Raw genomic sequence first — 113,818 nt, forward strand, 5'->3', positions numbered from 1 at the left:
CGTGGGCGTCCCTCACCGGAGGGTTCCGGTTCGCGTTGAGCCGGAACATCGTTCGGTCGGTTCTCATCGTCGGAACCATCGCTTTGCTCGGCGGCGGCGTCGGGGTACTGATCCCGGCCTTCGTGGAGCAACGCTTCGACGGAGATCCGCGCACCGCCGGCCTGCTGTATTCGGCCACCGCAGTCGGGGCGGCCCTGGGATCGGTGGCCAGCGGATGGATCAGCAGGGTGCGGCGCAAAGGCTACGTCCTCGTACTCGCGCTCGCGGCCAGTTTCCTGGCGCTCGCCGGAGTCGGACTGGCACCGATGGTCTGGGTAGCGCTCGTCCTGTTGGCCGTCGCCGGGGCATTCGGTGCCGTTCAGGAGATCGTGGCGTACACCGTGATCCAGACCAACACGCCGGACCGGCTGCTCGGACGCGCGAACAGTTTGTGGAGCGCACAGAACGTATTCGGACTGTCCGTGGGGTCGGCGGTCGCAGGTCTGATCGGCACCGTGTTCGTCGCCTCCACCGCCTTGATCGTGTACGGCGTCATCATGGTGTCTCTGTCTGTACTCGCACTGATCTCGTTGGCGTCACTACGTGACTACGTGGACCACGCTGTCGACAACATGGTCGGCAACATTGTCGACAGCAGCTCGCCGGGCGTCACACCCGAGCATTCCGGCGCAGAATCACTCGAACGCGAGGAACTACGATGACCGCAGAGCTCTCCACGAACATCGACGTCGTACCGTTTTCCGTCGAGCGGGCCCAACGGTACGCCGACGCCGGCCTATGGCGTGGACGTGCCATACCCACGGAATTCGACACTTGGGTTGCCGACCATTCACGTCGCCGAGCCGTCGTCGGTAGCGGTGGGGCATTGTCCTACTCCGAGTTGGGAATCCGGGTACGTGCCACCGCTGCCGGCTTCGCCGAACGCGGCGTCAGTGCTGGAGATCGGGTGATTGTTCAACTGCCCAACACACCCTCGTTCGTCGTGGTGCTCTTCGCCTTGCTCGAATGTGGCGCCGTTCCGGTGTTGACCCTGCCCGCCCATCGTGCCCGAGAGATCGTGCACCTCGCCGGCCTGTCCGAGGCGACGGCATACGTGATCGCCGACAGCGACGGGGGTTTCGACTACCGCGACCTCGCCCGTGAGGTCGTCGGGTCAGTTCCCAGTGTGACAACGGTATTCGTCGACGGTGACGCAGCGGAATTCACCTCACTCGCAGATGTTCACGCCGAGCGCCGCGTCTTCGATCGGGCAGATTCACGGGACGTCGCGGTGCTGCTGGTGTCCGGCGGAACCACCGGATTGCCGAAGCTGATTCCCCGCACCCACGACGACTACGCGTACAACGCCCGAGCCAGCGCGCAGATATGTGAACTCACCGCAGACGACGTGTATCTCGCGGTCCTTCCTGCGGCTCACAATTTCCCCCTTGCCTGCCCCGGCATTCTCGGTGCGTTCGGTGTCGGCGCCGCCGTGGTCCTGACGCGCGATCCCAGCCCGGACCACACGTTCGGACTGATCGAACAGCACGGCGTCACCGTGACCGCTCTCGTACCGAGTCTGACCCATTTATGGTGTGAAGCAACCGAATGGGAGAGTGCAGATCTCTCCAGCCTTCGGTTGCTGCAGGTCGGGGGAGCCAAGCTCACCCCGGAGGTCGCCAAACTCGTCCGGCCCGCCCTCGGATGCACCCTGCAGCAGGTGTTCGGCATGGCCGAAGGATTGCTGAACTACACGCGCCTCGACGACACCGACGATCTGGTGCTGACCACGCAGGGCCGTCCTCTCTCCGAACTCGACGAGATCCGGATCGTCGACGAGGCCGGTGACGATGTCCTACCGGGCGAGGTGGGGGAACTCCTCACCCGTGGGCCTTACACCATCAACGGCTATTACCGTGCCGCCGAACATAATCGGACCGCGATCACCGCCGACGGGTTCTACCGAAGTGGCGACCAGGTCCGCATGCTCGCGACCGGCCACCTGATCGTCACCGGCCGGATCAAAGACGTCATCACCCGGGGCGGCGAAAATGTCGCCGCAGACGCTCTCGAAGACCTGTTGCTCACCCACCCGGCGGTGTCCAGGGTCGCGGTGGTCGGCATCCCGGACCGTGATCTCGGAGAGAGCGTGTGCGCGGTGATCGTCACCCGCACAACCGAACCCACACTGGGGGAGTTGCGATCCTTCCTCGTCGGTCTCGGATGCGCCGCAAACACCCTTCCCGATCGTGTGGTCACTCGCCCGTCGCTGCCGATGACCGCAGTCGGGAAGATCGACAAGAACGCGTTGGTCGCTGCCGTCGGGAGCCGTTCGTGACATCATCGACCGTCGACGATCTCGACACCGATCTCGATCCTTCCCGTCTCCAGGCAGGGAACCTACTCGACCGAGACCTCGCCAAGGTCGTCGCCTTTGCCGAATCCGGCCTGTTCGAGGAATACGTGGTCTACGAGAACCACGGGGACTGGGTGATCGCGGCAGGCATTCTCGGCTCTGTGGTGATGACAGGCCGGACCGTGACCACCACCTGGGACGGCGTCGACAGCGTGTCCGAGTGGTCGGACGACCCGGCGCTCGCGCTGCAGGACTCCCTCGCGGCGCTCCCGGTTCAGCACTGGAATGCCTACGGCTGGGTGAGTTTCGAGTTCTCGGCGTACACCCATTGTGTGCCGGCCGGCCGGCCGCTGGGCGAGTCCACCCTGGCGCACCTGATCATCCCGCGCGTCGAAATCACCTTCGGCCGATCCCTGGGCGACGACATCGTCGTGACCGGCGGTACGCCCGCCGACGCGGCCGCGCTCACCGACGTCCTCCGGCGTGTCACCGCCGTGGTACCACCTTCGTCAGGTGCCGTCGACGTCTTCACCGACACCGATAGCTACCGAGAACGCGCCGCCGCGGCGATCGACGAAGTGCGTCGTGGCGACTACACGAAAGTCATTCTCTCCCGGACTGTTCCGGTCACTTTCGACGTCGACCTGCCCAATACCTACCGTGTCGGGCGACTCGCCAACACCCCGGCCCGCTCCTTTCTGTTGAACCTCGGAGACATCGCAGCGGCAGGATTCAGCCCCGAACTCGTCGTCGCCGTCGACGGCCGGAGACGCGTCTCGGCCGAACCGCTCGCCGGGACCCGTGCCCTCGGTGTGGGACCGGAGGCGGACGCGGCAGCACGCAATGATCTGGAGGAGGACCCGAAAGAGATTGCCGAACATGCAGTATCGGTCCGCACCGCGTTCCGGGAGGTCGCCTCCGTCTCTACCGGCGACTCGACCACGGTCACCGACTTCATGAGTGTTCGTGAACGTGGCAGTGTGCAGCACCTCGCCTCGACCGTGCGTGGCCTGTTGCGCGACGACCTCTCACCCTGGGATGCGTTCGCGGCCGTCTTTCCCGCCGTCACCGCGTCGGGAATCCCTAAACGCGAGTCGATCGACGCGATCGCACGTCTCGACAACGGCGAACGCGGCCTGTACTCGGGGGCGGTGGTTCGCGCCTCGTCGACCGGGACGCTTGAAGCCGCCCTCGTTCTCCGGGCCGTCTATCAGCAGCAAGGACGCACGTGGTTGCGTGCCGGGGCAGGGATCGTCGCGCAGTCCACTCCGGACCGAGAGTTCGACGAGACCTGTGAGAAGCTCACGAGCGTTGCACCGTATCTGATTCGGCGGCAGCATCCCAGTGCTGTCGAAGTGAGCGGCACCGAAGTGAGCGGCGCCGACGCATTCGATGTAAGCGCATTCGACGTAGAAGGGTAATAGCGACACATGGCCAGATCCCACCGGCAACAGTTGGTGCATCCCGAGGTGATCCGGCGTGCCACGGTCGTCGAGACATCCGACATCGACGCCGGGATGCGACGCATCGTCCTGCGCGGCCCGGAACTTGTCGCGTTCGAGAAGGACGGGTTCGAGTTCCCGGCGCTGTGCAGTTCCGGATTCGACGACTTCGTGAGACTGTTCTTTCCCACCGAGTCCGGCGAAGTGGTGCTTCCGCAGCAGCGCGCACGCACGGTCGAGTGGCCACGCGACCCCAAGCCCGTCACCCGCAACTACACCGTGCGCAAGTTCGATCCCGCTGCCGCCGAGTTGACTCTCGATTTTGTCACCCACGAGACCGGAATCGCGTCCACCTGGGGACGACGGTGCCTGCCGGGCGACTCCATCGACCTCCTTGGTCCGGTTCGTTCGGGGCGTGCGCCGGAGGATGTGGACTGGGTACTCGTCGTCGGAGACGAAACTGCGATACCGGCAATCGCGCGTTGGCTCGAAGAGATGCCCGCCGGTCTGGACGCTCGCGTCGTTGTCGAGGTCACTTCAGCCGAGCACACACTCGATCTGCCCAGCGCGGCTTCGGTCTCGCTCACTCGGGTAGGCCGAGACGACAGTCCGGCCGGTGAACTGTCAGCGCTCGAGCAGGCCGTGCGCTCCGTACCGTGGCGTGACGGCGCCGTGTTCGCCTGGGTAGCCGGAGAATCCACCTCGCTCAAGGGGATTCGTCGGTATCTGCGTGAAGAGCGTCAGTTGCCGGCGGAGATGGTGGACATCACCGGCTATTGGCGGCGTGCCGAGGTCGTCACTCTCGCCGACGATCCCGCCGTGCCCGATCTCGCGGCCGCGACGACCGAACCGTTCGACAAGCTCGCCGAGCGGGCAGAGATCGTCTCCCCGTTCGCGATCAGGGCGGCAAACACTCTGCGTATTCCTCACCACGTTGCCGAAGGTGCCGACAATCTGGGCGAGTTGGCCTCTCGCACCGGAACCGACTCTCGAGCCTTGGCGAAGTTCGTCCGCTACCTGATCGCCACCGAGGTTCTCGCCCGGGGAGCAGGGGAGACGCTGACCCTCGGCGAAGTAGGTGAGGCGATGCTGGGCGACGAGTGGGTCTCGAACTGGCTCGACCTCGAGGGAATCGAGGCACGGGTCGAGTTGTCCATCACCGGGTTGGTCGGCGCCGTTCGATCCGGAACGGCCGCGATCAGTGCCGTTACCGGCCGCACTCTCGACGAAGACTTGGACGCCCATCCACTGCTGGCCGACAAGCATCACCATCACATCGCCGACGAGGCAGCATTTCTGGGATCGGCCCTCGCAGCCGAATATCCCCTCAGCGACGTCACGCGCATCCTGGTCGCGGGCAGCGGTTCCGGGGTCGTGATGAACGCCGTGCTCGGTGCCGAACAGCACCTCGCGGCAACGGTCCTCGGTTTGCCCAGTGAACTCGAACGGATCGACAAGGACGTCGACCCCGCGGTGTCGGACCGGATCAGCCATCTGACGCAGAGTGTTCTCGCGCCGGTGACTGCCCACCCGTTCGACGCGTACCTCCTCCTCGAAGCGACTGGGCGTCTTCCGGACAACGACCTGAGCCTGCTGCTCCGTACAGCCAGTGATGCTGTTGTGCCCGGTGGCAAGATCATCGTTGTCGAGCGGTTGCTCGACGAAGGTGCCGCCGGAACCTCGATCAGTGAGGACGCTGCCGAATTCGATCTGCTGATGCTCTGTATGCACGGCACCGGAATACGTACCGAATCCGAGTTCGCAGCTGTCGCGGAAGATGCAGGTCTGGTCGTGTCTGCATCACGACTCGTCGGCTGGGGAATCGCAGTTCTGGACCTGCGCCGCCAGCTCTGAACTTGGCTGCGACCTTCGCCGGCTTGACCTTGACACAGTGACAAGGACTCCAATAGTCGACGAAGGAGGTGGTTGTCGTGAACACAACCAACCACGGTGGGCAGAATGCTCACCTCGTCGACGCATTGGCCGCAGCTGATTCCTCGGTTCGGCTGCGCGCCGCGCTAGCCGCCGGCACACGCCCGGACCCTGAGCTGACGGTTGCCCTGGTCGATCGGTGTGCCGTCGAGCCGGATTTCTTCGTCCGCGACATGCTGACCTGGGCGTTGTGCCGCCTGCCGGGCGAAATCACGGTGCCGAGGTTGATCCGTGAGCTCGGGTCCGATGGTTCGCAAGCCCGCAGTCAGGCGCTCCACACCTTGTCCAAGATCGGCGATCCGATCGCTTGGCCCGAGGTCTCTGCACTGGTCCACGACCAGGACGACGAGGTCGTGCGCAGCGCGTGGCGTGCGGCTGTGGCCCTCGTGCCGTCAGGAGACGAGGGTGCGCTCGCGGCCGAGTTGGCCACCGAACTCGGGCGGGGCGAACTCCAGATGCAGCTCAGTCTCAGTCGAGCTCTGACAGGACTCGGCGAGGCTGTACTCCCGGTGCTCGACGCGGCCGGTGCAAGCCTGAATCCGCGTGTTCGGGCGCATGCTGATGCTACAAAGCAACTCTGGCACGACCCCGACGGTGGGTTCGCTCTCTCACACGAGTTGGCGAGGCGCGTCGCGGCAATCGGCCCGGACGCGTAGGAAGGGGAGACGGATGTTGATCGGCGAGGTGTCGCGGCGTTGTGGTGTCAGCACACGGATGCTGCGTCACTACGACACGTTGGGACTGGTGAAGCCGACGGGCCGCACGTCCGGCGGTTACCGCGAGTACTCCGCCGACGACATCCGTCGACTCTTCCACGTCGAGAGCCTGAGGACGTTGGGGCTTTCGCTGAACGAGGCCAAGCGTGCACTGGACGAGCCCGACTTCGCCCCGGCCGATTTGGTGGGTGAACTCATGCAACACACTCGGCAACGGATCGCGGCGGAGGAAGAATTGCTGACCAAACTCGAAAGGGTCGACGCCTCCGCCCCTTCGGAGTGGGACGACGTCCTGCGCATGGTTTCACTGTTGCGTGCACTCGAATCCGAGTTCGCTGCCCACCGTCAGCAAGCGATCCTGTCGCAGGATGCGAATGCGGCATTGCCCGTCGACGCACTCGTCGAGGCCATACTGTCGGAGAAGGATGCCAACGTGGCCGGAGCGTTGCAATGGGCGTTGGCGAGAACCGAAGGTGCGGGGCTTGCAGCTCTCGCGAAGGGGCTCGAATCGGAGGACGTCCAGGTTCGGCGTCGCGCGATGTCCGCCATCTCCGGGATCCACACCGAGGAGGCAACTCGGTGTTTGAAGCGAGCTCTCGATGATTCGGACGGGATAGTCCGCGCCGACTCCGCTCTCACCCTCGGAACTCGCGGAGAGGCCGTCTCGATGCCCGCTCTTCTCGAGATGGTCGCCGACGGGCGACGCGACGTCGAGGCCGGCGAGGTGCTGGGCCTTCTGGCGGAGCGCTCACCTGCAAGCGGCGAAGTCGTCGCAGCAGTGCAGGACAGGCTCGACAACACCGCCGACGCGCCGACTCGGCTGCGAATCACTCAGGCGCTCGCCGAGATTCCCGGCGCGGCAGCACACGAAGCGCTCGCCCGCCTCACCCACGACGACGACAAGACGGTTGCGTCAACGGCAGCCGCGATCCTCGAGATGCGGGACCGTGGACCACGCCGACGCGAACGACCGCGTATCGGGAACTGAAATCGGAGAACCAGGGCACCTCTGACAACTGCGGCCCGAGCTGTCAATGCCGCAACGATTTTGCTGCGGCGTTGCCCTTCAACGCTGCATAGAGCAGGACGACGAGCACTGCTGTAAACACGACCGTTGAAGCGACAGCCGAGCCCACAGATCCGAAACCCGTCACGACACCGATCGCGACCTGCAGGCACAGTCCCACTACGGCTGTCCACACCGTCCGGCGCAGAAGCGGCCGCGCAATCCGATGGGCCAATTGCCACGCCTCGGGGCTCGAGATCGTTGCCCTCGTGCGTATGCCGACAACGGGATTCGGTTCATCACCGACGACTCGCGGAAGAAGCCCGGCAACGAAGGCGAGAATAAGCGTCGACGACGACAGTGAGGCCGTCAGACCCAGCAAATCAGGCGATCCCACCCGTCCAGCCCCCTGTCGGCAGATTTTGACACAGCGGACATTCCAGTCTGGGGTGCCGCTGGGACACATCCGACTGTATGCGAACGAATGCATGTACGGCTGTGCGGGTGAAGTACTTTCAAGCTTTGCCGAATGAGCAGTGGACTCGATCTCGGACTGGTTGTCAGACAGACCCTAATGCGGATCACCTACGCAGAAAAGGTTTCCCGCCGGATCAGCCAACACGTCCCAAATTGATCCGCCCGACTCATGGCGCTCGACGTGGGCTGCTCCTGCCGCGACGAAGGTCGCGACGACCTGGTCCCGCGGAGGATCCTGCGGTTCGAGGTCGAAGTCGAGGTGAACCGTATTCCTTTGGCTGCGAGCCTGATCGATCCGTTGGAAACCGAGAGTGAGTGGGAGGTCCGGGGCCGTCACCGTCAGGAAATCTTCGTCACCGTCGATACTCGCCTCGCTGAATCGCTCCGACCACCAGGTGGCAAGTGATCGGGCATCCGTTGCATCGAACGTAACCATGGCCAATCGCACCATCGCACACCAACCTCTTTACACGTGACTGCCTTTCGATCGATCTTAGGCAATGCCCTGCAGCTAGTGCGCACCCGCTGCGCAGTGATCAACGGATATGGTTTCTCACGTGGTGGATCAACGGCGAATGAGTTTGCGACGCAGGTACCTGAGCCTCGGTCTTGGCGAACTGGCCGCCGCGGGAGTGTTTGCTGCTGTGGCTGTCGGCGTCGTGGTGCCTCGGCTCGAAGGTCCGCACGACTCCGCGGCGCTGTGGTCGGCGCTGGCCCCACTGCTCGTGGTTCTCGTACAAGCAGGTGTCTATTGGTTGCTTGCCCGAGGCTGGGTCGAGCAGGCGCCGATGCCGGCCCGCCTCGCGGCGCTCTACCGTGCGTTTCGAGTCCTCGACATTGTCGTCTTGGCAGTCGGTCTCCTCGGCGTGCTCATTTGGCTACCAGATCATTTCGTCACTGCGGCGGCCATCATGGTGGTGTGGGCTTTCGGCGTCGTCGAATACGTCAATTACTTCTTGGCCCGTCTCGCGTATCCGCTGCGGCGGTGGCCGTTCGAGGTCGGTAAGTGGCGGACACCTCAACTTGTGCGCGACCTGCATTCCGCGCGGTGATACCGGCAATAGAGCCGGCCTTTGCCGCAACGGCAAAAATTGATGCGGGATCGACGTGAGTTCGGAAAGATCGGTACTACCCATCCAGGAATGAAGCCTCTTCGTCGTTCCTCACCGAGGAAGGAGACCCACCATGGCAACGTCGCGTCGGAGCCGCCGTGATGTCCCACCACCCCGGACAGGGAATAGCGAGACCGATACGCTGCGCGCGTTTCTCGACTACCTGCGTGATTCGATCGCTGTCAAGGTTGAAGGTGCTCCGGAACCTCAGGTGCGCACCACAATTGTTCGGTCGGGAACAACCTTGCTCGGGCTGGTCAATCATTTGACCTTTGTCGAACGATCGATGTTTCTCGCCGAAAACGTGACGGATTGGAAAGCGACGTTTCAGCGAAGAGACCGGACGCCATGCCGGGCACGCTGACATCCTCCGCGAACTGATCGACGGTTCGACCGGTCGGTGACATCGCAGCATCGGATCACAACAGTGGTTCGAGGTCGTCCATCTCGCCGACAGCTTCCGCGCTTCATCGAGGCGAATGTCCACGACTGAAATCGGGGCCCACAGGTATCGGGTCGGTCGCTCCGTCGGGAGTTGTTACTTCCCAGTGCAGTTCGGATGCAGTCGGGGGAACGAGCGCGCCGATCCACTCGGCGACGACACCGATGATAACTTCCTCGAGTTCCGTGCGTGACCACTCTCGCGGACGAGTGGGAACCGGTGGCTCCCAGCCTTCCTCACCCCAGATCACGCCGAAAAGCTCCCGCTCGTCGCCGATCTGCTGATTCAAACTGAACGCATCAGGGTCGTCGAATCGCGCCCAGACGCCGAAAGTGCCCTCGCCGTCCTGGTCCACGGAGACGTCGATGACAATACCTTCGGTATGTGCTGTCGCCGCGGCGCGCATCGCCGCCAGCCGGCTTTCGACTACCGACGATGCGGTGTCGAGGACAGACCTCAGCGCGTCACGGTACTCGGCAGGTTCCATCGGCACAGGATATAGAATTTCAGGCAATCGACTTCGAAGTCAGTACCTCCGACATGGCAGCCCATTGAAGAAGAATGACCGTCTTACCGTCGACGATCTCTCCGCCGGCGACCATGTCGAGTGCCGTGTCGAACGGCAACTCCAGGACTTCGATGTCCTCGCCTTCGTCTGGCACCCCGCCACCGCTTCCGGTTCTGTCCGCCGGACTGTATCGAGCGGCGTAGAAATGCACTCTCTCGGTGACGGATCCGGGGCTCATGTACAGATCGAACAGATGCTGCACCTCACCGATCGCGACGCCAAGCTCTTCGCTCGTCTCTCGCCGAATGGCTACTTCCGGCGTGTCGTCGTCGAGCAAACCGGCTGCGGTCTCGATCAACATTCCGTCGGGGTGTGCGTTGACGTAAGCGGGAAAGCGGAATTGCTTCGTCAACAGGACGGTGCGCCGTTCGGGGTCGTACAGCAAGATCGTCGCGCCGTTCCCGCGGTCGTAGGTTTCACGTTGCTGCGTTTCGAGAGTTCCGTCGCTTCGCCGGTACGTGAAGGTGCTGCGACGCAACACATGCCAACCGTCTGAGGTGACCTCGACTCGTTCGACTTCGACATCAGGATTACCGTGCAGCCCGAAGCCTGTTCGGTCGAGGCCGGTGCGACCCCGGCTGTCCGGTATGTCGACGCCGACACGGCCCTTCGTTGCAGTTGGGTGTATCAGCGGGTCGCAGTCGGGTTCGGTCATGTCATCCACCGTAGCGAAGATCGGCCCCTCGCCGTTATTGGGCAACAACAGTTTCAGAGGTTGAGCGCTGTAATGACAGAACCTCTCAGCCCAACTGAGAAGTCCCGCCCCAGTCCGGAGACGGGAGCGGGACTCGGGTATCAGCGAATTCGGCAGCGCGTCAGACAGCTTCCTTGCTCGCCTGCGCCGCAAGGGTGAGCGCGATGTCGACGATCATGTCCTCCTGGCCACCCACCAGACGGCGGCGTCCGGCTTCGAGCAGCAGTGTGCGAACGTCGATTCCGTAGCGCTCCGACGCAGCCTCCGCGTGGCGCAGGAAGCTCGAGTACACGCCTGCGTAGCCCAGTGTGAGGGTCTCTCGATCGACGCGGACCGGCCGGTCCTGCAGCGGACGGACGATGTCGTCGGCAGCATCCTGCAGTGCGAACAGGTCGCAGCCGTGCTCCCACTCCTCGATGTTCGCAACGGCGATGAACGCTTCGAGGGGGCAGTTACCGGCACCGGCACCGTGCCCGGCCAGGGACGCGTCGACGCGAGTGACGCCGTTCTGCACGGCCACAACAGAATTGGCGACCGAGAGTGAAAGGTTCTCGTGGGCGTGGATACCGATTTCGGTGCCCTCGTCGAGAATATCGCGGTATGCGCGAACACGATCCGCGACGTCGTTCATCACCAGGCGTCCACCCGAGTCGGTGACGTAGACGCAGTGCGCGCCATACGATTCCATCAACTTGGCCTGCTTCGCCAACTCCTCGGCCGGTGCCATGTGGCTCATCATCAGGAAGCCCGAGACGTCCATGCCGATCTCGCGGGCGGTCTCGATGTGCTGCGCGGAGACGTCGGCCTCGGTGCAGTGGGTGGCAACGCGAACGGAGCGGACGCCCAGGTCGTAGGCGTGCTTGAGTTCACTGATCGTGCCGACGCCGGGTAGTAGCAGCGTGGTGAGGCGAGCGTGCTGGAGTACCTCGGCTGCAGCTTCGATCCATTCCCAGTCGGTGTTCGAGCCGGGGCCGTAGTTGAGCGAGCCGCCAGCGAGGCCGTCACCGTGCGCAACTTCGATCGCGTCGACGCCGGCAGCGTCGAGAGCTGTGACGATCCGCTTGACGTCGGTCGGCGAAATGCGGTGGCGAACAGCGTGCATGCCGTCGCGAAGGGTGACGTCCTGGACGAAGATCTTGCGGTTGCTCACTTGGTTGCTTCCTTCTGCTGGGCGATGCGCTCCGCGATCTGCATTCCGGCGGACGTCATGATGTCGAGATTGCCGGCGTACGCGGGCAGGTAGTGCGCAGCACCCTCGACCTCGAGGAATACCGACACCTGGTGGGTAGGGCGATTGCCGTCGACGAGCAACGTCTCGACCGGCTGGTCGGCCGGGATCTCGGTGATCTGGACTTCCTGCTTGAGGCGGTAGCCCGGGACGTATGCCGAGACGTCGCCGACCATTTTCTCGATCGACTGACGGATCTCGTCGTGGACAGCCGGATCCGGCGCGTCGACGAGGCAGAAGACCGTGTCGCGCATGATGAGCGGCGGCTCAGCGGGGTTGAGGATGATGATGGCCTTGCCGCGACGAGCGCCGCCGACTGCCACGATCGCCTCGGACGTGGTTTCGGTGAACTCGTCGATGTTGGCGCGCGTTCCGGGACCGGCCGACTTGGAGGCGATGGACGCGACGATCTCCGCGTACGCCACCGGAACCACCCGAGAAACAGCGGCAACCATCGGGATGGTGGCCTGGCCGCCACACGTCACCATGTTGACGTTGGGCGCGTCCAGGTGCTCGTCCGCGTTGACAGCCGGTACGACGTACGGTCCGATCGCGGCAGGCGTCAGGTCGATCATGCGCTTGCCGAGGGGAGCCAGCCGCGCGTTGTTGGCCACGTGAGCCTTTGCCGAGGTGGCGTCGAAGACGATCTCGATCTCGTCGAAGTTCGGCAGACCGACCAGGCCTTCGACGCCTTCTGCCGTGATCGGCACGTTCAGACGCGCCGCGCGAGCGAGGCCGTCCGACGCGGGGTCGATACCGACCATCGCGCCCATCTCCAGGTAATCGGAGTTACGCAGCACCTTGATCATCAGATCCGTGCCGATGTTGCCCGATCCGATGATCGCGACCTTGACCTTGCTCATGCGTTGTCCTCTTCGCTGGAAAAACTGGTGGTGACGGAACCGAGCCCGGAGACGGTCACGGTGACTTCGTTGCCTGCGGTGACCGGCGCCATGGGGCCGAGTGCGCCGGACAGGATCACCTGGCCTGCGGTCAGCGGCTGCCCCAACTCGCGCGCCGTGCGGGCGAGCCAGACGACGGCTTCGATCGGATCGCCCAGGCAGGCGGTTCCGACGCCGGTGGACACCTCGGTGCCGTCGACGGACATCGACATGACGACGCCGGCGGGTTCCACCTCGTCGATGGTGCGGCGTTCGGTTCCGAGGACGTAGACGCCCGAGGACGCATTGTCGGCGACGGTGTCACCGAACTTGATGTCCCACGACTCGATGCGGCTGTCGCAGATCTCGATCGCCGCGACGGCGTAGTCGATCGCACCGCGGACCTGGGCGCTGTCCAGTGGCCCGTCCACGAGGTCGGCGCCCAGCACGAAGGCCACTTCCGCTTCGACCTTGGGCTGGATCAAACGGCTCATGGGGATGACGCCGCCGGCCGGGAACTCCATGTCGGCGTACAGCACGCCGAGGTCGGGCTGGTCGACGCCGAGCTGCTGCTGGACTGCCACCGAGGTCAGGCCGATCTTGCGGCCTACGACCACGGCCCCGCCCTGCCGACGGATTTCGTCGACGCGACGCTGGACGGCGTAGGCGGCGACGAGGTCGTCGGCGCCGATCAGATCGCGCACTGGCGCGCAGGGAGTACCGCTCGCGATGGCGGCTGCGAGGCGGTCCGCAGCGCCTGCGATGTCGGTCTCGCTAGCTGTACTGGTATTCGTGGGCTGGCTCATGGCCACTACTTTCGCTGCGGCACCGAGATTGCGCCAGGGAACTGTCTCACTCAGCGATACGCTGGGGAGGTGACTGGCAGCGTAAACCTCGACACCGTGCTCGGCAAGGCGGTGACGATCCTGCGCGCCTTCCGGGCCGACGACCACGTGTTGCCTCTGGCCGCCCTGGTCCAGCGGACGGGCCTGCACAAGGCAACCGTGCACCGCCTGGCCAACGAACTGGTTGCGAACCGGTTACTCGACCGACTCGACGGTGGTTACCGACTCAGCGGTGGCCTCTTCGAACTCGGCATGCTCGCCTCTCTCGAACGTAGCCTCCTGGAGATGGCGATGCCGTTCCTCCAGGACTTGTACGAGCGGACCCACGAGACAGTCCACCTGGGGGTCCGTGACGGCCACGACGTCGTCTACGTCGCGAAGATCGGCGGCCATCGACAAGCCAACTCCCCTTCTCGGACCGGCGGCCGGATACCGCTGTATTGCACCGCAATCGGAAAGGCGCTCCTTGCTTTCTCCGACAACGAATTTCGCCGCGAAGTGTTGTCGGAACCGATGACGCGCCGAACCCCGCACACGATTGTCGCGCCCGGCATTCTCAACACCCAACTGAACAGAGTGGTCGAGACCGGCATTGCGTTCGAGCGCGAGGAATCGGCGCCGGGTCTTGCGTGTGTCGCGGCACCGGTCTTCGGAACCAATGACAAACCCGTCGCGGCCATCAGTGTCACCGGTCCCACCAGTCGCTTCGTCCCCGAGAGTCAGGTGTCCTACGTGCGCGCTGCTGCCGAAGGCCTACACAGCACGATCGCTCGTCGCGAACGATTGCGGTGACCTGACCGTCCCGACCTGGGCGAGTCCGGTCAGGGCCTGGGGCAACGGACCCTCGTGCAAGACGCCCAGACGTTGGGTGGCGCGGGTGAGGGCGACATAGAGCTCCGACGCACCGCGCGGGCCGTCGGCAATGATCCGCTCCGGTTCCACGACAAGCACGGCATCGAACTCCAAGCCCTTCGTTTCCGAAACCGGCACAGCGCCTGGCATATCCGCAGGTCCGATGACGATGCTCGTACCTTCGCGTTCGTCCTCGTCCTGATTGAATTCGTCGACGGCGGACGCCAGTTCGTCAGCGGAGATTCGCTTGGACCACGGTTGGACCCCGCAAGCGCGGACGGACTCGGGTGGTTGGACTCCCGGCGCGAACTCGGCGAGCAAGGCGGCGGCGACGCTCATGATCTCGGCCGGAGTGCGGTAGTTCACCGACAGTGATCGGTAGATCCAGCGACCGGGGACATACGGCTCCATCATCGTCGCCCACGAGCGGGCACCTGCGGGTGAACGACGTTGCGCGAGATCGCCTACCACCGTGAATGACCGGTCCGGGCAACGACGCATCAGGACCCGCCAGTCCATCTCGGACAGTTCTTGTGCCTCGTCGACGACGATATGCCGGTACGTCCAGTCTCTGTCTGCAGCAGCGCGTTCGGCGAGTTCTCGGGTGTCACGTTCGACGAAACGGTCTGCCAGGTCCTCGGCGTACAGCATGTCCTGGGCGAGAAGATGGTCCTCGTCGTCCATCAGGTCTTCGCGACTGATCATCATGTCCAGCACACCCGCCGCATACGCGGCCTCGTCCTGGCGTTCGCGTTCGGCGCTCTGATCCACAGGCTTGTCCCGGCCGAGCATGTCCACCAATTCGTCGAGAAGCGGAACGTCGGACACCGTCCAGGCATCGCCATCTCGGCGCAACAGTGTCTCGTCCGCACCTGCTGCCCGAAGGCGTTCCGGAGAAGTAAACAGCTGTGTCAGTAGCTCTTTCGGTGTCAGGATCGGCCAGAGTGCGTCGAGCGCTGCGGCAAACGCGTCATTCTCCGCCAACTCTGCGGTCAGATCTGCGCGCACTTGCTCCCACGCTTCACGGTCACTGCGGGTCAACCATCCCTTTCCGATGCGCGCTATCGCCCGTTCGGTCAGTGCCCACGTGAGGATTTCGGTGAACACCGTGCGAGCGTCGTTGTGGGGGAGCTTGCTGGTGCGGGCTTCTTCTCGGGCCCACTCCGCGGTTTGGGCGTCGATCCGCACTGTGACGTCCGCCAGTTCGATCGACAGCGGGCTCTCGGGCAGTCGCTGCTGATCGGCGATCGCCGCGCTGAGCACATCCAGGATCTTCAGTGAACCCTTGAGCTCAGAGGCGCCCGGGATGTCCTCGGCGGTGACGCGTAGGCCGGGGACAAGATCACCGGTGGTCATGAAGACCACGTCGGACTCTCCCAATGAGGGCAGTACGCGGCCGATGTGGTTCAAGAACGCCGGGTTGGGCCCGACCACGAGAACTCCGTGACGTTCCATACGTGCTCGCTGCGTGTAGAGAAGGTAGGCGACGCGGTGCAAGGCGACGACGGTCTTCCCGGTGCCCGGGCCACCTTCGATCACCAACACTCCAGGGTGCTCGAGACGGACGATGTCGTCCTGCTCGGCCTGGATCGTGGCCACGATGTCCCGCATGCCCTCACCTCGCGGTGCGTTGACCGCCGCGAGCAGAGCGGAGTCCCCGCGTGCGTCGCGTTCACCACCCTCGGGGCGCCCGAGTACCTCGTCGGTGAAATCGACCACGCGTCGACTCCGTGTGTGGAACTGACGGCGTCGACGCATGTTCTCCGGGTTCGCAGCGGTGGCGACGTAGAACGGGCGAGATGCCGGCGCCCGCCAATCGAGCAGAACCGGTTCGTAGTCGTTGTCCGCGTCCAGAAGGCCGATTCGCCCGATGTACGAAGTCTCACCCGACAGTGAATCCAACCGGCCGAAACACAGTCCGTTGTCGGCTACATCCAGCCTTTTCACCTCTTTGGCAAGCGCGCGTACCTCTGCATCGCGTTCCATGAGTGCTTGGCCGTCTCCGCGCAGAGCGGTGCTGTACCGACCCTTGACTCGGGCCCGTTCGGCGTCGAGTCGCGCGTAGAGCGCCTCCACATAGTTCCGCTCGGATTGCAGTTCGTCTTCGTATCCCTGGATTGGCACATGCCCTCACTTCCGCTGGCTGTTCCGATCCGGTAGTCGGTCGTACGGGATCGGAAGAGCCATTCTGCGGCACTACCCGGGCCTTGCCGCAAGCCCCCCGGTGGGCTATATATTGGTAGTGGAAGGGAGTGTCGATCCTCCCCCGCTTTCCCACAAATCCTCTCGCGACCCCCCCAGGCTGATGCACGGCTCCCAGCCTGGTCGATGTTTGGACCCCGAGTGTCACGGGTACAAATCCAGTGACCGGTGTTCCAAAATCGGTTCCCCTCATGAACTTACGTGGATCGAGGGATTGTGAAGGCGATACTGGCAACGGCCGCGAGCATCCTTCTGGTGGTTGCCTTGGCCGTCGCCGTCTTGCTTCTCCTTTCCGGATCACCGCGCGAAGGTACTTCGCACGAACTCGCCGACACGGTTCACACGATCGGCGGGCAACCGACAACCTGTACCGAATTGTTCGGTGAAACATGCAGCTTTACTTTGCAGTCCGACTACAACCAGTGGGGACAAAACCTCGAGAGTTTTGTCAATGCCGGGACTCTCGGACCTTTCGCCCGCAGCATCGGCTTCGTGGCGGAGGCGAAGCTGAGCTTGCAGGCATGCGAGGTCAGCGCTACCGCGGGTAGGACGATCCTCGATTTCTACAATCTTGCGGGGATCGACCACCCCACGGCCACCACCACCGACCTCTTTCCCTTCTGGAACGAGTCACGCCAATTCTTGTGCCCGGTAAACAGTTTCTGAGACTGTTGTTTGCTACTTGAGACCGGACTGGACGAACGCGTCGCGCACGTAGCGCTGAAGGAACAGATAGATCAGGAAGATCGGCAGACACGCCAGTCCGGACGCCGCCATGATGGCACCCCAATTGTTCCCTTCGGCACCGAGGAAGCTGCGGATACCGATCTGTAGCACCGAATTCGACTGGCGCATGATGAGCGCGGGCCAGAGATATTCGTTCCAAGCAGAGATGAACAGCATGATTCCCAGCGCCGCGAGAGCAGGCTTCATGTTGGGCAGCACAACCTTCCACAGCGTTGCCCACGAGTTCTGTCCGTCGATCTGACTGGCGTCCAGTAGCTCCCGCGGAAACGCCTCCATATGCTGTCGCATCAGCAGGACTCCGAAGGCCGAGCACAAGTTCGGGATCACGATGCCTGCAACGGTGTTGAGCAAGCCCATCTGGGAGATCAGCAGGTAGTTGGGGATCATCGTGACCTGAAACGGAACCAACCACGACCCGACGAAGAGTAGGAACAGCGCTTGCTTGCCGAAGAAGTTCCACCGGGCAAACCCATAGGCGGCGAGGATTGCGACGAACAGTTGGCTGACCGACATGGCCAACGCCATGGTGAAGGTGTTCACCATCATCGACGCCATCGGGATCGTGTTCCACACGTATCGGAAGTTCTCGAGGCTGAAGGGCGAGGGGAGCGGGCTCGCCGACAGCGAATCGTCAGGGCGACGAAAGGCCGTGGCAAACAGCCAGTAGATCGGAAAAATGCTGAACACGGTCACGGCCGCGAGGACAACGTGCCCGACCACCCGTCGCGTTCGAGACCGGGACCGTACCGGTCCGTCGTTGCTCTCACTCCGGGCGTCGAGGTGCTTCACCACCGGAATCGCATCGGAACCATGTGGATGGCCGGGTGCGTCGACCAGAACAAATGCCATGTCAGTTCCTAATTGTCGTAGAAGCTCAGCCGGTCCGACAGGCGGACGAAGATGACTGCGATGATTCCGAAGCCGAGGAAGAAGAGAGTGCCTGCGGCAGCTGACAGTCCGGCGTCGAAGTTCTGGAAACCGAACTGGTACAACAGGTAATAGATGTTCGTGGACGCGCCGCTCGGTCCACCCTGGGTGAGAATGTCGATCACGGGATACGCCCACTGCGCACCCAACAGGATCGTCATGAGGGCCAGGAACACCAGCGTCGGGGAGAGTAGCGGCAGTGTGATCTTTCGGGTGATCGTCGCCTCGGACGCCCCGTCGAGTGATGCCGCAGAAGCGTAGTCCGGATTGATGCCCGCCAGCCCAGCTGAAATGACCAGCACTCCGAAGCCGAGCATTTGCCATCCGACGATCACGACCACACCGAGTAGTGCGAACTTCGGATCACGAAAGATGTTGCCCATCTCGATTCCCCACGTTGCGGCCACCCTCGGGACAGCGCCGCCGTCGGGATTGAAGAGCCAACGCCACACGGCACTGCCCGCGATCGGTGTCACCAGGAACGGGACGAAGATCAGAGCCTGATAAATCGTCTTGGACCGTCCGGATATCCGTTTGGACACCAACGCGATGAGGATCGGCAGCAACAGCGAGAACAGCATGAAGGCGAGTGTGTAGACCACGGTGTTCCGCAGCGCCTGATGCAACTCGGGCAACGAGAGAACTCGCGTGTAATTATCCAGTCCTACCGACACTTTGGGAGTGGTAGGTACCATGTTCCACTTGTAGAACGACAGGTTGACAGTCTCGCCGAGCGGTTTGTAGATCCACACGATCAACAGCACCACTGCCGGCAACAGGTACAGGTATGGCACCCAGACACGGGGTGCCCACCCGGAACGGGCCGGGCGCGCCGCTATGGCACGCTCCGACCCGCCGGTACTTGGAACTTCGACAAACATGTTCGTGGCTCAATTCGCCAGTGCAGTAGCAGAACTGGACGGATCACTCGCGGAGACCAGCTTGGATATGGCCTCTTGCAGGTACTCGGCGCTCATTTCGTACACAGTTGCCGACTCCTCCACAGGAACTACCGTGTGCAGAACTCGATCTCGGAAGACGTGGACCATGTTGAATGCCTGTGCGCCGTTTTGGCCGCGCATGCTGCCCTTACTCGCGAGAAGATCCTGCGTGTAGCAGGTCGCCGAGGCAACCGAGACAGGAATTCCGGCGAACGTGCAGGTGGTCGAGTAGTGCAGGTGGCCACCGAGGATGCCGCGGACATCGGTTCCTTCGAGCACAGTGGCAAGTTTGTTCTGTTCCTTGAGTTCTACCAACGAGAGCACATCCAGAACTGACGGGACTGGCGGATGATGCAGTGCAAGAAGGGTGCCGTGTGGTGCCGGTACGGCAAGAATCTTTTCGAGCCAAGCGAGTTGTTCGTCGGTGATCAACCCGTGATGGCTGCCGGGAACAGTGCTGTCCAACACGATGATACGGAGGCCGTTCACGTCGACCACCGAGTCGACGGATTCCTGGGTCGGAGCGGCGTCCAGCAGGCCGCTGCGGAATGCCGGGCGCGCGTCGTGATTGCCCATGACCCAGATCACCTTTGCACCAAGCCGTTCGGCTGCCGGCTCGACGATCCGGCGCAGTCGGACGTATGCATCGGGTTCTCCCACGTCGGCCAGATCGCCGGTGAAGACAATAGCCTCAGGACGCTGGCCAGTCCTTTCCAGTCGCTCGAAGATGCGTGCCAGATTGGCGTCGCTGTCCACGGAACCGTGGAGAAGATCACCGTCGGTGACAAAGTGAGTGTCGCTGAGGTGCAGGATGTAGTGATCGGGTTCGCCGTACTGGGACATGAATAATTCTCCTGTGAAGTATGGGTTAGTTGACCAGTGCAAGGTGTAGGCGATCGAGTTCTGCAGAGCTCAATCCATGGGCAAGAAGGTATTCGGAGGCGCCGCCGTACGAGTCGTCGATGGACTGCAGACTTGCCCGCATGAGCGCAGCCGGGCTTGCCCCGACCAGTTGGGCGACGTCCGCCCCGCCTATGCCGTATTGGCGCATCTTGACGGCCATCGCCGACACCCATTCGCCGGCCAACATGACCTCGGAGAGCGAATAGTCTGCGACGATGTCGCGGTTGTCCACGCCGACCGCCGCCAGTGCAAGCGCGATGACAAGACCGGTGCGGTCTTTGCCTGCCGTGCAGTGCACCAGTACTGCCCGATCGTCGGATTCAGCGATGGTTCGCACTGCGCGAGTCAACCGGGTGCCGCACTGGTCGATGACCTTTGTATAGATTGCCGCGAGGTCCAAACTGGTTTCGCGGGTGTTTATTTCACCCTCGAAGATGGGTAGATGATGCTGCTCGAGCGTCAGACCTTCGAGTGCGTTCGGCGCCGTGTCCAACTCCTCCTGCTCGCGTAGGTCGACGACGACTGCCAGCCCTCGGCCGCGGAGATCCTCACGGTCCGCCTGGTTGAGGCGGTGAAGAGCGTCTGAGCGAAAGAGTTTGTTCCACTTGGTGGTCAACCCTCCGCGAGCAGCGTAGCCGCCGACATCGCGAAAGTTGTAGGTACCGTTCAGGTCGAGCCGACGATTGGCTCGCTGATCCGGAAGAGCAGTACTCATAGTTGTTCCCGATCCGGAAGTTGTGTTCGCTGGAATTGGATTGGACCGTGTCAGCCGATCAAGTCCTGAGCCCGTTGCTGTGCGGCCCGCATCGTCGACTTCGGGTCCTTGCCGTAGAACACGGATTCTTCGATGGCTTGCGCCAGAATGTCGTCGACCTGGACATAGCTGTTACCGGGGTACGACTGCCAGGGCTGGAGCGAGTCGAGTTGCTTGAGATTGGGTGCCAGCAGTGGGTTGCCGTCCGCCCAAGGCTTGAGTGCAGCGGGATCCTGCGTCAGCGACGAACGAAGGGGTAGGTATCCGATCTTTGTGGAGATCTGCGTGTACGCATGATCACTTGTCATGAATTTGATCAATTCCCAAGCAGCGCGCGCCTTCGCCGGGTCCTGCGAGAAGACGGACAGGACGGAACCTGAGTTCGTGGGAACCGCTGCACGTCCGTCGAAGGCAGGCATCGCGGTTGCTCTCAAGTCCCAACCGGCCTTTGTCGCGGAACTGACAAACATTCCCTGCAGTGCAGACGTGTTGAGATCGATGGCGATGTCACCCTTCGCGAAGCTCTCGTACTGCGTCGCCGCATCTGCGTTGACCAGGACCCCGTCTTCGTAGAGTCCGCGGAGCATGGTGACAGCCGAAACCGAGTCAGGCTCGCCGAATTCGATGGTCTTGCGATCTTCGGACAGCACACCACCGCCGGCCGATTTGAAGAGCGCCTGCATGCACCAGCTGCCGCCCTTGACCGAACAGCTGACGCCGAGCGACGGCTTTCCGGTCTTGGCGGTCACTGCCTTCGCGGCAGCGGCCACCTTGCTCCAGGTCGAGAGGTCGGTGTCTGCCGGGAGGCCGGCTTCGATCAGTGCAGTGGAGTTGTAGAACAATGTGGGAGTGGAGAACACATACGGAACGCCGTAGGTGTCGCCATTCCAATCGCCGAGTGTTGCAGCTCTGGGGTGGAAGGGATGGTCTCCGCCGAAGTTGGCCTGGACTGCGTCCTTGCCGACCAGTTCGTCGAGATTTCTGGCTTTCAGTGCTGTGACTGCGAAATCGAGAGTGTCGAAGGTCAATTGAGCGACATCGGGTGGTGACCCGGCGAGCATTTGTGTCTGCACACTGCTTGCGGTGCCGGAACCGGCCGCACCACCGCTTTGCGGCGGCTGTGCTTTTACGTGAATGTTCGGGTGGGCGGCCTCGAAGTCGGAGATGAGACCGGTGATGGTGTCTGTCCACAAACCGGCCTGGGCAAGGTTGTAGGACTCGAAGACGATGTCGACCTGCTGGTTCGGGTCGAGTTCCGGCACCTGTTCCGCGGAATCCGAGCCGCCGGTGGTGGCGCCGCCAGTGGCACAGCCGGCAAGGGCGAGGGATGCCGCTAACGCTATGGCGATCTTCCATCGTGTTTTGCGCATGACAAAGCTCCTCGTGATGAAATTTTCGTGTGAGAGGGCGAACTGAAGGTTCAGCTGAGAACTGATGAATCGAGATTCAATGTTGCTGGTATGTCCAGCCATTCGAGGCGACGCCCGCTGGCTCCGTCGAAGAGGTGAAGGTGGCGCAGCTCGGCGGACAGTACCGCGGGCTGTCCTTCGTGGAGGGCGATCGGTCGCGGAGCGCGCACGCAGATCGTGGTCGAACCGACCAGGCAGTAGGCCACCTGCTCGCTTCCGAGATTCTCGACCGACGTGACATCGACCGTGATACGTGCGCCGGGGCCGGAATCCGTGCCTGGATGGATCGGTGTGAGGTGTTCGGGACGAATGCCGAGTACGACGTCGCGGGAATCGGACTCTCCTGGCCAGAGTGAGGCTTCGATGCCTTCGGCCGTAACCCTCACGCTCCCGCCGGACGAAAATACGTTTGCATCAACAAGATTCATTGCAGGGCTGCCCAGGAATCCTGCAACGAATACCGATGCCGGGCGATCGTAGACATCCTCGGGGGTGCCGAGTTGCTCGAGTCTGCCGTTGTTGAGCAGCGCGATACGCGTCGCCATTGTCATAGCCTCGACCTGGTCGTGGGTGACGTAGACGAAGGTGGCGCCCAACCTTCGGTGGAGGTCGGTGAGTTCACGACGAGTTGCTGTTCGGAGCTTCGCATCGAGGTTGGAGAGTGGCTCGTCCATCAAGAACGCCTTCGGATTTCGGACGATCGCTCGGCCCACCGCTACGCGCTGACGCTGACCACCCGACAGCTCCTTGGGCTTGCGCTCGAGCAGATGTGCGATCTCCAGTTGCTGTGCTACTTCCTCGACACGTGCTACTGCCGACGCCTTGTCGATCTTTTTGACCTTCAAAGGGAAACCGAGGTTCTTCGCGACGGAAAGGTGCGGGTAGAGGGCATAGTTCTGAAACACCATGGCGACGTCTCGCCGACGGGCGGGAGCCGTAGTGATGTCTTCGTCGTCGAGCAGTATTCGGCCACTTGTCGGCTCGAGGAGACCGGCGAGCATCCTGAGCAACGTAGTTTTCCCGCAGCCGCTCGGTCCGAGGAGGACCAGAAAATCCCCGTCACGAACATCGATGTCGATGCTGTCGACTGCGGTGACATCTGCGAATTTCCGACTCAGATTCTCTATTCGAATCCTGCCCATTGGCTTCTCCCGATGAAATGACGTTACCCAATCGCGTCGGATTGGGGATTTTCGTTACATCAGAAGTTAGCCAGTCGAAGATGAACGGTGACCGAACGCCGTCGTAATTGTCCGTAATTCTCAGGGCAACTATTCGAACCGAAACGTGCGACGAACCCGAATTTCAGGTGGTGGAACCGTGATTGAGGATTCCGATGACGTGTTCGAGGGTCTGAGCTGCAGCTTCGGCTGACCCGCCACGGCGTTCACTGACCGCGATCTGGAGACCGATCAGAAAGGTCAGTTGAATGACGGTCGCGGAGGCGCCGTGTGCGCCCCACGGCCCGGTTCCGCCACCGAGAACCAGGCCCATGTCGGCCAGTTCCACCAGTGGGGAACGCGCGTAGCCGGTCACGCCGATGACGGTTGCGCCGGCGTCTTTCGCGGCTTGGGCAGGCTGGAGAGTGAGTGAGTTGAGCCCACTGTCACTGATCGCCAGACAAACGTCACGCGAGGTGAGATGCCGGGCTGTGAGTTGCTGCATCACTGCATCAGTGGGCGCTTCAGCTGTGCGGCCGTTCAGAATGAACCGAACAGCCACTGCAGATGCCGACGGCCCGGACACCCCGTTTCCCACAACGAGCACGCGTTCGGCGTCGGCGATGGCCTCGACAGCCCGGTCGAAAGCTTCGCGATCCAGAGGTGTGAGTGCGCCGCCGAGATCGGCCGCCACCTCGCCGAGTACTGCCTGCAGCAGTCCGTTGCTGTCCTTGGTATGTGCCGCGTCCTGCACCCGTGATTCTGCTGCGCCGAGATCTCTGAGCAGCAGCATGCGCAGATGCTGAAAGCCTTTGAAACCGAGATTCTGACAGGCCCGAATGACAGTTGCCGTCGACGTGGACGCGTGCTCGGCCACATCTGCCGCCGACCACCAGGCAAACTCCTTGGGCCGGGCGATGCAGATGTCGGCGACGCGTCGCTCGCTCGGGGCCAGGGTGGGCGCAAGTGCGCGAATCGTGGACAGGGTTCCGCCCACGGGGGGATCGGTCTGTAACTGGCTCATCTGCACTGAATAACACACGAGAGTGAACGACACTCCCCTCGGCAGTCGGTGCATGTATGTGCCACGTGTTGTCGATGCGCGAATGTTTATGCGAATTACGACCGGGTAGGGCTTCTGTGTGGGAATCCTGCGCGGCAGGAATCTCGAGCGCGAATCCGAAACGACCTGGAGGAACAACGTGACAGATGACAAGAGCGGCCCCAGCGAGGGCATCAAAGGCGTCGTAGAGGACGTCAAGGGTAAGGCCAAGGAAGCCGTTGGTGCGGTCTCCGGGAACGACAGTTTGACCCGAGAGGGTCGCGCCCAGCAGGACAAGGCCGAGAGCCAGCGAGAAGTGGCGAAGAAAGAGGCAGAAGCCGAGAAGGCTCGCGCGGAAGCTGCTGCGGACGAAGCGCGGCAGAAGTCCGAGCAATAGCCCCGACGCACTCGTCGCCCTCGGCCTGGGATTGATCCCAGTCCGGGGGTGAGTCGTGGCTCCGCGTTCAGAGAAAATCTCTACTTCCTTACGGCGTAACAGAATTCGTGCGCCGAGCATCACGATCAAGAGGAGCTGTTCGATGCCTTCATCCCAGTCCGTCCCAGGTGCACCGGCCCCGAAAACGCCGGACCTGACAGAGCCGGTCAAGCCTCGACAGCCGTTGCCTCCCAAGGACGACCAGAGGCAGCCGGAAGTGCGTACCGTAGCGGGTGCCGAGGAAAAGGTGAAGGGAAACGGTCGCGGCCAGCGGGGTGAGTACCTCACCACCGCAACCGGAACGCGACTCTACGAGACCGACCACTCGCTCACTGCGGGTGAGCGGGGACCGACTCTTCTTCAAGACCACCACCTTCGTGAGAAGATCACGCATTTTGATCACGAGCGAATTCCGGAGCGAGTCGTCCACGCTCGCGGCGCGGCCGCACACGGTACGTTCCTGGCAAACGGCGCAGCCGAAAACATCTGTAAAGCTTCGCTTTTCGCTTCAGATGCGCGAACACCCGTATTCGTGCGATTCTCGACGGTTCTGGGTTCACGCGGTTCGGCGGACACCGTCCGTGACACACGCGGGTTCGCCACCAAGTTCTACACCGATGAAGGTGTCTTCGATCTGGTCGGCAACAACATCCCGGTGTTCTTCATCCAGGACGGAATCAAATTCCCGGACATCATCCATGCCGCGAAACCTCACCCGGACCGCGAGATTCCGCAGGCACAGAGCGCTCATGACACCTTCTGGGACTTCGTGTCGCTACACACCGAGGCCACCGCGCACACATTGTGGAATATGTCCGATCGAGGCATCCCGCGCTCCTATCGCATGATGGAGGGCTTCGGCATTCACACATTCAGGCTCGTGAACGCCGACGGCGGGACGAATCTTGTTAAATTCCATTGGAAGCCGGCAGCCGGAGTGCATTCACTAGTGTGGGAGGAAGCTCAGATCGCAGGCGGTGTAGATCCAGACTTCCACCGACGCGATCTTGCCGACGCCATCGAGGCAGGCGCATATCCGTCCTGGGATCTGGGCGTGCAGGTATTCCCCGATACCGAAGACGAAATGTTCGAAGGCATAGATCTTTTGGATCCCACCAAAATTGTGCCCGAAGAACTCGCGCCGGTTCAGGTCATCGGAACGATGACGCTCGATGCCAATCCGACCAACTTCTTCGCCGAGACCGAACAGGTGGCATTCCATCCAGGCCACTTGGTGCCGGGCGTCGACATCACCAACGATCGGCTCCTGCAGGCGCGTCTGTTCTCGTACCTCGACACCCAGATCACGCGACTCGGCGGTCCCAATTTCGATCAGATCCCGATCAACCGTCCTCACTCGCCCGTCAACGACATGCTTCGCGACGGCTTCCACCAGGACGGTGTGCATACCGGAGTCGCGCCGTACCATCCCAATTCGTTGGACGGTGGCTGCCCCTTCTTGGCCTCGGCAGACAGTGCCGCCTATATCGAGGTGCCCGAGGAAGTTTCAGGGCGCAAGGTGAGGCAGGCGCCGGCATCGTTCGACGATCACTTCTCGCAAGCTCGACTCTTCTATCGCAGTCTCTCCCCTGTCGAACAGGAGCACGTCGCGCAGGCGTACACCTTCGAATTGGGGAAGTGCTACGAGGAGAACATCAAGACCCGGAATCTGGGCATCCTGGCGAACATCGACGCGGGCCTCGTGTCGATCGTCGCGCAAGGGCTTGGCCTCCCGGTTCCCGAACCGACGGAGCCATTGACCGATCCGGAGCCCAGTCCTGCACTGTCCCAGGTGGGAGCGGAATGGCCCGTCGACGGAAGGATCATCGCACTACTGGTCGACGAGAACTCCGACCTCGGCACGGTTGTCGCCGTTCGAGACAAGATCTTCGACGCCGGAATGGTGCCTCTGATCCTCGGCCCGCACGGCGGAACCATCGGGGACGGTGACGACGCGGTGACGGTGCAGCGGACTTACCTCACAGCTCGTTCGATCGAATTCGATGCAATCCTGCTGAGCGGCGACGTTTCTCGGATCGGCGAGGGCAAGTTGGATCCCCGGGTGGAGACTTTGCTGAACGAAATGTACCGACACAGCAAAGCAATTGGTGGTTGGGGTGAGAGCATGAGCGCGCTGGCTGCGGCCGGTATCGACGAGTCTGCATTGGGAGTCGTCGTCGATGCCGACGCGGAAGGAGCCCTCGCCTCACTGGCTCAGCTTCTGAAGACGCACCGCGTGTGGGGGCGTTTCGAGGTGCCGCCCACATCCTGAGTGCCGACGTACGTTCGAACGTGCGGTGTGGCCGAATTGCCAGTTCGGCCACACCGTCGGAGTGATGACGAGTGAAGGGACGAAACAGTGGCTCGCAAGGACTCACAACCTCAACTCAAGGATCAAGAACTCTACGAAGAGTTACGCGAGAAGGGCGATTCCAAGGAAAAGGCGGCCCGAATCTCCAATGCAGCCGCTAATCGAGGGCGGTCGAATGTCGCCAAGTCCGGCGGACAATCCTCGCCGTACGAGGAGTGGACGGTGGACGACCTGAAGAAGCGCGCCAAGGAACTCGATCTGCACGACTATTCGAAGCTGAACAAGGGCGAGCTGATCGAGAAACTCCGCAATCACTGAGCTGTATTCTGCTCGAGTCGTACTCTGCTGGTGCAGAATACGACTCGAGCGTTCGGTTCAGTGCCCTTCTTGATCGAAGAGTTCCTGACCTTCCAGTCGCTTGACCCGGCGGTGTTCCATCAAGATGGCCAGTGTTCCGACGATGAAGGACACCACGCACACGACGCCGGCAATGACTGCCCATCCACGAAATCCGTAACCTGCTGCCACCAAGGTCAATCCGAGTGTTGCCAGGCCCAGCCCGATCAGCAGGTATCCGGGATAGTTGCGGCCGTCGCTGATTGCCTCCCCGACATGCGATCGATTGGTGTGTTCGTCATCTACCGGTGAACTTCCGCTCGCGTTTGTCACGGCACACTCCGTCCTGAGTTCGTGAAGACTTGCGATTTGCCGCTTGTCGTCGGTTCACAGGGCACTACCCGATCGGTGAGTGGGTGAAACCGATGGCGTAGTGCCGAAAGGCGAAGAAGGTCGTAGGCTCGAAGTACCGGATGTGGAGGAACACCGGTGCAAGGAAGTGCTATGAATGCGAAGCCGACTCCCGACCTGTTCTCCGTAGGTACGCCGACTCTCGGTGTGGAGGAAGAGTTCTTGCTCTGCGATCCGCAGACCGGGCATCCGAGTCTGCGCAACGTCGAAGTTGCGGCCGCCGGGCGAGAACTCGGTATCTCGCTGCAACTCGAACTCACGCGCTGTCAGGTGGAGACGTCCACGTCGATCGGAAACCATATTCGTGATCTTCGTGATCAACTCTGTGAATCTCGTGCCGTCACCGCCGATGCCGCTGCTCGCGTGGGTTGTCAGCTCATCGCAGTCGGGACGCCGTTCTTCGATCCGCCGGTCGACGAGATCACTCAGAAGTCGCGATATCAGCGGATGGCCGGACAGTTCGGTGCGATCACCGAAGGTGTGATGTGTGGCTGCCACATTCATGTGGGTGTGGAAGATCGAGAACGATCGGTCCAGATCGTCAATCATCTGCGCCCATGGTTGCCGACCTTGCTGGCGTTGACGGCGAACTCCCCGATCAGCAGTGGGCGCGATACCGGCTATGCGAGTTGGCGTTACGTTCTGTTCGGCAGATGGCCCAGCTCCGGCCCGCCGCCTTACTTCGAGTCCGTGGGGCACTACGAAGATGCTGTAGCCGCGATGCTGGAGACAGGGGTCATTCTCGATCCACACATGGTCTATTGGGACGTGCGCATGTCGGATCACCTTCCCACCGTGGAGATTCGGATCAGCGACGTGCCTGCCACCGTTGAGGAGACGCTGACTCTGGCCACGTTGGTCCAGGCTCTTGTCGGCACCGCATCCGCCGCGATCACCAAAGGTGAGGTGGCGCCCGCTGTGGATCATGAGTTACTCCGGGCGGCTTGCTGGCGGGCGGCACGCGACGGACTCGACGGGAGGTCGCTGGACGTGGAATCCGTGCGTTTACTGACCGCTCACCAGGCGGTTCGGCGATTGGTGGATCATGTCGAACCTGCTCTGACCGCATTCGGCGAGTTCGAGCAGGTCACGGCTTCCTTGGACAAGGTCTTCAGCAATGGAAACGGAGCGATCGTGCAGCGCCGACAACTCGCGCGTCGGTCACGTGTGGCTGACGTGATCGACGAGTGCGCCCGACGCACTTTCGAAGGGTGCAGTTCGCAAGGGGGGGAGTGAGCTGTAGGCAGCGGGGACCTGTAGGCAACGGGGAGGCGTTGACTTCCAATTTTGTGCCGAGTTCACTGGAAATGAGAACTTGTCGACTCCCCCGTGCAGAAATCATCCCGTCTGTAGGTCGCGTCGCGAGTTGCATGATGGCGAAGGGTTAGTCATGAAAAACGAATCTGGCGAACGGGCGTCCGAAGAACCTCAGTCTGCGCGTGGAGCCCCGGGCTCCCGAGGCACAGGCTCGAATGAACCCGGAGGCGGTCCGGTAGATCGCCCAGCCGGTTCGTTCGGCGACGAGGAGACGATCTCGGGGGTAGAAGGAACCGAGACAACGCCCGCCGAGCCCACCGCATCCGAACCGGCCGTGCCGCCGTACGAGGGACGTCAGGAGGCCGCAAAGAAGTCGGCCTTCAAGGAGGCCGAGAGTTCGGGTGGACCGAATACGGGAGGGGCCGGCAAACCCGTCGTCGATTCGGAGCTCAAGGCACGACCGGCTGAAGAGACTCCTGGTGGACGAACTGCATCCCCTGCAGACGAGCAACCCGCCGCGGAGACGACTGAATCGGCTTCCAGCGAAAGCGGAGTGGGGCCGGCACATCAAACCGGCGTAGGGAGGAGCGAAGACAAGAGGGACAATATATGAGTGACGATCCACGCACGGAGCTTCCGTCGGACAACAACCTCGACGCGCTGTGCAGTCGGCTGGCTACCTTGGTCGAAGAGCGCGGCCTGACAGTCGCTACGGCGGAATCGCTGACTGCCGGGAATATCGCCGCGCACCTGGGGAAGGCACCGAACGCCGGATCGTGGTTTTGTGGTGGGTTCGTCGCGTACACCCGTGCGGTCAAGCATTCCCTACTTCATGTTCCGGACGGCCCAGTGGTCTGTGAGGAAGCTGCCCGGGTCATGGCACACAGCACTGCCACGCTGATGGGCGCGACTTTGACGCTGGCCGTTACCGGCGAAGCCGGACCGGATACACAGGAGAACGATCCACCCGGAACTGTGTGGTTCGGGGTCGTGGACCACGGGACCGCTGAAACGGAGAAGCAGGTGTTCTCGGGTACCCCCGAAGCCGTCCTGGGAGCAACTGTCGAGCACGCGATCCAACTACTTCTGCGTCACGCATCCGGTCGTCACACGCCGAGTACGAGAGTTGTGAACTAGTCGAGTATTCAACTCTTCGAACGGTTCTTCTTGTGACGACCCGTGTGTTTCGCAGGTGCCTGCGCGGTTGGAACCAGATGACCGTCGGCTGTGTATTTTTCGACTACGAGGTTCTTGCTGACTCCTCGGTTGGCATCCACTGCGCAAGTGATTGCTTCCGTGTCGGAGTTGAAAGGTTCCTCGGTCGAAGAGCCGTCGGGCATCGTGATCTTGTACCGATCCATACATCGACTATTGCGGGTTGATTCGCCTCCGACAACCCGAGCTCACGGAAATACCGGTCTGGCGGATCCTGCGGATCAGCGAGTCCAATAGCTTTCGGACCTTTTACTGTTCTGGTGTGACTAGAGTTCGGACTGGCGTACGAAGTCGCTCTGTGCGTGGGTGCCCCAAATTTCGGAGGACTGAGTCTCGGGTTCGCTGTCCAGCTTTCGAACGTCGTGAATGAACTCCGCACCGCGCAGTTCGTCGGACGGAACCGACAGAAGCTTGCACGTGGTGCTGACGAAGAATCGCTGGACATCTTCCAACTCGAGACGCCCACCGGGCCGGTACCAGTGCGCGACCCCCGTGCACATCTCGAGTATCGCGAGTCGGCTCAATGCAAGATCTTCGATATCGAAGGCACCCACGCGTTGGCCGCGTTCGAGGATCTGTCCGAATAGTTGCTCGTACTCGTCGCGCAGCGTCTGCAACTCGATGCGGTTGTCTCCGGTCAACCCGCGCATCTCGTACTCGGCGACGCGGGCGGTCAATTGGTTGACGGCGGTAATGCCGACGTGTGACGACACCAGGCCGGCGAGCTGGACTACGGGGTCGGCGCTGCGGCGCATTGCCCGCTCTCCCGACTGCGTCAACTCGTCGAGGCACGAGCGAATGATCGAAGCCAACAGCGACTCTTTGCTGCCGACGTAGTGGTACAGCGTTGCCGAGTTGATGCCGGCTTCGGCTCCGAGTTCACGAATGCCGGTGGCGGCGAACCCTTTCGTCGCGAACAGCGTGACTGCCGCCCGTTGTACGCGCCCCAGGTCCATGATCCTCATTTCGATTGGTTGCCCAATCATGCTAGCATCGCCGCCGAAATCGACTGGTCGTCAATCAATTGATTGATAGCTACCTGTGTACTGGCAAATTGCAGTCATATTCATCAATCGATCGATTGAAAAAAGCTTGACTGTGCCCTGGGTCACTGCATAGGGTCCTAGGCGAGCCTCGCTCTCGGTGCGCGAGCTAACAGGGCACTCCATACAAGGAGCAATGACATGAACGACGCGAATCCTCCATCTCCCGCAACTGTCGACAGGCCTGCCCTGCGGCGGGTGGCCGGATCAGTTCTGGTCGGTACCACGATCGAGTGGTACGACTTTCAGATCTACGGTGCCTCCGCCGCTTTGGTCTTTGCGCCGCTGTTCTTTTCGGGCGCAGATCCCGCGCTCGCGACGATTCTCTCCTTCGCCACCTTCGCGGTCGGCTTCCTGGCGCGGCCGCTCGGTGGCGTTGTGATGGGCCACTTCGGGGACCGAATCGGACGCAAGAAGGTCTTGGTTCTTGCACTTCTTCTGATGGGAGCCGCGACGTTCCTGGTCGGTGTCCTTCCGACGTCCAACCAGATCGGTGTGTGGGCCCCAATTCTTCTCGTATTGCTGAGGCTGATCCAAGGCTTCGGTGTCGGCGGTGAGTGGGGCGGCGCAGTTCTGACGGCTGTGGAATACGCGCCGAAGAATCGCCGAGGCTTCTACGGCAGCATGCCGCAGGTCGGTGTGCCGGCCGGTCTGCTGCTGGCAACGGCCGTCATGTTCGGCACCAAGGCGCTCACCGGAGACCAATTCCTGGTGTGGGGGTGGAGAATTCCCTTCCTGCTCAGTATCGCGTTGGTCGCCGTGGGACTTTACATTCGCACCGCGTTGGAAGAGACTCCCGCATTCGCTCGCGTGAAGCAACAGAACACTGCGGTCAAGATTCCGATGGTCGACGCGTTCAAGAACTATCCTCGTCAGATCATTCTTGCCGCAGGTTCGATGATCAGCACAGGCGCTTACTTCTACATCCTCAACACGTACAGCCTGACGTACGCCGACCAGTTCGATCTGCTGTCCGGAAACCTCATGCTCGGCGCGGTCATGGTGTCCGCACTCGTGGCGGTCATCTTCATTCCGATCTTCGGCCAGCTGTCCGAGAAATTCGGCCGACGCCGGATCCTGATGGTCGGCATCACCGGCATGGGTGTGTGGGTCTTTGTTGCCTTTGCCGCAATAGATACCGGCAACTTCTGGATCACCACCGGGGCACTGGCCGTCGGCGCCTTCATGCTCAGCATCTCCTACGGGCCGCAGGCGACGTTCATCGCCGAATTGTTCGACGCTCGGGTGCGGTACAGCGCAGCGTCCATCGCTTTTCAAATCGGTGTGCTCTTGGGTGGTGCAATCGCGCCGATGGTTGCCGCCATGTTGGTCCGCGCAACCGGCGGATCGTTTGCGGTCGCTGTGTATATCGCTGCCTTGTCGGTCATTTCGCTGATCAGCGTCTACTTCGTCCGTGACTCGGACCTCGACGAAGGAAGCCGCGACATGTACATCGATGACAACGGGGCCTATCTGCCGCCAGTCGAACAACGCTCCGCGGTTGTCAACTAATAAGGGAAACTTCAATGATCACAAAGAGTTTCGAAGAGATCTCTGTCGGAGACATTGCGGTAACGGACCCGCGGGTCGTCACCGAAGACTATGTGCGAAGCTTCGCCGACCTCACTTGGGACCGTCATCCCCTTCATCTCGACCCCGACTATGCACAGCAAACACGCTTCGGTCGCCAGATCGCCCACGGCGCTCTCATGCTGTCCACTTTGCTCGGTCTCGTGGAGTTGGATCCTCGTTACCTCCAGTGCTTCTACGGACTTGACCAAGTCAGGTTCCACCGGCCGACGTACCTGGGTGACTCGGTGCACGCAGTGTCGGAAGTGCTGTCGGTCCGCCCTCGCTCGGACGGTGAGACCGCGATCGTGACGTCCAAGGGCTCACTCGTCAACCAAGATGGAGACCTTGTGTTCTCGGGCGACTTCTCCTTTCTGGTAGGCGCAACGCATTCGCTCGACCTCGAAGTGGGTGCTCGGTGAGCTCTCGGCCGCACTTGTCCTGGTGGCAGGACCTCGAGGCAGAACACTTCGAATGGTCTGTGCCAGAGCACTTCAACATCGCGCACGCATGTGTCGATGTACAGAATCCCGATGACCTGGCCCTCGTCGTAGACACCGGTGGACACTGGGCACGGTACACATTCGGTGAAGTCGCCACGATGAGCCGAAAGTTCGCAACCGTGCTCGCGGATCTCGGCCTGGTCTCAGGCGATCGCGTCGGTGTGATGGTCCCACAGGGTATCGAGGTTCTCGCGACACATCTGGGCGCCTTCCGATCCGGAATGGTTACCGTTCCGCTCTCGGTCAAGTTCGGGTCCGACGCATTGGTGCATCGAATGCGTGACTCCGGTGCGAAAGTTCTTGTGATCGAGAAGGACTGCTATGAAAGAGTTGCCGACGGAATCGGTGAGATCCCGGGTCTCGAAGCCGTAATCGTTGTCGGAAGGCTCGATCAGCTCTCCGATTCGATGCCCGTGCAAATCCTCGATTTCCACAGCATCGTCGACGATGCCGCAGAAAGTAGTGAACTGGTAGCCACGGGACCCGATTCACATGCCATCATCATCTACACCTCGGGAACGACCGGGAATCCGAAAGGCGCGCTCCACGGGCACCGAATCCTTTTGGCGCACATGCCCGGTATGCGGACGGCATTCGACAATGCGCCGCAGCGGGGAGACGTCTTCTGGACGCCTGCAGACTGGGCCTGGATCGGTGGTCTGTTCGACGTGCTGTTCCCCGCACTTGCGTTGGGGTGTCCCGTCGTTGCGACACCCGACAAATTCACGCCGGCGCGTGCGGTCGAGATTCTGAGCCGTCACAAGGTGACGGGCGCCTTCATTCCGCCCACTGCGCTCAAGCAGATGCGAAGCATCGGCGTCGACAAGACTGCTGCGCGTGGTATTCAGCTGCGGGCATTGGGAACTGGTGGTGAGGCACTCGGTGACGCCCTGCAAGCCTGGGTTGCAAGCACTCTCGGCGTAGCTGTCAACGAGTTCTACGGGCAGACGGAAATGAATCTGACCATCGGCACGTCGCGGTCGAAGTGGAGTCCCGCCAGCGGCTCGATGGGTCGCGCCTTCCCCGGCTTCGAAGTCTCCCTCCTCGATCCGCTCGGCGAGCTGGTCGAGATTGGTGAGGTAGGCGAGATTTGTGTGAAGGCCGGCAATCCCGGACAGTTCCTCGGATATTGGAATCAGCCGTCGAAGACCGATGAAAAGGTGTACGACGGTTGGATTCACACCGGTGATCTGGGTCGGACTGATGACGCCGGGAACTTCTGGTATCAGGGACGTGCCGATGACGTCATTTCGTCCGCGGGGTACCGAATCGGCCCCGGAGAGATCGAAGAGTGCCTGCTCTCGCACGACGAGGTAGCCATGGCAGGCGTCATCGGTGTTCCGGATCCGTTGCGCGGCGAGGCGGTTCACGCTTTTGTCGTACTGTCCGAGGGATCGAACTCCTCGGAGGAGCTCCGTCAGGAGTTGCAGACCCACGTGAAAAGTCGCCTTGCTTTCTACCAGTACCCCAGGGAGATCACCTTCATCGACAGCTTGCCGCTCACGACTACCGGCAAGATCCTCCGACGTGAACTCCGAGTGTTGGCCACTGCCGCGAACGGACTTGGCTAGCAGAGGGCTACATGTTGGGTAGGACAACTACGAAGAACCAGCCGCTCAGTGCCAGACCGATGAATCCAGTGAAGAGGCCGACTATCGCATCCCACGGCAGCTGGCGGGCATTCGAGAGCAGATGCCCGCCAGCCCCCCTCGGGTGACGTCGGAGCGCGAAGATTCCTGTTGTAATCGCGCCGACGCCCAGCAGGATGCCGAAGCCGAAAGCCCAGAACAGGAGCACCGACAGTGCGCCGAGCATCTCCGATCTTTCACTCCAGCGCGCGACGCGCTGTGTTTCGGTCGGCGGAGGCCACTTGTGAGAAGGCGTCAGCGCTGCTCCGAAACGGCGGGTGCGGCGACGGATCGACTGGTCGCTGAGAAACATTTTTCACCACCGCAGGAGTTGAGTTAATGAGCTCGGTCGATGAGCCGTTGGTATCTACTCGTCTACCCCGTCTTGGCGGATGTATGCCGCTGAATTGAGGGCTAGGTGGTTGGCGCTTCTTCCCAAGCCTTTCCGTTCCATTTGATGGCGATGGGGTACTCGTTGTTCACCCCGTTTTCCCAATAGTCGATGATGCCCTCTTGCTCTGATTCGAGTTCGATCCAGCCGATGCTGAATCCCCCACGGAGGACGCGTTGAGCCCGCCGGTCGATGTTGCCCAGCGAACTGCAGAGCCCTCGGACTCGGGAATCGATCCAGTCCGCAGAGGGGTCGGGGACGGTGATCTCCAAGATGCTCGCGTCGCTCAACGGAATCTCGATCAGAAGCTCACCGGACTCTCGTACCTCTCGGGTCGGCCGATTCTCGTAGGCGTGCAACAGCTCTCGCGGCTCGAACAACGAGGGGTTGCCACCGGACCGTCGAGACCAACCGAAGCGCAGCACGGACGTATTGTCTCCCACGAATTGCAGGAATGTCATTCGATGTGAACAAGGCCCTCCAGGGCGTCCAGGACCCGGTCCAGTCCGAACTCCCACGCCGCCTCGGGGCTGTACGGGGTGTTCTTGGCCTCGCCGGCCGCGCCGCCGACTCGCTGCGCCAACGGGAAGTCGTCGTCGAGGTAAGCGGCCAGACGCTGGTTCCAGGACGACCACACCTCGGCCATGTCGGCTGCTCGAGGGTCGGGGCGACGCGCTTGCGCCGAGGATCGGGCGAAGTCGGCCACGAATGTCAGGGCGGAGTCCCGGTCGATGTCGGTCAGTCCCGTGTCGTCGAAGGCATGAAGTTCGTGGTCGTATTTCGCGATGGTGCCCGGACCTAACGCGGCGCGCTGGTCGGCGATGTCGAGGAGCCACCAATGCTCCGCATAGAGGGCAAGTTCTTCCTCGGCGACCCGACGCACCCGTTGGCGCCAGGTCATGTTTCCGTACGGCAGGCGGGGGCTGTTTCCGTGCACGGCGTCGACCATCAGCACCAGCAGATCGTCGCGGGATCCGACGTGGGTGTAGAGCGCCATTCCCGAGATGCCGAGGTCGGTGGCGAGGCGACGCACGGTCACGGCGTCGAGCCCCTCGGTATCTGCGAGGGCGAGCGCAGCGTCGACTGCCTGCGAGGTCGTGACCTTCGCCCGCGGGCCGCGGGCGCCACCCTTCGGTGCGAGGGGGTGATCGCGCCAGAGTAGGTCGATCAGTTCGCGTGCCATCAGTCGTCTCCAAGAATCGGGAATACCTCAACCGTGGTATACCTTATACGGTGCATACTGTATGCACTGCACAAGGTTTATGATCATGGAGGCCACGATGAAAATCACCAGCACTGCTCTGTCCTTGAACGTTGCCGACACCGACGCGTCGGCGCGCTTTGCGAAAACCCATTTCGGTTTCACCGAGGCCATGGCCGACGACGGCTTCGTTTCCCTGAATCATCCGGATGCCGGGGTCAATGTGGTGTTCCTGCGCATCGGCCTCGGGACGTTCAAGCCCGACTTCGTCGCAGGTCCAGCCGGCCAGGGCATGCTCGTCGCATTCGTGGTCGATGACCTCGACGCCGAGTTTGCCCGAATCGCCGACGAAGGGGCCTCCGTCGTCACCGAGCCGGAGACCGAACCGTGGGGCGAGCGCTACTGCCAGTTCGTCGACCCCAACGGAATCGTGTGGCAACTCGTTCAGTGGGTGTGAACCCGAGTGTTCGGCTCGGCGGCGCGCGGCACCGAACGTAACCAGAGGGCGCGTTCGACGGACTGAGCTTGGAAACGCTGCGGTGAGATCCCGTGCGCAGTGCGAAACGCGCGGCTGAATGCGGACAGGTGCGCGTAACCCAGGTTTCTCGACACCGTGCCGGGTGCAATCCCGAGTTGGAGTTGCGTGCGCGCCTGGGTCATCCGGGAAAGGGAGCGCCATTGCGGATACGTGGAGCCGGTCTCGGTCCGGAACTCCCGGCGCAGACGGGCCGCGTCGGTGCCGTGCTCTCGCGCCCACTCGTCCAGGGTGCGAGGGTCGGCCGGCCGGGCGGCGATTGTCGCTGCCAGTCGCGTGGCAATCGAGTCGGCGACGGATTCGTTTGAAACCGATTGCGCGAGAGGGCCGGTGGCGATGATGTCGAACACCGCGGTGCCGTCGTGACCACGTGGCCGCAAGGGCGTGTACGCGGCGACGAATGTGTGCAACAGGGCCAATTCGTGTTCGGGGGAGAACTGGACTGTCTCGAGGGCGTCGGCAGTAACGGTCGACCCGTTCGAGGCACGGAAGCCGAGCGGTAGCAGCAGTGAACCCGTCGGAACTGTGACGGTATTGCGGACGCCTGCAGGCAGGATCATTGCCTCGCCGGTGCGCAGTTCCCAGCTGCGGTCGGCGACATCCACCCGGGCTTCGCCTCGGTAGACCCACACTGCGACGTGGGCGCCGTTGACGCGCGGCCACGTCGCGTTGGCCGGGATCGGCGGCGCGGTGTCCCCGGATCGTCCGGGCTGTGCGAGCATGCGGACCAATGCCTGGTCGTTGTCGGTGCGCGCACTTCGATCGGTTGAGCGGGAGCGGGTCCGTCGACGATAGTCGCTCGGGCTCTCTCCTAACTGGGCTCGGAACGCGCGAGTGAATCCGCTGCCCGTTTCGAAGCCGACTTCGTTTGCTATCCAACCGATCTCGCGGTCCTGCTTCAGATACTCCAACGAGGCGGCGATCCGCGCTCGAAGCCGCCAGCGAGTGAAGGTGAGGCCGGTCTCCTCCACGAAATACCGCTGGAGCGTTCGAGTGCTGATCCCGGCGCGCTTCGCGAACTGTCCCTCGGTGTCGTCGGCGCCAGGTGTTCGCAACAGGGCGTGCGCGATCTCGAACGCTTCCCGTGACTGCGGCAGTCGCGGCAGCGACGTGCATCCGTCGTCCGCCCGGGCGATCATTTCGAACAGAGACGTCGGCCTTTCCGCGTCTCCGCGCAGATAGCCCAGGTTGTGAACGAACTCGTGGATCAGTCTGTCTTCCCACCCCGGCGGCACGCGCAGGCGAGTCACGGCCGTTGGTCCGTCGGTGACGCCGTCCGAGGGCGGAAGCAGGATGGGGAACGCGACGGAATTCGAATCCGTCTCCATCGCGTATCTCACGCCGGCCGGGATCCACAGCAATTCGCCTGCCGGTATCTCGTGGACGGCCGATCCGGTTCTGACGCGTCCGCTGCCTGCAAGAACCCAGAACAAGAGTGGTGAGCGGCCGGTGCTGAGTTCGGTGCTGCCGGCGCGGATCGGCCCCAAGTCGACCGTGTCCGACCCTCCCGATAGTGGTAACACGTTGGCGCTCCTGGACAACCCTTGCTACTTAAGTATGGCTAACTTTACCTCTCGGTCGGTCTGCGTTCGCAGCGGCAACTCTCGTACCGTCAGAAAGCCACATACTCATGCGCAGATCTCTACGCCCGGCGGCGGCAATACTCGCCGCGGTCGTCGCCCTCGCTCTAGCCGGCTGCTCGAATTCGTCAGGTAGTGACACCGGAACCGAGGGCACCCAGAAAACCTCCGGGTCCACCGAGGGATGGCCGCGCACAGTCGAGCACGGTGGCCGCAGCACCGAGATCACCGCAAAGCCGACTCGGATCGTGTCCACCTCGCCGTCCTTGACCGGCACGCTGCTCGCGATCGGTGCACCGGTGGTCGCGAGTGCGGCTACAACGCCGTCGGGAATGACCGACAGTCAGGGATTCTTCTCTCAGTGGTCGGACGTGGCGGCTGATCGTGGCGTCGAGGTGCTCTACCGAAATCTCGAGCTGGACCTCGACGCGATCGAGACCTTCGAGCCCGATCTGATCATCGGGTCCGCCAACGGCGGCGACTCGACGCTCGACGCCTACGCACAGCTGAGCGATATCGCGCCCACCGTTCTTCTCGACTACGGCGCCAGCTCCTGGGAGGAGCTTGCGGCTCAGCTCGGGGCGGCGACCGGACTCGAGACCGAGGCCGACAAGACCGTCGACGAGTACGACAGCTGGGTGACCACGCAGGCCGGGAAGATCAAACTTCCCGAGCAGCCGGTGACGGCACTGGTCTACATGGGAGCCGACGGGGTCTGGACATTCCGAGCCGACAGCCCGCAGGGCAATCTGCTGACCTCGCTCGGCTTCACCTATGCCGAGCCCTCCGAACAGTTTGTCGCCCCGGACAAGCGGGGTGCCTCCGGCGTCGCGATCGTCAGCTCCGAGAACATGTCTGCCGCACTTGACGGTTCGCAGACGCTGTTTGCAGTCTCGATGGGCCCCAAGGACATGGAGAAGCAACTCGCGGCCGACCCGCTCCTTGCGAATCAACCTGCGGTCAAGGGTGATCGGGTCTACACGATGGGAACTGCAGCTTTCCGTCTCGACTACTTCAGTGCGAAGCAGACAGTCGAGCTACTGGTGTCCACGTTCGGTGGATGATCGCGTGACCACTTCTGCGCAGTCCCAGATTGAAGCACCGCTGCGGTCTGGGACAGCCGCGCGTGCGGGATTGTTGGTCGTCGTCTCCATTGTCGTGATCGTGCTGGCATCCATCGGTGGACTCGTCCTCGGCTCTCGTAACATCCAGGCCTCCACTGTGATCGACGCAGTGCTTTCCTACGACGCCGGCAACAACGAGCACCTCATCGTGATCGAATCGCGTTTGCCTCGAACAATTCTCGGGGTTGTCGTCGGGGCCGCGCTCGGACTGGCCGGTGCGCTGATGCAGTCGATCACCCGCAACCCTCTGGCTGATCCGGGGTTGCTGGGGGTGAACGCCGGAGCGTCAGCGGCAGTTGTGATTGCGATTGCCTATCTGGGGGTGACCTCGGTCGGCGGTTATCTGTGGTTCGCGCTCGCCGGCGCGGCCATTGCCTCGGTAGGTGTGTACATGTTGGGGTCGGCGCATCGCAGCGCCGCGGCCCCAGCGCGCATGGCGCTCGCCGGTGCCGCTGTGGCGACGGCGATCACGGCGCTCACCAGCATGGTTCTCATCAGCAACGAGGCCGCATTCAATCAGTTCCGATTTTGGGCGGTCGGCTCGTTGCAGGGCCGCGGCGGCGACGTCGTCGTCACCATCCTGCCCTTCGTCATTGTCGGTATCACGTTGTCGTTGTTGCTGATTCGACCACTCAATGCGATCGCGCTAGGCGAGGACGTCGCCAAAGGGCTCGGCGCCCGCACCGGACCCGCCCGGATCGGGTCCGCTGTTGCAGTCATCCTGCTGGCGGGAGCCGCTACTGCGGCCGTAGGCCCGCTCGGCTTCGTGGGCCTCGCTGCGCCGCACATCGTGCGTGGCGTTGTCGGACCGGATCTGCGGTTACTTCTGCCGTGCGTGCTCGTCGTCGCGCCGGCGTTCCTGCTCTTGGCCGACGTTCTCGGACGCGTTGCTACCGCACCGGGAGACCTCCAGACGGGGATCGCGGTGGCTGTGCTCGGCGGCCCGTTGTTTGTCGCGCTCGTTCGCTCGCGGAGGGTGGCGTCGCTGTGAACATGATTGCAGCGCAGCCGGTCCCACCGCTGTTTCGCGGCTGGGTAGTTCGAATCGGGTCGGGGTCGTGGCGAATCGTCCCGCGAGTGCTGTTCGTAGCCATGACAATCAGTGCGGCACTGGCGGCACTCTCGTTTGCCACGCTGATGTACGGGACCCTGGACCTGTCGTTGGGTGAGGTGTGGCGCGCCCTGCACGGCGAAGGCAGCGCGGCGGCGGTTCGGTCCGTCCAGAACCGCCGTCTGCCACGGCTGATCACGGCGATCGGGGTGGGCGGCAGCCTCGGTGTGGCGGGCGCAGTTTTTCAGACGCTTTCGCGCAACGTTCTCGGCTCGCCGGACATCATCGGTTTTACCACCGGCGCTGCGACAGCGGCGGTGGTCCAGATCGTGTTCTTCGGCGGCGGGGTACTGCAGACCGCGGGCGCCGCTGTTCTCGGCGGCATGCTGACCGCCTTGCTCGTGTACGCCCTGGCACGTAAAGACGGGGTCAGCGGCGGCCTTCGCCTTGTCCTGGTCGGCATCGGAGTGGGCGCGATGCTGAGCGCCGTGATGTCTTTCCTGGTGGTGCGCGCGGATATCGACGACGCCACCGTGGTGCAGCAATGGACGGCCGGTTCGCTGACCGGGCGCGGTTGGCCGCACGCGGTCAGTGTTGCGATCGCCGTTGGTGTTCTCGTTCCCGCTCTCGTCGTGGTGTCCAGGCGCGTCACCATGATGGAGATGGGCGACGACGCAGCGTCTTCGCTCGGAATCTCCGTGGAGCGATACCGATTCGCCGGCATCCTGCTTGCGGTCGCGCTCACGGGAGCAGCGACAGCCGCCACCGGTCCCATCGCATTTGTTGCGCTCGCAGCTCCCCAGATCGCACGCCGGTTGGCGCGGCGCAGCGGTGTTCTTGTCGCAACCTCCTTCCTGCTCGGCGCTGTCCTGTTGGCGGGCGCCGACTTGATCGCGCAAGCGGTCGAGGTCAGTCTCCGCACGCCGGTCGGTCTTGTCACCAGTCTGCTCGGCGGTGCCTATCTGATCTGGCTGCTCGCCCGTCAGGCTTGAAAAACCTCGTTACGAAAGAGATTCATGACCACTTCGACATCAAGGTTGCGCGCCGAGAGGATCGAGCTTAAGTACGCCGATCGAACCATCGTGGACGAGTTGAGTCTCGAGATCCCCGACGGCGGGTTTACCGTGGTCGTCGGACCGAACGGGTGCGGCAAGTCGACATTGCTCCGAGCGCTCGGCAGAATGCTCACACCCCGATCGGGTCGGGTTGTGCTAAGCGGTAACGATATTCGGTCCTACCGCACCAAAGAAGTGGCCCGGCGGATCGCTCTGTTGCCGCAGTCCCCGCTTTCCCCCGGAGCGATCAGTGTCGCCGACCTCGTCTCCCGCGGCAGATATCCGTACCAGAGCATGCTGCGCCAATGGTCACCCGAAGACGAGCGCGTTGTCTCGGAGGCGCTGACCGAGGTTGGAATGCGTGACGCAGCAGATCAATTGGTAGACGAGTTGAGCGGTGGGCAACGACAACGTGTGTGGATAGCGATGACACTCGCGCAGCGCACCCCGGTGTTGTTGCTCGACGAACCGACCACCTTTCTCGACATCGCCCATCAGATCGAAGTTCTCGACCTCTGCTCCCAACTTCACCAGTCCGGTCGAACATTGGTCGCGGTCCTGCACGACCTGAACCTCGCGGCTAGATATGCCACGCATGTGGTCGCGATGCGGTCCGGAAAAATCGTCATGCAGGGCGGTGCCTCGGAGGTCTTCACCCCCGAGTTGTTGCGCGAAGTGTTCGACCTCGAGGCTCTGGTTCTCGAAGACCCGGAAACCGGACGGCCACTTGTTGTTCCGCGTGATCGCCGACCTGTCACCCCGCTACCGTCCAAAGCTGAAACCACGATCAGGAGAAAACGATGACCACCTCACCTAGACCTGAAGAATCCCGACCCGAAGAAACTGAAACCTCTGCGTCGGGAAAGGCGCCACGCGGCGAAGACCATGACCGTGGCCTCAACGACGTGGTCGCCGTCGTCGAACGCGTCGAACGCCCGACCGAGAGCATCCTGCGCATCACGGTCCACTTGACCTCGTCGGCGGACGACCCGAATTGGTTGCGTCCCAACGTCGCATTTCGCATCCAGCTAGGTCCGCGATACGAAGACGTTTCTCGTGTTTACACAGTGCGCACGTTCGACGCGTCGAGTGGTTCGATGACTTTCGACGTCGTGCTGCACGGGCACACCAGTCCGATGATGAGGTGGGCCGACGAGCGCCGTGTGGGTGACTCGTTCTCGCTCACCGGTCCTCGCCCGCACTTCCTCGTTCCCGAGATCGCTGGTCGTCGTGTCGCGCTGTTCGCCGACGACACCGCAATACCCGCTCTCTATTCGATTCTGCTTCAGTGGCCCGAGGGCCTGACCGGCGTCGGCTGGGTCGCCACCGGTGACGCCGAGGCGTTCGCGGAACTGCCCATGATCCCCGGCCTCGAATTGCACCACGTCGAGGAACGCGTCGCCGAGTATGCTCTCGAGCTCGAGAATCCAGGGGACTACGCGGTGTGGGGAGCCGGGGAGCGCGACGAGATGCGTTCCATCCGAGCGCATTTCCGAAAGACAGTCGGCCTGGCGAAGGATGACGTGGTTGTCTTCGGCTACTGGAAGCGCGGGGTCAGCACCACCGAGATCGATCAGAACCGACTTCGGAACTACACGAGCATCCTCGAAAGCGGCGGCACGCTTGCAGATATCGACGATCTGGCAATCGGGATCTGACTACGCGGGATCTGACGACGCGGGATCTGACGACGTCGGTTGGATTGTTCAGCCCACCGCGTGCTCTTCCGGCGCCAGCGAGTTACCCGGTGCGATGTTCGAGCAGTTGTTCGGCGCTGGGTTCCCGTTGAAACGGTCGTTGAGCCAGGTTATGGCGCCGGGGAGCCACAGCGCGCCACCGGGAACGTGACTGATGGTGTCGTACTGGTCGTACTGGATGGGTAGACCTGCGTCGCAGTAACGAGTGGCGAGTGTGCGGACGTCCCCGGCAACCATGACGCCGTCGCCGGGGCCGACGCCGGGCCCACCTGGCTGGGTGCCTTCGAGAACTCCGTTTGCCGCCTGGGCAATGAACATCGGGATGGTGGGTATCGGCGCGATGCCCATGTTGACCTTGTTTGCGACGTCGACGTACTCGGATGCCGAGTTGGGATTGGCGTACTCCGGTTTGGCAATGTCCTGCCAGGTGACTCCCGGATACTGCAGGATCACGTTCCCGATCGAGGCGTCCTCGAGGCGGGGCAGGAGTTCACGTCCCCGATCGCTGATATACGGATCGAAATCGATGTCGTAGGCACGGGCGAGTCCGACGACTGCCATCCCGACAACGCCTGCCCAACCGATACTTCCGTTCGCGTACCGGAGATTGTTTGCCGGGTTGACCAACAGTCCACCCTGGGCCGCGCCGATCAGGTCTTCGTTGATGTCCGGGGCGTAGTCCGGTGCGAGGATGGACGCCCAATTGGTGGCTATTGCACCACCCGAGTACCCCATCAGTCCGATCTCGGCTGAGTCGGAAATACCTGTCTCGGGAGTGTTGCGAGCGGCGCGGATGGAGTCGAGAGTCATCATTCCGTATTCGGGTCCTGCCGCGAAGTCTGCGTTCGGGCCCTCGGTGTCGGGAATGACGACGGTGTAGCCCAGCGCCAGTAGAGGACCGAACATGACGGCTTCGCCGGAAGCGAGAGTCCCGCCGAAGGCGACATTGCGTCCACTGGTGGTCAGGCTGCCGATCGGGGTGTCCCCCGCGACGGCCCGTGACGGCCCGTCTTCTGGGTTCAGTGAGTCGTAAGCCGACTGGAATGAGACGACTTTGTCCGGCTGGGCGTTGGGCGGTCGAAGAATCGAGGTGACATTCGCAGACGGCCGGCCCAGAGCGTCGGTCGACCGGTACAGCACCTGTACGGCCTGCAGCGGGGTGGGGATGTTGACGGCGTGATAGGGCAAGGTTCTCGTTTTGAGAACGGCCCCAGGCTGATACGAAGACAGCGGTGCCAAACCGTCGTACTGGTAGAAGGGATCTGCCGACGGTTGCGCGGCGACAGTTGGTGCTGTGATGCCCGTGAGTGCAATGGCTGTCAGTGCCACCACTCCCCGAAAGAGAATCCTTGATGCCACGGCCGACCCCTCGATTTCGTATGTCACTGTGCGCTTGACGAACTGTTGTGATGGCGCCCACACGTTATCTTACTTTTGAGTAATAAACGAGGGGGTTTGTCTTGTTCATTCGAATCAGATTTGGATGCAATGGCTTTGAGGGATGATCAGCTGCCGTGAGGCTCTCATTCTGCTGTCATGTGTACGATACGACTAGTAGCTATCGCATCCATCGGGTGCCTCGGGCCGCATGCGCTCGACATCAACAAAACCCCTGTGCTGCAAGGGGTTGACGGGCAAAGGAGGACGCATGGGCAAACGCACTCCCAGCGAGGGGGTGTCTCGCAATCCCGGCAATACCGAGACGGGATTGCTCACTCCTCCAAGTGGCACACGTAGTGAAGTGGCCCACGAGAAGGCCCTCCGATCGGCGGAATCCCTTCTGAAGTCCGGTGGGATGAAGGCCGCGACCATCGATGCGATCTCCGAACAATCGGGCGTCAGCAAGGTAACTCTGTATCGGCACTGGCCGTCGCGCCAGGCGATCGCCGCTGAAGCGTTCGGTGTGCTCATGGCCCGGCACTTGACGTTTCCGGAGTCTGACAGTGCGCAAGCCGATTTGAACGACTACCTCGGGGACATCGGAAAGTTCTACGGAGGACCGCTCGGTTCGATCTTCGCTGAACTTGTCGGCGCGTGTGCCAACGATCCGACGACGGCGGCGTACTTCCGCACCTTCTTCCTCGACGAACGTCGTCGCGGCTTCGCCGAACTGATTCGACGATGTGTGGAGTCCGGATACTTCCGCGACGACATCGAGATCGAGGAAGCGATCGATCTCTTCTTCGGACCCTTGGTCTACCGGATGTTGGTGGGGCACGCGAGTATCGACGACAACACGGTGCGCTCGATCATCGATCATGCCGTTCGTGGACTCCGGAGCGATACCTAAGAGGTTTATCCGTTGGAATCCTTGTGCTGGAGAGGGCGAACTGCCCTCTCCAGCGTTGCGATGTGTGTCAACTGGGTGCCGTCAGCTGAGCATTTTCAGCACGTTCTGGTACTCACCGTTGATCTCGGCATAACGAAGTGGCTTGGCGGCCTCGACCACGATTTCCGTGGCGTTGTCGTGTGCCTTCAGTGCGGTAATGGTTTCGGCGATGTAATCGTCGAGCGGCAGAGCAGATTCGGAGTTCTCCTGGTTCATCAGCGTGGTGCGGACGCCCGGTGGGATGAGCTCGATGCACTGGATCGAAGTATCGGCGAGTTGCACACGCATGCTCTCGGTGAAGAGATGAACAGCAGCTTTCGTCGCGTTGTAGGTCGGAGTGATGGGAAGCGGGACGAAGCCGACGGCGGATGACACAGTGATGATGGTGGCGGTGGGCTTCGTCAACAGATGCGGAATGAACTGGCCGGCCAGTCGAATTGTCCCGAGTAGGTTCGTCGTGATCGTTCGCTCGGCGACGTCGAGGAAGTCCGGGCTTTTAAGATCCTCCGGGTACATGATTCCCGACATTGTCACAAGGACGTTCAGGTCGGGAAAGTCTTGCGTGACAGATTCATACGCCTCTCGGATGGAATTCGTGTCGTCCACATCGATGACGACGGTACTGATCTTCGGATGCTCGCTCGAGATCTCTTGCAGCAGAGTGGATCGCCGTCCACCGATGATTACCTTGTTCCCCTCGTTCTGCAATGCCAGTGCAAGTTCGAGGCCGATTCCGGAGGTTCCGCCGGCAATGAAGATGGTATTTCCCGTGATGTTCAACTTGTGATTCCTTGCTTTGACGGGGGAGTCGACGTGACTACAGTGATCGATTTGAGTTGGGTGTATTCGTTGAGCGTTTCGAGGCAGAACTCTCGCCCGAGACCGCTTTCCTTGAATCCTCCGAAGGGAACGCCGCCTCCCAGGTTGAAATACTGATTGATCCAGATACATCCGGCCGCAAGACGATCGGCGGTTTCCATCGCGTTCTTCAAGTTCGACGTATAGATCCCGGCAGCGAGCCCGTATGGAGTGTCGTTCGCTTCTGTGATCACTTGCTCGTAATTGTTCCACTTGAGGACGCACAAAACAGGTCCGAAGATTTCGTCCTGCGCAATTCGCATCGAGTTCGTGACCTCCAGAATTGTCGGTTCGATGAAGTTTCCGGCTTCGAATCCCGGCACTACTGTTCGTTTGCCGCCGGTAAGTAGTTGTGCGCCTTCTTCGATTCCGGAATTGATCATCGAGATCACACGATCGGCATGTTCTTGGTGAATCAGGCCACTCAGCTCGGTGTCTTCGCTCAGAGGTGGCCCGACTCGCAACGATCGGAATGTGGCGACGAGTTTTTCCACGAAGGTGTCGTAGATATCCTCGTGGATGAACAGACGTGTTCCGGCTAAGCAGGATTGGCCATTGCACATCAGGACGCCAGAGGTTGCGTCGGCGACCACAGCATCGACGTCGTCGATGTCAGGAAAGACGATGCTCGGACTCTTGCCGCCGAGTTCGAGAGTGGTCGAGATCAGTCGGGATGCTGCGGCGTGTGCCACCAGCCTGCCGACTTCGGTGCTCCCGGTGAAAGCGAGTTTGCTGACTTTCGGATGACCGATCAGGGCTGCGCCGGCCTCTTCGCCGAGGCCGGGTACAACATTGAGAACGCCTTTCGGGAACACTTCGGCGGCGATCCTCGCCAGTTCCATGACTGAAACACAGGCATTTTCATCAGGTTTGAGTACGACGGTGTTTCCGGCAGCGAGAGCGGGAGCAATCTTGAATGCCGTCATCACAACGGGATCGTTCCAGGGAATGATCTGTCCGCACACGCCCAAGGGCACCCGTTTCGCAACCAGATATCCCGAGGCCAATTCGCGGCCGAAACCGTGGTGCGCCAACGAAACTGATGCAAAATATCGTAGGTGCGACACTGCGGCCCGATAGTCTTCTCGCATCTCCCTGATGTGTCGCCCGGTGTCCATGCACTCGAGTTGGGCAAGCTCTTCAGTTCGTTCCTCCACCAGTGCGGCAAACTGCAAGATTTGTGCGGACCGTTCTTCGGTCGTCAGGCCTGCCCACGCCGGAAATGCCCGTCCGGCGGCTTCGACCGCATCATTGATTTCTTCTGCCCCGCATCGGGACAGTGTGGCGAGCAGAGCGCCGGAAGCGGCGTCGCGTGCCTCGAATGTGGATGTGCCCATGGCTCGGAACGATCCATCGATGAACGCACCGTATTCACGAACTGCTGGACCCTCCATGGAACCTCCTAGATCGGTCAGTCGCTGACGAAGATAACTGTACTGTACGTTTCGTACACTTGTCGATGGTTGGCTGTCGAACTGGCCTCTCCGTCACCGGCGGAGCCCGTTGGCTACTCTCACTTTGGTCAAGTCGAGAACGCGGCGGTGAGAGGCGGGGTGGTGACGGCGAGAATTACCGAGGGCGTGTTCTTCACTACGCCGCCGGATTTGCCGCGAGGTAGGCATGAACTGAGCAGGGAAGACGTTCTGACTGCGCAGCGTGAGCGGTTGATGATCGCTACGACGGAACTGATGGCGGAGTCGGGCTATCAGGGCGTCGGGGTACGTCAGATTGCCAAGCGAGCAAAGATTTCGCCGGCCGCTTTTTATGAGTGTTTTCCCGACAAGGATGCGTGCGTCTTTGCCGCGTACGGCAGGTTTATCGAAGTGCTGCTCACTCGTATTCGTGGGATCTTGCCGGTCGGCTCTTTCACCTGGGAGCGCCACGCCATCTCCGATGTGGTCGAGGGTTACCTCACGGCGTTGAATGCAGATCCTGTTGTGGCACGAGCATTTCAAGTCGAGATGGATGCGCTCGGGCGACGCGCGCGCGTGCAACGAAGGGCGGCGCTGGTCGGGATGTCCGAGGTGCTCAAGGCGGAGCGTGAGCGCGCTCCCGGCAATCCGCGAGTTCCGCTGAGTGCGTATGTCGGAGCCGTATATGCCATTCGGCAGCTCGCGTCCGATGTGCTCGACGAGCCGGGAAGCGGGTCGATCGAGGCTCTGTCGGCAGAGGCCGGCGTGTGGGTCGAAGCCATGCTTTCAGCCGTGTCGAACTGAGCTGTGTCGAACTGAGCAGTGTCGCACTGAGCTGAGTCGAACTGTGCCTTGCCTGGGTCGAGAAGTGCCTGGATGGTGCGTCTCGAAGAAGTTCTGCGTGACTTGCGTCATACGAACCTGTATAAAAGAAACGCCTGTAACTTTTATGGCTCGAACAGAAAGACTCCCTCATGATCCTTCGTCGCGTGATACCCGCGATTGCGGCATCCGCACTTCTCGTAATCACGAGCGTCGCCCAAGCGAACGCGGAACCATTCACTGGTTCAACCGGTTCCGTCGGCTCGTTCGGCTCGACGGGCCCTGTTGCGGCCTGCCCCGAGTCGATCGACCCGGCATCGTTCGCCACGGCTGACGATCTGCGCGACCTCAATGCAAAGATTGCCGGCTTCGGTCTCCGATCGACGGCAAGCGCCGAGCACGAGAGCATGATCGACTGGGTCGAAGACAGCATGCGTGCTCTACCTGGCGTCGAGACCGCATCGGACGAATATCAAATCAAGCGCTGGCAGCCGTCGCCACTGGCGACAGACGGCCCTGGCCGCGACCTTGTGGCGGCCGGCAAGCTGGCGGTGTTGCAGCCGGATACTGCACCCGAGGTTCTACGAACCGCAGGCGCAGTCCCGTACTCACTGCCTACGGGCGACGAAGGCCGCACGGCCCCACTGGTCTATCTTCCACCCGGCACCGCGATCACACCGGAGAACTCGAAGGGGCGCATCGTGATTCGCGACGTCCAGACTCCGGCAGTGCCCTATGCGACCTTTGCTGCATTCTCTCACTACATGACACCCGACTTTCCGCTGGCGGGTGACTACGAACGGCCGTTCACTGCCGAGCTCGGAAAAGACCCGCTGGCAGCAGGACTCGCTGGCGCAGCCGGGCTGATCCTCGCGTGGAACGTTCCTGCGGAACAGATTCAAGGCTACTTCGACCCGCACAACGGCACACACTTCACCGTGCCCGCGGTGTGGGCGGGTATCGACGAAGCTGTCCGGCTCAAGCAGTTGGCGGAGTCCGGAACCGAAGCGAAGATCTCAGTTCTGGCGGACGTCGATTCTGCTCCCACTCGAAACCTGATCGCCACGATCCCCGGGCAGAGTCAGGAAAGAATCGTGATCAACACGCACACCGACGGGGCAACCTGGGTGCAGGAGAATGGCAGCGCTGCGGTTCTGGCACTTGCACAGTATCTTTCGCGTCTGCCGCTCGAATGCCGTCCGCGAACCTACGAGTTCGTCTTTGCCAGTGCACATCTGCATATGTCGCGAGAGGGAACGGATCGGTACGCGACGGAACTGGACAAGGAATACGACAGCGGATCCGTCGCCTTCGACTTCTCCGTGGAGCACATGGGTACACGCGAGATTCTGCCCGTCGATCGAACTGATGGACCTGGTCAGAGGCTCGAATTTACCGGGGCCGGCGAACCGTACTCGTGGTTTGCCGGAACTGAAAGTCCAGCACTGGTCAACGCATTGGTGGCAGCGGTCAAATCTCATCCCCTCGATCGAACGGCAGTTCTGCGGGGCTTCGACCGGCCGCAACCGACTCGGGTTCCCATGTTCTGCAGCTTCGGTGGCCTCGGTACCAGCTTCCACAATCGACTGATTCCGACCATTGGAGGAATCTCCGGCCCGTGGTCGCTGTGGGCTCCGTCGTTCGGCGCCGACGCGATCGACTTCGAACGGATGCACCAGCAGACGCTGGTCATGGGCGACGCCCTGCTTGCGCTCGACAGCACTCCCCGTGAGGAACTCGCGGGTGGTTATCCGGCGGAGAGGGTAGCGCGTGCGGCCGGTGCAGAGACATGCGCTCACTTGCTGCCTCCGGAAGATGCGCCGACTCGGTAGTTGGTATGACGAGTAGTTGGTATGACGAGTAGTTGGCATGACAGGATCGGCTGGGCGACAATGATTGTCGTTCAGTCGATTGCCAGTGCAGTCGGCATACCTTTCATCGCCGGCGAGACGTAACCGGTGCCGATTCTGACGCCGCCCAGCCACTCGGTGAGGCGCGCCGCCTCGGCATCGAGAGAGCGTCGCGTAGACGCCGGCACGCTCTCGAGCAATCGAACGTGCACAACACCGGTTTCGTCTTGGATCCAGCAACCTACGACGCGACCATCGACCCATGCTGTGGTGCCGGCGTTACCGCGGGTGTCGAAGAGTTGGTTGCGGTGTGGACCGAGATAGAAGTCGCGGTCCTTCCAACCCATGATCGTGGGGTCGAGCACCGGTAAGAGCGCCACCCAGGGCCCCGGATCGGACACCTCAGCGACATCATCCGGTAGCAACCAACCGGTGCCGCCCCCGTCGAGTGAGACTGCAACGGCGTCGAGTTCGGCGAGGGCGGCCCGGACGACCGTCTTCGTCGAGCCCAGCCACCAGACGATGTCGTCTTCCGTTCCCGGTCCGAAGGTGTAGAGCCAGCGCCGGACTATTTCTCGGTATCCGTCCCCGGGTTTGAGGTCGACGGGTTTGAGGTCGGCAGATTCGAGGTCGGCGGGGGCGTCGTCGAGCCAGTGTCGAGTGAGAGTCCACAGTGGGCGTGAGACGGGGAAGCGGGCAGTGTTGGTGCCCCGCATGATGTCTGCGGTCGCCCCGAGGTGCGTGAGAACCCTGGGTGCCGACCAGATTTCACCTGCCGAACCCCCGACCTTGACGTCTATCATCGGCACGGCCTGACGAATCTCTACCGCTGAAAGCCCTTCAGGTGCATCGGCGAGCAGTGTCAATACCTCGGAGCGTGCGCGATCGAGCCACTCGTTGCCGTCGAGGGTGAGTCCGGCTTTGACCACATCCTTGGACATTCTGGCGCGCTCGGTGTTGGCGACGCGGGCGGATGCACTCGACCACGCGGCCGGTAGCAAGTCTCGGGGAAAGGTGAAGAGCGTGCGGCGCATAGCCAATTGCTTGACGAGACTGCGTTGGTCGTACAAGGCGCGGTCGACATCGGCGGCATCCAAGGATCGAACCCTCGCCCAGCAAGACAGATAGACCGTCGCTGACTCGGTGGCGTGAAGCACCGTCATCGCCCGAGTCGCAGCTTCCGGGGAATCGACACGGAACGAGGGCGCCAGCGCATGACGTACGCCCATGCGTGCACGGCGTTCGTCGTCGGAGACATGGCGCATCAAGCCATCGTGCCACAGTCCAGGTGCGAGGTATCGGCTAGCTGTGCGAGAGTTCGATTGCGCCAGTAGTCGTCGTGCTGGAGATGAGTGATTGCACCCGGTGTGGTCGCGAAAGTTGCAAACCCTGCGGCTTCGATGGGGATCTGCAGCCAGGCGGAGACTACGAATGTGTGTGCAAAGCCGTGTGTTACGACAATATGATCGTGGTCGAGATCGGTCATCAGTTCGCGAGTGCATTCGCCGACCCTCGATGCGATGTCGCGGCGAGTCTCGGCACCGGCAACGGGGCCACGGTGATCGAGGCGGTTGGTGTCGGGAGCCGGCACCTGGCGCTGGGCGAGCCACGAGTTCGGGCGTCCTTCGGCTTCTCCGAAGCTGATTTCGCGCAATCGTGAATCCGTTGTCACCGGAGTGCCGAGTGTCCGGGCAATAATCGTAGATGTCTCGGCGCAACGACGGAGGTCCGACGAGGTGATGCGGATCGGGCGCGAATTTCCTGTGCGTCGTCGCTTCAGGGCTGCCGCGATCAATTCTGCATCGCGCCGACCGGACGGGGTGAGAACCGAATTGTGCCAACCGCCGACGACGTCCTGCGCTGTGTGTTCGGCATGAGGATGAGTGACGACGTAAAGATCCTGCACGCGACCGCCTTTTTGCTTACCCGACCTTTTCCGGCAACAGTATTCCAGGATTGAGGATTCCACGCGGGTCCCAGGACGATTTGATCAACTGCATCGCGGTGATGTCGGTGTTCGTGCGCCCCAGCGTTACCCACGGAGACTTCGCGCGACCTATCCCGTGCTCGGCGCTGATGCTTCCATGGTGGGCGGCAACGAGTTGGAAGACCGTATCGGTCAGTTCGTGTGCGACCCCAGGGGCGGCATCCAGGAGGTTCACATGAATGTTTCCGTCGGCGAAGTGCCCGAACAAGATTGGCCGCACGAGGGGGAATCGCTCGTCCAACGTCTCTCGAAGGTTCCCGATGAACATGCCCATCACGGACAAGGGCACGGAGATGTCCAGCTTTACAACCGGTGTCGTCGACGAAGCGCTGATGCTTTCGGTGTGACTCTCCCGCAAGGTCCACAGTTTTCGAGCGGGTCCAGGTTCGACCGTCGCGTCCTCGATGAGATCGGCAGAGTCGGAGAGAACTTCGAGGAGTGACTCTTCCGTCTCGCGCGGCGACGACACCTCGATGAGTGTGTACATCGGCGAAGGGGCGCCGAACGGACGACGGGCGTCGGTGTGTGCGCAGACGAGGTCGATGCCGTCGTCAGTCATGATCTCGGCGGCTTCGACGGTCAATCCGCTCTGCCGCACGCGATTACATAGATGCAACGCTTGCTCGATGTCGCTTACGCCGGCGAGTACAACCTGGGTGTCGGTCGCGGGGGTGACCAGCTTCATCAGGACTTTGGTGATGACGGCAAGAGTTCCCTCGCTACCGGCAAGAAGACCTGGAATGTCGTATCCGACGTTGTCTTTGACGAGTGGCGTCCATCTGCTCAAGACGGAGCCGTCGGCGAGCACTGCCTCGATACCGAGTATCTGTGCCCGCGTATTGCCGTATCGGACCATACGCGTACCACCGGCGTTGGTAGCGACGATGCCGCCGAGTGTCGCGGATTCCTTTGATGCCAAATCGATTCCGAACCGGAGACCGTGTGCAGATGCGGCCAGGTCGGCGCGGGCAACGGTCACGCCGGCGCCGGCTGCGATTGTCCGGCCGATGGGATCGACGGACTCGATCGTTTCCAAACGCCTGGTACTCAGCACCACGGACCCGGCCGAGGCGATTCCGCCACCGACCAGGCCGGTGTTGCCGCCTTGGGGCGTCACAGGTACCCCCGCGTCGAAGCATGCTCGAAGGACCGCAGACACTTCGGCAGTGTTACCAGGACGGATGACCGCGATCGCGTCGCCGATCCATCGTCCCGTCCAGTCGCGCGTGTAGCCCTCGATCAGTTCGGGTTCGGTGAGGACATGCGTTTCGCCGACGATCTCCGCGACGGCGTCGAGGAGTCTCGCGTCCGTTGCGGGTTCACGTGGTTCGGCGAGTGTTCGGGGGTTCATGTGCAACCTTGTGATCGTTCGGGAGACAATATTTCGGGAGACAAGCGGTAGAGCAGCGTGACCTCGATCCTCCGACCTCAGGTGATGCCATGTCCAAGACCAAGTAGTGACACCACCATCTGTTCTTCTTATAATCGCCGTATGAACCTGCAGCGCGCCCGTTATCTGATCGCTCTCTCGGATCATGGCAGCTTCACTCGCGCCGCCGCGAACGTCCACGTCGCGCAGTCAGCGCTCAGTCAGCAGATCAAGGTTCTCGAGCGCGAACTCGGAGTGCCTTTGGTGGATCGTCGAGGTCCGCAGTTCACCTTCACCGACGCCGGCCGGGTAGCGGTACGAGAGGCGCGCTTTTTGCTCGGGTGTGCGGACCGGGCGGTCGATCGAATTCGATTGGCTGCGCGCGGCGTGGACGGAGAACTGCGCATCGCCTACACCCGCTCGTGGGCCGGCGGCGCAGTAGCGGATCTGGTCAGCACCTATCGAAAGCTCTACCCGGGCGTGGAGGTCGTCGTTTATCGTGGCACGTCGGCGCAGACAGTTGATCTCGTCCGAAACGGAGCAGTCGACGTCGCGGTCGTCCGGCCGCCACTCGAAGACGGTGATCGCGAACTTCCCCTGATCGTCCTCGACACCGAACCAATCCTGGTGGCGGTGCCCGCGGATCATCCGTTCGGGAGTCGAACGACCCTCGAACTCGGGGACCTGGTCGGCATTCCCGTCGTGTTCTGGCCCGAGGCAAACGCTCCGGGCATGTATTCGCGCACTCTCGAACAGCTTTGGCCGGACGGCACTCCCGATATCGTTCGATTCGAAGCTGACGACGAGCAGGTCCTCCATGCCGTATCGGACGGAGTGGGAATTGCGCCGATCCCTCAGGGGCGGGCAAGAATGCTCCGCATTCCGGGTATCCATCTGTGCGAAATCGTCGGTGAACAACCAACTCTCGATGTTGCTGTCACCTATCGACAGGACAATCCGAATCCAGCGCTTGCACCGTTCGTTGCGCTCGCCGAACGCGAAAGATCGTCAACTGCTTCGCCGTGACTGATCCTGGGCAGGATCTATTCGGCGTCGAGAACCAGCATCATTGCGGTTGCGCGTGCTCGGTTCTCGACGGTGTCAACGTGAAAGCCGACGTGCTGAGACAGCTTTGACAACCGGTGCGCGACGCTGCTGTGATGGAGATGCATGGTATCCGCCGTGGCCCTCAATGTTCCGGATCGCAGATATGTCCTCAAGGTTTCCAGCAGCTCCGATCCCTGCTTGGTGTCGCCAATCCGTCTGGCAAGAACCAAATCCGGGATTTTCGTGTGATCGATGTGCGATCCGGGCGCCAGGAGGTTGAGCGCGCCGAAGCTGTCGGCGTTCACGATCGGTGTTGTTACCGAGGTCTGAGTGTGAGCGAATCGTGCTGTGCTGATTATCGTGTGCATTTCGGAAGCGGCTGCAGCCAAGGATATTCCGGCGCGGATGGATGACGCCAACGCTGCCTCGAACAGTCCGGTTGTCGGTGTGAACGAATCCTTCACAATATCCAGATATTCTCCGTCAGCCTCTACCCTGATGGCTTTGCCGGGGATGCAATCCTTCGAAATGGTAAGACGTGCAGTGCTGTTCGCCGCACCCGAGGAAACCGTGGATACGACAACACGGACTGGGGTGCCGGGTTCAATCCCGAGACCGGCGCACGAAGTGAGTACGGTCAACTCGTCCATCGGAAAGAGCAGATTGCGGGTGTGCTCGGCTTCGGTAGGTAAGCGGCGGGGCTGCAGTATTATCGAGGCAGTCAGAGCCATTCGGTCGACGAGCATCTCGTCGAGTGGCAAGTTTGCACCAGGACGCTCGATCCATACTCTCCCGAGAACATCATCGTCGACGGCAATCTCTCTGGTAATACTGGGGGCGAGACAGGATTCGGGAGACCACCGGCCGCGCGGGTCGCAACGACGTGAATTCTTCTTGTTACCGTGTTCGACGATCTCGATGCCCACAACGCAGTCCGCCAACTGTGCGCTCGCGCGCAGCAATGATGCTGTGTCGGCGCCGTGCCGCACGAGGGTGTCGAAGTAGTCGATGACGCGTACCAAGCCCGCCGAGTCTGCGTCGAGCTCGGCAAGCCGGTACATCAGTCCTTGCATCTCGCAACGCTACGAGACTGGCGACAGCGAACGCAACCCTCTCCGGAGCGCCGTGAGGGCCTCGGCGGCACCTCGTTCGCTGACCGCTGCGGTAGCGACAAGTGCCGACCCGTGAAAGGTCCCGGGGAAGGAGTGCAATTCGACGCTGACGCCCGCTTGCAGCAGTCGAAGGGCGTATTCGATTCCTTCGTCGCGGAGCGGGTCGAGTTCCATGGTGGAAAGGTAGGTCGGCGGTAGACCTGTGAGATCGGTAGCCCGGGCGGGTGCAGCGTAAATGGAGACGTCAGGATCTTCAGGGCCTGAATATGACTCGCCGAGATAGTACTTCCACGACAGGATGGCGTTGGGGCGGTGCCACAGGGGTGTGTCGACGAAGTTCGTCATCGAGACCGTCGTCAGACGGTCGTCGAGTTCAGGGATTTCGAGGAATTGGAATGCCACGGGCACAACGGCCTCGTCGCGAGCTTTGAGTACAGTGCCTGCGGCCAGTCCACCGCCTGCGCTCTGCCCGCCGACTGCGATGCGGCTGGGATCCACACCGAGTTCCTCGGCATGTTCGTGGATGTACATAAGCGCGGCGTAGCAGTCGTTGACGGGCCCGGGGAAGGGTGTCTCGGGAGCGAGGCGGTACTCCACGTTGGCGACGGCGAATCCTAGTTCGCGCGCTACCTGGACACAGAATGGATCGCTGGATTCTGCTGTGCCGATTGCGAATCCGCCGCCGTGAATCCAGAGCAGAACAGGGATAGGTCCGGCGGTGTTATCCGGAGTGAAGAAGCGAATCGTGACCGCCGGATCGGCGTTCAGGCCAGGGGCGGACAGCTCGCGAAGCGTGACTCCGTCGAATGACAGGTCGACCAACATTGTGCCGACCAGTGCGTCATAGGTGGCCCGCGCGTTGGGAAGGTCGGAGAAGTCGACCTTCGGGAGCATGGTGAGTGCTGCGGCGAGTTCGGGGTCGAGAGTGGGAAATGTTGTCATGCATTCATCATCCAGCTTGAATGTGGCCTGCGTCACCAGCGGCGTGTAGGGAATTGGGGAGTCGCCATCCGACGCCCGTCGGATCTCCCTAGGATGACGCCGGTGGACACAGTACATCTCGGGGTGGACTCGAGCGATTCGGCGATCAGGGCTCGGATCGGTGGACATCCGCCGCAGGTTTTCGCGGGACAGCCGATTCTGCACACACACGAATACCTTCTGACGCTTGCGGCCCACACGGCCACGTGGCTCGGTGAGCGAGAACTTTCCGTCTTCATTCGTCGGGGTTTCTCAATCGGAGATGATGACCTCGAATACCCGGACATCGGGGTTCGGGCAGTCCTGCACCCTCCGTCATCGAGAAGTGCGGAATCGGCGGGCAGTCATAGGGGCTTGGGGAGCGCGGCGTTGATCAAAACTCCCGCAGATGAAGAGGTGATGTCGTTGGTGTTGATCGCTCCGCAACCGGTGCTCATCCAGAACGAACCGTCCTACGCCGAGGCCGTCGAGGCCGACGGACACCGTTTCCTTTTCCAGATCAATGACGAGGGGTGGCCGGTGGGTTCGCAGTCGCAAGCCGAGTTCGCGGAGGAGTACCTATTCGGTTACGGGTCGGTGTATTTCTACGGGAGCACTGACGCGAACGGCCTCGTTCGTGAAGTTGTGCCGGGATTTCTCGACTTCTGACCTGCCTGACGACCCGTCTGCCGATAGCGTGAGCAGCGCATCCAGACCGGCGGTTTTGTCCTCGGAAAAAAACTTTCGGAAGTTTGTCGATCGGTGAGTGTGCCGTTCGACGTGTAGGCAGAGGGACCGAACAGAGCGGTCCACAAACGAAGGAGATTCTCATGAAGTACATGCTGATCATGCGTTCCACCGACGAGGCCATCGAAGCATCCAAGGACATGGATTTCGACGAGATCATCGCCGCGATGGGTCAGTACAACGAGTCCCTGATCAAGGCCGGTGTCTTGTTGGCCGGTGAGGGATTGGCCATGGAGGAGGGGTTCATCGTCGATTTCGAGTCCGATCCTCCGCTGGTTTCCGACGGCCCGTACGGAGAGACGAAGGAGTTGTTCTCCGGCTTCTGGATCATCCAGACGTCGACCAAGGATGAAGCCCTGGAATGGGCAAAACGCTGCCCGTTGGGGCCGGGCAGCAAGCTCGAGGTGCGCCGCGTGAGTGAGATGTCGGACTTCGATCAGGACAACGAGTACATCCAGAAAGAAGCCGGCTGGCGCGAAGAGCTCGGCACCGATCGTCCGGTCGCAGGCTGAACCATGACCGACGAGGCGGTGCGAGAAGCAACGAGAACGGCTGTCGACGCGGTCTGGCGTATCGAATCCGCGAAGATCGTCGCCACGTTGACTCGCACCGTCGGGGATCTTGATCTTGCCGAGGACCTGGCCGCGCAGGCTCTGCTCGAAGCCGTCGAGCGATGGCCTGCCACCGGGGTTCCGCGAAATCCAGCTGCCTGGCTGACATCTGTTGCGACACGACGGGCAATTGACGGATGGCGACGACGCGAGAAGTTGGACGAACGTTACGCCCACTTTGCGCGTGAACTCGAGAACGACGCTTCGCACTTCGATGACGTCAGCTGGGATCCGGATCGGATCGACGACGACGTCCTTCGCCTGATGTTCATTGCCTGTCATCCTGTGTTGAATCGAAAAGCGCAGGTAGCCTTGACTCTTCGGGTAGTGGGCGGGTTGACCACGGAAGAAATTGCCAAAGCATTCCTGACGCCGACGGCAACAGTGCAGCAGCGGATAGTCCGCGCGAAGAAGGCGTTGACCGCCTCGAAAGCGGTATTCGAAGTTCCAGGTCGAGAGGAATTTTCGAAAAGACTGGGCGCTGTACTCGGTGTGCTGTATCTGGTGTTCAACGAAGGGTATGCGGCCAGCTCCGGGGACGAGTGGATGCGCGCGGATCTGAGTGCTGAAGCGCTGCGGCTGGCTCGGATACTGGCCGAACTGGTCCCGGGGGAATCCGAGGTGCACGGCCTCGTCGCGTTGATGGAACTGACAGCCTCGCGATTCGGTGCCAGGACAACTTCGACGGGTGAGCCCATCCTTCTTGCGGACCAGGACCGGACTCGGTGGGATCGCCTTCAGATCGCACGGGGGTTTGCCGCGCTACAGCGGGCTGACGCCGTCGGGCGTGGACGCGGTCCGTACGGTTTGCAGGCTGCGATCGCCGAATGTCATGCTCGAGCAGCAACTTTCGATGAGACCGATTGGAAGAAGATCGTCATACTCTACGAGGCTTTGGCGCAACTGGCGCCCTCGCCCGTGGTCGACCTCAATCATGCGGCGGCGGTATCCATGGCATACGGTCCGGCCCCTGCACTCGAATTCGTCGACAAGCTTGTCGCTTCAGGTGAACTGGCCGGCTACCACCTGCTTCCGAGCGTTCGGGGTGAGTTGCTCAGTCAGCTCGGCCGATCCAGGGAAGCTCGAACCGAACTCCTCGAAGCGGCCCGGCTGGCTGGGAATGAGCGTGAGCGTGCAGTGCTGGTCGCGAAAGCTGATGCGCTGCTGCCGGATCAGTAGTCACGCGATTTGTAGTCAGGGCTCAGTTGGATCGTCATTCGGCACCATGGGCGGCATTCCGACTCCGTATGGGTCGAGCATGTCCGAGACACGACGACCCCATCGTTCGTGCGCGGACTGTCGGGTCATTCCGGCCGCGCGGCCGATGGTTGCCCACGTTGCGCCGAATCTGCGCAGGCTCATGACGCTTGCCGTCGAATCGATGCCCGCGGCAAGTTGAATCCGGAAACTTGCCAACTGCCACGCCATCTGACGCTGCGCCGGGATATCGGTGTCTTGTTCCGCCTCCCACTCGGCGCTGCCAGGTAAGGGGTCCGTACCGACAATTTTGTCCGCCTGAGCGCCGGCCTCGGTGATCGCGGCGTTGGCCGTCGTAATGGCGGCAGCATCGATCTTTGCGGTCAATGCGTGCTCGATCAGGTCGTCCATGAGAAATTCTCCTTTCGTCAGGAAAAGCCTGACAGGTTCAATCGAATGTTGTCAAGATTTACCTGACTGCGGCGCAGTTTAGTTAACGCACGATCTATTTGTGTACTATCGAAATGGTCTCCGGCCCTGTTGGCCGACGTCGAAGGGGTTGCTGGTGAAAATCGTGGTTCTGTCATTCCTGTTGGCGCTGACCTTGATGACGGTCGGGATCATCGCGGCACGCAACCGCAGTACTCGGCCAGCCGTGACCGGGGTAGTTACTGCTGCGTCGACGGTTCTCGCAGCCGCCTGGACACTTTTTGCCGTGGCTTTCGTTTTGGCCTGATCGCGCTGCTCGACCCAGATGCCCGAGTTGGGAAAGTGGGTATGACGGGTTGCATGCCCGTTGGTGAGAAGTCGCACTGGAACCGGCGATGCGGAATTCCCTTCCGGTGAGTGCGTTTCATCCAGTGGAGCGTTCTCCGGGGTTTCGTGTCCCCGGGCTCCTGAATACGACGGTTCCTGACTACGACGGTTCCTGACTACGACGAAAGGTTGCGCGATGACAAAGCTGTTGTTTGCAGTCACTTCTGCAGATCACTGGACGCTGAACGACGGAACTGCCCACCCGACCGGGTACTGGGCGGAAGAACTGGTCGAGGCGCATCGCGTTTTCGTCGACGCCGGCTACGACATCGTGATCGCGACGCCGGGCGGTAAAGCCCCCGTTGTGGACGAGGGGAGCCTGGCGCCCGAAGTCAACGGCGGGCAAGAAGGCGCTGACCGTATGCGCAAGTACATCGCCGATCTGAAGCCTGTGCTCGATTCGCCGGAGATTCTCGAGAACGCAAACGCCGCCGACTACGACGTGGTTTTCGTACCAGGTGGACATGGACCGATGGAAGATCTTGCGGTGTCGGCATCCTTCGGCGAGCTTCTCGTGAACTTCTTGGATGCAGACAAGGTGGTCTCGGCGGTCTGTCACGCACCGGCGGCACTCCTGCCGGCGAAGAGGTCCGATGGGAGCTGGCTGTTCGACGGCTATCAGCTGACCTCGTTCACCAATGAAGAGGAGACGCAGGCTGGTCTGGCGGACAAGGCTCCGTGGTTGCTCGAAACTCGACTACGCGAGTTGGGTGGCAAATTCTCGAAGGCTGATGCCTGGTCGCCTCATGTCGTGGTGGACCGGAAGCTCTACACCGGTCAGAACCCGGCGTCGTCGAAGCCACTCGCCGAGCGGATCGTCGCCGACTTGGGCTGAGCATGGCTTCTGGCACCGCATCGAGATCTCCTCGATGCGGTGCTGGGCCGTGTTCTGTTGTCCCCGAGAAGCTCTTCTCAGGTTTTGAATGTTGTGTTCGCCGGCCTGGGGTGCTGCCCGGGGTCGATCGAGGGCGGCGGGATGAACCAGGGTTTGTTGTCGACGCCGATTCGGATTTCCCATTTTCCGACGAATCCCGTTTTACGGTGCATCAACCGGTGGTGCGAACGGCACAGCAGGACCAGGTTGTTCATCACCGTCGGACCGCCGTTCGCCCAGTGCTTAATGTGGTGCGCATCGGTCCACGCCGGTACGCATGAACACCCCGGGAACGCGCAACCCCTGTCTCGGGCGATCAGGGCGACGCGTTGTTCGGCGTTGACCAACCGTTTTCCGGGTCTCGCATCCAACGGCGCGCCGTGAGCGTCCAGTAGAACAGTCGACAGGAAACAATCACACCCCAACAACCTCGTCTGAGACACCGACAGCGGTCCCAACCATGGCATGTGCCCGACATCAAGATCCGACGGGGACTCTTCACCATCAGAAGGCGCGGCGGCACAATCCCGATGCTCAGCGAGGTCGCGGGCGTTGATGTGCACGTTCACGTGTGGGCGTTGGCCGCCGTCGGTTCCGGTTTTTGCGCAGTCGAGGTAGCGGCGGATCAGTTCGGTGAACCCGTCTGCGGTCCGCTTCGCCGCCGACCGAGCGTCGGGAGTTCCATCCGGCGCTGGGGTGGGCATCGTCAGATTCGACAACGCCGACAGCAACATTTCGCCGGTGAGAGCGTCGAAATCACCCCGCACCACCACCCGACCATTGAGCGTCGAGGCGATCCGCAGTTCGTTCCGATCGACATCTTCGGCTGGCGGAATCTCATCCGATTCGAACACCCGCTCCAAGGTCGCGATGACGTGCCGCACCTTCGTCGTCGTCGCCTCCACACCCGACGCTGCCGCGAGCAGCAGGTCGATGCAGCGAGGGAGCGCTTCCTCCGGCATCCCCTTCGGCGGGGACTCGCAGAACGCGACGATCAAGACGGCATGATCGAACGAGCAATCCCCAACATCGAACCGAGCCGCTACCGTCGGAAACGGCCGCAGCGCCGCACCAAGGGCGGCGATCTTCTTCCCGTCCCGAACCTGCAGCATCGTGTTCGCCGCCAACCACGCACCCACCCCGCGGCTGGCAATCACCTGATCGTCGGGACGCATCGACAACTCGTCGACCACCGCCACACGAACGGCCTTGAGGCGCAGAATCTCCGCACTCGCCGACACCGCAGCCTCACGCAACTCCGCAGCAGACAACTGCCACACGCGTCCGCGTAACCCCACCGCAGAACCAGACACCACATCCGACAACAAGACACTCATTGAATCCCCCGATCCCCACCCCCAACAATACTCGAACACACGTTCGAGTCAAGTGGGAATTAAGTGAGGGCGCGAATGAGTGGAGTGGGGTCCGCGACGACGAACAGATGACCGCCCCCGCTGATCTCTTCGAAGCGAGAGTGGGGTATCAACGAGTGTGCCCAGCGGGCGACTTCGATAGGTACGTTCCCATCCTCGGTTCCATGCAGAAAAACCGTTGGTACCGAGATGGATTGGAAGAGGTCTGGCACCTCGTGGCGATACCGAGCCAAGTCGACAACCGCTGCCGATCCGCCCTGCGCGATCCCTTCGGATGAATCCAATTGGAGGGCGGGGCGATGCGACTCGTCGGTCATGACGGCCTGATCGGCGGCCGGCCAGATCGAGACGGAGTCGCTGCGTAGCTTGGAGAACACTCCGGTTCCTGCGAGCATTGCGCCGGCCACACGGGGAGCCCAGTTGGCAGCAAAGTACAACGCGGATACCAGTTTTATTCTGCGTCGCAAAGTATCTCGCGGTGCCCCGGGGATCATGGCGCACGCCAGCACCAGTTTCGAGACTCGTTCGGGAACGGCTGCAGCGACAGCGAGCGCGTAACCGCCGCCTCCGGAGAAACCCATCAGTGTGGCCGAGTCCAGCTCGAGGTGATCGACCAGGGCGACGTAGTCGTCGTCCCAGGAATGAAATCCCTTGTCCGTGTATGGATCCGTGCGTCCGAAGCCGGGTCGATCGGGGACTATCAGCCGTATGCTTGCCGTCGAAGACGCGTTGTGGAGTGAGAGCCCTTCGTATCGGCTGCCAGGTGATCCGTGGGCCACGACTACCGGGTGGCCAGTCGGATCGCCGTACTCGCAGAACGCGATACGGCGCCCGGAGGCGTCACGAATTTCGGTTGTCGTCACGCTGCTTGTCATGTAGTGCTTCCTTGCTGCGCGATCGACGCCACACCGTCCAGGATGAGAGTGACTCCGAATTCGAATCTTCGGGCGGGATCGTGATGAAGTGCGAAGACCGATGCATCGCGTCGATCAGCGGGTGCACTGTCGAAAGCTCCGCGTCCCAATTGAATTGCGACGTGTCCGGTTACAAAATCATGCAGGGCGCCGTACGCGTACGTGGCCTGTTCGTCCTCGAGGCCGGCCAGGGAAAGGGCGCTGACGACTCGGTGGGCAGTGTCGTCGGCGCCGGGTGCTTCCAGTGATGCCTGTCGATGGGCTTCCAAGACCAGGGGATGGCGCATCAGGAGATCGTGGAGTCCGTAGGCGAACGTGCGGGCAACCTCGCGCCAGTCGGTCGGCCAGTCGATCGACGAGACCGCTTCGCCTACGAGGGTGGAGATCAGGTCTCGCCTCAAGGCGTCGATGCCGCCGGTTGTGCGGTGGACGGACATCGGCGATATGCCGAGTCGCTCGGCGAGTACCCGAAATGACACCGCATCCAGGCCGTCCGTATCGGCAATCTCTGCCGCGGCATCGAGAATCTGTCTGTGACTCAATGCTTTTGGTCGGCCGGCCCTTGCGGAGCCGGCGGATTCGGATACCATGCTGACAACAATAGCGATACGCGTATCGAAATTACAAGTGTCTATCGACCTACAAGGAGTGTTGCCAGATGACTGATCTCCATCAACTGTCCGCCGTCGAACTTGCCGGTGTGATCGCCGCCAAGCAGGTGTCCATTCCCGAGGTAACCAGGTACTTCGTCGACCGTGCGACCACTTCCGACGACGTGGGCGCGTTCACGACGATTGCCGGGGAGCATGCAGTTGCACTTGCCGAACAAGCCCAGCTCAGGCTGGACGAGCGGGACAACGGACCGCTTCCGCGCCTGTTCGGCGTTCCGACGGCCATCAAGGATCTCGACGCTACTCGCGGCATCCGCACTACCTTCGGATCGGCGCTGTTTCGGGACTTCGTGCCCGATGCCGACGACGAGATCGTCGAGGCGATCCGCGAAGGTGGGCTGATCGACATCGGAAAGACCACAGTGCCCGAGTTCGGGGCGGCGTGTTATACCGAGCCGGAAGTTGCTCCGCCCGCTCGCAGTCCGTTCGATCGCACACGAAGTGCCGCCGGCAGCAGTGGTGGTGCGGCGGCCGCCGTCGGCGCTGGTCTGGTGCCGTTTGCCCAGGGAAGTGACACGGCAGGGTCGTTGCGTTCTCCGGCGAGTGCGTGCGGTGTGGTGGGCCTCAAGCCGAGCCGCGGTTTGATTACGATGGGAGTGGTAGGGCACGATAACTTCGGATTTGCGAGCAAGGGGCCGATCGCCCGGACAGTTCGCGATACCGCTGCGCTGTTGGACGTTCTGGCAACGCGACCTGGCGCCGGAACTATCCACCCGCCTCGGCCGAAGTCGTTCGAAGAGTTCGTTGTACAGGCTGGGGGAGTGCAAGCTCGCCCCTTGACCGTCGCTCTTGCTCACGGATCGGTCTCCGGCGGAGCCGTGGATCCGCAGCTCTCGGATGCTGTATCGAAGGTTGGTACTGTACTGGAGGGGCTGGGACACAACGTGTTCGAGCGACCGCAAGCCCGCGATGACGTCTTTGTTGATGCCTTCACCAAAATGTTCTCATCCTTGGCCGGAACCAAGCCGATCCCGGAGGAGTACGAACACCTTCTCCGTCCGATTGTGCAGCACTTGCGAGTTCAAGCAAGCGAGGTGCCGTCCGGCGATCTGGCAGCGGCCATCGGTGTGGTGCAAGCATGGGCGCGGCGATGGAGCCTCGACTACGCCGACGCCGATCTTGTCGTCACCCCGACTGTGACGAAGCCGCCATTGGCGATCGGGGAGCTACGCAACGACGAAGACCCCGCGACCGAACTGATCGACATGGTCGCATTCACCGGAAACACCATCGTCGCCAACGCAACTGGATTCCCGTCGATCAGCTTGCCGCTGGGTTGGACGGAAGACGGTGTTCCGCTCGGCGTGATGATCTCCGCGAAGTGGGGGTGTGACGCGGAATTGCTCTCTGCCGCTGCACTGCTCGAGGCCGCGATGCCGTGGAAGGATCGGTACCGATTCGACCGCGCAACCGTGCTCTAGTTCGGGAGCGGTACCCGGTCGCTCGCCGATGCAAAGCCCAACCACGTGTGGCGGTTGCCCCACCAACACCACCCGACTTTCGGGGCGTTGCGGTTGTCTTTGCCATCCCGACCGGTTCCGTTGCTGATCCACACGGCGGGAGTTCTGGTGTCGAAAGATCCGTCAGGCTTACGCAATCGGGAACCGATGGTCATGAAGCACTTTCCGCGTTCGAGAATGTCGGGACGCTGCAACAACCAGTGGATGCCTTCCGTAAGCGTCAGCGGCGTACGGTCTGCGTCGACGATTGCGGGCAGCGCTTCGTCCGGGCTCCAATTTGCCAGGTGGTCCCCACGGTCGACTTCACCGAGCAGATGCAATGCGCTTTCGGGCAGCATTGCCTGCTCGGTGGGTGCGAACAGATCAACATCCGCCATGTCGACGACAACGAATCCGCTTTTGCTCTTGTACCTGAGCAGTGGAGTCAGAACTGAAGCTGGAGCCAGTTTTTCGTGGACGGTAAGCAATCCCGCGTCACCGTGTCCGGCCGCGGCGGCCGCCCTGACGTCACCGGCAGAAAGTCCGGCCATCTCGTGAACTCCGAGTTCGATCAATCGCTCGGCCTGCTGATCGATAGGCGGGAGGTCGAAGTGCATACCTGCGATCCTACCGATCGTGGGCAGGCCGATCAGTGGGTTCGGCGGCGAGGGAAGTCGGCCACGCAACGCCCAATGCGCGCATGATGAACGGGACGGTGGTCGCTACGACGGTGTCCACGCGGTCGCCGGCCATGAGCATCGGGCGCCGGCTTTCCACGCAGGCGAGGATGAGTTGCGCGGAGGCGGCTGCATCGGAATCGACAAAGACACCGGCGTCAACACCTTCCTGGACGAGCTGTTCGACCAGAACCGACAGCGGGACAATACGTTCGAGAAATCGTTCGCGATCCTGCGCGGACAACAATTCGACCAATGCGATTCCCGTGAATCGCTGCAGCGAGAACTCGACGAGCGTCAGTTTGACGAGGATTTCGAGTCGGTCGACAGGATTCTCGCGATCTGCGAGTTCGCGCTCGGCCAGGAGTAGGAATCTCTCCATTTCGCGGGTGGACCAGGCGAGCAGTAACGCAGATTTGTCGGGGAAGTAGTTGTACACCGCTGTCCGCGAGACGCCGGCTGCCTGGGCCACAGTCTGCAGCTTCACGTTCTGCCAGCCCTGCTCGTGAAGTTCGCGAATGAAGGCGTCCAGCATGGCTTCTCGGGTGGCGACCTTGTGCTCCGCGGTTGTCGCGCCACCGGTCAACTTCGGCATGATCGATCCTCCTGTGTCTGATTCACGGTCACGGGGAGGTCGAACAGATCCGCAACAAGGCGTGGATCACCTTGCCACATCGAGACTGGTACGAGCATCATCTGCTGCGCGATCGAGCGTACGGATCGGCTGACCTCCTGCTCTTCGGCGGGGGTGAGCGTCGTGCGTTTGCGCAATCGCTCCATCTCCGCCGCAGTCAGATCAGTGATCCATTCTTCGGCCGCAAGCGAGAGGGGTGAATCCGGTGTCACGACCGATCCAACTCGGCACTGGAGAACCGCGAAGTCATCACTGACAGCGTGATGACGGCTACGACCGAGACGGCGTGTGCCGCCGCCAGCCAGAGCGACTCGGGTGCATGTTTGTGGAGTGTCGGCGCCATCAGCATGGCCATGAGGAGGGCGAGACCCGACAACATCGCGGGACCGTCGGGTCGGCCGACAAGCAGAGTGACCAGGAGAACGAGCGCGACGACGCCGCAGGCCACATCTGCAGGCGGGTACGTTGCCGGAACGATTCCGCGGACAGTGTCGGTGAAGGTCAGCCCGATCGTCACCAATTGCGCAAGACCTGTCGCGCCGGCCAACCAGGCCGTCCACCGCAGGCCGTGGAGACCGGCTTTCCGAGTCCCGGTCAGGTGAGCTTCCGGAGATCCCCATGCTGCGGTTGTCGGTGTTGTCACGGGCCTGCTCCTTTTTATGACGAGGTGTCGTCATAACGTATCAGCGCATGAATGGTGGGTTTCCGAGGGCTGGTTATTGGCTAGTCCTGAGGGAGCAGACACGGAAGTATCAACACTTGAATAGCCGGCCAGTCGGACTGCGGGAGGTGGCTCGATGACGACCCCTGTCCGCACGGATCGGCCTTCGTCAAAACAGCGTTGGTTGGCGCGCGCGGCATTTGCGGCGTTGGCCTTGTCGGTTGGGGTGCTTCTGACCTTCGCCGGCTTGAAGACCCTGACGATGCTGCTCCTGGGGATCGGCGGCGTGATTGTGTGCGTCGTGGCGGTGTACTGGTTTCTGACGACCCGCGGGTTTCTGCGCTGGATCTCGTTGGCGGTGGCGGTACTGACGCCGATCGTGGTGCTCACCTTCCTGGTCCGAGAACGCCTCCTGTGGGTGGTGCTGCTCGCGATCGGGTTGTTCGTCGTAGCCGGTATCTGTGCCCGCGCCGCCTTGGAAGGGGAGGAGAAGGAATTGCCGGTGGTCGAGCGACCGGCACCGCCGCCCACCAAACCGTTCCTGGTGATGAACCCGAACTCCGGCGGTGGCAAGGTCGAGAAGTTCGACTTGAAACGCAAGGCCGAGGAACTGGGTGCCTCGGTTGCACTGCTCGAGGGCCCGGAGAAGATCGATGTGACGGCATTGGCGAGGGAGGCGGTCGCGGACGGCGCCGATCTGCTCGGCGTTGCCGGTGGTGACGGGACGCAGGCACTGGTGGCCGCTGTCGCGGCCGAACACGATCTGCCCTTCCTCGTCGTCAGCGCCGGGACGCGCAACCACTTCGCAGCCGACCTGGGTCTCGACCTCGAGGATCCGTCACGATGCCTCGACGCACTTGTCGACGGCGTCGAGGTCACGGTCGATCTGGGGAATGTCGGCGGTAGAACCTTCGTCAACAACGCATCGTTCGGTGCATACGCCGAGGTCGTCCAGAGTCCGGAATACCGCGACGCCAAGACCAGCACCTTCCTGCAGATGCTCCCGGATCTGCTCGCCGGACGTGCCGGAGCGGTACTGACTGCCCGCTCCCCGAGCGTGTCCGCGATCGGGCCCCAGGCGGTGTTGATCAGCAACGGACCGTATGAGATGAACGACTTGGCGGGGCTCGGCCATCGCCCGCGTTTGGACCGGGGCACTCTCGGGATCGTCGCGATCTCGGTTGTCAGCGCCCGTCAGGCCGTCGGGTTGCTCCATCGGGCGCATCAGCACGGGCTGGCCCAGGGCACCGGATTCGAGGTGATCATCGACGCCGACACCGATGAGATTCCGGTCGGCGTCGACGGCGAGGCTCTCGTGATGCCAACTCCCGTCAGGTGCACAGTCAGCCCACAGGCACTGCGGGTCAGAGTCCCCCGAGATCGTCCGGGCGTCCGTCGACCCAGGCATGCCTGGGATCTGGTCCGGTTGCGAGAGTTGGCGAAGTTCACGAAATCCGGCGCATGACCTGGCCGACGGCCAGCACCCCTTGTGGATCATGCGTGTTCGCCAATGCGCTGAGCCAGTGGGCGGTGTCCTCGTCGTAGGTGCGGGCGATCTTCTCCGGGTCGATGCTGGGCGCGAAGTTGGGCAGAGCATGCCCGTTCGTCCATGGTGCCATCGCTCGACCGAGAGCCTCGGCGTGCGGGACTACAGCGTCGATCATCGGCGGGGCAAGAACTCCGACGGTGAACAACGTGAAGGCGGCATCACGATGGCAGAAAGCGCTGCGGTGCTTCGGTTCCCGAGCGAGGGCGCCACCGAGAAGGCGCAGTTCGACGACGGTTTGAGGTGAACCGGATCCGGAGCCGGCAGCGGACAGCAGTGCGTCGACGGCCTCGTGTGACAGCTCGGTCGTCAATGCCGTGGATTCGTGCGTCGGCATCGGGTCGACAGGATCGGCGTGCACTGCCCCGATGGCGGCATACGGCAGTACGCCGGCTGCGTCGATCAGTGGTGTTGCGACTGACCGGATTCGGTCGAGCAGTGCCTTTGCATCGGATTCCTCGGCAAGACTTGCGAATCTGACCGCGAAAGTGAGTCTGCCGGCCAGCGGCGGCGGAACCTGTGGAAGCGGCGGAAGTTGCAGAAAAGCGATCGAGGTCGAACTGTGCTCAGGCAGGTCGGCGCACCAGTCCAGCCAGGCGTGCGCAACTGCGCTTGCGTCTGCGCCGTCGAAATAGAGCGCGCCACCGTAGAAGTGGGTGAGGGGTATCAGGTCGATCTCGACGGCTGTGACGATGCCCAGAGTGGCTTTTCCGCCGCGCAGCCCCCAGAACAATTCGGCGTGTTCATCAGGGGTGACATGAATGAGTTCGCCACTGCCGGTGACGATGTCGAATGACCGGACGTGATCGGAGGACAGGCCGTACGTGCGCACCATCGGGCCGATGCCGGCGCCGGTGAGGAAGCCGGCGACGCCGACGGTGGGTGAAGAACCCGCCAGTGGCGCCAAGCCGTGGGGAGCGGCAGCGTCGATGACGTCCTGCCAGATCAAGCCCGCGCCGATTCGGGCAGTGCGGTTTTCGGGGTCGATGACACACTCCGTGAGCTTGCCGGTGTGGACGAGCAGAACGTCATTGCCGAGAGGGACAGCGCCGTGGCCGGTGCGCTGAACACCGACGCGCAGGCCCAGCTTCGCCGCGAATCGCACAGTGGCGGCAATGTCTTGCGCGCTCTCGACTGCCACCACAGCGCCGGGAGCGACCGGAACCGCAACATTCCACGGAGTCGCCAACTCGTATCCCGTCCCACCCGGCAGGGCAACAGAGCCAGCCACCTCTGCGCGCAGTGATTCGACAGCTGCGTCGAGCATGGGGGTTTGAAGGTTCATGGTCTTCCTTCCTCATCTGTGTTTCGGTTGTAGAGGAAGACTGCCCGAACAGGCTTGGCTGGTTCTTGACGTGCGTATTCGAACGGATCCAAGTTTTATCCAAGTGCAGATTCGCAGCTCAGAGCGATATCGATCGAGCCCGTGCAGCTACGCCGAGCATGCCGAGTGCCTCCGATTCGGTCGCCACTTCCGCCAGCTCCCGTTCACGTTCGGTCGACGGCTCTCGAAGTTGGGCCCGAAGCAGTCGGCAGCGCAGCAGTGTTGGTGCTCCGCCGGAATCGGTGGCGATCATTTCTGCCTGTCCCAAGAGAGTCGATGCCTGTTCGACGCGATCCAGAAGTGCATGGAGTCGCGCGGAGGCTTCGGCGACCGAGCCCAGCTCACCGACGTGGCCTACCGTTGCGATGCAACCGATGTGTGGAGCGAGAAGGTCGATGAACGTATCGGCATATTCGATCAGTTCCAGATCTGCCACGACGCGCGCAAGTAGTGTCTGGTGCCCCAGCGTGGTCCACGTCTGCGGCCCTCGATTGATCAGCCACTTCTTGATGCCTTCGGAAGCGGCCTCGCGCTCACCTCGGGCCGCATCGATGGCAATGACCCACGAATCGGGTTCCACGACACCGGGATCAGATTCGGCCAACGCACCTCGCTCCCATTCCAAAGTGTTGAACGCCAGGTCGGCGCTGCCAGCCGTGTACAACTCCGTTTGCAGATGGATCTGCCTGGCCGTCTCGTACTGTCGCCGAGCTTGCGTGAAGTCTCCGTGCCACTCGGCGAGAGTTGCTTCCATCCAGCGTAATTGGACCCGAACAACCGGGAGCCTCAGTAGTTCGCAGCCGATGATCCCCTGCCTGACGTGTTTGACAGCGGCATCGACGTTTGCCAGATTCATCTCCGTCATGCTCGCGACGGCGTGTGCGACGACGCTGTCGACACGCGATTGTTGGTGTGGCAGTTCGGAAAGCTCGTGCAGTAGACGCATCGACTCGGCGCTGTGCACCGCGACACCGGAGAAAAGCAGAATCCGTCCGAGTAGGGCGTCGGCGATCACATCGGGATCGTCGAGTGCGCGAGCGCCGTCGAGAGCACGGGCGCTCCACCGATTCGGGATCTCGGCATCGGGGTGGTAGCAACTGCCCACCGCCAGGGCGGCAAGAACCCTTGCGTGAGCGGCTCTGTCGTTCTCGACCAGTGGCTCCACCGCCGCGAGCCGTTCGAGCAATGGTCCCGGATCGGTACCGTAGGAAACCCACGGCCAGGCACCGGCAGCCCGAAGCAATGCGCTCGCCAATCGTCCGACGGCGGAGGTCCGCCCTTCCCGAACAGCCTCGAGGAGACCGGCATTGACGACGTCGAGAACTGTCTGCCCTCGACCAGCCCGGGCGAGGGCCTCGACTCTGGCCACCAACAGGTCGTCCCGATCGTCAGCGGATTGCCGGTACACCGGGAGCAAGTCGAACGCGTGGACAGCGGCCTCCCACCACTCGGCCGCGGTTTCGGAGCTCCATCGATCGGTCGCGTCCTGCGCTGCAGCCGTGCACGCCTCCAGAACGGCGAGTGGATCGACCAGGGGAAGGGCCGACATCAGATGTTGTGCGCGACGGCTCAGTCGGTCCGGATCGGAAGAGTTTTCAAGCACTTCGGCAACTCGGGCGTGTATCCGCTGGCGCCGAAGCGTGGGTATCGCTTCGAGTACTTCGTCTCGGAGAAGTCCGTGAGCAAAGACGTAACCACCGATTGCCGGGTCCGCGACGATGATTCGTTCATCGGCTGCCGCATCGAGATAGTCGGCGAGAGTGTCGACATCGAGACGGGCGGCCGCGGCCAGCGTGTCCATCTCGATGGCGTCGCCGATAACTGCGGCCACCCGAAGGCACTGCAACACTACCGGTTCGACGGCGGATAGACGTCGGCCGAGGACGGATCGAACCGCGACGGGGATGCTGTCGCCGAGTCGCTCGTTCCTCGGAAGCCTGGAGTACTCCGAGACGAACAGCGGGTTGCCGCCGGTTCGTTCCGCCAGGGTTCTTGCCTCCGCCTCGTCGAGTGTGTCCCCGGAGACGCAACTGGCAAGGGTTGCCACCTCGGCCTGGACGAGCGCGGGCAAAACCATGGTTCGATTTCCTTCGCCGTGGAGTACGGCGTCTTCGAACTTGCGCACCGCCGGAACGACTTCCGAGTCACGGAGCGTCGAGACGAACCAGACACTGGCACTGGACATTGCGCCGACCAGGTAGGTCAGGCAACGAAGGGACGTGGGATCTGCCCATTGAATGTCGTCGATGACGACGGTCAACGGTGCATCGGTCGCCGCAGCTTCTATGGTGGTGCGAACCCGTTCGTAGACAGCAAATCTCGCTTCGTCCGGATCGATGTCGGTCGGCGGCGTCAGTACGGCGTCTGCGTCGGCGCCGAGTTCGCGAATCAGTCTGCGAATCGGCCACCATGGCGGCGTTCCGTCGTCTTCCGGGCAACGTGCCCAGACGGCGGCTCCTTGGATGGACGTTGTTCTCGACGAACACTCTTCGGCGAATCGGGTCTTGCCGATGCCGGCGGGACCAGTCAGGATCAACCAGCGGGGCGAGCCCCGGCGGACGTCGTCGAGCATCTTGTCGGCGACACCCGTCTGTGCCGCGCGCCCGACGAACAACCGTGAGGAATTCGTCTCGGGCATGGCTGTTACGGCAGGGGGAGAAGTCGGGACCGGAACGTCCTCGGCCCCCGTCCATCCCGGAGTGCGCGGCCAGGCGACCAAACCCGGCTCGTGGCGCAAGATCGCGCCTTGCAGTGCTGTCAGCTCTCCGCCGGGCTCCAGTCCTAGCTCGGCGTCGAGCCGAGACGCGTGTAATTGAAACTGCTCCAAGGCTTCCGGTGATCTGCCTGCCCGGTGCAGGGCAACCATTCTCAGCCAACAGGTCCGGTCGCGGAACGGGTATTCGCTACATAGTTGAGCGGCGTCGACCAGTGCGGGTGCCAGGCGGCCGAGAGCAAGAAGTGCCGTTATCCGAGTCTCGCGACATTCGGTCCGCACTTCCTCGAATGCCGCGGCCTCCATCTCCACCCAGTGTGCGTCGTTCAGATCGTCGAGGAGTTGCCCGCGGACCGAGTCGAGGGCTCGGTTCGCGGCTGTCAGTGCGTCCTGCCATTGGCCGTCCTCTACGTTTCGCCGTGCGGCTTCGGCGTCTTCGAGAAACACCGACAGATCGACCTCTGCGGGAGCGACGTCGAGAACGTAGCCGGGTGGTTGGCGCACTATCGGTGACGCCGCGCCAGTTTCGACGCGCAGTGCTCGGCGCAGGTTGGAGATGTACGCCTGGATACTTGCCATCGCGCTGGCCGGCGCGTTGTCGTGCCAGAGAGCGTCGATCAACCGGTCGGTGGAGACGACGCGTCCACGGTTGAGCAGTAGGACGGCGAGGACCGTTCGTTGTTTTCGTGGGCCCAGATCGATCACGTCGCTCGCCGCTGGTCCCCGCACGACCTCCAACGGCCCGAGCAGTCGATAGATCATCCGTATCCCCTCGTACCTGCGGATGCAGGACGGTTCGATTCTAAGGAGTGAAATTCATACATGCAGGACAAAACGGTCAACTAGTTGTCGACAGCACCTGCTCGGATTCCTCGGAAAGCGTCTGGTTGACGCCGGTTTTGCGCAGCGTCGCCGCACAGACCAACGCACCGAGCGCGGCGACGAAGGCTGCGACAAACAGTGCCAGCCGAAGTCCATTGACAAAGTCGTCCGGTGATCCGCCGGGCAGCATCGACTGCGCCGGAAGGAAGGCCCCGAGCGCAGCAACACCAACTGCGATGCCGGTCTGTCGGAACGCGTCGTTGATCCCTGCAGCCAATCCTGAATGGTTCGAAGTACTTTCGCCCAGAACCAACCCACTCATGACGGGGTTGAACACCCCGGCTCCCACGCATGCGACAACAAATCCGGGAAGTATCGCGTACGGCGAACTTGTCACGTCGACGACGGTCATCATGACCAGCCCCACGGAGACGAGTAGAAGCGAACACGTCAACGAGATCGAGACGGGGATGCGTCCGTCCAATTTTGCGGTGGCGCCAGCGACGACGAACATCGCGATCGTCGCCGGCAGATAAACCAGGCCTGCGTTCACGGGGGACAGATGCAGCACGTTCTGCAGGTAGATCGTCGTGTAGACGAAGACGGCGAACAGGGAGGCGGAGATCGAGAACGCTGCTATCTGCGCTCCGGCGAAGGCGCGATTGGCGAGCAGATGCGGGGGCAGCATGGGCTCGGCAGCTCGATGTTCGTGCAGGTAGAAACCGATCAGGGCGGCCCCGGCGATCACCGCGGCGATCATCGACTCGGGTTCGAACCATCCGGCCTCGTTGCCGCGCAACAATCCGAAAACCAGAGCTGCCAGACCCGTGGACACCAGAATTTGCCCGAGTACGTCCGCTCCGCGAGGTCGAGGATCGCATGATTCGGGAACCCACCGGACAGTCAATGCCAGGGTGATCAGCCCGATCGGAACGTTGATCAAAAAGATTGCGCGCCAATCCAACATCTCGGTAAGCAGCCCGCCGACCAGTGGGCCGACCGCAAACGCGCCGCCGATCGTGGCGCCGTAGGCAGCCAAGGCAGTTGCGCGCTGGGGTCCCTTCTCGAACACGTCCGCCAGCAAGGCAAGTGAGCAGGCGAAGAGCACTGCGCCGCCGATGCCCTGAGCCGCCCGCGCGATGTCGAGGACCCAGATGTTCGGTGCCAATGCGCAGATCAGAGATGCCGTGGTGAACCACAGAATGCCGACGACGAAAACGTGGCGTCGACCCCGTCTGTCCGCCCACGACCCGGCACTCAGCACCGCCGTCGCCAATGCCAGCGTGTACGCGTCGATCACCCATTGCAGGGCGCTGACACCGGTATCGAGATCGGATGCGATCGACGGCAGGGCGGTGTTGACGACGGCGATGTCGAGCATGAGCATTGCGGTGCTCACGCATACCGCCACCAGGGTTGCTCGTCGTACTGCGGTGTTTCGTACTGCGGTGTTCGGTGCGGTCATGGCCCGTCCTGATGTGTCGAAGGAGTGTGTACTCGTAACACCCTGCGCCCCGGCACTTGGGACATACCGGGCGAAATGCTTGGAGCCCGCATGGTCGATAACTGCCGTGTTACTCGGAAACCGTCACTACCCGCTCGGTCGAATGCGCACTGTCCCAACAGTTAATCTCTGGTCATGGAGATCAGCCAGTGGGTGCGACGGGTGTTGGTGGTGGAAGACCAACCACTCATGCGTGCACTCGTCGGTGACGCGCTCACCCACGCCGGGTTCGTGGTTCATACCGCCGGATCGGCGGTCGAAGCGCTCACGGAGTTCGACGGATTCGATCCGGATCTCTTGGTCACGGACATCGACCTGGGTGTGCGGCCGAACGGCGTCGATCTCGCGAACATCGTCACCGTGAAGGCTCCGCATTGCGCGATCGTGTTCCTGACCAACTACCCCAACGCATCGACGGCGCCAGGTTCTGCGGGTGTGCCGCCGAAATCGCTGTTCGTGGACAAAGCGGCTGTCCAGTCGGCAGATCAGTTGATCGGTGTAGTGGAGGCGGCATTGACGGAAACCGAACCGCCGACAGGCACCGGTGATAGGGATTCGCCCTTGTCGAGCCTAACGCGGTCACAGCTCGATCTTCTGCGTTACATCTCGCTCGGCTGGTCGAACAGTGCAATCGCAGCCCATCGTGGGTCCTCGATCCGCGGGGTGGAGAAGCTCATCGCGCGCACCCTCGAGAGCCTGGGGTTGGCGCACGATTCGTCCACCAATCCGCGAGTGCTTGCCGCGAGCATCTTCATCCGTCATTTCGGTGTACCCGAAGAGATAGGTGTTCCCGAAGTGACCGGTGTTCCCGAAGTGACCGACTCGGCGTGAACCTGCGCGAGTGGTGGCTTCGGCTCGGTGATCGGAACATAGTCACCAAGTGGTCGTGGATTCTGACGCTGCCGTTCGCGGTGACCGTGATGGCCAATTACTACCTGTGCACCGGGGTCCGCGAGGTCGGTGCGATGGCGGTCGGCGCCTTTGCGACCCACTGCGTTGTCGGGGTGATGCTGCTGATTGCGAGGGCCGTCCTTACAACGCACCGATCGCAGTTCGCAGCCCTGGCCCTGTTCACAGTGATCGGTGCGATCCGCCCGTTCGTCCTCGACGCGATCACCCGCGCGCTCGAACTCCCCGTCGACCCCAGACCGATGCTCGTCCGGGTTGCGCTCAACGTCGTGTGCAGCGTTGTTTTCTTGTCGTTGATCGCCGTATTGGTAGGTGCTCTCCGTGACCGCGTCGCGCTGCAACGGAGTTTGAAGGTTGCCGGGGCCGCCGTCCAACTCCAACAGGCCCGGGATCGATTCCGTCTCGACCAGACCCGTGCGCAGTGTCGGCGAGAGCTCGAGCGCAGCATCGAAACAGTCATGCACACGGTTGCTGAAACGGAACTCGAGGGAGCGCGCGGGGCAGCGCTCTTGCAGCGAATCTCCGACGACGTGGTTCGCCCGATGAGTCATCGGCTGTTCCGGGAGATTCCCCCGATCGAATCACCGACGCCGATTGTGCGACTGACGGCGAGGGATCGATTGATCGGCGTCGTACGTAGCGTTGAACCGGCGCCACTGTACGTACCGGTGTTCGCGTATACGGCACTGGTGACCGTCTACCTGCTCGGAACGTACGGCGTGACGTTCACGGCGGTTCAGATTGCCGTCGGTTTCTGGCTCTTTGTCGGTGGCAATGCGTGCGCTCGCCGAGTTGTTCGCAGCGGAGACGGCCCTCTGAGACGGATCGCGACTCTTTTAGCGGTGTACTGCTCGAGTGCGCTGATCAGCAGTACCGTGACGTGTCTGCTCCTGACTGTCTCCGGCCGTACCCCGACTTTCTATCTCTCGTCGATGGCTGTCTACCCGTTGGTTGCGCTGTCCGTCTGTCTGATCAGGGCTGCGGATACACAGCGTCAGGACGAGGAGCGTCAACTCCGCAGTGCCCTGAGCCGGCAAGCGCGCGATGCAGCTCGTATCCATGCCGAGCTCATGCACACCCGACGTGGACTGGCCAGGCTGTTGCACTCGTCGGTGCAGGGTGAACTCGTAGCGGCCGCATGGTCTTCGGGCACCGTTGCCGGTCGTCGAGTCGATGTTGCGGCAACCATTGCCCACATTCTCGACGGGGTGGAAAGCGACCTGTCTGCGTCATCCGATCAGCCGGCTGACTCCGATGCCCGAAAGCATATCGATGATCTTGTCACGGTGTGGCGCTACGCAATTCCGATCGTCAGTCACGTCGACGACGAAGTCTGGACGGTGATTGGATCAGGCTCTGCTCGGCTCGACAGTGTGGTGGAGATTCTGTCGGAGGGACTGACCAACGCCGTGAAACACGGTGCAGGAGGGCCTGTCTTCCTCGAGGTGGCACTCTCGGATGCTCGGGCGGTAGCAGTGCGGATCAGTTCGCCGGGTCGGTTGCCGGTGACACGGGACTCCGGGATCGGGCTTGAATCGCTCGCCGGTACGGTATCGTCCCTCGAACTTGTCGAGGAGGAAGGCCGGGTGGTCCTCACGGCTGTGCTTCTGTGACACCGTGAGTGGCAATGTCGTGGAGGCCGAACGTTTCGCCAGCGGCCGGATTGGTCGCTTGTACGGTCGCAGAAATGGAATCGATTACTGCGCAGCTCATCCCACTCGCCACCGGCGTCGTCATCAGCCCGATTCCTCTGGTTGCGATCATCGCGATCCTGCTTTCCACTCGGGCGAAGGCAAACGCTTTTGCGTACACCGCGAGCATTGTTCTGGCGGCGGCTGCGATTACAGCAGCCACGGCACTCTCGACCACCGGAGTGGAATCGAAGTCCAGCGGCAGCGCGCATACCGTCCAGACGGTGTTCGCCGTTGTGTTCACTGTCGGTTTTCTGGCGCTCGCTTACTCGAGTTGGCGTAGCCGTCCGAAAGACGATGCCGAGCCGGCGATGCCGTCGTGGCTGGCGCAGATCGACTCGATGCAACCGGCCAAAGCTGCGGTCCTGGGACTGTTGTTGACCGTACCCAACGCGAAGAACCTGCCACTCGAACTCAAGGCAGGTTCGATCATTGGTGGCGCGCACCTCGGCTGGGTATCCGTGGTCGCGTACTCCGTTCTGTTCGCGGTCGGGGCGTCCATCGCCTTGATCGTTCTGTCAGCCTTGGCTGCCGTGCCCTCGGCGAAGGTGACCGATGCACTGAGCGCCACCAAAAGCACTCTGATCCGCCACAATGCGGCAATCATGACCGTTTTGTTCCTGATGCTGGCAGCATTGGAACTCTCGCACGTTGTCGAAGCCCTGTCGAAGTAGCAACTTGTTTTCGAGGAGAAATCGAATGACGATCACCCCCAGCGAAGCGCCGGTAGTCGAGACAACGTTCGGGCCGGTTCGAGGATCGACGAAAGGCGCGGTATCGAGTTGGAAGGGTATCCGCTACGCGGCGCCTCCGGTCGGTCCACTGCGATTTCGTGCACCGGTTCCGCCGCAGCCGTGGACCGAGATCCAGGACGCAACAGAATTCGGACCGTGCGAGCCGCAAAGTCGACTCGCGATGATCCCGCTCGGCGAGAATGTTCCGATGGACGAAGACTGCCTGTTCCTCAACGTGTGGGCGCCGGGTCCCGTCGGTTCTGAGGCTCCGGGTAAACCCGTCATGGTCTGGATTCACGGCGGCGCGTACTTCCGCGGCGCATCCAGCCAACCACTTTTCGACGCAACCACATTGGTAGAAAACGGTGACGTTGTCGTAGTCTCGATCAACTACCGGATCGGTGTATTCGGCTTCGTCGATTTCTCGTCCTTCAACTCGAGTGAACATACCTTCGAACCCAATGTCGCGCTCCGCGACATGATTGCAGCACTGCAGTGGGTACAGGACAACATCGCGGCTTTCGGTGGCGATCCGAATCGAGTGACGCTGTTCGGTGAGTCGGCAGGCGGCGGCGCCGTGACGACGCTGATGACCGTCCCGTCCGCGCGCGGCCTGTTTCATCGCGCCATCGCCGAAAGTTCGCCCGCCACTTCGGTATACGGGAGTGAACGCGGCGAGATCGTCGCGAAGCTGTTTCTCGAGATCTTCAGCGGCGGCGGCGATCTGGGCCTGTTGCGGTCTACGTCCGCCGAAGACTTGGTTGGGCCTTCGGACGAGTTGTTTGCTCGCGTCCCGCAGGAGACGCCGGGAACTCTTGCGTTCGCGCCTATCGTCGACGGTGATCTGCTCCCCGACTACCCGGTGCGAGCGTTCCGACACGGCAACGCACACCCGATTCCGCTCATCATCGGGACCAACAGGGACGAGTCTTCGCTATTCCGGATGATGAAGTCGCCGTTGATGCCGATCGATCCCGTCGTGATCACGTCGATGTTCGCCGAGATCGCCGACGAGCATCCAGGACTCGAACTACCCGATCATTCCCAGATCGAAGGGGCATACTCGGGGCTGTCGAAGCTGGGCGCCGGCCTCGGTCTGACCCGTGACTTCGGATTCCGTCTGCCGACACTGTGGATTGCCGAGGCGCACAGCAAGATTGCACCGACATGGTTGTATCGCTTCGACTACGCGCCGCCGATGCTCAAGGCGTTGAAGATCGGTGCGACCCACGGCACCGAACTTGCCTACGTCTTCGGCAACATCAATCACGGAGCGCGGGACATCACCTACAAGTTGGGTGGGCTGAGCGCGGCGCGTCATGTATCGGAGCGTATGCAAGCGAGGTGGTTGGACTTCGCCAGAGCTGCAGGCGATTACGCCGCCGGGACTGATCGTGAACTGGGTACAGATCCAGGGTGGCCAGCGTACGACACTGACCGACGTGCGACGTTGTTGATCGACAAGCACGATGCAGTCGTCGCTGACCTCGACCGCGAGATCCGGGAGGCGTGGGGTGACACGGTGATCGCATTCACCTGACGGGTCCGACCGAGCCCAGTTCGGCGAGATAGTCCGAGACAGGTCCCGCAGTGAGCATTCCGCTTCCAGCGCCGGCAATTTCGGATGCGGCAGACAGGAGTGCCGCTCGGGCTCGCTCCTTGACTCGGCTGTCGCCGACTGCAGTCGCCGCAGCAGCAGTCAGGCACCACAGTGCCTCGGAGAGTAAATCTTTAGGCGGGTCTGGCAATGCGTCGACTGCCTGGGCGGCCTCGTTCACCTCTCCGTGTGCGAGAAAGAGGTGTGGCCGGGCCCAGGGTTCGTACGGGCCCCACTGCGTCGTGGCGTCGAACCTTGCCGGCAAACCGCGCCACACTCGGAGTGACAGAATTGCGAGAGGGAGTATTCCGTCCTCGAGTCCGGGCATGCCGGAATCGGAAAGGTTCACCGCCGCAGCTTCGTACAGCTTCTCGCAGTGCGCGGTTTCCGCGCCGGTAGCGGCCGTTCGCATTGCGCGGAACCAGGTGGTGAACACCGCTGCCAACGGCCGTTCGTGACGTCCAGCCAATCGGTCAACTGTCTCGGCATGTAGCTCGGCTGCATCGAATTGCTCCAGTGCGCCGAGGGCTTGCATGCGGATCAGATGGCCGAGGATCTCGAAGGTGGCCAGGCCGTGTCGAACGGAGAGGTCTACCAGTTCACGGCCGATGCTGTCGCGCTCGGAGGCCAGACCGGTAGTCCAGAACGTCTGCATGAACAACCCGTTCAGGGCGAACGCCAAGAGTCCTGGATCGTCGAGAGCGCGACCGATCTGTACTGCAGCACGGGCACATTCGATCCCGCGATGATCGGACACTCCGCGCGATTCGAGTGCGATCGTCGCCAACAGTCTGGCCCGAGCGGGTTCGTTGCCGTCCGGAAGGCGATCGAGGGTGCGCTGTGCGGCCTCGACGATCCGCGCAGCCTGCCGAGGATCGTCGGATCGCGTCCAGATTCCGGGCACGTCGTAGTTGCCGATGATCCGTGCGGTGAGTTCGACATCGTCCAATTGTTCAGCGGCGCCGATGACTGTCAGTCGCTGGTTTCGGGCAGTCTCGAGTCCGCTTCCGCCGGCAACTGCCAAACTTCGGAGGAGGCCGACGGTTGACTCCAATCTCGATTTCGATCCGGCCGCTACGGTCCTGTCGTACGCTGCCGAAACCTGAGTGAAGATCTGTTCTGCCCCTACAGGATTCAGGTGCGTCTCCCGGCGGAGAATGTCGGACTCGAGGTCGTTCAGTCGTGGACCGGGGTCGATGCCCAACTCTTCGGCGAGTAACTTTCGTGCGCGACGTAGGACTGCCAGAGCATCGCCCTGACGGTCGGAGCGGTACAGTGCGAGGGCGAGTAATCGCCAACCCTCCTCTCGCCAAGGGTGTTCCGTCACGTGGGCATCCAGATCGGGAATCGCTTCGGCGGCTTGCCCGAGATCCAGTTGGGTGGACGCCAAGTGTTCGACGGCCGTCAGACGCAGTTCCTCCAAGCGTGATCGCTCCGTTCGGACCCAAGGCTCGTCGGCGAACTCCGCGTAGGCCGGCCCTCTCCACAGCTGCAGCGCGGTTCGGAGCAGTTCGAGTGCTTGCGCCGACGTCGAATCGGCGGCCTCACGCACCAGCCTTTCGAATTCCCAAGCGTCGACCGCGTCGGGTTCCGGCTTGAAGGCGTAGCCAGGCCCTTCGGTCACAATGACTTTCGGCTTCGTCCGCGGCGCACGATCCGGTTCGAGTGCGCGCCTCAGCGCGGAAACGAACGTACGTATTGCGCTGGTCGCCCCGGCCGGAGGATCGACCCAGAGGTCGTCGACGATCACGTCCACCGGAACGACACGTCCGCGGGTGACGATCAGACGAGCGAGGACCGCTCGGTGTCGTGGGCCCTTCAGATCGATCTGGTGTGAAGACTCGTTCCACGCGACCACGGGTCCGAGAACTCCGAAAAATGTGTGGTCTCGCATTTCCCCACGCTATCGCGCTCATCGAACGCTCATCGACTCCGGCGAGGCTGATTGCCATCACCCCGACTTGCAATCACCCCTACAAACGAGAGCGACCGATGACGATCACCATTCCAGGCTTCGAGTGCCAGCAGATTTCTACAACAGACGGGGTGCGGCTCAACGTCGCGGTCGGCGGAAGCGGGACACCACTCGTGCTTCTCCACGGCTTCCCCCAGACTCACCTCATGTGGCGTCACGTCGCGACCGCATTGGCGTCGGATCACACCGTCATCTGCCCAGATCTGCGCGGATACGGAGCCAGCGACAAACCGGTCGAGGAAAACGCCGACACCTACTCCAAAAGAACAATGGCTACCGACATCGTCGAGGTGGCGAAGAAACTGGGACACGAGAAGTTCGCCCTCGTCGGCCACGATCGTGGCGCACTGGTTGCCATCAGAGCGGGGTTGGATCACCCAGATGTGATCACGCATCTCGGTTCGTTGGACGTGCTCCCCACCTTGGATATGTGGGACATCCTGCACGGGTCGAATGCCGCTGTTGCATTCCATCTGTATCTCATGGCTCAGCCGCCCGGTCTCCCCGAGCAGATGATCAGCGCCAGCGCCGACGCGTTCTTCGAGTACTTTCTCGACGCATGGACGCAAAACCGCGAGGCGATTCCGGCTGACGTGCGGGCGGAATACCTGCGCGCCTCACAGGAGGCGGTGCCGTCGATCGTTGCCGATTACCGGGCGTCGGCAGGCATCGATATCGAACACGATCAGGCCGATCGCGATGCGGGCAACCAACTGCACATGCCGGTCACGGTCATCCAGCAGGACTGGGGTTCGATGCTCGGTTACGACGCCGAGGCCCTGTGGAAAGCGTGGGCGCCCGATCTCGAGCACCGCACGCTGTCCGCTGGTCACTTCATGGCGGAGGAGGCGCCTGCCGAAGTGGTCGACGCGATCCGTGCCCTGCTGAAGAGGTAGTCAGCGCTTGACCCCGGCAGCCAAGTCGTCGACGAGGACCTTGGCAGTCAAGGCGTATCCCGCAGCCTTGTAGTAGTCGAACGGAATCACGCGACCGGCCTGTGCGGCGGGCAGGCGCTGCCACGTCGGCGAGGTGTACACGCTGCCGGAGGCGCTGCGATCAAGGGCGAAGATGACGTCGGCCTCCTCCAAACGATTGAACTGCTCCGACCCGAGCATCACGCGAAGGTCGGGGCCTTCACGGAGCACCTCGAACCCGAGGTCCTCGGCGACGGCGGTGCGGAAATCGTTCTGGAACCACGCGATCTGATCCTCCGCGGCGGCCACGAAGGCAACCTTCTTGCCGGCCATGAGCGGTTCGACGGTCGGGCGGACCTGAGCTACGTGGGCGTCGTACTCGGCGAGTACTTCTTCGGCGCGATCGCTGCGCCCGATGCCGGTGAGGAAGTCCGACATGACCTTCCGCCACTCCGGGGTGAAGTCCTTGCCGACGGGGAGGACCGGTGCGATCTGCTGCATCCGGTCGTTGCCGTACGACCCGGTGTCCCACCAGCCTGCGCTGAGGACGAGAAGGTCGGCGCCGAGGGTCGAGATGTACTCGAAGTTGGGATCGGAAGCACCTTCGGCGAAGATCTCGACACCCGTAGCATCCGGGACCTCACGGCGCAGGTGTTCGGCTGCGCCGGTCGGGTAGGCGGTCACCGGGTATCCGGCGAGGATCGACAATTCGAGGCCGTCCCGAGGGTCGAGGGCAACGACGTTCTGTGGGTCCGTCGGAATGATCAGCTTCTCGTCGCCGCGAGTGAACTCGAAGGTCTCCGCGTTCTCGGGCGTCGAACTTTCCGTGCTGGCGCAGGCGGCGAGAAACGCGGTCGCAGCGACGCCCGCGCCGACGCCGAAGAAACCGCGTCGCGTCAGGTTGTCCACGATCGCCCAGTAATCGCGATCGGTCGTGGAGGGAGAAAGGAGTCGAGTCATGCTTGTTAGGTTAGCCTTAGGGGCTGGCTTCGGGAATGCTGAAACAGCTCCCGCGAGCGCCAAGAAATACGGCGAACACGCCAGCGTGGAGAGTGTTGTCGGCGTCACCTGACTGTCTGATTCACAACCCACTTTCGTCCTCTGACGTGCATGACGTCACAACCGGCCGCCTCCTCGATCGCGATTTGGCCCTGATCGCGCCGACTATGCTGAGTTGACCAGCAGTACGATTTCGGAGGTTGCAATGCAGATCACCAGCGTCGGCCACGCAGGATTTCACATCCAGACCGAGGCCGGATCCATCCTGTGTGATCCATGGGTGACCCCGACGTATTTTGCGTCCTGGGTGCCGTTCCCCGACAACACCGAGTTGGACTGGGACGCTCTCGGCAACTGCGATTACCTCTACGTCTCGCACCTGCACAAGGACCACTTCGATCCGAAGAATCTGATCGCGCACGTCAACAAGGACGCCACAGTCCTGCTCCCCGATTACCCGGTGCCGGACCTCAAGCGTGAGCTCGAGAAGCTCGGCTTCCACAAGTTCTTCGAGACCGAGGATTCCGTCAAGCACACCGTCAGCGGCCCCAAGGGCGACCTCGACATCATGATCATCGCTCTGCGTGCTCCCGCGGACGGTCCTATCGGTGACTCGGGCCTCGTCGTGTCGGACGGGGAGACCACCTGTTTCAACATGAACGACGCCAGGCCGGTCGACCTGGACCCGCTGACCGACGCCTTCGGGAAGGTCGACATCCATCTGCTGCAGTACTCGGGCGCGATCTGGTACCCGATGGTCTATGACATCCCGAAGGGCACCAAGCGCAACTTCGGCAAGCAGAAGCGTCAGCGTGGCATGGACCGCTGCCGTAACTACATCTCTCAGGTCGACGCTGCCTGGGTTGTCCCGTCGGCCGGCCCGCCGGTCTTCCTCGACGACGACCTGCGCTACCTCAACGACGATCACGGCGACGAGGGAAACATCTTCCCCGACCAGATCACGTTCCTCGAGCAGATGCGCATCAACGGCAACGATCGTGGTCTGCTGATGATCCCCGGCTCGGCCGTCGAACTTCGCGGAAGCGAGAAGGTCGCGCTGACGCATCCCATCCCGGACGCAGACGTCGACAAGATCTTCTCCAACAAGGCCGAGTACATCGAGAAGATGGCGCAGAAGATGGCCCCGGTCATCGCCGCGCAGAAGGCCACGTGGGCTCCGGCCGAAGGCGAGCCGCTGCTCGACGGTCTCAAGGCCAAGTTCGAGCCGATCATGGCTCAGTCCGATCTCATCTGCGACGGAATCGGCTACCCCGTCGGACTGGTGATGGGGGAGGAGACCGTTGTGCTCGACTTCCCGAAGCGGATCGTTCGTGAGCCCATCGACGGAGAAGGCAAGTACCGCTACGGCTTCCGCATCGCTCCCGAACTGGTTCGCACTGTTCTGCGTGACGACGAGCCCGACTGGGTCAACACCATCTTCCTGTCGACGCGCTTCACCGCGTGGCGCATCGGTGGCTACAACGAGTTCCTCTACACGTTCTTCAAGTGCCTCACCGACGAACGCATCGCCTACGCCGACGGCTGGTTCGCCGAGGCCCACGACGACAGTGCGTCTATCGAGCTGGGCGGGTACGAGATTCAGCGTCGTTGCCCCCACCTCAAGGCTGATCTATCGAAGTTCGGCGTCGTCGACGGCACCAACCTCACCTGCGATCTACACGGCTGGCAGTGGGATCTCGAGACCGGCCGCTGCAAGACGTCCAAGGGTCACGAGCTGCGCACCAGCAAGCTGAGCTGAACCGAGCTCGTCGGGTGACGGGATACAGCAGGTCGCTGATCGGCCTGGCGACAGCGCTTGCCGGGCTGGCCGGTTATGTCGACGCGCTCGGATTCATAACGCTCGGTGGGCCTTTCGTTTCCTTCATGAGCGGCAACATGACGCAGGCGAGCGTCGCATTTGCCGACGGGGTGTGGTCGACCGCGCGGGTGGCCGGCGGCATCATCGTGCTCTTCCTTCTGGGAATCGCGCTGGGAACCGTCGTCACCCACTTCACGGAGCGCTATTCGGTCCGGGCTCGCAAGGTCACGGTGCTCGCGGTTGTAGCCGGGCTGCTGTCCATCGGTTCGGTGATGAGCAGCCTCGACGTCACCCCCGGCGCGATCTCGGCGATGGCTTTGGCGATGGGAGCCGTCAACTCGGTGTTCCAGCGCGACGGCGAGGTGACGATCGGCGTCACGTACATGACCGGTGCGCTGGTCAAGATGGGCCAGCGTCTCACCGGAGCCTTTCTCGGCGGCCCGAAGTGGGCGTGGCTGCAGCACTTCGGGATGTGCGCGGGTTTGATCGCCGGCGCGGTAATCGGTGCGTTGGTTCATCGGTGGATCGGCCTTCACGCTCTGTGGCCTGCGTCGGCATTCACGGTTGTTCTGATCGCCGTTGCCTGGCGGGTCTCGCCCCCGTCTCCGGCACAGGTGTAGAAAGAGCCAGACACAAATCCGGGGGTACAGGGGGAAGCAGTGGATGCTCTGATCATCGTGGTGCTCGGTCTGCTCGGAATCGTCGCGGCCTCGACGCTTGGAGCGCGGATCGGAGTCGCAGCACCGCTGATTCTGGTGATGGCCGGGATCGTTGTCAGCCTCCTACCCTTTGTCCCAGCGGTGGACATCGACCCGGAATGGATTCTGGCAGGCGTGCTTCCGCCACTGCTGTACTCCGCCTCGGTCTCGATGCCGTCGATGGAGTTTCGGCGTGAGTTCGGTGCCATCGGTGGGCTTTCCGTTCTGCTCGTGGTCGTGAGTGCGCTTGTTCTCGGTGTGTTCTTCTCCTGGGTGATACCAGGACTCGGTATCTGGTGGGGCATTGCACTCGGTGCGATCGTGAGCCCGACGGATGCCGTCGCGACGTCCATCGTCAAGAAACTCCCGGTCTCGCCGCGGGTGGTGTCGATCCTCGAAGGCGAAAGCCTGCTCAACGACGCCACCGCTCTGGTTCTGTTGCGTACTGCCATCGCCGGGGCTGCCGCATCGGTGTCGCTGTGGAGTGTGTTGGGCAAGTTCGCTTTTGCCGTCGTCGTGGCCGCGGTCATCGGTGTTGTCGTCGGCAAGGTCAACCTGATGGTTCGCGCCCGTGTCACCGATTCGACGGTCAACACGGTCATCTCGTTCACGGTCCCGTTTCTGGCGGCGATCCCCGCCGAAGAGTTGGGTGCGTCAGGGTTGGTTGCTGCCGTCGTGGCCGGGCTCGTCACCGGCTACGACGCTCCTCGGAAGCTGTCACCGCGACACCGGTTGTCCGACTCCCAGAACTGGCGCACAGTCGAACTGGTCCTCGAAGGTGCGATCTTCCTGGTGATGGGCCTCGAACTCTCGTCGATAGTCGACGATGTCCGGGTCGACCACGAGGGCATATCCACGGCGGTCTTCGTGGCGGCGGGTGCACTGTTCCTCACGATCTTGGTGCGGGCTCTGTACGTGGCCCCGCTCCTGCGAGCGCTCCAAGCGCGGGCGAACTTTCGTGAACGCATGAAACCCAGACTCTCCGACATCGCGAATCGCCTCGACAATCCAGAGGACTACCCGCCAGACGAACGACGCAGCAGGCGCCGGGCACCTTCGGCGAATCAGATGGAAAGGTTCAAGGTTCGGGTTCGGCGGACGGTTGCCGATATTGACTACTACCTTGCTGCGCCGTTGGGATGGCGTGAAGGCACGATCGTCATCTGGGCCGGCATGCGCGGGGCGGTCACTCTGGCTGCAGCGCAGACTCTGCCGGAAGACACCCCGAGTCGATCGCTCCTGATCTTGGTTGCGTTCCTGGTGGCAGCAGGCTCGTTGATCCTTCAGGGTGGGACGTTGAAGCGCGTCGTAGTGGCGACCGGTCCGGCAGCACAGGACCTCACCGAATCCGAACTAGACGAGCATCGCAGGTTGCTCGAGCTTCTCGAAGATGCGTCGGTGAGTGTCGTTCCGCCAGAGGGTCGGTCGAAGAAGAGGATCCGTCTCGACGTGATAGACGCGCAGCGTCAAGCGTTACTCGACGCGCGGGACGACGGCCTGTTCGACGCACGGATGCTCGGATCGGCACTTGCCGCGCTGGATGCCGATCAGATCAGTCTCGAACTCAAGGGCGGTCCGGACGGTTGATCACGTGCACAGTCTCTTTCGCGCCGACGTCATCATCGCCCGCGTGATGACGCCGTGCAGTACCTGAACGGGTGCGAAGTAGATTCGGCCCGCTCTATTCTTCAGTTCCACGGCAGTGACGACGTGCAGGAGGCCGGCGTCGTTGTCGGCCTGAACCGAGGCGACAAATCGTAGGTGTTTCTCGTCCGCTTCGATGAGGGCCTCGCCGTCGGCGATTTTGTCGACGGCAAAGGTGTCGGGGCGTCCCTGGGCGATACCGAGCAATCCGACTACCCGCTCCCTCAACCAGAACATCGCGAGAACTGGAGCGGGGACATTTCTGACGTCGAAGACTGCCTGTGCCCACTCCTCGGAAGTATGGGTCGGAACAGGCGGGATGGTGATCGTGGTGGCCTCTGCCCAGTCCGGCGCAGGCATGGCCTTGAAAGCGAGTGTCATTTCGTCCTCCGTACGGTGCCGTATGGAACCTACCCATACGGTACCGTACGGAGGTGACGAATGCCCGCGCCCGACTTTCTCGCGACCAGTGGATCGATGCAGCTTTCCAGGCTCTGGCCAGCCATGGGCCTGATGCAGTTGCCGTGGAAAAGGTGGCGCGCACGCTCGGATCGACCAAGGGTTCTTTCTATTGGCACTTCGCCAACCGCGACGAGTTGCTGCAGGCTGCGCTCGATCGGTGGGAAGTTGTGGCAACCGAGAGACTGATCTCCTCCGTCGAGTCCTCTGGTGAACCGGCGGAGGCGCGATTGCGTCGTCTGGTGGATTCGGTCACGACCGGATTGGCCGATCGCCGTGCGGAGTTGGAACTACTTGCCGGGATCGACCATCCATTGGTTTCGGCGGCGGTTCGACGTGTCACCGAGCGTCGCGTTGCGTACATCGTGACGTTGTTGGTCGATCTGGGTATGGTCAGGCAGAAGGCGGAATATCGTGGCGTACTTGCGTATTCGATGTACCTGGGGCAGATGCAGCTGGTGCACAGTGCGCCCGATGCGGTTCCTCGCAGCGGTGCGGACCGTCACGCACTCGCCGACGAGTTCGTGAACATGGTTCTAGCCAGGTAAGTCCTCCGTCGAACGTGGCGTGACCTGCGCATCACCCTGCGCTTTCAGGTGAGGGACCACACATTGCGCGTAACCCATAGTTACAGATACTTTGAGGTCAGCTGAAGTGGGGTGCCGGATATGTCGGCATTTCCCGGAGGCGCAAAACCGTTTCACGACAGGAAGAAAGGTGACTCACCATGAGCGTTGTGCTTATTTCGTTGCTGGTCGCCGCTGGACTCACCGTGCTGGCCACCAGTGACGGTGCCGGTCTGGACTTCGGGAGTCGGCAGCTGAACCGCCAGTTGAAGACCCGCACGCACCGGTAACCCCGGAAAACGGCCGGCTCCACGCGATCCTTCGCGGAGCCGGCCGTTTGCGCTGTCCGGTCAGTTCACCCCGAGATCTGTCAGCCAGGCCTGGGTGTTGCGTGCATTGATGCCCAGGACAGCGGCAGAACCCGTCGCCGAGTCGAAGGCGACATTGTCGGCAGATGCGAGTCCTGCGTAGAGCTGAGCAACCCCGGTCGCCGCTCCCGCTCCGATGATCGGCGTGATCGAAGCACCGAACTTCTCGGGTGTCACGGCTTCGAAAGTTACCGCGCGCGAGAAGTGTTCGGCGAAAGCCTCGGCCAATTCGATGCCGGTGATCGCCGGAATCTGTCCGATGTCGACTGCGTCCGGTGCTACGTCGAGAGTCAGGGCTGCAACGGCTGCATCAGCGACATCGAGGTGCGAACCCCACGCGACCGCGAGATCGGCACGCAATGGGTACCGCAGGACGCCTTCGTCTTTCACTCCCGACAGCACGGGAGGCAGAAGCAAATTTTCGAGGAACAGTCGCGGGGTCAGGACGGTCACCGCGATTCCTTCGGCGCGAAGCCCGTCGACGAGCTCGGAGAGAACGGGTGTGTTGGGGCCGGTAAGCGGCGAAGTAGCGTCGCCGATCACCGTGCCGCTGGTCGAGATCACGAACCTCGAAGGCCGTGCCGCTTTCGCTGCTGCCAGAACGTTTCGGGCGTAACCTGCGAGCGTCTCGGTGTCACCGGCGAGTGGCAGATGGAAGAACACTCCGTCTGCCGCGCGATACGCGTCGGCGAGAGAGTTGACGGACGTATTGTCCGCGACGACGGTGTTCGCGCCCTCGAACGTCTGGTCAGGGTTACGGGTGATTGCTCGGACCTCGGCGCCGGCGGATCCTGCGAGAGTCGCGACCAACCCTGCGAGAACGGGAAAACCCTGAGCGCCGGTGGCGCCATGCACTGTGTAAGTCATGACGCCTATAGTTCACATCGGGAACCAGTTACTTCAAGTGAACTAATGGGGAATCGATGAGTGAATCAGGTCACGTACTTCCGGAGTGCGGCGTTGCGCGCTTCCTGCTGGTCCTGGACGGACCGTGGGCAACCCTGATCGTTCGTGAGCTCACGCACGGCCCGATGCGCTTCACCGAACTACGACGCGCTCTGCCTGGCATCAGTCCCAGGACACTCTCAGCCAGGCTCAAGCGTTTCGAGGAGTTCGACCTGGTGACCCGGACCGCCTACGCCGAGGTACCGCCGCGGGTGGAGTACGAACTCACCGCGACGGGGATGGAACTGCGCTCCGTGCTCGAAGCGATGGTCGAGTGGGCGGATCTGGCACTCCCCGTTTCGTGACCTGCCCTCAACGTGGGCCCGAAAGTCCAACCCGCAGAGCACTGCAGCTCTCGAACATCGCGTCTTGGTCAACTCCGGAATTGCGTGATGCTCGAAGGCTGGCTCCGGAAGGTTGAGTGCGGCGGTGTGGATGCCGGTGGGGAGGCAACTTGTTGAGGGATAACATTCTGCATGCCTTGATCCAGTGGGTAGCATCTGGCCGGAAAGTTTCATGGTGCAAGGTTCATCAGGCGGCCAATATCTTTGAATTCGCAGACGCCCGTTTCCGTGGGTGGTCATAGTGTGTGGCTCTATGTGCACTGGTTGTCGACGATTTCCGTGGATCGGTAATGTGCAGTAGACCCTGACGATTCGTTGGTTGTCGTGCCTCCTGCTCCTGGGTCCGCCACAACTCGATAGGCCCGCCCGATCGCTTCATCTCAGGCCTCAAGTCTCATGTCATCTGTTCATATGAACTTTCGACTCGAGCGGCGGATTCCGTATAGATCTGTGCAAATCTTGCCGGTGAGCGGTCCCAATACGAGCAGATCACGAGGTACGAATTATGCGTCCAATATCGCGGATAGTTGTCGGCACCGCCTTGTCCATTCTTTTTGCAGCGCTGGGCCTCACCCTCGGTGGTGGGACAGCTGGAGCCTATATTTCCGACCCCGGAAACGTCACATGGTCGTCAACCGCCAGCACCGTCACCGTTGCCTTCGAGGGAGTCCAGGCAACGGCTAGGCCGATCGGTTGCGACATTCGGACGGTGTCGTCATTAGGCACGACGGAAATCGGTCGCATCTGGCTTGACGATCAGGGAAACGGAACCTACACGTCCCCTCCTATCAAAGGTTTGGCGAAGACCTCTACCTACTGCTACGACCAAGACATAATCGGTTACGAATACCCAACGTATGAAGCCGCCTATCCGGGCGAACCGGAACCTTGCTTGGCTGGTCTTGCGAGTCTGCTTCAGTTCATGGGCTCTTCGCAGTGCTCGGGTGTCAGTGCATCTACCGGAAGTTAGGCCGATCGGACGTCTTGAGTGGTCCCCCAGTCGGACCTTGGGGCATTGGTTGGAGTCCGGCGGAAGTGTGCTGTCACGTCAATGTCATCTGTGAACGATGTATTACGAGAGCACGCGACTCCTGACTGCTCTCAGCCAATGCCCGAAAGTCCCACCCGCAGAGCGCCGCAGGCCTCGAACATCGCATCTTGACCGGTATGGCCGACACCGGTGGTGTTGACGAAGGCATGGATCAATCCACTGTGACGCCTCAGCGCGACCGGAACTCCAGCCTCTCGCAGCCGGTTCGCGTATTCCTCGCCTTCGTCGCGCAGTGGGTCGAAACCGGCGACGGCAAGGTAGGCCGGCGGCAGGCCGGCCAGATCCGGGGTGAGCAGCGGGGAGACTCGCGGGTCGAGAGCCGAAGCGCCGCCCGACAGGTAATGGGCCGCATACCAATCGAGTTGGGCGTCGGTGAGAAAGAAGTCGGTGCCGAACATCTTGTGCGAAGGGCGCTTCGACGAAAGGTCCACCCAGGGAAAGAAGAGCAGCTGGAATGCCGGCTTGACGGCGTCTTCGGTCGTGGACTGCGCGACGACGGCAGCCAAGTTCCCACCCGCGCTGTCTCCGCCTACCGCAATGGATTTCGGATCTGCACCTAGATCTGTGGCATGTTCGACGCAGTACCGGAATGCGGTGACGGCGTCATCGACCCCGGCGGGGAAGGGGAACTCCGGCGCTAACCGGTAATCCACCGACAACACACTGACTTCGCCGTGACGGGCCAGGAAGCGGCAAACACTGTCGCCGCTTTCGAGGCTGCCGAGGACGAACCCGCCGCCGTGGAAGTACACCAAAAGTGGAGCGGGCGTTGGCACCCCGGCCGGTCGATACAGCCGTGCGGGAATGGAGTGGTCCGCGGCCGGGATCTCGATGTCACGAACCGTCTCGATGTCGATAGGAGCACCGCCGAACAGTCGCGATTCGGCGTCGATCTGGGCTCGCCCCTCTTCGACCGGAAGATGCTCGAAGCTCGTGCCCTCGACTGCCGAGAGCAATCGCAGTGCAAGTTGGATCTCGGGGTGCAGAGTCTGCCCGTCGATTTCCTTCGGTTTGCCGCCGAGAATGCGCTGCGCGCCGGTTGGCAGGGCACCAACGATGTCGAGAACCACTCGCGCAACACGATCTTGGACAGACATCTTCTCCGTGGACATACTCGCCTTCCGTCGGCCGATCACCCGTCGCTTGTACGTTACGAAAGAACTGGACAAATATCCAGGAACTCTGACACCCGAGATCAGGCTGCCGGAGTGACCGTGACTGTGACCGGACCCGTGTCATCCGCGGTTTCCACTGTGAGAAGACGGCTTTGGGGATTCCAGTTCACTATATCGGCTCCCGCGACGTCGACGCCGCCGGGGAAACCGCTCTCGGGTAAATAGATCTCGGTCGGTGCCGTCACCGCGGGGTCCGGGTTGAACGTCACCTGAAGGCGGTCGACGGTCGAGGACCATTCGGTGGGTGTGCCCGCGACGGCACGCGGATAGGGCTTGTTCAGGGTGTCGACGAGGAGTGTCTGCGTTCCGTCCGGCAGGTACGGGCCCCACGGTCCGGGATCGCTCGACCAGTACGAGACACCCGCGCCGAGTTCCCGAGCAGTCGTGTAGACGCGGTCGATGTAGTCGCCTGCGCCGGGCAGTGTTGTGTCGAGCCCGAATTCGCCGAGGATGATCGGAGCGCCGCCGAGTACGTTGCCGGCAATGTGTTCGACGCTGTCGCGCCAGGTGTCGATGGTCGCGTCGGTGAGAGTGCGCGAGAGGCCCGAGTATCCGTCACCGAGGTCGAGGGGCAACGGATACAGGTGCGGGCAGTACGCGATTCGCTGTTCGCCTGCTCGTGGGTCGTTGATCTTCGTGAGCCCGCTGGGGACACCTTGGTTGACGCCGACCGCTTGCGGGGCCACACATACCCAACTGTCCTGATCCACTTCCCTGATGGCGTCAGTGGTTCGCTGATACAGGGCGGCGAGGGGTCCACCTTCGAAGGCGGGACCCTGCAGGGAACCGCCCCACGGCTCGTTCATCAGGTCGTATGCCACGACGGTGTCATTGCCGGCAAAACGTTCGGCCACTGCCTGCCAGGCGTTCGCGTAGTGCTCGACCAGTTCGGGGTGTTGACCGGTGGTGTTCCAGAAGTTGTCGAAGGCGCGCATTACGCCGGGTTGGATGTAGTACAACTCCCATCGGTCTTGAGGGCTGACCGGAAGGCCGTCCATGTAGGTCGCCCAGGCCGGTGCGCCGTTGCCGATGTTGCCGGCGCCGTTGCCACTGTTGCCTTCTGGAGTGATCGCGCCGGAGTACACGTCCTGATGCATGTCGAGCATGACCTTGTAGCCGCGCTCGGCGTACCAGCCGACTCGGTCCTCGACACGGTCCAGATACTCCTGGTCGTACTGTCCAGGCTCGGGTTCCACCGAACGCCAGGAGATCAGGAAACGCACGAAATTTGTTCCCATGTCGGCATGTTCGCGTTCGAGATCCGCTTCGGTGAACTCCGGCATGCCGTCCGGTGAGCTTTTTGCGCTCGACGCCGTGTTGAACCCTCTCAGGATCAGCGAGCGGCCGGCGTCGTCGGTCAGATACGACGGTGGCACATCGGTGCCGCCGGCACTCCCTGGCATGGGCAGGCTACCTTCGGCAGCGGCGATGCCGCCGCCCAAGACCAGCGAGCCTGCGATGATCAGTGCTGAGAGCGGGATGCGACGCACGGAGCCTCCTACTGGATGTTTGGGTGGATTGAATTGTCAGACTGGGGTTTCAGATCTGGATTTGATCACTCGGTGTCGATTCACGCGGGTTGGCTTACGCTGGTCCGCCCGTCTTCGATGTGTCCGACGAGTACGCGCTTGAATTCAGGATCTTCGTCGACCGTCACGGTGGCCTGATACCAACCGTCCACCGACGGCACCGTCCACCGACCGCGTGCACCCGCTCCGAGCCTGCGTCGATCCCCGTCCACATTGACGGAGAGCGCACGACTTCCGGAATTGGTCGCCGTCAGTACAAGCATGCGCGTCCCTGCGTCGATAGTTGTCGAGACGTCGAGCGAAGCTGCCGCACTGTCTGTAGCTCCGCTGAACTCGCGCCTGAAACCATTGGGACCCAACAGGGTCAGGCTGTAGACCCGGTCACCGAGCGCAACGACGTCGTCGACTTCACCGACGACGTCGTAGTGTCGCGGCTCTTCGAACTCTCCCGCGTACGGGTACAAGGCCAAGTGTGCGGACGCGGCACCAGTATTGGCCAGATGGACCGTCAACGAGCCGGCGCCCGGATCCGCCGTCGCGTAAGCGTCGGGCTGATAGGGAAGTGCTCGCGCAGGTCGAGTTCCCCTTTCCTGCACGGGCATCCTCTGCTCGGTGGGAGGTGTTGGCGTCCATCGCGGTTCCAGCGGCGGTGTGGGTTGCGGGCGCGCCAACGTCGGCCGGCTACGCGGGTTGGCGAAGTCGAACGCCGACGTGAGGTCGCCACTCACCGTGCGTCGCCACGGGTCGATTTCCGGTTGCGTGATTCCGAACCGCTTCTCCAGAAACTGTGTGACAGACGTGTGGTCGAATACCTGCGAACAAACGAAACCTCCGACGGTCCACGGCGAGATGATCGTCATCGGCACCCTCGGGCCGAGACCGAGCGGCTGACCGCCGACCCATTCGGTTTCGATCGAGCGCGGTGGTCTGGGCGGCGGTACGTGGTCGAAGTAGCCGTCGTTCTCGTCGAAGTTGACGATCACGGCCGTCTTCGCCCACAGTTCGGGATCGGAGGCTATGGCGTCGAGCACTTGATAGAGCAGTGTTGCGCTCGCCGCTGGTGACGATCCCGAAGGGTGCTCCGAATCCGCTTCGGATGGAACGAGATAGCTGACTCGAGGCAGAGTGCCGGACTCGACGTCTTTCCTGAAATCGGCAGCCAGTGTGCCGGGCCGGGATCGGTACAACGCGCGATCGTAGAGTTGGCGATCAGCGGGTGACAGTTGGTCTGCGGCATTCGCGAGGGCCAGTACCGCTGCGTCCTGGACCGGCGTCGGCATCGACGGCAGGGCGAGATAGAACCCGGCCAAGGTCTGAAGTTCGTAGGGGAGCAGGCTTGGCCGGCCGAGCAGCCCTGCCGCCACTTTCTTGAAGGCAGTGAAGTACTCGAGGTTGTTGTCTCCGAAGTTGTCCCACTCCTGGTAGGTCTTCCAGGAAATGCCGGCGGACTGCAGTCGCTCGGGGACCGTCGTCCATCCGTAACCGGCGTGCCAGGGGTTGTAGGCCGCATTGGTTACGGCTCGCCCCTCCGGGCCCGGTGGATCCGAAGGAAGTACCGACTCGGTTGGATTCGGCGAGAGTGGCTCGTATCCGGTGTATCCAGAGACCCAATAGTTCCGGTTGGGGCTCGTCGATGTCGGTACGGAGCAGTGGTAGGCGTCGCAGATCGTGAACGCGTCCGCCAGTTCGTAATGGAACGGGATGTCTTGCCGGTCGTAGTACGCCATCGTCGTACCGGTTTTTGCCGCGATCCAACCGTCGTGCCAGCCGTCGGCGAGTGCGGCATGTCCGCCCGCCCAGCTGTGGTCGAGTCCAGTGACGTTCTGGGTGTCCATGCGTTGCGCCGCAGCCGAATCGCGGATGGGGAAGGGGAGCACAGGACCGGTAGGCCCGGGTTGTTCGAAGACGCTGTGGCCGCCGCGCAGACGCAGCGCATTCGGATCCCCGAATCCGCGAACCCCCCTCAGCGCGCCGTAGTAATGATCGAAGGATCTGTTCTCCTGCATGACGAGGACAACATGCTCGATCGAATCGAGCCCGCCGGAGTTGACGGGTGTCGCGAGTGCTCGCTGAAGCGACGGCGGGAGAAGGGAAGTGGCGGCGAGTGCTGTCGCGCCGACCCCGGCAGCGAGAAACGACCGTCGGGAGAGAGGGTTCCTGGACACTTGTGCTCCATCGACAAATCAATCGGTGCAATGACTACGGCCGCGACATGCTGTTGCCGCTGCTCCGAATCGGTGCAGCGGCAACAGTGTCGAGCGAATTGCGATCAGGAACCGAAGAGACCGCCCAGCGAACCTAGGCTGCCCGAGCCACCGGTCCCGCCGTCGTCAGGGGCAGCAGAAACCTTGACGACGGATTCGTCCGACGCGGACTGTGTGAATCCACTTCGCCCGGCGTATGCCGCCTTGATTCGATGATCGCCGGTTGACGCGAAAGTGTGCGTCAGTCGTGCCACACCATCGGCTCCGACGACAACGGGTTGTCCGATGGGTTGGTCACCGTCGTAGAACTGAACCGAGCCCCCGCCGGGGTTGGGGGTGACCGTCGCGGACAGTTCTGCCGCGACATTCTGCTTGGCCGTCGAGGGTGCTGCCAGTGAGGTCGAGGTGGTGACATCGGACGGTGCGGGATCAGACACGGTGACCGTCTGAGCGGATGCCATCGACGGCATGAATCCTGTTGCGCCGGAGTAATAGGCCGACACGGCATGAGCTCCAGCCGAGGTGAAGGCATGTTCCAGGGTAACTTTGCCGTCAGCGCCCACCGGGATCGGAGCGCCGATATCTGCAGCGCCATCCTTGAACTGGAGAGTGCCACCGGTCGGTGTCGGCGTGACCTGCGCCCTCAGCGACACCGATACGCCGGTCTTTGCATCGGTAGGAACGTTCACGGCAGTGTCGGTCTGCTTGACGACAGGTGCCGCAGTTACCGTGAGCATCGCCTCGGTCGAGTTGGAACTTTGGAATCCGTTGATTCCCTGGAATGTTGCGGAGACCCGTGCGGTTCCGGCGGTGTAGAACGTATGCGGTAGCCGGGCAATGCCGTCGGCACCCGGCGTGACCGGTGCGCCGACGTCGGCGCCGTCCACCCGGAACTGCACGTTTCCAGTGACCGGAGCCGGATCCACCTTCGCGACGAGCTCTGTCGGTGTACTGGCTTGGATCGAGCCGGGCATCTGGACTGTGGTCGTTGTCGGTTGGCTGACGTAGATGGTGGTCAGAGCCTGGCCGCCGGCGTTGAGGCCGGAGTTCCTGTTGTCTCGCGGGGAGCAGTTGTAGCGCTCCCAGTAGTTGACCGTGAAGACATCCTTTTCGCGCTGGACGAATGTGAGCGCATTTCGGTCGTCGTCGTAGTTGGCGGAGCCGGGATCGGAAACCCTCAACGAAGGCTTGATTTCGGTACCGGCCGCACCAGCTTTGACCGTGACGTCGACCGCGGGGAGTCGGAACTTGGTATTGGCGCCGACGATGATTCCGTCACTGGATCGAACTGCGGAGGACGGACCGTTTCCGGTGGTGCGATTCGATCCGGAGATGCGCAGGTGCGTTCCGGATGCAGAGGGATTTCCACCGTCGTCGATCTGTGTGACTGTTGGAGTGGCACTGTCGGATCCGAGGCCGTATGCACTGTTCGCCACAAGCTGGGAGCTCACGAATTCGACGCCGGACGGGATGTCGAAGTCGTACTTGATTCGGGCCCAGTGCACGACTCCGCGGCTGGCATGCCCGCTGTTGTTTGCCTTCATCTCGTTCGGCTGCACGCGGTAGGTGACGGTCTCACCCGGTGCCGCGGTGGTTGGTGCGGTGATGGTGACTCCCGATCCGAGCGTCTCGTTGAACGTGATCGGGCTTGCCACACCGTCCATCTCGCGCACGTGGCATGCAGTCGTGAAGGGCACGCTCTTGGTCTCGGGGGCCGCAGAGGCGATCCCACCGCCGGCGATCGAGAACAAGCCGCCGGCAAGTACCGAGACGGTTGCAATCGCAGAGCCGCGTAGCAGTTTCGAGTTCATCGACGAATCCTTGTTTCTGTTCACAGTTTTCACGACCCGAATCCGGGGGTGCCGAGGCTGCCGAGGCTCCCGGTGCCAGGCTCGGGCTCGGACGGTTCGACGACGTTGATCGTCACGGCGCCCGACATCGACTCCATGAAGCCTGCAGATCCCGTGTAGTACGCCGTGATGTTGTGGTCGCCCGCTGTTGTCATCGTGCGGTTGGCCTTTGCGACACCGTTGACGACAGCCACCGGAGCGCCGAGGTCTACCCCACCGTCACGGAACTGCACTGTTCCACCCGACGGCCACGGAGTGACCGTTGCCGTCAACTCGACGGAGTCGCCGACGACGGCCTTACCGGGCGCTTCGATTCGCGTCTGTGTCTGAGCGAGGCTGGAGTCGACATTGATCACGGCGAGTGGCTGGCCGCCCGCGTTCAATCCGGCCGAACGATTATCGCGCGGTGAGCAATTGGTGGTCAGCCAGTACTTGACTCCACCGAGCAGCGTCTCCTGCTGCAGGAAGGTCAGGTAGTTGGCGGCACTGTCGTAGGAACCCGAGTTGGTGTCGGACACGCGCAGCATGGGCTTGATCTGGGTGCCGACAGCCCCGGACGTGACGGTGACGTCAACTGCCGGGAGCTGGAACGTCTTTCCTCCACCGACCTCGATTCCACCGCCGCCGTTGTCGTCGGTGTTGGGTCCGTTGCCCGCGGTGATGTTGTTGCCGGAGATACGAAGATGCGTCCCACTCGGATCGGGTGAACCGGCATCGTTCACCCGCGTGATCGTCGGGGCGACCCCACCCAGATTCGAGCTGGTGCCCGCCACGATCTGCGCCCCCACATAGGTGGTGCCTGCGGGGATGTCGAAATCGAACTTCAGGCGGGTCCAGTTCACGACAGACCTGAGGTCGTAACCGTCTTTGGGGACCGTCATCGGCTTGGGGGCAAGACGGTAAGTGAAGGTGGAGTTCGGCGGGACCACGGTCGGGGCACTGATCGTGACGCCGGAATCACGCGTCTCGTTGTGTGTGATCGGCCCGGGGAACTGCCACCCATGGCACGATGCCGTGAACGGAAGGTTCACATCAGCTGCGGACGAGACTCCCGCTCCGCCGACGACCAGGGCAACGCATCCGGTCAAGGACGCGGCCACCCCTACTCCTCGGCGCATCAACGTCGACACCATTCACATTCTCCTTGAGTAGCGCCCGAAAAATATCGAGCTCTCGGCTGAAAGCCGGGTCCGGGAACCGGCCTCGAGCTGACAGAGAAGCGAATGCGTCTTGTCGTCTGCTTACCACCAGCTCAAACCCTGGAGAGGAGTAGAACACAGAGCCGGCCGCAAAATCTGCGATTCGGATAAATTGTTGGACAAACGTCCAATCGGTGAAATTTCTCCACTCGATTGATCGCTCTGCAGCGCTTCAAGGTGGAGTGATGTGGGCCCGGTAAACGGTCAGGCGAGGGCGCGGCGCATCAGGTCTGCCGTCTCCTTGTTGAATGCGACCAGTGTGACAGTCTCGACCTCGGTCTTCGCCGCGCGAATCGCTGAAACGGCCTGCCGGACCGCGTCTTCCTTCGGCCAGCCGTAGACCCCTGCCGAGATCAACGGAAAGGCGACGGTTCGGGCGCCGATCGAGTCGGCTACGGCGAGGCTGCGGGTGTACGCCGATCGAAGCAATCCGGATCGGTCCTCGGATCGCGAATACCTCGGGCCGACGGTGTGAATCACGGCCTTGGCGTGCAGCTTTCCCGCAGTGGTGGCTACGGCCGCACCCACCGGCAGGCCGTCGGGAAGGCTGGTGTCGCGCAATACCTCGCAAGCCTTCAGGATCTCCGGTCCTCCGGCTCGGTGGATCGCGCCGTCGACACCGCCGCCGCCGAGGAGCCTGGAGTTGGCCGCATTGACGATGGCGTCGACGGTCAGCGTCGTGATGTCACCTTCGACGACTGTAATAGCGGGCATGGATCCTCCTGTGTGTTCGACGGCTGTGTTTCCGACGGCTGTGTTCCAGAGTTCACGCTTGGGGCGAGCCCACGGCATGGCCGAGCGTACGTCGTAGGGATCACGTCCGATCAACATCGAGTATCGCGCCGCAACCGACGGTGTGCGGCTGTGCGCCTGAACGCAATGCAGAAGTACGCGCTTTCCCTCAGCTCGCAACACCTGGACAGTGCGCGCTGCGTCGTCGAGAACGAACTCGAGGTTCGCGTTGGAATCATGGCCGTCGTCGACCAACCAGAACTCGACGTGTTCGGAGCTGACCTGTCGGTTCCCCATGCGGCACAGGCTGACCACGGCGTCGTAGTCCGCAGTGGACACCGCATCGACGCCGCCGAGCATGACGCCGTCGTCGTGCGGGTGCGTCGTCAGGTGGTGGGTTCCGCGAAACCTCGAGTAGTCGAGTTCTGCCGTCGACGGCCAACCGTTCTTGTCGTCGGTACCGCCGCGAGCAGTCTTGATCGCCAGGCGAACCAGATCGGAGGAACGATATCCCGGCCAGCCGTGCATGATTCGGCGCCAGCGCGCGGGAACCGCCGACGCTCCCCAACGGGCGCCGAGAAGGCCACCCGCGATGGCCGCAGTCGTGTCGGTGTCCCCGCCGGCTCGTACGGCTGCTTCCAATGCGTACTGGAGGTGGCGAGCATCGGCATTGTCCGTAGAAGTGATGGCCCACCAAACAGTCTGAAGTGCATGCACCACCCAACCGTTCTTGGAGAAGTCCTGCGGGTTTCCGGTTTCGGCTTGATCGAGCAGCGGGCCCCAGTATTCGGCGACCTCCTGATCGGCAACGGAGAGGAAGCCGCGAACACCGTCGAAGTTGCCGGCGACAACGGCATGGCGGATGGCGTAGGTCCACAACTCGCACGCCTGTCCGGCACGCAGATCATCGTGCGTGAGTGAACTGATCCGGTGCGCGGCCGCCATGGCACCGTCTGCATGGTCCAAGTAGGCGAGGGCGACGGGAGCGGTGCGCATGAGTGAGCCGTTGCCGGCCTTGCGGCCGCTGATTACCTGCGCGCGATTTGTCATCGCGGCTGCGGTTTCGGATCGTGCCGACAGTACCGCTCGCGTCTGGTTGCCGATGTCCTCGGGCTTCGAGTCGTACCACCGGATGAACTGTGCTGCAATGGCATCGAGACCGTCAGAGTCTCCGATGTCGATTCCGGTCGCGGCCACCTCGGCAATCGCAACTGCCATCGAGGTGTCGTCAGTCCATTCTCCCGGCGCCCAGTTGAACGGGCCGCCGCCGATCATGTCGATGGCGACCTCGGCCTTCGGGTAGCTGAATTCGTAGCCGGCGCCGAGTGAATCTCCTGCTGCGGTGCCGAGCAGAACGCCGGCCGCTCGATCGGACTGCTGTGCGGTGAGTTTCATAGCCACCTCTTCGGTTCGCGATGATCGTTTGATCAATTTTGCGCTAACCATAGATCATATTTGAGATAACATGCAAGGGTGAATAAATGGACAGACGCGAGCGGTAAGGCATTGACGGACTATCCACGTCCGTCCGTGGCGGTGGACGTCGCGGTGCTGACGTACAGCGGTGGATCCCTGAAAGTACTGGTTGTCCGGCATCGTCTCGGCTCGCTGGCACTACCGGGAACATTTCTGCACGAGCGCGAATTGCTCACGGCCGCAGCCGATCGCGCCTTGTCGGTCAAAGCCGAATTGGCCGAGACGAACTTTCACCAGTTGGCGATCTTCGACCGACCGGATCGCGACGACCGCGGTTGGGTTCTGTCGGTCGCGCACACCGCCGGCCTAGTGGAATCGGCTTTGCCCGATTCAGCGCTTCTTGTCGATGTGTACGACGATGCGGCGGTAAGTGGGCTTGCGTTCGATCATGCCGAAATGGTGCGACTTGCGGTCACGGACCTGCGCACGAGGTATGCGTCGTACGTGGATCCGGACGGATTGTCGGGTGGATCGTTCACTGTTGCCGAACTCAGAGGCCTCTACGAGGTGATCTTCGATCGGCCGTTCCAGAAAGACAGCTTCCGCCGGCAGGTGATCGACGCGCTCGAAAGCACCGGCGAGATGAGTAGGCCAGGTAACGGCCGGCCGGCCGAGACGTACCGGAGGCGGGGTGACGGCGCACTGACTGCGCAGGCAATGGCATTTTTGACCGGATGAAGTGAAACGAATTCTTGCAATTCTGCTGACCTGACGCGCTGAGCTGGGTAATGTCCGATTGATGGGTGCAGTTTCGAATGAAGCCGAGTCCAAGATTCCGACCGTCGTGTGGGGTACAGGCAACGTCGGGCGTGCTTCGATTCGCGCTGTGACAGCCAATCCTGCCCTCGAACTTGTCGGCGTCATCGTTGCCAACCCGGCGAAGGTCGGGCGAGACGCAGGTGATCTTGCCGATCTGGGAGTGCACCTGGGCGTCGCTGCTACCGACGACGCCGAGGCCGTGCTCGCCGCGTCCCCAGGCGCGGTGGTCTACGCGGCGTCCGGTGACATTCGGCCCGATGACGCCGTTGCCGACATCACGCGGGCACTGGCGGCCGGAGCTGTGGTGGTCACACCATCCGTGTATGCGCTGTACGACCCGAAATCGGCACCTCCGGAACTTCGTGATCCCGTCGAAGCTGCTGCCAAGGCAGGCGGCGGCGTCTTGTTCGTCTCCGGTATCGATCCGGGTTGGGGTAACGACATCCTGCCGATTCTCGTCAGCGGGCTCGCGGGGACAATCGATCAGATTCGGTGTCAGGAAATCTTCGACTACACGACCTACGAACAACCGGATTCGGTGCGCTACCTGATCGGGATGGGTCAGCCGATGGACTACGAACCTCCCATGGTCGCGCCGACGGTACCCACCATGGTCTGGGGCGGGCAGATTCGGCTCATCGCGCGGGCACTCGGAGTGGAACTCGACGAGATCCGCGAGACCCTGCTACGCCGCCCGCTCGAGGAAACCGTGTCGACCGAACACATGGGGGAGTTCGCAGCCGGCACTCAGGGTGCATTGCGATTCGAGGTTCAGGGAATCGTCGGCGGGGAACCCTTGATCGTGATCGAACACGTCACGCGTATTCATCCGTCCTGTGCCCGCGATTGGCCGCTTCCACCCGACGGTGGCGATGGTGCGCACAAGGTGATCGTCGAAGGACGACCACGAATCGAGATCAACGTCGAGGCCACTGATGAGGGTGGAAATCGCGCGGCCGGCGGAAATGCCACGGCCGTAGGACGTCTCGTCAATGCAATTCCGTGGTTGCGTCAGGCCGAACCCGGCCTTTACGACGCGCTGGACGTTCCGCTCACACCAGGCGTCGGCAAGCTCGGTGCCCGAGACTCGGAGGTACTCACATGAATATCGACATTCCCGAAGGCAAGAACCCGATTGGCTACGTGTGGGGTGAGATGGTCCCCGGCATCGGACCTGCGGCGGCTGGATTCTCCCAAAAAGTCTACACGGACGGCACTCTCGGCCTCCGAGAGTTCGAAGCGGCCCGGCTAAGGATCGCTCAGATCAACGGATGCATCTTCTGTCAGGACTGGCGCACCGAGCGCGACGGCGAAACGGTGGAGTCGACGTTCGATCAGGCTGTCACCGACTGGCGCAACACCGATGCCTTCGACGACAGAACACGCCTCGCTGCCGAATATGCCGAGAGATACGCTCTCGACCACCATGGGCTCGACGACGAGTTCTGGGAACGCATGACCGCGAACTATTCCCAGCGGGAAATCGTCGAGTTGAGCATGTGCCTCGGGTCGTGGTTGGCCTTCGGCAGGCTCAACCACGTCCTCGGTCTCGACACTCAATGTGTGTTGCCCGGCAACTGAACCTAGTTACCCAGCGTTGTCAGATCCGGGTAGTTCGAGACTTCCCAGCCACCGTCGACTACCAGACTGGTTCCGGTGATGTACGAGGCGTCGTCGCTGGCGAGATAGAGGCAGGGGCCGGCGATCTCGTCGGGAGTTGCTGCTCGGGACATGGGGATTCGGCTGAGGAACATGTCGCGGGCGGGTTCGTAGTTCATGACCGGCGCAACCAAGGGTGTGTCGACCAGGCCAGGTAGAACGGCATTGACCCGGATTCGCGACGCAGCGAGTTCGATCGCGGCATTCTTGCTGAACATCTCGACCCCGGCTTTACCCGTCGCGTATGCGCTTCCATAGGGGCTCGGCACGTGCGCGTTGAGGGAGGACACGTTGACTATCGCGCCGCCGCGACCGTGCTCTCGAATATGTCGCGCTTCATGTTTGGTGCAGAGGAAGACGCCCTTCTGAACCAAATCGATGGTGAAATCCCAGTCGGCCTCGTCGAGGTCGACTATCTGCCCCACCCGCGATGCGCCGGCAACGTTGAAGGCAATGTCGATCCCACCGAATTCCGCTGCCGCCGCGGCAATTGCTTCGGCAACATCGGATTCCTGGGTGACGTCGGCCGGTGCGGCGAGATATGAACCGTCGTGTTGAGCCGCAATCGCCTTCAAAGCATCTGCAGCGATGTCGATTCCGGCTACCTGTGCACCTTCGCTGAGTAGCCGTAGGGAGATGGCCGCACCGATACCTGATGCCGCGCCGGTGACAACCGCGGTTTTGCCGGCAAATCTGGACGTGTTAATGGGCACCTGCCTTCAAGAACTTTCCGGTTCGGCGGTTGCCGAGAACCGGTGCTGCTTCTCCGTCGCCGAAGACGTACTCGCCGCCGACGAACACTGCGGTGACGGTCTGATCGTTGCGATTGACCATGCGTGAGAGGTTGTCGTACTCCACAACCGGGCTCTCCGCGTAGGTCTCGAGTGAATCGTCGAGATGGGCGGGATCGATGACGACGAGGTCGGCGCGGTCACCCAATCGCAGGTGTCCTGCATCCACGTCGTACCACTCGGCCAGTTCACCGGTGAGACGATGCACGGCTGCCTCGACCGTCATGAAGGGCTGGCCGATCTTCTGGGCGTCGTAGACTCGGCGCAACAATCGTAGGCCGAAGTTGTAGAACGCCATGTTGCGCAAATGTGCTCCGGCGTCGGAAAATCCGAGTTGGACGCCGTTGTCCCGGGCGAACTTGTCCAGAATTTCCGGCCGGTGGTTCGAGATGGTTGTGCGCCACCGAACCTTCGTGCCGTGTTCGAGGACCAGATCCAGGAAGGCATCGACAGGGTGGAGGCCACCACGTTCGACGCCGACCTGCCCGAAGCTCTTGCCGACCAGGGATTCATCTGGGCAGGATACGATTTCGGCGTCGAAGAAGTCGCGGTGCCAGACTTTGACGCCGAACTTCTGATCGTAGTCCTTGCGGAATTGCCGACGGTACTCCTCGCTCTGCATCAGAACGTTGCGTTCCATCTCATCGGTCAGATGCAGTGCCGCAGCGCCGGATCCGAACTCCTCGAAGACGACCAGATCGATTCCGTCGGCGTACACCTCGAAGGGGACCGGCAGGTGCTGCCAGCGCAAGTCGCCGCCGAGTCGATTGACCAGATGCGCCAGCGGGCCGAGAATTGCCACGGCAAACTTGTTCGACTTGATGTCTGCTGCAGAGAGCATGCTCGTTTTGAGTCGCTTACGCCAGAGGCCCACGCTGGTGAATGCCATGGCACCGGTGCTCACTGGATTGGTGGGGTCTGGTCCGGCCTGAAACACCCGTCCCCGGTTGCGCAGTATCGCGTTGAGTCGGCGGCGTTCCTTCGTCGTTGCATACGTCGACGGTAGGGTTCGTGAGCGACAGGTTTCGCCGTCGAGTTTGTCGAACAGTAGTTGCTGCCCGGACATTCCGACGAAGCCGGCGTCGAGCGCCTCGGTCAATTGTGCTTCCATCGATGCGAGTTCGGTGTCTGTGGGATGCACGTCCTTCCGCGTTGCACGGTCCAGTCCCATTTCTGCAGCACGCATGTCCGAGTGCCCGATGAAGGCTGCCACGTTGGGGCCTAACGGAAGCGCCTCGAGTGCAGCGACGTACTCTCTCGCGGAGCTCCAGGTCTTGGCACGCGTGAGTGCTTCGACGACGTGTTGACGAGGGATTGCTTCGACGCGGCCGAAGAGATCCCCGGCGTCGGACGGACTGGCGTGAATGGTGGACAGGGAACACGATCCGACAAAGATCGATGTGACCCCGTGCCGAAGGGATTCGCTGAGCGCAGGCCCTTCCAGGATCTCGACGTCGTAGTGCGTGTGAATGTCCACGATGCCCGGGATCACCCACTTTCGTCGCGCGTCGATGATACGGGGACAGTCGGTTTCGTCGAGAGGATCGAGGGAGATGGCAGTAACCACCCCATCGCGGATACCCAGATTGCGGACAGCTGGTTTGGCCCCGGTGCCGTCGAACCACAGACCGTTGTTGATCACGGCGTCGTAGGTCATGAGAGAACCACCTTTGCGCGTATCGTTTTTCCGGTTGCGTTGCGGGGCAGAGGAGTTGTGCTCAGTTTCCACTTGACCGGTACCTTGAAGTAGGCGAGTCGTTCGGCGACGTAGTCGCGTAGTTCTTCTTCGCCGGCGGCTCCCTCACTCCGCAAAACGACGACCGCCGCAACTTCTTGGCCGAGGTCTGCCGAATCAATTCCGATCACAGCGCATTCGAGTACAGCGGGATGCTCGTCGATGCACTGCTCGATTTCGAGGGGGTAGACGTTCTCGCCGCCGCGCAGGATCAGGTCGGATCGGCGGCCGGTCAGGCGGAGTCGGCCGTCTTCGAACACTCCGAAGTCGCCGGTTCGGAGCCATCGATCAGGCCCGATAGCGGCTGCAGTCGCTGTCTCGTCGTTCCAGTACCCCAACATCACATAGGGACTGCGCGCGCAGATCTCACCTTCCTCGCCGTCGGGGACTGCAACCCCGAAGGGATCGCGCACCTCCACGCTCACCCCGATGATCGGCCGGCCGAGGCTTCCGGGGAACGCGGCAAGTTCTGGTGGTGTGGCAACCGAAATGCCAGTGGAGGATTCGGTGAGCCCGTAGCTGTCGACCAAGGTGTGTTGCGCAAAAGGGAGTCGTGCGCGCAGGCGGTCCTGCAAGGCGGGAGATGACGGCGCAGATGCGAGCGCAAAGGCGCTCAGTGAGGTCAGGTCATATTTCTCGATGTCGCCGTGTTCGAGGAGACGGGTTGCCATGGTGGGTACGACCGCCCAGTTGGTGACCTTCTCGCGTTCGACGAGCGAAAGGACTTCGTCGATGTCGAAGGCGCCCTGGTGGATGACCACTGCTCCGCCCGTCGCGAGACGTGGGATCGCGAGGTTATGCAGGCTTGCAATGTGAAACAGCGGAGCGGTCAGCAGATACCGCAAGTCACTCGGTCGGCCGTCGCTGGGTTTGCCGGTGAACGCCGCAGCGAGGCGATCGCTGTAGCGGTGGTAGTCGATGACGGCCAACACGTTTCGGTGAGTGTGAACAGCCCCCTTGGGGCGGCCGCTGGTTCCGCTCGTGTACAGGATGACGGCCGGATCGTCCTCGTCGACGGAAGTACGGGGCAGTGCCGATCCCGAATACTTCGCCATCAAGGCAGGTAGATCTCCTTCCATCGTGAGTACGGGAACATCGGTGTTCAGTTCGGAAAGAATTTGTGCGCGTTTGGCGTCGGCGATCACCACTATGGGGGTGGTGTGATCGATGCCGTACGCCACCTCGCGGGCCACCCACCACGAGTTGAATCCGACGGCGATGGCACCGAGGGACTGAGCCGCCCAGAAGGTCATCACCCATTCCGGCGTATTGGCGGCAAGTATGCCCACCCGATCGCCTTTGCGGACGCCGTACCGCTCGCGCAGCGCTGTGGCCAATGCTGCTACGGCTTCACCGTGCTCGAGGTAGCTGAAGCGTCGGTCCTTGGTCACCAGGTAGTCGCGTGAGCCGTAGTCGAAGGACGCGGCGAGCACGTCGCCGAGTGCCTTGTCACGGTTCTTCATGACGGGCATCGAACTGCCGAGTACATCCTCGACTTGCATTTCGAAAGGACCACCGGGGCCGGTTAATCCGGCCATGACGGACGCGATGAATGCTTGTGTATCAGCGGAAGTAGTCACGTGAAGCGCCTTTCGAAGATCAGGGTACGAGCACTGCGCGTCCGGTGACCTTGCCGTGTTCGAGACGATCGAGTGCGTCGCGGGCATCAGCGAGGTCGAAGCGGGCTACTTCTACGGTTACCAGACCGGCCTGTGCCAGGGCGATGGAATCGACGAGGTCGTTTCTGGTGCCGCCATAGGACTTCCGGATCGATGCGCCCCACGGCCAGCCTGGTCCGCCGGCAGCTTCGGCGGTGATTCCGGGGTTTCCGCCTCCGAGGCCCACCATGCGATACGCGCCGTTCGGTGCAACCGCTTGAACCGACATCTGTGCAGTTGCATCGACACCGACGAAGTCGAAGATGACTTCTGCGCCTCTGGCCGATGTGAGGTCGAGGATCTGCCGCGCGGTGTCCGGTCCCGATTCGAGTGTGATGTCTGCGCCGCAGCGTTTGGCAAGATCGAGTTGATCCTGTCCGACGTCGACAGCGATGATGCGCACGGCACTGATTGCCCGAAGTATTTGTACTGCAACGTGACCGAGCCCACCGACGCCGATTACCACGGCGGTGGCACCGGGCTGAAGATGTTCGCGGGCGCCGCGAATGGCGTGGTAGCTCGTCAGCGCCGCATCGGCGAGTGGTGCGGCCTGCAGGAAGTCGAGGTCTCCGATGGGCACGAAGGAGCGAGCCGGAATCTTGACGTACTCGGCCATGCCGCCCTCAGGGCCGAGCCCGGGGCAGGGCGGCATTGCAGTGCGTCCGGCGGCGAGGCACATGTTCTCGTTGCCGCTCATACATTCTCGGCACTGTCCGCACGACCAACACAGGTAGACAACGCCGCGTTCCCCGGTGGAACGGCCGTCGACGGCACTGCCGACGGCTTCGATGGTGCCGGCGATCTCGTGTCCGATGGTCAGTGGTTCTTCGCGCATCTTGTACGGAAAGTGCAGGAGATGGAGATCGGAGTGACAGATTCCCGCTGCGCCAACCCGAATCAGTAGTTCCGACGGACCGATCTCCGGGACCGGCACGTCGTTGATTTCCAGGAGCCCGGGCCCCATGAGCTGAGCTGCCTTCATGAACTGACCTCGCTGACCTCGGAGTTGTATGCGGCGCTCAGGTAAGCGTTGCTGCGGTCGGATCCGATCAGACCCGGTGCCATCTTGTTCATGACGTAGGCGAAGGTCATCCGTCGGTCCAGATCGTTGACCAGCATCGAACCGCCGATACCGGCCCACCAGCAGGCGCGTCCGTCGGGAATCAGTGGCGCGGTAACCGGGTGCGGCAGTCCGTAGCCGATGCCGAACTTGAGTGGAGTCATGATCCCGAGATCGATACCGTCGGCTTGGATCTCGAAGATCAGGTCGATAGTGCTCTGCGAGAGCAGCTTCTGGCCGTCGAGCACACCCCCGCACGAGATCAAGGATTGGACCCTGGCGATAGAACGTGCGTTGCCGTGGCCGTTGACTGCGCCGATCTCGGCTTCCCGCCAGGGCGCGGTGTTGACCTCGGGGTAGTCGAGTAGTGGGCAGGTCAGGGTCTTGATGAAGATGCTGTCCTGATCGAGCGTGGACAGGTCGAATTCCAATGCGGGCGGCGGAACCAGAGTCGCGATTCGACCGAAATGCTCTGCGGACGTGCCGATGTGGAAGTCAGCGCCCAGTGGACCGGCAAGCTCTTCGGCAAAGAACCTGCCGAGAGTCCGCCCGTCGATGCGACGAATGACCTCGCCGACGAGATGGCCGTAGTTGATCGCGTGATAGCCCGACGCCGTACCGGGGGTCCACCACGGTGGCTGGGTGGCGAGGCGGGCGGTGGACGCCTCGAGGTCGTAGATGTCCTTCAGTTCGATCGGGCGCTCCCAACCGGAGACCCCGGACGTGTGTGACAGCAGGTGGCGAACTTCGATGTCTTCCTTGCCGTTTGCCGCAAATTCGGGCCAGTAGTGAGCAACCTTCTGGTACACGTCCAGTTGGCCACGTTCGACGAGGAGTAGTGCGCACAGTGCCGTCATCGTTTTGGTAATGGAGAAGGTGTTGACGATGGTGTCGCTGCCCCAAGGAGTGGTGCGAGATTCGTCGGCGTATCCACCCCAGAGGTCCACGACGGGTTCTCCGTCGACGGTGATGGCGATGGAGCCGCCGAGTTCCTCGCCGGATTCGAGTTGAGCCTCGAAGGCCGTGCGGACGGCTTCGAACTCGTTGTTGCAGTGACCGTTCACCAGACTCATGCGCGATCCGCCTTCTCGAGTTCGTGTGCGGCTGCACGCGCCGCAACAGGTAGCTTGTTTCCCGAGCCGTCGGCACGCTTGGTGCCCTTGGCGATTTCCTTGTTCATGTTGCGAACGTAGGGATCGAACTCGAGCTGGATGGTGTGCCGCGGCGACTTGTAATAGGGGGCGAGGAAGTACGCCTCGTCGGCCTTGGTGATCTCCTGCATCTCGTTCGCAGACGGCAGTTGGTACTTACCGGTCAGGTAGGCCGCGACGAGCTTGCTCTGCTGCTCGGCGAAGTTGACGAGTGTCGGCATGGGCTGCGCCAGTCCCATGAAGAAGAGGTTGTCGATGCCGGGCTTCATCATTCGCTTGAACAGTGGGAATCGGTTGTCCTTGTCCGGCAGCAGATTCGGATCACTGAAGAAGGGGAAGCTGATGTTGTAACCGGTGGCGCAGATGACCACGTCTACGTCCTCGGCGGTGCCGTCCACGAAGTGCACCTGCTTTCCGTCGAGTTTGGTGATGGCAGGCTTGAAGGTTATGTCGCCGGACCCGGCGCGTCCGAGGAACTCGCCGCTGGCCGACGGGTGGGCCTCGAAGGGGCGGTGGTCGGGTTTGGGTAGACCGTAGCCTTCCATCGTTCCCAGATTCTTGCCGAGGAATCGACGGCTCAGGAACAACCGTAGGCCACGCGGCATCCAGGGCGGGGTGATCAGTTTGTCGCCGGGCACTCCGCCCAGATATTTCGGCAGTACCCAGACTCCACGGCGAGCCGACACGATGAGCTTGTCGGCGAGGTATCTCTGGCCCAATTCGGAGGCAATATCCAAGCCGGAGTTGCCCATTCCGACCACGACTACCTTCTTGCCGCGCATGTCGACCGGGTCGAACGGGTCGTTGTAACTGTGGCTGTGCATGAGGACCCCGTCGAACTCGCCGGGGTAGTCCGGGATGTTGGGATCCCAATGATGGCCGTTACAGACCATCAGGACGTCGTAGGTGCGGACTTCACCGTCGGAGCGCGTGATGGTCCACAGTCCGTCGGCATCACGTTCTGCCGCAACAACACTGGTGTTGAAGATGATCGACTCGCGCAGGCCGAAGTGCTCGACGTAGTCCTTGAAGTACTGGAAGAGTTCGGAGTGGTGAGGGAAGTCGGGAAGGTCGGCAGAGACCGGGAAGTCCTCGAATGCCAAGCGCCACTTCGACGTGTCGATGTGCAGGCTCTGGTAGCAGGCCGACATCCCGTTGGGATTCTTGTAGTACCAGTTTCCGCCGACCTCGTCGGACGCTTCGTAGCAGTCGAAGGGTATTCCGAATTCCTTCATTCGCTTGGCCGTCGTGATTCCGGTGGGCCCGGCGCCGATGATGCACACGCTCGGCAAGGGGGAGGGGCTCATTCGCCATCGCTTTCTGTTCTGTCTCGGGCCTGCGAGCAGAGGAATCGAAGCCCGAGAAGTGACTTGAGTCATAGTGCGCCATTCGCTGACGTTGTGTCAATGAATGACGCAATGTTTTTTGATGACGGCGAGTCGGTGATTTGCCAGGAGGTCGAAATGCGAGCAAGGTGGGCGACGTGAGCACGACTACGGACGGCCCGAAGAACAGGCGGGGAACACTTCGCGACGAGCAGAAACGCGCGACGCGGGCCAAACTCGTGGACGCCGCACGCACGTTGTTCGAGGAACGGGGATACGCGGCTGTGACGGTCGACGACATCGCCTCGGTCGTCGGATGCAGTCGAGCCACGTTTTACGTGCATTTCGCCAGCAAGGTGGAGATGCTCAAAACAATCGGCGCGGCCGGGATGGCGGCGAGTGCGTTCGCTTTCTACATCGATCTCGATCGGGTCCTCGACACGAACTCTCGCGTGGAATTCACGGCTTGGCTGCAGCGTGCCTTCGACTGGTTCGACGAGAACAAGCGCCTACTGCCGGCGTGGGACGAGGCCGTGGCACTCGAACCGGAGTTCCGCGAGACAGCGCGAGAC

The 113,818-nt window shown here is 62.1% G+C and carries 106 protein-coding genes and 2 pseudogenes (2 of these 108 running past the window's edge); 51 read left to right on the top strand and 57 right to left on the bottom strand.

The features are described 5' to 3' along the window. From entS to ACFWAD_RS03965, 6 genes are all read left to right on the top strand, one after another. A protein-coding gene (gene entS / locus ACFWAD_RS03940) for an enterobactin transporter EntS (protein ID WP_378541537.1) crosses the window boundary here: on the top strand, positions 1-701 show its 3' portion. It extends 625 nt beyond the left edge of the window; the window shows 701 of its 1,326 coding nt (coding positions 626-1,326); its start codon lies beyond the left edge, outside the window; its stop codon occupies positions 699-701. Further along, positions 698-2,317 carry a (2,3-dihydroxybenzoyl)adenylate synthase gene (locus tag ACFWAD_RS03945; RefSeq protein ID WP_378541539.1) on the top strand — a complete coding sequence of 540 codons (1,620 nt, stop codon included), beginning with the start codon at positions 698-700 and terminating at the stop codon, positions 2,315-2,317. The genes entS and ACFWAD_RS03945 overlap by 4 nt, the downstream gene beginning before the upstream one ends. Beyond that, positions 2,314-3,756: a salicylate synthase gene (locus ACFWAD_RS03950; protein WP_378541541.1), complete on the top strand. Its 1,443-nt coding sequence runs from the start codon at positions 2,314-2,316 to the stop codon at positions 3,754-3,756. The genes ACFWAD_RS03945 and ACFWAD_RS03950 overlap by 4 nt, the downstream gene beginning before the upstream one ends. Before the next feature lie 9 nt (positions 3,757-3,765). Next, entirely contained in the window at positions 3,766-5,631 is a 1,866-nt protein-coding gene (locus tag ACFWAD_RS03955; protein WP_378541543.1) for an SIP domain-containing protein, read from the top strand. Between the two features lie 68 nt (positions 5,632-5,699). Continuing rightward, positions 5,700-6,365: a HEAT repeat domain-containing protein gene (locus ACFWAD_RS03960; RefSeq protein ID WP_378541545.1), complete on the top strand. Its 666-nt coding sequence runs from the start codon at positions 5,700-5,702 to the stop codon at positions 6,363-6,365. A 13-nt stretch (positions 6,366-6,378) separates the two neighbouring features. Further along, entirely contained in the window at positions 6,379-7,413 is a 1,035-nt protein-coding gene (locus tag ACFWAD_RS03965) for a MerR family transcriptional regulator (RefSeq protein ID WP_378541547.1), read from the top strand. A 43-nt stretch (positions 7,414-7,456) separates the two neighbouring features. Here the strand turns inward: ACFWAD_RS03965 and ACFWAD_RS03970 are convergent, their stop codons facing one another. Together ACFWAD_RS03970 and ACFWAD_RS03975 are read right to left on the bottom strand one after the other, a co-directional pair. After that, complete coding sequence (locus tag ACFWAD_RS03970; protein ID WP_378541549.1) at positions 7,457-7,828, bottom strand: SdpI family protein; 372 nt, start codon at positions 7,826-7,828, stop codon at positions 7,457-7,459. Between the two features lie 174 nt (positions 7,829-8,002). Next, positions 8,003-8,344, bottom strand: coding sequence for a VOC family protein (locus tag ACFWAD_RS03975; RefSeq protein ID WP_378541551.1), 342 nt, complete (start codon positions 8,342-8,344; stop codon positions 8,003-8,005). 139 nt (positions 8,345-8,483) lie between these two features. Between ACFWAD_RS03975 and ACFWAD_RS03980 the strand changes: the two genes are divergently transcribed. The 3 genes and pseudogenes from ACFWAD_RS03980 (at position 8,484) to ACFWAD_RS03990 (ending at position 9,424) form a co-directional block, all read left to right on the top strand. After that, on the top strand, positions 8,484-8,960 hold the full coding sequence (locus tag ACFWAD_RS03980) for a hypothetical protein (protein ID WP_378541553.1): 477 nt from the start codon (positions 8,484-8,486) through the stop codon (positions 8,958-8,960). 133 nt (positions 8,961-9,093) lie between these two features. Beyond that, positions 9,094-9,252: pseudogene (locus tag ACFWAD_RS03985) on the top strand (mini-circle protein); the annotation flags it as partial. A gap of 79 nt (positions 9,253-9,331) precedes the next feature. Then, positions 9,332-9,424, top strand: a complete 93-nt coding sequence (locus ACFWAD_RS03990) for a DUF664 domain-containing protein (RefSeq protein WP_370852753.1) — start codon at positions 9,332-9,334, stop codon at positions 9,422-9,424. A gap of 63 nt (positions 9,425-9,487) precedes the next feature. Here ACFWAD_RS03990 and ACFWAD_RS03995 read toward each other — a convergent pair whose 3' ends face one another. The 5 genes from ACFWAD_RS03995 to ACFWAD_RS04015 form a co-directional block, all read right to left on the bottom strand. Further along, complete coding sequence (locus tag ACFWAD_RS03995; protein ID WP_378541555.1) at positions 9,488-9,949, bottom strand: DUF6389 family protein; 462 nt, start codon at positions 9,947-9,949, stop codon at positions 9,488-9,490. 19 nt (positions 9,950-9,968) lie between these two features. Further along, positions 9,969-10,685 (bottom strand): NUDIX domain-containing protein, encoded by a 717-nt coding sequence (locus ACFWAD_RS04000; RefSeq protein WP_378541557.1) that lies wholly within the window; start codon positions 10,683-10,685, stop codon positions 9,969-9,971. 160 nt (positions 10,686-10,845) lie between these two features. After that, positions 10,846-11,874: a 4-hydroxy-2-oxovalerate aldolase gene (gene dmpG / locus ACFWAD_RS04005; RefSeq protein WP_378530352.1), complete on the bottom strand. Its 1,029-nt coding sequence runs from the start codon at positions 11,872-11,874 to the stop codon at positions 10,846-10,848. Then, positions 11,871-12,815: an acetaldehyde dehydrogenase (acetylating) gene (locus tag ACFWAD_RS04010; protein ID WP_003943168.1), complete on the bottom strand. Its 945-nt coding sequence runs from the start codon at positions 12,813-12,815 to the stop codon at positions 11,871-11,873. Before ACFWAD_RS04010 ends, dmpG begins: the two co-directional genes overlap by 4 nt. After that, the gene (locus ACFWAD_RS04015; protein WP_378541559.1) at positions 12,812-13,639 is read right to left on the bottom strand and encodes a 2-keto-4-pentenoate hydratase; all 828 of its coding nucleotides are present in this window, start codon (positions 13,637-13,639) and stop codon (positions 12,812-12,814) included. The genes ACFWAD_RS04010 and ACFWAD_RS04015 overlap by 4 nt, the downstream gene beginning before the upstream one ends. Positions 13,640-13,708: 69 nt before the next feature. Here ACFWAD_RS04015 and ACFWAD_RS04020 point away from each other — a divergent pair, with 69 nt between their 5' ends. Continuing rightward, a complete protein-coding gene (locus tag ACFWAD_RS04020) occupies positions 13,709-14,470 on the top strand; it encodes an IclR family transcriptional regulator (protein WP_378541561.1) in 762 nt (253 codons plus the stop codon). Here the strand turns inward: ACFWAD_RS04020 and helR are convergent. Further along, positions 14,432-16,654, bottom strand: coding sequence for an RNA polymerase recycling motor ATPase HelR (gene helR, locus ACFWAD_RS04025; protein ID WP_378541563.1), 2,223 nt, complete (start codon positions 16,652-16,654; stop codon positions 14,432-14,434). The genes ACFWAD_RS04020 and helR overlap by 39 nt on opposite strands. Positions 16,655-16,933: 279 nt before the next feature. Between helR and ACFWAD_RS04030 the strand changes: the two genes are divergently transcribed. Then, positions 16,934-17,398, top strand: coding sequence for a hypothetical protein (locus tag ACFWAD_RS04030; protein ID WP_378541565.1), 465 nt, complete (start codon positions 16,934-16,936; stop codon positions 17,396-17,398). Positions 17,399-17,410: 12 nt separating this feature from the next. On the opposite strand, the gene ACFWAD_RS04035 is transcribed toward ACFWAD_RS04030, so the two are convergent. The 7 genes from ACFWAD_RS04035 to ACFWAD_RS04065 all read right to left on the bottom strand — a co-directional run bounded on the left by ACFWAD_RS04035 (position 17,411) and on the right by ACFWAD_RS04065 (position 24,597). Then, positions 17,411-18,328, bottom strand: a complete 918-nt coding sequence (locus ACFWAD_RS04035; RefSeq protein ID WP_378541567.1) for a carbohydrate ABC transporter permease — start codon at positions 18,326-18,328, stop codon at positions 17,411-17,413. A gap of 8 nt (positions 18,329-18,336) precedes the next feature. Continuing rightward, positions 18,337-19,287, bottom strand: a complete 951-nt coding sequence (locus ACFWAD_RS04040) for a carbohydrate ABC transporter permease (RefSeq protein WP_378541569.1) — start codon at positions 19,285-19,287, stop codon at positions 18,337-18,339. Positions 19,288-19,296: 9 nt separating this feature from the next. Continuing rightward, positions 19,297-20,190, bottom strand: a complete 894-nt coding sequence (locus ACFWAD_RS04045; protein WP_378541571.1) for a phosphodiesterase — start codon at positions 20,188-20,190, stop codon at positions 19,297-19,299. A gap of 25 nt (positions 20,191-20,215) precedes the next feature. After that, positions 20,216-20,965 carry a tyrosine-protein phosphatase gene (locus ACFWAD_RS04050; protein ID WP_378541573.1) on the bottom strand — a complete coding sequence of 250 codons (750 nt, stop codon included), beginning with the start codon at positions 20,963-20,965 and terminating at the stop codon, positions 20,216-20,218. 50 nt (positions 20,966-21,015) lie between these two features. Then, positions 21,016-22,374: an extracellular solute-binding protein gene (locus tag ACFWAD_RS04055; RefSeq protein WP_378541575.1), complete on the bottom strand. Its 1,359-nt coding sequence runs from the start codon at positions 22,372-22,374 to the stop codon at positions 21,016-21,018. A gap of 50 nt (positions 22,375-22,424) precedes the next feature. Then, on the bottom strand, positions 22,425-23,555 hold the full coding sequence (locus ACFWAD_RS04060) for an ABC transporter ATP-binding protein (protein ID WP_378541577.1): 1,131 nt from the start codon (positions 23,553-23,555) through the stop codon (positions 22,425-22,427). Between the two features lie 163 nt (positions 23,556-23,718). Continuing rightward, positions 23,719-24,597 carry a MurR/RpiR family transcriptional regulator gene (locus ACFWAD_RS04065; RefSeq protein ID WP_378448360.1) on the bottom strand — a complete coding sequence of 293 codons (879 nt, stop codon included), beginning with the start codon at positions 24,595-24,597 and terminating at the stop codon, positions 23,719-23,721. A 178-nt stretch (positions 24,598-24,775) separates the two neighbouring features. Between ACFWAD_RS04065 and ACFWAD_RS04070 the strand changes: the two genes are divergently transcribed. The 3 genes from ACFWAD_RS04070 to ACFWAD_RS04080 all read left to right on the top strand — a co-directional run bounded on the left by ACFWAD_RS04070 (position 24,776) and on the right by ACFWAD_RS04080 (position 27,680). Beyond that, the gene (locus ACFWAD_RS04070; RefSeq protein WP_283306332.1) at positions 24,776-25,012 is read left to right on the top strand and encodes a CsbD family protein; all 237 of its coding nucleotides are present in this window, start codon (positions 24,776-24,778) and stop codon (positions 25,010-25,012) included. Positions 25,013-25,154: 142 nt separating this feature from the next. After that, the gene (locus ACFWAD_RS04075; protein WP_378541579.1) at positions 25,155-27,323 is read left to right on the top strand and encodes a catalase; all 2,169 of its coding nucleotides are present in this window, start codon (positions 25,155-25,157) and stop codon (positions 27,321-27,323) included. Between the two features lie 87 nt (positions 27,324-27,410). After that, on the top strand, positions 27,411-27,680 hold the full coding sequence (locus ACFWAD_RS04080) for a Rho termination factor N-terminal domain-containing protein (RefSeq protein ID WP_378541581.1): 270 nt from the start codon (positions 27,411-27,413) through the stop codon (positions 27,678-27,680). Positions 27,681-27,737: 57 nt separating this feature from the next. Here ACFWAD_RS04080 and ACFWAD_RS04085 read toward each other — a convergent pair whose 3' ends face one another. Beyond that, complete coding sequence (locus tag ACFWAD_RS04085) at positions 27,738-28,031, bottom strand: hypothetical protein (protein ID WP_378541583.1); 294 nt, start codon at positions 28,029-28,031, stop codon at positions 27,738-27,740. A gap of 171 nt (positions 28,032-28,202) precedes the next feature. Here ACFWAD_RS04085 and ACFWAD_RS04090 point away from each other — a divergent pair, with 171 nt between their 5' ends. Continuing rightward, positions 28,203-29,345 (top strand): glutamate--cysteine ligase, encoded by a 1,143-nt coding sequence (locus tag ACFWAD_RS04090; RefSeq protein ID WP_378541585.1) that lies wholly within the window; start codon positions 28,203-28,205, stop codon positions 29,343-29,345. 630 nt (positions 29,346-29,975) lie between these two features. Then, positions 29,976-30,503 carry a CinA family protein gene (locus ACFWAD_RS04095; RefSeq protein WP_378541587.1) on the top strand — a complete coding sequence of 176 codons (528 nt, stop codon included), beginning with the start codon at positions 29,976-29,978 and terminating at the stop codon, positions 30,501-30,503. A gap of 344 nt (positions 30,504-30,847) precedes the next feature. Here the strand turns inward: ACFWAD_RS04095 and ACFWAD_RS04100 are convergent, their stop codons facing one another. After that, complete coding sequence (locus ACFWAD_RS04100; protein WP_378530393.1) at positions 30,848-31,546, bottom strand: TetR/AcrR family transcriptional regulator; 699 nt, start codon at positions 31,544-31,546, stop codon at positions 30,848-30,850. Between the two features lie 219 nt (positions 31,547-31,765). On the opposite strand from ACFWAD_RS04100, the gene ACFWAD_RS04105 reads away from it, so the two are divergent. From ACFWAD_RS04105 to ACFWAD_RS04115, 3 genes are read left to right on the top strand one after another with little or no spacing between them, the layout of a single operon-like run. Continuing rightward, a complete protein-coding gene (locus ACFWAD_RS04105) occupies positions 31,766-33,136 on the top strand; it encodes an MFS transporter (RefSeq protein ID WP_378541589.1) in 1,371 nt (456 codons plus the stop codon). A 14-nt stretch (positions 33,137-33,150) separates the two neighbouring features. Further along, positions 33,151-33,615: a MaoC family dehydratase gene (locus tag ACFWAD_RS04110; RefSeq protein WP_378530399.1), complete on the top strand. Its 465-nt coding sequence runs from the start codon at positions 33,151-33,153 to the stop codon at positions 33,613-33,615. A 14-nt stretch (positions 33,616-33,629) separates the two neighbouring features. Further along, on the top strand, positions 33,630-35,267 hold the full coding sequence (locus ACFWAD_RS04115) for an AMP-binding protein (protein ID WP_378542904.1): 1,638 nt from the start codon (positions 33,630-33,632) through the stop codon (positions 35,265-35,267). A 7-nt stretch (positions 35,268-35,274) separates the two neighbouring features. Here the strand turns inward: ACFWAD_RS04115 and ACFWAD_RS04120 are convergent, their stop codons facing one another. The 3 genes from ACFWAD_RS04120 to ACFWAD_RS04130 form a co-directional block, all read right to left on the bottom strand. Continuing rightward, the gene (locus tag ACFWAD_RS04120; protein WP_378541591.1) at positions 35,275-35,637 is read right to left on the bottom strand and encodes a hypothetical protein; all 363 of its coding nucleotides are present in this window, start codon (positions 35,635-35,637) and stop codon (positions 35,275-35,277) included. A 101-nt stretch (positions 35,638-35,738) separates the two neighbouring features. Next, entirely contained in the window at positions 35,739-36,176 is a 438-nt protein-coding gene (locus ACFWAD_RS04125; RefSeq protein WP_378541593.1) for a hypothetical protein, read from the bottom strand. Beyond that, positions 36,173-36,898: a TetR/AcrR family transcriptional regulator gene (locus tag ACFWAD_RS04130; RefSeq protein WP_378541595.1), complete on the bottom strand. Its 726-nt coding sequence runs from the start codon at positions 36,896-36,898 to the stop codon at positions 36,173-36,175. Before ACFWAD_RS04130 ends, ACFWAD_RS04125 begins: the two co-directional genes overlap by 4 nt. Positions 36,899-36,995: 97 nt before the next feature. On the opposite strand from ACFWAD_RS04130, the gene ACFWAD_RS04135 reads away from it, so the two are divergent. After that, positions 36,996-37,373 carry a VOC family protein gene (locus ACFWAD_RS04135; RefSeq protein WP_378541597.1) on the top strand — a complete coding sequence of 126 codons (378 nt, stop codon included), beginning with the start codon at positions 36,996-36,998 and terminating at the stop codon, positions 37,371-37,373. On the opposite strand, the gene ACFWAD_RS04140 is transcribed toward ACFWAD_RS04135, so the two are convergent. Beyond that, positions 37,361-38,974, bottom strand: a complete 1,614-nt coding sequence (locus tag ACFWAD_RS04140; protein ID WP_378541599.1) for a helix-turn-helix domain-containing protein — start codon at positions 38,972-38,974, stop codon at positions 37,361-37,363. The genes ACFWAD_RS04135 and ACFWAD_RS04140 overlap by 13 nt on opposite strands. Positions 38,975-39,081: 107 nt before the next feature. Between ACFWAD_RS04140 and fepB the strand changes: the two genes are divergently transcribed. From fepB to ACFWAD_RS04165, 5 genes are read left to right on the top strand one after another with little or no spacing between them, the layout of a single operon-like run. Beyond that, a complete protein-coding gene (gene fepB, locus ACFWAD_RS04145; RefSeq protein WP_378541601.1) occupies positions 39,082-40,095 on the top strand; it encodes a Fe2+-enterobactin ABC transporter substrate-binding protein in 1,014 nt (337 codons plus the stop codon). A gap of 4 nt (positions 40,096-40,099) precedes the next feature. Further along, complete coding sequence (locus ACFWAD_RS04150; protein ID WP_378541603.1) at positions 40,100-41,146, top strand: FecCD family ABC transporter permease; 1,047 nt, start codon at positions 40,100-40,102, stop codon at positions 41,144-41,146. 2 nt (positions 41,147-41,148) lie between these two features. Then, complete coding sequence (locus ACFWAD_RS04155) at positions 41,149-42,198, top strand: FecCD family ABC transporter permease (RefSeq protein ID WP_378542906.1); 1,050 nt, start codon at positions 41,149-41,151, stop codon at positions 42,196-42,198. Positions 42,199-42,222: 24 nt separating this feature from the next. Next, positions 42,223-43,065 carry an ABC transporter ATP-binding protein gene (locus ACFWAD_RS04160; RefSeq protein ID WP_378541605.1) on the top strand — a complete coding sequence of 281 codons (843 nt, stop codon included), beginning with the start codon at positions 42,223-42,225 and terminating at the stop codon, positions 43,063-43,065. Then, the gene (locus ACFWAD_RS04165) at positions 43,062-43,919 is read left to right on the top strand and encodes a siderophore-interacting protein (RefSeq protein ID WP_378541607.1); all 858 of its coding nucleotides are present in this window, start codon (positions 43,062-43,064) and stop codon (positions 43,917-43,919) included. Before ACFWAD_RS04160 ends, ACFWAD_RS04165 begins: the two co-directional genes overlap by 4 nt. Positions 43,920-43,967: 48 nt before the next feature. Here ACFWAD_RS04165 and ACFWAD_RS04170 read toward each other — a convergent pair whose 3' ends face one another. After that, positions 43,968-45,317, bottom strand: coding sequence for a lipase family protein (locus ACFWAD_RS04170; RefSeq protein WP_378541609.1), 1,350 nt, complete (start codon positions 45,315-45,317; stop codon positions 43,968-43,970). A 289-nt stretch (positions 45,318-45,606) separates the two neighbouring features. On the opposite strand from ACFWAD_RS04170, the gene ACFWAD_RS04175 reads away from it, so the two are divergent. Continuing rightward, on the top strand, positions 45,607-46,248 hold the full coding sequence (locus ACFWAD_RS04175; protein ID WP_378448339.1) for a TetR/AcrR family transcriptional regulator: 642 nt from the start codon (positions 45,607-45,609) through the stop codon (positions 46,246-46,248). 81 nt (positions 46,249-46,329) lie between these two features. On the opposite strand, the gene ACFWAD_RS04180 is transcribed toward ACFWAD_RS04175, so the two are convergent. Both ACFWAD_RS04180 and ACFWAD_RS04185 read right to left on the bottom strand, forming a co-directional pair. After that, positions 46,330-47,067, bottom strand: coding sequence for an SDR family oxidoreductase (locus tag ACFWAD_RS04180; RefSeq protein WP_378541611.1), 738 nt, complete (start codon positions 47,065-47,067; stop codon positions 46,330-46,332). Beyond that, positions 47,064-48,539 carry an aldehyde dehydrogenase family protein gene (locus ACFWAD_RS04185; protein ID WP_378541613.1) on the bottom strand — a complete coding sequence of 492 codons (1,476 nt, stop codon included), beginning with the start codon at positions 48,537-48,539 and terminating at the stop codon, positions 47,064-47,066. The genes ACFWAD_RS04180 and ACFWAD_RS04185 overlap by 4 nt, the downstream gene beginning before the upstream one ends. A 69-nt stretch (positions 48,540-48,608) precedes the next feature. Here ACFWAD_RS04185 and ACFWAD_RS04190 point away from each other — a divergent pair, with 69 nt between their 5' ends. Both ACFWAD_RS04190 and ACFWAD_RS04195 read left to right on the top strand, forming a co-directional pair. Continuing rightward, on the top strand, positions 48,609-49,361 hold the full coding sequence (locus ACFWAD_RS04190; protein ID WP_378541614.1) for a TetR/AcrR family transcriptional regulator: 753 nt from the start codon (positions 48,609-48,611) through the stop codon (positions 49,359-49,361). Positions 49,362-49,531: 170 nt separating this feature from the next. Further along, on the top strand, positions 49,532-51,211 hold the full coding sequence (locus tag ACFWAD_RS04195; protein ID WP_378448335.1) for a hypothetical protein: 1,680 nt from the start codon (positions 49,532-49,534) through the stop codon (positions 51,209-51,211). Between the two features lie 71 nt (positions 51,212-51,282). On the opposite strand, the gene ACFWAD_RS04200 is transcribed toward ACFWAD_RS04195, so the two are convergent. From ACFWAD_RS04200 to ACFWAD_RS04210, 3 genes are read right to left on the bottom strand one after another with little or no spacing between them, the layout of a single operon-like run. Next, positions 51,283-52,494 (bottom strand): winged helix DNA-binding domain-containing protein, encoded by a 1,212-nt coding sequence (locus tag ACFWAD_RS04200; RefSeq protein WP_378541616.1) that lies wholly within the window; start codon positions 52,492-52,494, stop codon positions 51,283-51,285. Beyond that, the gene (locus ACFWAD_RS04205) at positions 52,494-53,135 is read right to left on the bottom strand and encodes a histidine phosphatase family protein (RefSeq protein ID WP_378541618.1); all 642 of its coding nucleotides are present in this window, start codon (positions 53,133-53,135) and stop codon (positions 52,494-52,496) included. The genes ACFWAD_RS04200 and ACFWAD_RS04205 overlap by 1 nt, the downstream gene beginning before the upstream one ends. Before the next feature lie 16 nt (positions 53,136-53,151). Beyond that, entirely contained in the window at positions 53,152-54,567 is a 1,416-nt protein-coding gene (locus tag ACFWAD_RS04210) for an FAD-binding oxidoreductase (RefSeq protein ID WP_378541620.1), read from the bottom strand. A 141-nt stretch (positions 54,568-54,708) separates the two neighbouring features. Here ACFWAD_RS04210 and ACFWAD_RS04215 point away from each other — a divergent pair, with 141 nt between their 5' ends. Beyond that, on the top strand, positions 54,709-55,611 hold the full coding sequence (locus ACFWAD_RS04215; protein WP_378541622.1) for a LysR family transcriptional regulator: 903 nt from the start codon (positions 54,709-54,711) through the stop codon (positions 55,609-55,611). A 17-nt stretch (positions 55,612-55,628) separates the two neighbouring features. Here ACFWAD_RS04215 and ACFWAD_RS04220 read toward each other — a convergent pair whose 3' ends face one another. Both ACFWAD_RS04220 and ACFWAD_RS04225 read right to left on the bottom strand, forming a co-directional pair. Then, a complete protein-coding gene (locus tag ACFWAD_RS04220; RefSeq protein ID WP_378530427.1) occupies positions 55,629-56,705 on the bottom strand; it encodes a helix-turn-helix domain-containing protein in 1,077 nt (358 codons plus the stop codon). A 9-nt stretch (positions 56,706-56,714) separates the two neighbouring features. Then, positions 56,715-57,686 carry an alpha/beta hydrolase gene (locus tag ACFWAD_RS04225; RefSeq protein WP_378541624.1) on the bottom strand — a complete coding sequence of 324 codons (972 nt, stop codon included), beginning with the start codon at positions 57,684-57,686 and terminating at the stop codon, positions 56,715-56,717. 93 nt (positions 57,687-57,779) lie between these two features. Here ACFWAD_RS04225 and ACFWAD_RS04230 point away from each other — a divergent pair, with 93 nt between their 5' ends. The 3 genes from ACFWAD_RS04230 to ACFWAD_RS04240 all read left to right on the top strand — a co-directional run bounded on the left by ACFWAD_RS04230 (position 57,780) and on the right by ACFWAD_RS04240 (position 60,241). Beyond that, complete coding sequence (locus ACFWAD_RS04230) at positions 57,780-58,373, top strand: hypothetical protein (RefSeq protein WP_378541626.1); 594 nt, start codon at positions 57,780-57,782, stop codon at positions 58,371-58,373. Between the two features lie 161 nt (positions 58,374-58,534). Continuing rightward, positions 58,535-58,963: a YciI family protein gene (locus ACFWAD_RS04235; RefSeq protein ID WP_007735729.1), complete on the top strand. Its 429-nt coding sequence runs from the start codon at positions 58,535-58,537 to the stop codon at positions 58,961-58,963. A gap of 3 nt (positions 58,964-58,966) precedes the next feature. Continuing rightward, positions 58,967-60,241 carry an RNA polymerase sigma factor gene (locus ACFWAD_RS04240; protein ID WP_378541628.1) on the top strand — a complete coding sequence of 425 codons (1,275 nt, stop codon included), beginning with the start codon at positions 58,967-58,969 and terminating at the stop codon, positions 60,239-60,241. Between the two features lie 15 nt (positions 60,242-60,256). On the opposite strand, the gene ACFWAD_RS04245 is transcribed toward ACFWAD_RS04240, so the two are convergent. Beyond that, positions 60,257-60,670: a hypothetical protein gene (locus ACFWAD_RS04245; protein ID WP_378541630.1), complete on the bottom strand. Its 414-nt coding sequence runs from the start codon at positions 60,668-60,670 to the stop codon at positions 60,257-60,259. 154 nt (positions 60,671-60,824) lie between these two features. Between ACFWAD_RS04245 and ACFWAD_RS04250 the strand changes: the two genes are divergently transcribed. Together ACFWAD_RS04250 and ACFWAD_RS04255 are read left to right on the top strand one after the other, a co-directional pair. Further along, entirely contained in the window at positions 60,825-60,995 is a 171-nt protein-coding gene (locus tag ACFWAD_RS04250) for a hypothetical protein (protein ID WP_317555728.1), read from the top strand. A gap of 216 nt (positions 60,996-61,211) precedes the next feature. Beyond that, on the top strand, positions 61,212-61,910 hold the full coding sequence (locus tag ACFWAD_RS04255; protein WP_378541632.1) for a type 1 glutamine amidotransferase domain-containing protein: 699 nt from the start codon (positions 61,212-61,214) through the stop codon (positions 61,908-61,910). Positions 61,911-61,987: 77 nt separating this feature from the next. Here the strand turns inward: ACFWAD_RS04255 and ACFWAD_RS04260 are convergent, their stop codons facing one another. From ACFWAD_RS04260 to ACFWAD_RS04270, 3 genes are read right to left on the bottom strand one after another with little or no spacing between them, the layout of a single operon-like run. Beyond that, positions 61,988-63,286: a DUF222 domain-containing protein gene (locus ACFWAD_RS04260; protein ID WP_378541634.1), complete on the bottom strand. Its 1,299-nt coding sequence runs from the start codon at positions 63,284-63,286 to the stop codon at positions 61,988-61,990. A 59-nt stretch (positions 63,287-63,345) separates the two neighbouring features. Further along, positions 63,346-64,200 (bottom strand): alpha/beta fold hydrolase, encoded by an 855-nt coding sequence (locus ACFWAD_RS04265; RefSeq protein WP_378541636.1) that lies wholly within the window; start codon positions 64,198-64,200, stop codon positions 63,346-63,348. Then, the gene (locus ACFWAD_RS04270; RefSeq protein WP_378541638.1) at positions 64,197-64,829 is read right to left on the bottom strand and encodes a TetR/AcrR family transcriptional regulator; all 633 of its coding nucleotides are present in this window, start codon (positions 64,827-64,829) and stop codon (positions 64,197-64,199) included. Before ACFWAD_RS04270 ends, ACFWAD_RS04265 begins: the two co-directional genes overlap by 4 nt. Positions 64,830-64,897: 68 nt before the next feature. On the opposite strand from ACFWAD_RS04270, the gene ACFWAD_RS04275 reads away from it, so the two are divergent. Then, positions 64,898-66,331, top strand: coding sequence for an amidase (locus ACFWAD_RS04275; RefSeq protein ID WP_378541640.1), 1,434 nt, complete (start codon positions 64,898-64,900; stop codon positions 66,329-66,331). Here the strand turns inward: ACFWAD_RS04275 and ACFWAD_RS04280 are convergent. From ACFWAD_RS04280 to ACFWAD_RS04295, 4 genes are read right to left on the bottom strand one after another with little or no spacing between them, the layout of a single operon-like run. Beyond that, a complete protein-coding gene (locus ACFWAD_RS04280; protein WP_378541642.1) occupies positions 66,328-66,966 on the bottom strand; it encodes a DUF5701 family protein in 639 nt (212 codons plus the stop codon). The genes ACFWAD_RS04275 and ACFWAD_RS04280 overlap by 4 nt on opposite strands. A 10-nt stretch (positions 66,967-66,976) precedes the next feature. Further along, positions 66,977-67,621, bottom strand: coding sequence for a TetR/AcrR family transcriptional regulator (locus ACFWAD_RS04285; protein WP_378541644.1), 645 nt, complete (start codon positions 67,619-67,621; stop codon positions 66,977-66,979). Then, a complete protein-coding gene (locus tag ACFWAD_RS04290; RefSeq protein ID WP_378530453.1) occupies positions 67,609-67,872 on the bottom strand; it encodes a hypothetical protein in 264 nt (87 codons plus the stop codon). The genes ACFWAD_RS04285 and ACFWAD_RS04290 overlap by 13 nt, the downstream gene beginning before the upstream one ends. Next, on the bottom strand, positions 67,869-68,303 hold the full coding sequence (locus ACFWAD_RS04295) for a hypothetical protein (protein WP_378541646.1): 435 nt from the start codon (positions 68,301-68,303) through the stop codon (positions 67,869-67,871). The genes ACFWAD_RS04290 and ACFWAD_RS04295 overlap by 4 nt, the downstream gene beginning before the upstream one ends. Before the next feature lie 154 nt (positions 68,304-68,457). Between ACFWAD_RS04295 and ACFWAD_RS04300 the strand changes: the two genes are divergently transcribed. After that, positions 68,458-69,786 carry a diacylglycerol/lipid kinase family protein gene (locus ACFWAD_RS04300; RefSeq protein WP_378541648.1) on the top strand — a complete coding sequence of 443 codons (1,329 nt, stop codon included), beginning with the start codon at positions 68,458-68,460 and terminating at the stop codon, positions 69,784-69,786. Here ACFWAD_RS04300 and ACFWAD_RS04305 read toward each other — a convergent pair. The 3 genes from ACFWAD_RS04305 to ACFWAD_RS04315 form a co-directional block, all read right to left on the bottom strand. Continuing rightward, positions 69,767-71,152 (bottom strand): FAD-binding oxidoreductase, encoded by a 1,386-nt coding sequence (locus ACFWAD_RS04305; protein ID WP_378541650.1) that lies wholly within the window; start codon positions 71,150-71,152, stop codon positions 69,767-69,769. The two genes, ACFWAD_RS04300 and ACFWAD_RS04305, sit on opposite strands and share 20 nt — an antisense overlap. A gap of 118 nt (positions 71,153-71,270) precedes the next feature. Beyond that, positions 71,271-74,666, bottom strand: a complete 3,396-nt coding sequence (locus ACFWAD_RS04310; protein ID WP_378541652.1) for a BTAD domain-containing putative transcriptional regulator — start codon at positions 74,664-74,666, stop codon at positions 71,271-71,273. A 76-nt stretch (positions 74,667-74,742) separates the two neighbouring features. Next, on the bottom strand, positions 74,743-76,191 hold the full coding sequence (locus tag ACFWAD_RS04315) for an MFS transporter (protein ID WP_378541654.1): 1,449 nt from the start codon (positions 76,189-76,191) through the stop codon (positions 74,743-74,745). A gap of 174 nt (positions 76,192-76,365) precedes the next feature. On the opposite strand from ACFWAD_RS04315, the gene ACFWAD_RS04320 reads away from it, so the two are divergent. The 4 genes from ACFWAD_RS04320 (at position 76,366) to ACFWAD_RS04335 (ending at position 81,104) form a co-directional block, all read left to right on the top strand. Next, entirely contained in the window at positions 76,366-77,061 is a 696-nt protein-coding gene (locus tag ACFWAD_RS04320) for a response regulator (RefSeq protein ID WP_378541656.1), read from the top strand. After that, the gene (locus ACFWAD_RS04325) at positions 77,058-78,752 is read left to right on the top strand and encodes a two-component system, sensor protein (protein ID WP_378541658.1); all 1,695 of its coding nucleotides are present in this window, start codon (positions 77,058-77,060) and stop codon (positions 78,750-78,752) included. The genes ACFWAD_RS04320 and ACFWAD_RS04325 overlap by 4 nt, the downstream gene beginning before the upstream one ends. 74 nt (positions 78,753-78,826) lie before the next feature. Next, a complete protein-coding gene (locus ACFWAD_RS04330) occupies positions 78,827-79,504 on the top strand; it encodes a GAP family protein (protein ID WP_378541660.1) in 678 nt (225 codons plus the stop codon). A 25-nt stretch (positions 79,505-79,529) separates the two neighbouring features. Continuing rightward, positions 79,530-81,104 carry a carboxylesterase/lipase family protein gene (locus ACFWAD_RS04335; protein ID WP_378541662.1) on the top strand — a complete coding sequence of 525 codons (1,575 nt, stop codon included), beginning with the start codon at positions 79,530-79,532 and terminating at the stop codon, positions 81,102-81,104. Here the strand turns inward: ACFWAD_RS04335 and ACFWAD_RS04340 are convergent. Then, positions 81,097-83,055 (bottom strand): BTAD domain-containing putative transcriptional regulator, encoded by a 1,959-nt coding sequence (locus ACFWAD_RS04340; protein WP_378541664.1) that lies wholly within the window; start codon positions 83,053-83,055, stop codon positions 81,097-81,099. The genes ACFWAD_RS04335 and ACFWAD_RS04340 overlap by 8 nt on opposite strands. Positions 83,056-83,153: 98 nt before the next feature. Here ACFWAD_RS04340 and ACFWAD_RS04345 point away from each other — a divergent pair, with 98 nt between their 5' ends. Beyond that, positions 83,154-84,032, top strand: coding sequence for an alpha/beta fold hydrolase (locus ACFWAD_RS04345; RefSeq protein ID WP_378541666.1), 879 nt, complete (start codon positions 83,154-83,156; stop codon positions 84,030-84,032). Here the strand turns inward: ACFWAD_RS04345 and ACFWAD_RS04350 are convergent, their stop codons facing one another. Further along, positions 84,033-85,010 carry an ABC transporter substrate-binding protein gene (locus ACFWAD_RS04350; RefSeq protein ID WP_378448311.1) on the bottom strand — a complete coding sequence of 326 codons (978 nt, stop codon included), beginning with the start codon at positions 85,008-85,010 and terminating at the stop codon, positions 84,033-84,035. It lies immediately after the preceding gene. A 244-nt stretch (positions 85,011-85,254) separates the two neighbouring features. On the opposite strand from ACFWAD_RS04350, the gene ACFWAD_RS04355 reads away from it, so the two are divergent. From ACFWAD_RS04355 to ACFWAD_RS04365, 3 genes are read left to right on the top strand one after another with little or no spacing between them, the layout of a single operon-like run. Further along, positions 85,255-86,808, top strand: a complete 1,554-nt coding sequence (locus ACFWAD_RS04355) for an MBL fold metallo-hydrolase (RefSeq protein ID WP_003942885.1) — start codon at positions 85,255-85,257, stop codon at positions 86,806-86,808. Between the two features lie 14 nt (positions 86,809-86,822). Beyond that, positions 86,823-87,488 carry a YoaK family protein gene (locus ACFWAD_RS04360; protein ID WP_378541668.1) on the top strand — a complete coding sequence of 222 codons (666 nt, stop codon included), beginning with the start codon at positions 86,823-86,825 and terminating at the stop codon, positions 87,486-87,488. Between the two features lie 39 nt (positions 87,489-87,527). Then, positions 87,528-89,153, top strand: coding sequence for a cation:proton antiporter (locus ACFWAD_RS04365; protein ID WP_378541670.1), 1,626 nt, complete (start codon positions 87,528-87,530; stop codon positions 89,151-89,153). On the opposite strand, the gene ACFWAD_RS04370 is transcribed toward ACFWAD_RS04365, so the two are convergent. Beyond that, complete coding sequence (locus ACFWAD_RS04370) at positions 89,154-89,591, bottom strand: DUF2867 domain-containing protein (protein WP_378541672.1); 438 nt, start codon at positions 89,589-89,591, stop codon at positions 89,154-89,156. It lies immediately after the preceding gene. 53 nt (positions 89,592-89,644) lie between these two features. On the opposite strand from ACFWAD_RS04370, the gene ACFWAD_RS04375 reads away from it, so the two are divergent. Further along, a complete protein-coding gene (locus ACFWAD_RS04375; RefSeq protein ID WP_378541674.1) occupies positions 89,645-90,217 on the top strand; it encodes a TetR/AcrR family transcriptional regulator in 573 nt (190 codons plus the stop codon). Positions 90,218-90,396: 179 nt separating this feature from the next. Beyond that, on the top strand, positions 90,397-90,525 hold the full coding sequence (locus ACFWAD_RS04380; protein WP_003943237.1) for a hypothetical protein: 129 nt from the start codon (positions 90,397-90,399) through the stop codon (positions 90,523-90,525). A 60-nt stretch (positions 90,526-90,585) separates the two neighbouring features. Here ACFWAD_RS04380 and ACFWAD_RS04385 read toward each other — a convergent pair whose 3' ends face one another. After that, complete coding sequence (locus ACFWAD_RS04385) at positions 90,586-91,470, bottom strand: NAD(P)H-binding protein (protein ID WP_378541676.1); 885 nt, start codon at positions 91,468-91,470, stop codon at positions 90,586-90,588. Between the two features lie 56 nt (positions 91,471-91,526). On the opposite strand from ACFWAD_RS04385, the gene ACFWAD_RS04390 reads away from it, so the two are divergent. Then, positions 91,527-91,853, top strand: coding sequence for a helix-turn-helix domain-containing protein (locus tag ACFWAD_RS04390; protein ID WP_019745900.1), 327 nt, complete (start codon positions 91,527-91,529; stop codon positions 91,851-91,853). 1,140 nt (positions 91,854-92,993) lie between these two features. On the opposite strand, the gene ACFWAD_RS04395 is transcribed toward ACFWAD_RS04390, so the two are convergent. The 7 genes and pseudogenes from ACFWAD_RS04395 to ACFWAD_RS04425 all read right to left on the bottom strand — a co-directional run. After that, a complete protein-coding gene (locus ACFWAD_RS04395) occupies positions 92,994-94,055 on the bottom strand; it encodes an alpha/beta hydrolase (protein WP_378530493.1) in 1,062 nt (353 codons plus the stop codon). Between the two features lie 83 nt (positions 94,056-94,138). Beyond that, on the bottom strand, positions 94,139-95,608 hold the full coding sequence (locus tag ACFWAD_RS04400; RefSeq protein ID WP_378530495.1) for a cellulase family glycosylhydrolase: 1,470 nt from the start codon (positions 95,606-95,608) through the stop codon (positions 94,139-94,141). An 80-nt stretch (positions 95,609-95,688) separates the two neighbouring features. Continuing rightward, complete coding sequence (locus tag ACFWAD_RS04405) at positions 95,689-97,812, bottom strand: phosphocholine-specific phospholipase C (protein ID WP_378530497.1); 2,124 nt, start codon at positions 97,810-97,812, stop codon at positions 95,689-95,691. 104 nt (positions 97,813-97,916) lie between these two features. Beyond that, a complete protein-coding gene (locus ACFWAD_RS04410; RefSeq protein WP_378530499.1) occupies positions 97,917-99,662 on the bottom strand; it encodes an Ig-like domain-containing protein in 1,746 nt (581 codons plus the stop codon). A gap of 29 nt (positions 99,663-99,691) precedes the next feature. Beyond that, entirely contained in the window at positions 99,692-100,834 is a 1,143-nt protein-coding gene (locus ACFWAD_RS04415) for an Ig-like domain-containing protein (RefSeq protein ID WP_378448302.1), read from the bottom strand. A gap of 270 nt (positions 100,835-101,104) precedes the next feature. Continuing rightward, a complete protein-coding gene (locus tag ACFWAD_RS04420) occupies positions 101,105-101,614 on the bottom strand; it encodes an O-acetyl-ADP-ribose deacetylase (RefSeq protein ID WP_378532700.1) in 510 nt (169 codons plus the stop codon). Between the two features lie 570 nt (positions 101,615-102,184). Further along, positions 102,185-103,078, bottom strand: a pseudogene (locus tag ACFWAD_RS04425) (ADP-ribosylglycohydrolase family protein); the annotation flags it as partial. Between the two features lie 27 nt (positions 103,079-103,105). On the opposite strand from ACFWAD_RS04425, the gene ACFWAD_RS04430 reads away from it, so the two are divergent. The 3 genes from ACFWAD_RS04430 to ACFWAD_RS04440 all read left to right on the top strand — a co-directional run bounded on the left by ACFWAD_RS04430 (position 103,106) and on the right by ACFWAD_RS04440 (position 105,448). After that, on the top strand, positions 103,106-103,786 hold the full coding sequence (locus ACFWAD_RS04430; protein ID WP_378530503.1) for an NUDIX hydrolase: 681 nt from the start codon (positions 103,106-103,108) through the stop codon (positions 103,784-103,786). A 61-nt stretch (positions 103,787-103,847) separates the two neighbouring features. Further along, positions 103,848-104,972, top strand: a complete 1,125-nt coding sequence (locus tag ACFWAD_RS04435) for a dihydrodipicolinate reductase (RefSeq protein ID WP_378530505.1) — start codon at positions 103,848-103,850, stop codon at positions 104,970-104,972. After that, positions 104,969-105,448 carry a carboxymuconolactone decarboxylase family protein gene (locus ACFWAD_RS04440; protein WP_378530507.1) on the top strand — a complete coding sequence of 160 codons (480 nt, stop codon included), beginning with the start codon at positions 104,969-104,971 and terminating at the stop codon, positions 105,446-105,448. Before ACFWAD_RS04435 ends, ACFWAD_RS04440 begins: the two co-directional genes overlap by 4 nt. Positions 105,449-105,450: 2 nt before the next feature. Here the strand turns inward: ACFWAD_RS04440 and ACFWAD_RS04445 are convergent, their stop codons facing one another. From ACFWAD_RS04445 to ACFWAD_RS04470, 6 genes are read right to left on the bottom strand one after another with little or no spacing between them, the layout of a single operon-like run. Next, a complete protein-coding gene (locus tag ACFWAD_RS04445; RefSeq protein ID WP_378530509.1) occupies positions 105,451-106,239 on the bottom strand; it encodes an SDR family NAD(P)-dependent oxidoreductase in 789 nt (262 codons plus the stop codon). Continuing rightward, positions 106,229-107,974, bottom strand: a complete 1,746-nt coding sequence (locus tag ACFWAD_RS04450; RefSeq protein ID WP_378530511.1) for an amidohydrolase family protein — start codon at positions 107,972-107,974, stop codon at positions 106,229-106,231. The genes ACFWAD_RS04445 and ACFWAD_RS04450 overlap by 11 nt, the downstream gene beginning before the upstream one ends. Continuing rightward, positions 107,971-109,632 (bottom strand): class I adenylate-forming enzyme family protein, encoded by a 1,662-nt coding sequence (locus ACFWAD_RS04455; protein ID WP_378541678.1) that lies wholly within the window; start codon positions 109,630-109,632, stop codon positions 107,971-107,973. Before ACFWAD_RS04455 ends, ACFWAD_RS04450 begins: the two co-directional genes overlap by 4 nt. A 19-nt stretch (positions 109,633-109,651) precedes the next feature. After that, complete coding sequence (locus ACFWAD_RS04460; RefSeq protein ID WP_378541680.1) at positions 109,652-110,692, bottom strand: NAD(P)-dependent alcohol dehydrogenase; 1,041 nt, start codon at positions 110,690-110,692, stop codon at positions 109,652-109,654. Beyond that, positions 110,689-111,843: a serine hydrolase domain-containing protein gene (locus ACFWAD_RS04465; RefSeq protein WP_378541682.1), complete on the bottom strand. Its 1,155-nt coding sequence runs from the start codon at positions 111,841-111,843 to the stop codon at positions 110,689-110,691. Before ACFWAD_RS04465 ends, ACFWAD_RS04460 begins: the two co-directional genes overlap by 4 nt. Next, positions 111,840-113,228: a flavin-containing monooxygenase gene (locus tag ACFWAD_RS04470; RefSeq protein ID WP_378541684.1), complete on the bottom strand. Its 1,389-nt coding sequence runs from the start codon at positions 113,226-113,228 to the stop codon at positions 111,840-111,842. Before ACFWAD_RS04470 ends, ACFWAD_RS04465 begins: the two co-directional genes overlap by 4 nt. Before the next feature lie 167 nt (positions 113,229-113,395). Here ACFWAD_RS04470 and ACFWAD_RS04475 point away from each other — a divergent pair, with 167 nt between their 5' ends. Continuing rightward, positions 113,396-113,818 carry the 5' portion of a TetR/AcrR family transcriptional regulator gene (locus ACFWAD_RS04475; protein WP_378541686.1) on the top strand. 234 nt of this gene lie beyond the right edge of the window, so 423 of the gene's 657 nt are visible here — the first part of the coding sequence; it begins with the start codon at positions 113,396-113,398; the stop codon falls past the right edge of the window.

This window comes from Rhodococcus sp. NPDC059969 (assembly GCF_042738325.1).
Taxonomy (GTDB): domain Bacteria; phylum Actinomycetota; class Actinomycetes; order Mycobacteriales; family Mycobacteriaceae; genus Rhodococcus_F.

Excerpts from the sequence above, each read along its gene's own strand:
- ACFWAD_RS03945 (WP_378541539.1), top strand. The coding sequence starts at position 698 with ATGACCGCAGAGCTCTCCACGAACATCGACGTCGTACCGTTTTCCGTC.
- ACFWAD_RS03955 (WP_378541543.1), top strand. The coding sequence starts at position 3,766 with ATGGCCAGATCCCACCGGCAACAGTTGGTGCATCCCGAGGTGATCCGG.
- ACFWAD_RS03965 (WP_378541547.1), top strand. The coding sequence starts at position 6,379 with ATGTTGATCGGCGAGGTGTCGCGGCGTTGTGGTGTCAGCACACGGATG.
- ACFWAD_RS03975 (WP_378541551.1), bottom strand. The coding sequence starts at position 8,344 with ATGGTTACGTTCGATGCAACGGATGCCCGATCACTTGCCACCTGGTGG.
- ACFWAD_RS03980 (WP_378541553.1), top strand. The coding sequence starts at position 8,484 with ATGAGTTTGCGACGCAGGTACCTGAGCCTCGGTCTTGGCGAACTGGCC.
- ACFWAD_RS03995 (WP_378541555.1), bottom strand. The coding sequence starts at position 9,949 with ATGGAACCTGCCGAGTACCGTGACGCGCTGAGGTCTGTCCTCGACACC.
- ACFWAD_RS04000 (WP_378541557.1), bottom strand. The coding sequence starts at position 10,685 with ATGACCGAACCCGACTGCGACCCGCTGATACACCCAACTGCAACGAAG.
- ACFWAD_RS04010 (WP_003943168.1), bottom strand. The coding sequence starts at position 12,815 with ATGAGCAAGGTCAAGGTCGCGATCATCGGATCGGGCAACATCGGCACG.
- ACFWAD_RS04015 (WP_378541559.1), bottom strand. The coding sequence starts at position 13,639 with ATGAGCCAGCCCACGAATACCAGTACAGCTAGCGAGACCGACATCGCA.
- ACFWAD_RS04035 (WP_378541567.1), bottom strand. The coding sequence starts at position 18,328 with ATGGCATTTGTTCTGGTCGACGCACCCGGCCATCCACATGGTTCCGAT.
- ACFWAD_RS04040 (WP_378541569.1), bottom strand. The coding sequence starts at position 19,287 with ATGTTTGTCGAAGTTCCAAGTACCGGCGGGTCGGAGCGTGCCATAGCG.
- ACFWAD_RS04045 (WP_378541571.1), bottom strand. The coding sequence starts at position 20,190 with ATGTCCCAGTACGGCGAACCCGATCACTACATCCTGCACCTCAGCGAC.
- ACFWAD_RS04050 (WP_378541573.1), bottom strand. The coding sequence starts at position 20,965 with ATGAGTACTGCTCTTCCGGATCAGCGAGCCAATCGTCGGCTCGACCTG.
- ACFWAD_RS04055 (WP_378541575.1), bottom strand. The coding sequence starts at position 22,374 with ATGCGCAAAACACGATGGAAGATCGCCATAGCGTTAGCGGCATCCCTC.
- ACFWAD_RS04060 (WP_378541577.1), bottom strand. The coding sequence starts at position 23,555 with ATGGGCAGGATTCGAATAGAGAATCTGAGTCGGAAATTCGCAGATGTC.
- ACFWAD_RS04065 (WP_378448360.1), bottom strand. The coding sequence starts at position 24,597 with ATGAGCCAGTTACAGACCGATCCCCCCGTGGGCGGAACCCTGTCCACG.
- ACFWAD_RS04075 (WP_378541579.1), top strand. The coding sequence starts at position 25,155 with ATGCCTTCATCCCAGTCCGTCCCAGGTGCACCGGCCCCGAAAACGCCG.
- ACFWAD_RS04090 (WP_378541585.1), top strand. The coding sequence starts at position 28,203 with ATGAATGCGAAGCCGACTCCCGACCTGTTCTCCGTAGGTACGCCGACT.
- ACFWAD_RS04095 (WP_378541587.1), top strand. The coding sequence starts at position 29,976 with ATGAGTGACGATCCACGCACGGAGCTTCCGTCGGACAACAACCTCGAC.
- ACFWAD_RS04100 (WP_378530393.1), bottom strand. The coding sequence starts at position 31,546 with ATGAGGATCATGGACCTGGGGCGCGTACAACGGGCGGCAGTCACGCTG.
- ACFWAD_RS04105 (WP_378541589.1), top strand. The coding sequence starts at position 31,766 with ATGAACGACGCGAATCCTCCATCTCCCGCAACTGTCGACAGGCCTGCC.
- ACFWAD_RS04110 (WP_378530399.1), top strand. The coding sequence starts at position 33,151 with ATGATCACAAAGAGTTTCGAAGAGATCTCTGTCGGAGACATTGCGGTA.
- ACFWAD_RS04120 (WP_378541591.1), bottom strand. The coding sequence starts at position 35,637 with ATGTTTCTCAGCGACCAGTCGATCCGTCGCCGCACCCGCCGTTTCGGA.
- ACFWAD_RS04125 (WP_378541593.1), bottom strand. The coding sequence starts at position 36,176 with ATGACATTCCTGCAATTCGTGGGAGACAATACGTCCGTGCTGCGCTTC.
- ACFWAD_RS04130 (WP_378541595.1), bottom strand. The coding sequence starts at position 36,898 with ATGGCACGCGAACTGATCGACCTACTCTGGCGCGATCACCCCCTCGCA.
- ACFWAD_RS04135 (WP_378541597.1), top strand. The coding sequence starts at position 36,996 with ATGAAAATCACCAGCACTGCTCTGTCCTTGAACGTTGCCGACACCGAC.
- fepB (WP_378541601.1), top strand. The coding sequence starts at position 39,082 with ATGCGCAGATCTCTACGCCCGGCGGCGGCAATACTCGCCGCGGTCGTC.
- ACFWAD_RS04155 (WP_378542906.1), top strand. The coding sequence starts at position 41,149 with ATGATTGCAGCGCAGCCGGTCCCACCGCTGTTTCGCGGCTGGGTAGTT.
- ACFWAD_RS04160 (WP_378541605.1), top strand. The coding sequence starts at position 42,223 with ATGACCACTTCGACATCAAGGTTGCGCGCCGAGAGGATCGAGCTTAAG.
- ACFWAD_RS04165 (WP_378541607.1), top strand. The coding sequence starts at position 43,062 with ATGACCACCTCACCTAGACCTGAAGAATCCCGACCCGAAGAAACTGAA.
- ACFWAD_RS04175 (WP_378448339.1), top strand. The coding sequence starts at position 45,607 with ATGGGCAAACGCACTCCCAGCGAGGGGGTGTCTCGCAATCCCGGCAAT.
- ACFWAD_RS04185 (WP_378541613.1), bottom strand. The coding sequence starts at position 48,539 with ATGGAGGGTCCAGCAGTTCGTGAATACGGTGCGTTCATCGATGGATCG.
- ACFWAD_RS04195 (WP_378448335.1), top strand. The coding sequence starts at position 49,532 with ATGATCCTTCGTCGCGTGATACCCGCGATTGCGGCATCCGCACTTCTC.
- ACFWAD_RS04200 (WP_378541616.1), bottom strand. The coding sequence starts at position 52,494 with ATGCGCCATGTCTCCGACGACGAACGCCGTGCACGCATGGGCGTACGT.
- ACFWAD_RS04210 (WP_378541620.1), bottom strand. The coding sequence starts at position 54,567 with ATGAACCCCCGAACACTCGCCGAACCACGTGAACCCGCAACGGACGCG.
- ACFWAD_RS04215 (WP_378541622.1), top strand. The coding sequence starts at position 54,709 with ATGAACCTGCAGCGCGCCCGTTATCTGATCGCTCTCTCGGATCATGGC.
- ACFWAD_RS04220 (WP_378530427.1), bottom strand. The coding sequence starts at position 56,705 with ATGCAAGGACTGATGTACCGGCTTGCCGAGCTCGACGCAGACTCGGCG.
- ACFWAD_RS04225 (WP_378541624.1), bottom strand. The coding sequence starts at position 57,686 with ATGACAACATTTCCCACTCTCGACCCCGAACTCGCCGCAGCACTCACC.
- ACFWAD_RS04230 (WP_378541626.1), top strand. The coding sequence starts at position 57,780 with ATGACGCCGGTGGACACAGTACATCTCGGGGTGGACTCGAGCGATTCG.
- ACFWAD_RS04235 (WP_007735729.1), top strand. The coding sequence starts at position 58,535 with ATGAAGTACATGCTGATCATGCGTTCCACCGACGAGGCCATCGAAGCA.
- ACFWAD_RS04240 (WP_378541628.1), top strand. The coding sequence starts at position 58,967 with ATGACCGACGAGGCGGTGCGAGAAGCAACGAGAACGGCTGTCGACGCG.
- ACFWAD_RS04245 (WP_378541630.1), bottom strand. The coding sequence starts at position 60,670 with ATGGACGACCTGATCGAGCACGCATTGACCGCAAAGATCGATGCTGCC.
- ACFWAD_RS04255 (WP_378541632.1), top strand. The coding sequence starts at position 61,212 with ATGACAAAGCTGTTGTTTGCAGTCACTTCTGCAGATCACTGGACGCTG.
- ACFWAD_RS04260 (WP_378541634.1), bottom strand. The coding sequence starts at position 63,286 with ATGAGTGTCTTGTTGTCGGATGTGGTGTCTGGTTCTGCGGTGGGGTTA.
- ACFWAD_RS04265 (WP_378541636.1), bottom strand. The coding sequence starts at position 64,200 with ATGACAAGCAGCGTGACGACAACCGAAATTCGTGACGCCTCCGGGCGC.
- ACFWAD_RS04270 (WP_378541638.1), bottom strand. The coding sequence starts at position 64,829 with ATGGTATCCGAATCCGCCGGCTCCGCAAGGGCCGGCCGACCAAAAGCA.
- ACFWAD_RS04275 (WP_378541640.1), top strand. The coding sequence starts at position 64,898 with ATGACTGATCTCCATCAACTGTCCGCCGTCGAACTTGCCGGTGTGATC.
- ACFWAD_RS04280 (WP_378541642.1), bottom strand. The coding sequence starts at position 66,966 with ATGCACTTCGACCTCCCGCCTATCGATCAGCAGGCCGAGCGATTGATC.
- ACFWAD_RS04285 (WP_378541644.1), bottom strand. The coding sequence starts at position 67,621 with ATGCCGAAGTTGACCGGTGGCGCGACAACCGCGGAGCACAAGGTCGCC.
- ACFWAD_RS04300 (WP_378541648.1), top strand. The coding sequence starts at position 68,458 with ATGACGACCCCTGTCCGCACGGATCGGCCTTCGTCAAAACAGCGTTGG.
- ACFWAD_RS04305 (WP_378541650.1), bottom strand. The coding sequence starts at position 71,152 with ATGAACCTTCAAACCCCCATGCTCGACGCAGCTGTCGAATCACTGCGC.
- ACFWAD_RS04310 (WP_378541652.1), bottom strand. The coding sequence starts at position 74,666 with ATGATCTATCGACTGCTCGGGCCGTTGGAGGTCGTGCGGGGACCAGCG.
- ACFWAD_RS04315 (WP_378541654.1), bottom strand. The coding sequence starts at position 76,191 with ATGACCGCACCGAACACCGCAGTACGAAACACCGCAGTACGACGAGCA.
- ACFWAD_RS04320 (WP_378541656.1), top strand. The coding sequence starts at position 76,366 with ATGGAGATCAGCCAGTGGGTGCGACGGGTGTTGGTGGTGGAAGACCAA.
- ACFWAD_RS04330 (WP_378541660.1), top strand. The coding sequence starts at position 78,827 with ATGGAATCGATTACTGCGCAGCTCATCCCACTCGCCACCGGCGTCGTC.
- ACFWAD_RS04335 (WP_378541662.1), top strand. The coding sequence starts at position 79,530 with ATGACGATCACCCCCAGCGAAGCGCCGGTAGTCGAGACAACGTTCGGG.
- ACFWAD_RS04340 (WP_378541664.1), bottom strand. The coding sequence starts at position 83,055 with ATGCGAGACCACACATTTTTCGGAGTTCTCGGACCCGTGGTCGCGTGG.
- ACFWAD_RS04345 (WP_378541666.1), top strand. The coding sequence starts at position 83,154 with ATGACGATCACCATTCCAGGCTTCGAGTGCCAGCAGATTTCTACAACA.
- ACFWAD_RS04350 (WP_378448311.1), bottom strand. The coding sequence starts at position 85,010 with ATGACTCGACTCCTTTCTCCCTCCACGACCGATCGCGATTACTGGGCG.
- ACFWAD_RS04355 (WP_003942885.1), top strand. The coding sequence starts at position 85,255 with ATGCAGATCACCAGCGTCGGCCACGCAGGATTTCACATCCAGACCGAG.
- ACFWAD_RS04370 (WP_378541672.1), bottom strand. The coding sequence starts at position 89,591 with ATGACACTCGCTTTCAAGGCCATGCCTGCGCCGGACTGGGCAGAGGCC.
- ACFWAD_RS04380 (WP_003943237.1), top strand. The coding sequence starts at position 90,397 with ATGAGCGTTGTGCTTATTTCGTTGCTGGTCGCCGCTGGACTCACCGTG.
- ACFWAD_RS04385 (WP_378541676.1), bottom strand. The coding sequence starts at position 91,470 with ATGACTTACACAGTGCATGGCGCCACCGGCGCTCAGGGTTTTCCCGTT.
- ACFWAD_RS04390 (WP_019745900.1), top strand. The coding sequence starts at position 91,527 with ATGAGTGAATCAGGTCACGTACTTCCGGAGTGCGGCGTTGCGCGCTTC.
- ACFWAD_RS04395 (WP_378530493.1), bottom strand. The coding sequence starts at position 94,055 with ATGTCCACGGAGAAGATGTCTGTCCAAGATCGTGTTGCGCGAGTGGTT.
- ACFWAD_RS04410 (WP_378530499.1), bottom strand. The coding sequence starts at position 99,662 with ATGAACTCGAAACTGCTACGCGGCTCTGCGATTGCAACCGTCTCGGTA.
- ACFWAD_RS04415 (WP_378448302.1), bottom strand. The coding sequence starts at position 100,834 with ATGGTGTCGACGTTGATGCGCCGAGGAGTAGGGGTGGCCGCGTCCTTG.
- ACFWAD_RS04420 (WP_378532700.1), bottom strand. The coding sequence starts at position 101,614 with ATGCCCGCTATTACAGTCGTCGAAGGTGACATCACGACGCTGACCGTC.
- ACFWAD_RS04435 (WP_378530505.1), top strand. The coding sequence starts at position 103,848 with ATGGGTGCAGTTTCGAATGAAGCCGAGTCCAAGATTCCGACCGTCGTG.
- ACFWAD_RS04440 (WP_378530507.1), top strand. The coding sequence starts at position 104,969 with ATGAATATCGACATTCCCGAAGGCAAGAACCCGATTGGCTACGTGTGG.
- ACFWAD_RS04450 (WP_378530511.1), bottom strand. The coding sequence starts at position 107,974 with ATGACCTACGACGCCGTGATCAACAACGGTCTGTGGTTCGACGGCACC.
- ACFWAD_RS04460 (WP_378541680.1), bottom strand. The coding sequence starts at position 110,692 with ATGAAGGCAGCTCAGCTCATGGGGCCCGGGCTCCTGGAAATCAACGAC.
- ACFWAD_RS04465 (WP_378541682.1), bottom strand. The coding sequence starts at position 111,843 with ATGAGTCTGGTGAACGGTCACTGCAACAACGAGTTCGAAGCCGTCCGC.
- ACFWAD_RS04470 (WP_378541684.1), bottom strand. The coding sequence starts at position 113,228 with ATGAGCCCCTCCCCCTTGCCGAGCGTGTGCATCATCGGCGCCGGGCCC.